Source organism: Qipengyuania gaetbuli, assembly GCF_020171365.1.
Taxonomy (GTDB): Bacteria; Pseudomonadota; Alphaproteobacteria; order Sphingomonadales; family Sphingomonadaceae; genus Qipengyuania; species Qipengyuania gaetbuli_B.
This window is the reverse complement of record NZ_JAIUZO010000002.1, coordinates 2,509,367-2,613,011: the sequence shown is the minus strand read 5'-3', so window position 1 is coordinate 2,613,011 and position 103,645 is coordinate 2,509,367. Positions and strand designations below refer to the sequence as shown.

Sequence of the window (103,645 nt, the reverse complement as noted above, 5' to 3'; positions counted from 1 at the left end):
CTCGTCACCGCCTTCATAGCAGTTGGTGTCGATCATCAGCTGGGTCACCTCGACGGTGAACACCCAGGTCCAGGTCTCGCCTACGTCGAGCAGGCCGTTCTCGTCGCCGCTCTCGACATAGACCAGGCCGCTGGTGTCGTAGCCGGCGCCTTCGAACAGGTCGGTCACGTCGACATCGCTCAGCGTCACATTGCCTTCGTTGGCAACCGTGATGCGGTAGGTGATCGTATCGCCTGCCGTGTCGATGATGCCGTCCTCGTCGAGGCTCTCGTCCTCGTTGTTGACCGACACCACCTCCTTCAGGATCGAGATGTCGGGGTCGACCTCGAGCGGCACATCCTCGTCATCGCTGACCGGCTCGGTCTGGTCGCTGTAGGCGGTCGCCGTGTTGTCGAGGAAGGCTGGCAGCACGTCGTCGGGCTCGATCGTACCGTTCGAGTCCATATCGTCCTGCGTCACCTCGTAGGTGAGGTTCTCGAAGGTGTAGCTCTCGCCCGGTGCCAGCGTGCCGTCACCGGCCACTGCCAGTTCAAGGCCGGTGAGCGGATCGCTCACCTTCACGCCGGTCAGGGTGACATTGCCGTCGTTGGTCACCGTCACTTCGTAGGTGACGATATCACCGGCGGCATCGATCGTGCCTTCGGCACCGTCGCCGTCGACGTCGATCACCACCTTGTCGATGGACAGCACCGGATCGCAGTCGATCGGGGTGTTGACGGTGGAGGGGCCGTCGCTGACCTGCTGCTCGCCGAACAGCGCCGTGACGCTGGCCGAGTTGGTGATCTGCTCGTCACCGCCTTCATAGCAGTTGGTGTCGATCATCAGCTGGGTCACCTCGACGGTGAACACCCAGGTCCAGGTTTCGCCTACGTCGAGCAGGCCGTTCTCGTCGCCGCTCTCGACATAGACCAGGCCGCTGGTGTCGTAGCCGGCGCCTTCGAACAGGTCGGTCACGTCGACATCGCTCAGCGTCACATTGCCTTCGTTGGCAACCGTGATGCGGTAGGTGATCGTATCGCCTGCCGTGTCGATGATGCCGTCCTCGTCGAGGCTCTCGTCCTCGTTGTTGACCGACACCACCTCCTTCAGGATCGAGATGTCGGGCGTGACGACAACCGGCACATCTTCAATATCGAAGTCGGAAACCGTGCCGCCCTGGCCGTTGAACGACCAGCTGGCTTCGACGTCCACGCGGTTGTCGATGTCCTCGTCGAAGTCACCGTCGCCGAAGATATCGATGCCGTCTGTATCCAGCGTGGACTGGTCGACGACATGGGTCGAATTGAAGATCCACGTCTCGCCGACATCCAGAATGTCGTCATTGTCCGTATCGCCGCTGACGTAAACCAACGTGTCGGCATTGATATCCGTGAGCGAGGTGATGTCGAGATCGACATTACCTTCGTTGGCCACCGAAATGACGTAATTGACCACGTCGCCGGCCGCATCGGCACCCGGAACGAGCTTGTTCTCGCCGCCGCTGCCTATGATCGAGATGGCTTCTTTCTCGATGACGATGAGCGGATTGGCGAGGAAGTTGCCGACCTGCACGGGCGCATAGGCAGTGCCGGTGAATGTGATTGTATGGCCGCCGTTCACGTCTCCCGTTGTCAGGACCCAGTCGCCCGACTGATCGGGAAGGAGGTCCGCGATCTGCTGCGCGGTGAAGGCGTTGTTGGCCGTGTCGATATCGTCTTCGGACAGGATCTCGTAAATCTTGTAACTCTCGGCATCAACCAGGCTGGCGAATTGGAAGACACCTCCGGCACCGGAGACCGCGGTGAGTTCACCGGCGTCGTAAAGGCCATCACCGTCGATATCGATGAACATCGTGAAGCCGGAAAGCCCGGTTTCGTTCGCGTCCTTGATGCCATCACCGTCAAGATCGCCGAACTTCACGCCCGAAACCTTGGGCGCGACGATCGTGTTCCACTCGTTGAATGCACCATCGTCCGGCGGCGTCGGGCCGAACTGCGAGAAGAGGGTCATGAAGGAATCGCCGTGGGCACCGGCGGCTTCGAACATGGCGACAGGCAGATAGAAGATGTAGTCCTGCTTGCCTTGGCCGGCCCCGAGATCGTCCAGAACCAAGGTCTTGTCCCCGCCCGTGGACGGATCATCGAGATCGAACACCAGTTGATACTTCTGGCCTGCACCGACCCCGTCGAAAGCCAGGCCGGACTGGTCGGTATCGTAGATGTAATCAGCGAACGTCGCCTCGGTATCGGAAATGAATATCTGCATTTCCGTAAGGCCGAGCAGGTTGTCGACGTTCTCGTTTATGTCGAGATTGATGACATAATACGCCTCGAGACCAGGCAGGCCGTCTAGGTCGAGATAGACGATCGGAATGTCTTTCAACTGGATGGCGTTGGTCTTCGCATCATCCATGTCGGTACCAGCGTCTTTGTTTTGCTTTTGCGTATTGTCTTGAAGATTGAAACCGCGGCTCGTGCCCTGAGCGTTCACCCTTAGGAACGGGTTGAAGAGGCCGGTGCCGGTCGAGCCGTAGGCCTGCGATTCATCGAAGTTCAGGTGCTTGATGAAGATACCCAGATCGGCGGTGGTGATGTCATCGTCCGCGAGGAACTCTGCACCGTACCAGCCTGCACCGTCGAGATTCAGGTCTTCGTCGTCGTTATCGGCGGGCGCGAGATCATAAATGTCGGTCATCCCAACTCTCCAAAAAGACCGCACCAGATCGACTGGACGGGGTCACATACTGCGTTGGCCGGAATGACAGGTGGGCTGGAACCGGAGGGGGGATCAGGCTCCTGCCATAAGGCCGTTATTCGACGACCAGCGGGCAAGCGAGCTGTTTGGCTGCGCATTACGCGTCTGGATTGCTCCCGGATTGGAGCGAGCGGACCCGGAAATTTTTTGGAATATTGCTTGAAGGGCAGCAGGAGATGCGGCTGCAGTATTCATGCGCGCGCCGGACCGCACCCATAAGGTGGTCGCAGCGCAGGCCTTGCCAGCATTGTTCCCCTCTGCACGCATGTCATGCCCTCTATTGCGTAAAGCTCTAGAAGCTGACCCTGGCGGCGCTATCGCCGCTCCGTCTTTTCAAGCACTTGGCCTACGATGTGGAGCGGGAAGGCAACTGAATGGCCTTCGACACTCCCAGACGATCAGTCCGGTAAGTTGCATCGCAAGGCGGCCCAGAATTTGCTGTTATGCCCGGTTGCAGGAGATGAAACGACTCGATCCAACAGGGTTAACGAAAAGTTAACCGCGGAGGATGCCAAGTCAACTGCTTTGTTTTGGCGGGTGTTTTTTGACGCTTCTATACATTTTAGCGCCGCAGCTTCCACAGGGGCGGGCCTGAGAAAAAGGTGGCGGACAGGGTGGGATTCGAACCCACGGTGGGCGTGAACCCACGGCGGTTTTCAAGACCGCTGCATTCAACCACTCTGCCACCTGTCCGCAGCGAAAGAGGCGCTAGCGGCAAGGAATGCACTTGTCATCCCGGAACTCGTGACAGTTCTCAGGGATAATGCTTCACATGACATCTGCCGTTCACTTGGTTACTGCGAAGCTATGCTCATGACGTTACGCCCGATTTTGTCCTTCGCGACCGCGCTTTTGCTCTGCATCCCGGTAGCACCGGCAAGTGCACAGTCGATGTCGTTCGATGCCTATCTGCAATTGTTGATCGCCCGGGCGAGGGCCGAGGGCGTCAGCGAAGCGACGCTTCAGCGCATGACGGAAGGGCTGGAACCCAGCCAGCGGGTCATCCAGCTGGACCGGTCGCAGCCGGGTTCATCGACTGGTTCGGGATACCCACCGCTCGCGCCGTATATCGCCACCCATGTCGACGACGCGCGCATTTCCGGCGGACGGCGAGCCTATTCCGCGGCCCGCGGCGAGCTTGCATCAATCGAGCGGGAATACGGAGTTCCCGGCGAAATACTGACAGCTATCTGGGGGCATGAAACTGCCTATGGCGCGGTCAAGGGCGGCTTCGACCTCGCTCAGGCTCTCGCTACGCTGGCATGGGAAGGTCGCAGGCGCGAACTGTTCGCCGACGAATTCGTCGCCCTCATGAAGGTAGCTGACAAGGGCTACCCTCGTAGCCAACTCAAGGGCAGCTGGGCCGGGGCATTCGGCAATCCGCAATTCCTGCCCAGCGTATACCTGCGTCTCGCGACTGACGGTAATGGCGATGGCCGGGCCGACATCATGAACAGTCGTGCCGACACGCTGGCTTCGATCGCCAACTATTTCCGCGATGCCGGGTGGCGAAGCGGTCAGCCCTGGGGCGTGCGAGCCTATATGCCGAGCGGGTTCGACATCGACCGCTACCGCACCAGGATCGAAGCCCCGGTCTGCTCGCGCGTCCATGAGCGTCACAGCCAGTACAAGACCGTCGAGGAATGGCGCGAACTGGGTGTACAGCCCCAGCGGCCGCTTGCTCCCGGCACGCAAGCCACGATCTTCCAGCCTGACGGCCCAGGAACTCCGGCATGGCTGCTAACTTCGAATTATCGCGTGATACTGGAGTACAATTGCTCGAATTACTACGCGATGAGCGTCGGGCTGCTGGCTGACGAAATCACCCGGTAACAGGCCATCGAGATGGCTGATTACCCTTCGGCCAGTTGACAGCGTCTTGGGCACAGCCGCCGCCGCCTCAGCCGTGGACAGCCTTCCGATCCTCTCGCAATGGCTGCAACGCGTGGTTATAGGGTGACCTGATCGAGATACCCTTGCATTTTCGCCGGAATGCCGGCGCGGAGCCGGCTTGCGTAAGAATTCCAGAATTGCCCTGATCTCCTCCGTGTCCCTGCTATTTGCAGGGCAGGCGAGCGCGCAGGATCGCCAGCCCGCGGGGCCTCCCAACGCGGAGGATGCTCCGATTGCGTTTCTCCTCGATCTGACCAGCGGGCAGGTGCTGTTCGCACGCGAAGAAGACAGGCGTTTTATGCCTGCATCGATCACCAAGGTGATGACGACTTTCCTTGCTTTCGAGTGGATGGAAGAGGGCAAGATAGTCCCTCAGCAAGTGGTCACTGTCCGGCCCGAATTGTGGCGGAAGTGGCGTGGCGTAGGCTCGACGATGTTCCTTGCCAGCGGCGCGCGAGTGACCATGGACGACCTCGTGCACGGAGTGACGACGGTTTCCGCAAATGACGGTGCCGCCGTATTGGCCGAAGGCGCCGCCGGATCGGTCGATGCATGGGTCGCCGCGATGAACGCGAAAGCCTCCGAAATCGGGATGCGAGACAGCCATTTCGGCACTCCGAATGGATGGATGGACGACGGCAAGACCTTCGTTACCGCGCGCGATCTCTCTACTCTGGCAGCGGCCTTGATCCGCAAGCATCCGACCAAATACCGCCATTTCGTAGGGCAGACCGAGTTCACCTACAACGAGATCACCCAACCAAATCACGATCCCATCAGCGGCAAGGTGCCGGGTGCGGATGGAATCAAGACCGGTTTCACCAACCAGGCAGGATATGGCTTCCTGGGATCGGCACAGCGCAACGGGCGCAGGCTGATCATGGTCGTCGCCGGAGCGCCACGCGCGCGAGTGCGGGATCGGGCTTCGCGCGACCTGCTCGAATGGGGGTTTCGCAGTTTCGACCAGCAGCAGTTTTTCGCTCCCGGGACTGTGCTCGGAGAGGCTGATGTCCAAGGCGGAGACAGCGGTTCGGTCGGCCTCGTCGCGCGGCGAGGCGTGTTCCTGAGCATGCCGAAGAACCACCAGGGCAAGGTCTCGATGACAATCCGGTACGACGGGCCGCTGCGGGCACCCGTTGCCACAGGCGAGAAGATTGCCGAATTGCTAGTGCAGGTCGAAGGCCTGCCCGAATACTCTGTACCGCTGGTGGCGGAAGAGGCGGTCGAGGAAGCCGGCTTCTTCGACCGGGTCATCAACGGCGTACGCGGGTGGCTCAGATGACGAGCGGCAGGTTCATCGTCTTCGAAGGCGGGGAGGGGATGGGCAAGTCCACCCAGGCCCGCCTGCTCGTCGAGAGTCTCGAAAGTAACGGGATCAAGGCTCGATTGACACGTGAACCGGGCGGCACTCCCGGGGCCGAAGCGATACGCTCCCTCTTGCTCGATCCACCCGGCGATGGGTGGGGACCGGAAGCCGAGGCCCTGCTGTTTGCAGCCGCTCGGGCCGATCACGTGGCTCGACTGATCCGCCCAGCACTCGAACGGGGCGAGTGGGTCGTTTGCGATCGCTTCCTCGATTCCAGCAGGGCCTACCAGGGTAGGGCAGGGGGAGTAGGCGATGAGGCCGTGCTGGGCCTGCATGCGATCGGTAGCGGCGGCCTACTACCGGACCTTACTCTCGTCCTCGCAGCAGAAACGTCCCAAGTGGCGCAACGCTTGCGCGAACGCGATGGCGACGAGGCCGATGCGATCGGCGGCCGCAGCGATGCCTATCATAGCGAGGTTAATGCAGCCTTCGCGAGATTCGCTGACGAGGAACCCGCGCGTTTCCGCATGATCGACGGTGACGGTTCGATCGACGAAGTTCGGGAGCGGGTATGGCAAGCCGTCGCCCCGCTGTTCGAGACAGGGAAATAATGACGTTGCTCGGCCATGATCGCGCCTGGAGTGAATGGCGCAGCGCGATGGGCGGCGAGCGAATGCATCATGCCTGGCTCCTCGCGGGCCGGAAGGGTCTGGGGAAGGCGAGCTTCGCACAGGCGGCAGCTCGCGAACTGGTCGGGGCCAGCCCGGACACAGGTGACCACCCCGATATTCTTACGCTCACCTATGGTCCGAAGAACAAGGAAGAGGCCAAGAAGCGCGACGACGGTAAGCCTTTCGAACTGGCGCGCGGCATCAAGGTGGAACAGGTGCGCGAAGTACAGCGACGCCTGACCACCAGACCGACGATGGGAAGCCGCCGTGCGGTGATCATCGACCCGTCGGACGACATGGAGGTGGGCGCCTCGAACGCGCTGCTCAAGAGCCTGGAAGAACCGCCGGCAGGGACTTTCTTCCTGCTGGTCGCGCATAATCCGGCGCGGCTTCTGCCGACTATCCGGTCCCGGTGCAGGACCATGCGTTTTCCTGCGCTGTCCAAAGCGGAGATGGATAATCTCCTTCGCGAACTTTCACCCGATACGGACATCGCAACCCGCGATGCGGCAATCGCGGCCGCGGCAGGGTCACCGGGCAATGCGTTGTCGTTCGTGGCCCTTGGTCTTGGCCACGCCGGCCAGTTGATGCGCAGAATCATCGAAACGGGCGACCGTGACTTCTCGCTGCGCGGCCAGCTGGCAGGCGAAATCGGGATGAAGCAGGATATTCCGAGGCTGCAGGCAATCCTCGACCTCGCGCGCGCCATCCTTGCCGAACGCATTGACCAGGCCGGACCCGATCCGCGCATCTTGGTGGACAAGCACGCCGAGCTTGTGAGGCTGTCGGCAGAGCAGCCCACGTATAATTTCGATCCCGGATTGCTCGCGATGGAAATCGGAACCTTGCTCGTCTCCGCAGGTGAGGCTAGCGAGCGCGCAAATGGCTGACCCTTTCTACATTACCACCGCAATCCACTATCCCAACGGCAAGCCGCATATCGGCCATGCCTACGAAACGATTGCCGCCGATGTCATCGCGCGTTTCCAGCGGCTGATGGGACGCGATGTGCGCTTCCAGACCGGGACTGACGAGCACGGCCTGAAAATGGCCCAGAAAGCCCGCGACCTCGGGAAGACACCGCGCGAGCTGGCCGACGAAATGTCCGGGGCTTTCCGCGAGCTCTTCGACCGTCTCGATATCACCTACGATCGCTTCATCCGCACCACGGACGAGGATCATCACAAGGCAAGCCGCGCGATCTGGGAAGCGATGGAGGCGAAGGGTGACCTGTACCTCGACCGCTACGAGGGATGGTACTCGGTTCGTGACGAGGCCTATTACGACGAAAAGGAACTCGTCGATGGGGAGGGGGGCGAAAAACTCTCGCCCCAGGGCACTCCGGTCGAATGGACCGAGGAAGAGACCTGGTTCTTCCGGCTGTCCAACTATGCGGAACCGCTGCTCGAGCTTCTCAAATCTCCGGGATTCCTCGAGCCGGCGAGTCGCCGCAACGAGATGATCGCCTTCGTCGAAGGCGGCCTCAAGGACCTGTCGGTTTCGCGCACCAGCTTCGATTGGGGCGTGAAAGTGCCGGGGCATGACAGTCATGTCATGTATGTCTGGGTCGATGCACTGACGAACTACATCACCGGCCTCGGTTATCCGGATGGCGGCGAGCTCTGGCAGAAGTACTGGCCGGCCAGCTTGCACCTGATCGGCAAGGACATTGTCCGGTTCCACACCATCTACTGGCCCGCCTTCCTCATGAGCGCCGGGATCCCGGTCCCGCAGAAGGTTTTCGGGCACGGGTTCCTGCTCAATCGCGGGGTCAAGGAATCGAAATCGGCCGGAAATGTCACCGATCCCAACGATCTGGTCGACCTGTTCGGTGTGGACTCGTTGCGATACTTCCTGATGGCAGAAGTCGTCTTCGGCAAGGATGGCAGCTATTCGGCAGAAGCCCTTGTAAACAAGGTGAATGCGGAACTGGCGAACAGCTTCGGCAACCTTGCCCAGCGCACGCTTTCGATGATCACGAAGAACATGGACGGCAAGCTCGAGGCTTTCGAGACCAATGACGATGACAAGGCGCTTCTTTCGACTGTCCGTAGTGTTTGCGCAGAGGTCCTGCCGCAGGAATTCGAAGCCCTGAATTTCAGTGTGGGCATCGAAGCGTGGCTCAAGGCAGTCTTCGCCTGCAATGCCTATGTCGACGAACAGGCGCCGTGGGGTCTGAAAAAGACCGATCCGGAACGCATGAAGGCGGTTCTCCAGACGCTTTTCCTCGCCATCCGCGACTTGGCGATTGCTATCCAGCCTGTCGTTCCGACCAAGGCAGCAGCCGTACTCGACCAACTCGGAGTTCAAGCCGGAAAGCGGGCATATGCCGATCTTGCAGATTACAGCTGGTTCGATGAACTGGTCTCGGCTGGCCATGTTGTCGACAAGCCCATGCCCGTGTTCCCGCGCCTCGAATTGCCCGATCCCGAGGCAGCGTGATGCTCGTCGATAGCCACTGCCATCTAGAGTACAAAGGCCTGGTGGAAGAGCGGGACGAAGTGCTCACCCGCGCGCGCGCTGCCGGCGTGGGCGCTTTCCTCAATATCTCCACCAAACAGGCAGAATGGCAGCAAGTCGTGGGTACGGCCAACGCGCAGCCCGATGTCTGGGCCAGCGTCGGGATCCACCCGCACAATGCCGATGACCACCCCGGGCTGACACGAGACGAACTCCTGGAGGCCACTCACGATCCCCGGGTCATCGGGATCGGCGAAACCGGCCTCGACTATTACTACGACCATTCCGATCGTGCAGCACAGCGCGATCTCTTCCGCCTGCACATCGACGTGGCGCGTGAAGTGCAGCTTCCGGTGATCATCCACACACGCGATGCGGAAGAAGACACCCTCGCCATCCTGTCGGAAGAAATGGGGAAGGGGGCATTCCCCGCTCTGATCCATTGCTTCACCGCGTCGCCCGAGTTCGGGGAGCGGGTGCTGGAGCTCGGCCTGTCGATCTCGATATCAGGCATCGTGACCTTCAAGAACGCCAAGGAACTGCAGGAATTCGCACGGGAAATCCCTCAGGACAAGCTACTCGTTGAAACCGATAGCCCGTTCCTTGCGCCTGTTCCTCATCGCGGCAAGACTTGCGAACCGGGCTACGTTGGGGACACCGCGCGCTTCCTTGCCGATCTGCGCGGCGAGAGCTTCGATGAACTGTCCCGCGTGACGACGGACAACTTCTACCGCCTCTTCGCCAAGGCAGCCGCGTGAAGTTCATCATGCTCGGATCGGGAACGTCAACGGGCGTTCCGCGCATCGGGAATGACTGGGGCGAATGCGATCCGTCAGAGCCGCGCAACCGGCGTAGCAGGGTGTCGATCATCGTCGAAAACGACGCGGGTCAGCGCATCCTTGTAGACACGTCAACCGATTTGCGAGCCCAGCTATTGGCCAACGGGATCGATAAGGTCGACGCGGTCTTCTGGACGCACGACCATGCCGACCATTGTCACGGCATCGATGATTTGCGCGTCATGCGCTATGATCGAAGCAATCCCTTACCGGGCTTTGCTAACACTAGGACATGCAAGAACCTGCTGCGACGTTTCGACTATATTTTCGAGGGTCAGCACGGTTATCCGACCTTGATGAGCCTCAAAGACGTGTCAGAAGTTCAACTTGTTGCTGGATTTTCTTTCGATTATGTCGAGATGCCGCACGGGCCGGTGACAAGCACCGGTTTCCGGTTCGAAGCTGACGGGAAGTCCATCGTTTACGCGACGGATTTCAGCGAGATCACCAAGGATATGGTCGATTGCTTCAAGGGCACCGACATCCTCGTGGTCGATTGCCTGCGCCGCCGGCCGCATCCAACGCATGCCCACCTGGACATGGCAATCGACCTTGCGCGGCGGTGCAAGGCAAGAACTGCCGTACTGACGCATCTCGACAAGACCATGGATTACGCCTCGCTGGTGGCCGAAGTCCCGAGCGGCATCGTAGTCGGGTATGACGGACTGGAACTGAAAGCATGAATGCTGGGGCGTGGATGTGGGCCGCTGTCATGAGCGCATTGGCCTTCGTTTATCTCAGAGGGATGCGATCCGATGGGCTCAACGGAAGCAAGATGGTCAAGATCGCCTTGATCTGGGTGGCGATAATCGTCGGTGCATATGTGCTCGTGAGTTGGGCGACGGGAATGTCATGATCGCCCGACATATTACTTAACATAATATATATTATCCATCTTAATGTAGAAACAATCCGTATCGCAGGCTTCCCCCCTCTCCAAGCCTCACGTACACAAAAGCCATGGCAAACGAGATTGATCGACTCCTCCGGAAAATGGCGCGGCTGCGCGACAAGGAACGAGGCTGCGAATGGGATACAGCTCAAACGTTCTCGACGATCGCCCCCTACACCATAGAGGAAGCCTACGAGGTAGCAGACGCTATCGAGCGCAACGATATGGGAGAACTGCGCGGCGAACTCGGAGATCTCCTCTTCCAAGTCGTCTTCCACGCCCAAATAGCGAAGGAAACCGGTCATTTCGGCTTCGAAGAAGTTGCCAAGACAATTTCAGACAAGATGGAAGCACGCCACCCACACATCTTCGGCTCGGAAGATGGCGTGATGGTGGAATCTCGCTGGGAGGACCTCAAGGCCGCGGAACGCCAGGCAGAAGGGGCAACCAGCGCGATGGATGGCGTTGCATCGGCACTACCTGCATTGCTGCGAGCGCAGAAATTACAGAAACGTGCCGCGCGCCACGGCTTCGATTGGCCCGATACCGAAGGCCCGCGCGCCAAGGTCGTCGAAGAGATCGAGGAACTCGACACCGCCACTCTTGACCAGCGCGCCGAAGAGGCAGGCGATTTCCTTTTCGCGGCCGTCAATCTTGTCCGCGCATACGGGATAGATGCAGAAGAAGCCCTGCGGGCCGCCAACCGAAAATTCGAAAGACGTTTCCGCGAGATGGAGGAAATAGCCGGAGGCGATTTCGAGCAACGCAATCTCGAACAGCAGGAAGAGCTCTGGCAGGAGGTCAAGCGGCGCGAGAAAGCGCGGTTATAGCGACTGGAACTGGCCCAGCTCCTTGGGATTGAGCCGGACGGTGAACCGTCGCAAGGATTGCCCGTCGCTTTCACCTGCGTCGGCTTCCTCAAGTACATCCCCATGCGCATGAAGCCAGGCGATTCGTTTGCCGTCGCTGGATGGCAAGACGAACTCTCGAACCGTCGCCCGCGAAGTCAGCATTTGGCCAACCCGATCGAGAAAACCATCGACGCCCTCTCCGGTCAGTGCGGACAGCGCGATTATTCCTTCGTCATCCTCCGCAACCTTGGCCAGTTCCTCCGCCTGGTTGGCATCCAGCAGATCCCACTTGTTCCAGACCTCCAGGATGGGGACTTTCGGGTCCTGCCCTTCCCCGTCGATCACCCCAAGCTCCCCCAGGACCTCGAGTACCTGGAGCTTCTGCGCTTCCGACGATGGATTGGAAATGTCACGGACGTGGCAGATGAGGTCAGCTGCGGTTACTTCCTCGAGCGTCGCGCGGAAGGCGGCGACAAGCTGCGTCGGCAAATCGGAGATGAAACCGACCGTATCGGACAGGATTGCCTTCTCGACACCGGGCAAGGAGATTGCCCGCATCGTCGGGTCGAGGGTTGCGAAGAGCAGGTCCTCGGCCATGACATCCGCACCCGTCAAGCGATTGAATAGAGTGGACTTTCCCGCGTTCGTGTAGCCGACGAGGGCAACAACAGGCCACGGTGCCCGCTCGCGCCTTTCGCGGTGGAGGCCCCGCGTCTTGCGGACCTGCTCCAGTTCCTTGCGCAGCCGCGCCATGCGCTGGCGGATCATCCGCCGGTCTGCCTCGATCTGGGTTTCACCCGGGCCGCCGAGGAAACCGAAACCACCGCGCTGCCGCTCGAGGTGGGTCCAGCTGCGCACCAGCCTGCTCTGCTGGTAATCCAGATGGGCCAATTCGACCTGCAAGCGCCCTTCCGCGGTCGCAGCCCGCTCGCCGAAGATTTCAAGGATCAAGCCGGTCCGGTCGATGACTTTTCGCGCCAGCTTGTCTTCGAGATTGCGTTGCTGGATCGGGCTGAGGGCACCGTCCACCACGACAAGCTCGGCATCGTTTAGCTCGCAGGCAATGCGGATGTTTTCCACCTGCCCCGCACCGAACAGCAGGTTGGGCTTCACATCGCGAACCGGCAGCACGAAGCTGTCGGCAATGACGATACCGATCGCCAGCGCAAGTCCTTCCGCTTCCTGAAGCCGGCTGTCGGCATCAAGGTCATAGCGAATGCCCCGGATATCCGGGCAAACGACAAGGGCCCGCGCACCGCGCGAGACCTCGCCCATCAAATTGTCATCGAAACTCAGTGTTCGTCCTCGTCCCAGTCTTCGCTAAGGTCGACCGGCGTCGCCGGCTGGATCGTCGACACCGCGTGCTTGTAGGCAAGCTGCACATAGCCATCGCGTTCGAGCAGCATGCAGAAAAGGTCGTAAGCCGCGATCTTGCCCTGGAGCATGACGCCGTTGACGAGGAACATCGTCACCTGCGCTTCGGCTTCTCGCACGCGGCTCAGGAACACATCCTGGAGCAAGCGCTGCTTGGCGCCGGAACCTTGGCTGGCAAACTGTTCCGCATCGATCGGCTGCCCCGGCATGATCGTGCTGACGGCATGCTTGTAGACGAGCTGCGACTGTCCATCACGGCGCAGCAGGATCGAGAAATTATCGAACCACGTCACGATGCCCTGCAGCTTCACACCCTTTACCAGGAATACGGTTACGGGCGTCTTGTTCTTCCGCAAGAGGTTGAGAAACGCGTCTTGCAGGCTGGGCGCCTTGCCCTTGTGCTGCGCTTCATCCTGCTTGGGTCGCGGGCGCGCGGAAAGCGTGCGTTCGCTGGCCATTGTCCTGCTCCTTTTCTTGGCGAACGCTTTCGCGATCGCAATCTGGGCGCAACCACCGCGCCCGAATTCCGGAGTTGCCACCGGAACATGCGCAATATGTGGCATTTCATCGCGCAATCGCAATGAAATTTATTGCACACGTCCAAAAAGGAAAGTGTCGCGGCCTACTTGCGTTCGCCGTTCTTGCGCTCTGCCATGCCGAGGAGCTTCAGCTTGCGGTGGAGCGCCGAGCGTTCCATCCCGATGAAGCTGGCCGTTTTCGAGATATTGCCCGAAAACCGCCGGATCTGGATGGCGAGATACTCACGCTCGAAACTTTCCCGCGCTTCGCGCAAGGGGGCGCCCATCAGCTGGGCCATCCCGCCGGTTCCGCCTAGCTTGCCGCCGGTCACTTCTTCCGAAAGCATGTCAGCCTCCACAGTATCCAGCTGCTCGCGCGGGGTCAGGATGATGGTCCGCTCCACCACGTTGCGAAGCTGGCGCACATTGCCTGGCCAGTCATATGCCTGGAGTGCGGCCATGGCTTCTTCGCTGATTTCCGGCGGTCGGATGCCTTGTTCGATCGCGTATCGGGCGAAGAAATGCTCGGCCAAGACGGGAATGTCATCGCGCCGTTCAGCCAGCGAAGGAACCTCGACCGGAACAACGTTGAGGCGATAGAAGAGGTCTTCGCGGAACCGCTTTTCCTCCATCTCTGCCTTGAGGTCGCGCGCAGTGGAGGACACCACACGGACGTCCACCCCGATCTGCCGCGTCCCGCCTACGCGAACGAAGCTTTGCTCAGTAAGGACGCGCAGGATGCGGGCCTGCGTCGAGAGAGGCATGTCGGCTACTTCGTCGAGATAAAGCGTCCCGCCGTCAGCCGTTTCGAGCAGGCCGGGACGCACCAGCTTGCCTTCGGCTTCTTCGCCGAACAACTCTTCCTCGAAGCGCTCGGGCGTGATCCGCGCAGAGTTCACGATCACGAACGGCTTGTCGGCGCGGGTCGACCAGCTGTGTAGCAGGCGTGCTGCCACTTCCTTGCCCGAGCCGGCCGGGCCGCTGATGAGCACGCGACTTCCGGTGCTGGCCACGCGCTTGAGGGTGGCACGAACAGCATTGATAGCCGCCGAGTTGCCAGTGAATTCGCCGCCCTCGCCCATGCCTTCGCGCAGCCGCGAGTTTTCCCGGCGAAGGCGCTCCGTTTCGGTGGCGCGTTCCACTAGGTGAAGGAGGCGCTCTGCCTCGAACGGCTTCTCGATGAAGTCCATCGCGCCGCGGCTGACCGCCGAGACGGCCGTGTCGATATTGCCGTGACCAGAGAAGATAATGACCGGCAGTTCGGGCTCGCGCGCCTTGATCGCGTCTAGCACTTCGAGCCCGTCCATCTGGCTCCCGTGGAGCCACACGTCGAGGAGGACAAGACTAGGTCGCTTGGCATCGACCGCCTCGAGCGCAGACGAACTGTCGGCCGCGGTGCGGCATTCGTAGCCCTCGTCGCTCAAGACGCCTGCGACCAGGTCGCGAATATCGCGCTCGTCGTCGACTATCAGGATGTCGAGTGCCATTGAATTACCCTTCTGCTTTCTCGGTACTGTTCCGGTCGTCGCCCTTGGCGGCAGTCCGGTGGGGATCACGCGCAAACCTCAGCGTGACCCGCGTCCCTCCCCCATCGATGGAGGAGAAGTTCATTTCGCCGCCGTGTTCCTCGACGATCTTGTTCACGATCGCGAGGCCCAGGCCCGTGCCTTTCTCGCGCGTCGTTACATAGGGTTCGAGGATCCGCTCGCGGTCCTGCGGCAGGCCGATTCCGTTGTCGGTCACTGCGATCGTTATCGAGTCATCGTTCTCCGCCACCTCGACCTCGATACGGCCGCGATAATCGGCATCGGCATTTGCACCACGGGCCTCGATCGCCTCGGCGGCGTTCTTCAGGATATTGGTGACGGCCTGCCCCAGCTGGTGACGGTCTGCCTCAAGGCGCAAGGGCCCTTCGATTTCGGTCGCAAGTACATAATTGACCTGCGGATTGGCGACCTCCTGCAGGAACATCGACTGGCGGATGATGTCGAGCGCGTCTTCCTGTCGGAACACCGGCTTGGGCAGCCTCGCGAAGCTCGAGAACTCGTCGACCATCGTCCGCAATTCGCCCACCTGGCGCACGATCGTGTTGGTCAGTTCGTCGAACAATTCGCCATCCTGCTCGATCTGCTTGCGGTAACGCCGCTTGAGACGTTCCGTGGCAAGCTGGATCGGCGTAAGCGGGTTCTTGATTTCGTGCGCGATGCGACGTGCGACATCCGACCAAGCAGCCTGGCGCTGGTCCAGCAATTGGCGGGTAATATCCTCGAAGGTGATCACGTGGCCATCACCTTCCGGAACCAGCCTCACTGCGAGGGTCATCAGTTCGCCATGGCGCGAATGGCTGATCACGCCGCGGTCCAGTCCCGCCTCGACCAGCACCGCGATTTGCGGGATCATGGCATCAAGGGTTTCGGGATGCTCGCTCCCCTCCCCTCCTTCGAGAAGCATGTTCTGCGCCGGTGCATTCATCAGCAGCACGCGGCGTTTGCCGTCGATGGTGATGACGCCTGCGCTTACGGACTCCAGCACTGCCTCGATGAAGCTGCGCCGTTCCTCGAGTTCCTCGTTCGCACCGACCAGAGCGTCGGTCTGCTTTTCGAGTTGGGCAGTCATGCGGTTGAACGCGCGGTTGAGCAGGCCGATTTCGTCTGCGCCGGTCCGCCCTTCGACACGCAGCGAGAAGTTACCAGCGCCCACCTTGCGAGCCGCCGCCACAAGATCGGTCAGCGGCTCGACCTGGCGGTCCGCAAATCGTAAGGCGAACCAGACGGCGAGACCCACCAGCGCAAGGCTTACGAAATAGAGCGCCAGATTGAACCGCAACTGCAACGCCCGGGCACGCTTCGTCAGTTCTTCATAGGCGGTCGAAATCGAGCGAGCGCTTTCCCAGCTACGGAAGCTCGCAGCCTCGGCATTTCGCGCTGTGTAGAGATAGATACCGGCCGTCCGGTCGATCGGTGCTATCGCCTCGATCCGTTCGGGACTGCCCCGGATGATCACCGGCTCTCCGCCGCGCAGGGCGCGTTGGCTTTCCTCCGTAAAACCGACCGGATCGCTGCCTTGGTTGATGCCATAGACCACGGCCACGCGGGCGGTCCCGTCCGGCATCACCTGCATGATTGCGCTCTCGATGACGTCGCGCGGATCGGCCTGGTACTTGTAGACCAGCTGGAAGTCGGGATCGGTAATCTCGACCTGCTGGAGGATCGCCCGCATATCCATCGCCATCGAGATGGTTTCCTGCCCGAGGTCGAGCTGGTTGTCCTCGTAATACCGCTCGGCAAGGACGTTGGCGTTCTCCATCAGCCCGCGCGAATTGTCCGAGAACCAGAAATCGACGCCCGACTGGAACAGGACGGCGGCGAATGCCGAGACCAGCAGCGTCGGCACAGCCGCAATCATCGAGAAGAAAAACACCAGGCGCACGTGCAATCGCGCGGTGCTCCCTGCCGCCCTGCGTAGCGCCAGCCTTCTTCCGGCCAGGACGAGCAACGCCATGGCAGGGATAAGCGTCCCGATCAGGAGCACAGCAACCTGCCTGCTCGGCAGCAATTCACCTGTTGGCGGGGCCGTGGTGAATGCTGCCCATGTCGTCACAACCATAATGACGAAGGCGGCGAGCGCGATGATTTCGACCAGCGTGAAGAGGTTGGCACGGCGGGACGCCACAATGAAGCGGCGCCACCAGCGCGGCGGGGGTTTCTTCGAGGTGCCGGCAAGCGTCGCCATCGTGGCTAAGTTACGACACCTCTGTTGCACTTTTGCAAGGCCAAAAACGACGAAATGCCCATCAACGCCGCCTTACGAAGCGCTCCGGTTCGATCTGGAGGTCGCTCAGGCGCTTTCGCAGCGTGTTGCGGTTGATTCCCAGCAGTTGGGCCGCCCTCAGCTGATTGCCTTCGGTCTCCCGCAGCGCATGCTCGAACAGCGGCTTTTCGAAGGCCGCGAGAGCACCGTGATAGAGCGCCCCTGTAGGCTGGGGATTGTTTGCCAGCCATTCCTCCAATGCCTCTTCGATCCCGTCTCTTGCAGAAAGGATCTTCGCATCCACAGCGGACGGAAGAGCATCGACGACGGTCTGCCGATCGATCAGGTCGTCGCGCGCGAGCAGAGCAAGGCGGAAAACCACATTACGTAACTCGCGGACATTACCTTTCCAGAGCTGGCTCTCGAGGATGGCAACTGCATCGTCGGCTATCCGGTGCGCCGGAAGCCCTTCGGCGACCGCTTGCGACAGGAAATGCCGTACCAGCGCGCCAATATCCTCCTTGCGTTCCCGCAGTGGCGGGAGGTGAATAGGTACGACGTTCAAACGATAGTATAGGTCTTCGCGGAAGCGGCCTTGCGCGATCATCGGCACCAGGTCGCGGTTGGTCGCCGCGATAATGCGCACGTCGACGCCGATTTCCTGCCGCCCGCCGACGCGTCGGATCCGCCCTGATTGAAGTGCCCTCAGAAGGCGTGTCTGCGCTTCTGCTGGCATATCCCCGATTTCGTCGAGGAACAGGGTCCCCCCATTTGCCTGCTCGAACTTGCCGATCTGCTGCGAAACCGCGCCCGTGAAGGCACCGCGCTCATGACCAAACAGCTCGCTTTCCAGCAGGTCATGCGGGATCGCCGCCATGTTGACTGCCACGAATGGGCCGGTCCGGCGCGCGCCGAGCTGGTGGATGGCTTCGGCCACCAGTTCCTTGCCGGTTCCGCTCTCGCCGGTCACAAGTACCGAAAGGTCGTTGCGCAGGACCCGGGTAATCATCCGGTAGACGTCCTGCATGGCACGGCTGCGGCCGATCAGCGGAAGAGCTCCCTCCCCCTCGCCGCGATCGTCTGCTTCCGCTTTCGGGGACCGGCTGACAGCCTGCCGTACCGCCTGTGCCAATTCGTCGAGATCGAACGGCTTGGGGAAATACTCGAAGGCCTGGCTATCGCTGGCCCTTACTGCGGTATCGAGGGTGTTCTGGGCCGACAGCACGATGACCGGCATCCCCGGTGCCGCGTCCCGCACGGCGTCGATCGTCGCCAGCCCGTCACCGTCTTCCAGCATGACGTCGGTCAGCATGATGTCGAATACATGTCCCGCCAACAGGGTGTCGCGCCGCTCGATCGTGCTGCAGGCCGTGACGTCATGCCCCTCATCCCGCAGGGCCTCGGTAATTACCGTGGCGATCGCGCGATCATCTTCGACAAGGAGGACGCGGGTGGTCATCGGTCAGCTTTCCTTTGCCGCGACTGGCAGGTTTATCCTGAAAATAGTGAGGCCCGCGCGCTCGTCACGTTCATGTGAAATGCGCCCGCCCATATCGCGAAGCAGCTTGCGGACCAGTGCAAGGCCGAGGCCCTGTCCGTGCGGCTTGCCCGACACGAAAGGCTCGAAAACATGGTCGCGCAGTTCGGCGGGAATGCCGGGGCCGGGATCGATCACGGATATCTCGATTGGCAGCCTGACGGACTTGCCGAACCGGATCGCGGAGAAAACCAGGCCGCTGACGAAACGCGTCCGCACCACGACGCGCGGTGCTTCCATCCCTGCGCAAGCGTCACAGGCATTGGCCATGAGGTTGATAAGCACCTGCTCCAGCGCCCCTTGGTCAGCCTCTACCGCGGGAAGCGAGGGATCGAATTCCTCGACCAGCTCGCAGGCATCGCTGCGTCCCGCGCGCACGGTGGCCATCGCCGAACGGATGGCTTCGTGCAGATTGCAGGGCCCGGTCTGGGCGGGACGACTGCTGCCCAGCTGCTGCATCCGGTCGATCAGTTGGGCGATGCGGTCGACCTCCGTTTCAATCATGGAAGCAAGCGGCTTGTCCTTTTCCGCAGACCGACGAGCCAGGAGCTGGCTCGCGCCGCGAATGGCGGAAAGTGGGTTCTTGATTTCGTGGGCGAGCACCGCAGGAGCTCGCAGCTCCGTCCGCTCGCGATCTTCCTCCTCGTTGCCGCCCTGCCCTGCATCGGAAATCGTGATGACTTTCCAGCCTGCATTGCCATGCATTGGAGAGCAGCTGAGATTGACGATGTGGTCGTTCCCGGCGGCTGTCAGGGTGAGCCCGCGCGCGATCAGCTGGCTTTCGGTTGTCAGGACTGCCTCTGCTACGCGCTCTGGACGGATTGCCATGATCTCGAACAGTCTTTCGTCGAGAATCCGTCGCACACTGCGACCGAGGAGTTCCTCCGCTGCCGGATTGGCCTCGCGGACCCGGCCGTCAGGATCGACCAGCAGCACCGCAAAGACCATTCCGGCGATCTGGTCGGACGCCGACGGCGCCTCGATCATGCAGCGCGCCGCTTCAGGAACGGCTCGAAGAATCGTTCCAGTTCGTCAAGCACAACAGGTGCTTGGTCGATAAAATTCACCCGGTTCCTGAACTCGGCCGAGCCATGCATCCCCTTGGTATACCAGCCAAGGTGCTTGCGAGCGATCTTGACCCCGACATCCTCGCCGTAGAGCTCGAGCATGTCCTGGTAGTGCTCGACAATCACGTCGTATTGCTCGTCGAAACTGGGGCTGGCTAGCAATTCGCCCGTCTTCCACCAGTGCATGACCTGGGCGAGAAGCCATGGCTTTCCGTAAGCGCCGCGTCCGATCATGACACCGTCCGCCCCGGACTGTTCGAGCGCCTTGGCGGCGTCATCGACAGTGCAGATATCGCCGTTGACGATGACGGGGATCGAAACCGCATCCTTGACCTTGCGAACGAAAGCCCAGTCGGCGCTGCCCTTGTACATCTGATTGCGGGTGCGGCCATGGACCGTGACCATTTTCACGCCCAGGTCTTCGGCAATACGGGCAAGTTCGGGGGCGTTGAGGTCGGAATGATCCCAACCCATTCGCATCTTGACCGTGACCGGTACGTTCACCGCCTTCACGGTAGCTTCCATGAGCTTGGTAGCCAGCGGGACTTCGCGCATTAGCGCCGAACCGGCGAGTTGGCCCACCACTTTGCGGACCGGGCAACCGAAGTTGATGTCGATGATTTCCGCGCCGTTGCCTTCCTGCAGCTTGGCGGCTTCTGCCATGCTCGACGGATCGCAGCCCACGAGCTGCATCGAGACGGGCTCTTCAATCGGATCCCAGGCAGCCTTCTGCACGGACTGGCGCGTTTCACGGATGGCCGCCTCGCTGGCGATCATTTCGGTGACGTTGAGGCCCGATCCGTACCGCCGGACCATCTTGCGGAACGGCAGGTCGGTCACGCCCGTCATGGGCGCGAGCACGACCGGCGTGTCGATCACGACATTGCCGACAGAGATCGGCTTCGGGAGTACCGGAGGGAGGGGGTGAGCGCTCATTTTCGCGTGTGCCTAATAATTGGGCAGCCACATAGTGCGTTGCAGCGAAAACGGCAAGCCGCTAGCGCGCGGGGGCTATGTCCCGTGTCGCTCCCCTCCCCCCGTTCGCCGCCATCGTCGTGGCCGCCGGTCAAGGCCTGCGTGCCGGGCAGGCGCTCCCCAAGCAATTCGCGACCTGGCGTGGCAAGCCGGTCGTGAGGCACTCGGTCGAAACCCTGCTGAACGCCGGCGCGACAGCTGTGCTCGTCGCGATCCCGGAAGGCGGAGAGGACATAGCGAAAGCTGCTCTGAACGGCTTGGACGTCCAGTTCGTCACTGGCGGCGAGACCAGGCAGGCTTCTGTATTGAGCGCACTCGAGGCGTTGAACGGTTCCGAACGCGTCCTGATCCATGATGCTGCGCGCCCCGTGTTGCCAGTCGAGGTTATCGAGCGACTTCTGTTGTCACTCGATGCCAATCCCGGGGCAATTCCGGTGCTTCCGGTCGTCGACAGCCTCGCCGTTGATGAGGGCGGCGTAATGGCCGGTAGGGCGGATCGCGAGACACTGCGCCGGGTCCAGACACCGCAAGCCTTCCGCTTTGCCGACATTCTTGCCGCGCATCGCGCTTGGCCCGGCCCGAAGGACGCTGGCGACGATGCGCAGGTATTGCGTGCGGCGGGTGGCACTGTCGCTATGGTGGAGGGAAGCGAAGCCCTGCAAAAGCTCACTTTCGCGGAGGATTTCGTGACCGAATTACCCTTGATCCGCATGGGAAGCGGGTTCGATGTGCATCGCCTCATCGTCGGCGAGGATTTGAGGCTCGGCGGCATCCGCATCGAACATGAGAAGGGCCTTGCGGGACACAGCGATGCCGACGTCGCGCTCCATGCGATTACCGATGCGATCCTGGGCGCGGTTGCGATGGGTGACATTGGCGACCATTTCCCCCCTTCCGACCCCAAGTGGCGCGGCGCGAGCAGCGACCGCTTCCTCCAGCACGCCGCGGGACTTGCTGCCGAAACAGGCTACAGGATCGGCAATGTGGACCTGACGATCATCTGCGAAGCGCCCAAGATTGGTCCTCATCGCGAGGCTATGCGCTGCCGGATTGCGGAACTTCTCGGCGTTGACATCGCTGCAATATCGGTGAAGGCGACGACGACCGAACGGCTGGGCTTCACCGGCAGGGGCGAAGGTATCGCCGCCCAAGCCGTCGCCACCGTCATTCGCGACTAATACTGCGAGGAGAGCATGGCGCTCGAAACCCTACTACCCACGGATATCGATGATCTCGCCAAGCGGGTCATCGAGGAAAACACAGCTGCCGGGCGCAAGGTGGTGGTCGCCGAAAGCTGCACCGGCGGTCTTGTCGCGGCGGCCCTGACCGAGATCGCCGGCTCATCCGCCGTGTTGGACCGCGGCTTTGTCACCTATTCGAACGAATCGAAAATGGAACTGCTGGGCGTACCGCTCGACATCATCGAGACATTCGGCGCCGTTTCGATCGCATGTGTCTGGGCCATGGCAAAGGGCGCCCTCGCCCGCAGCGATGCTGATGTCGCAGTGGCTATCAGCGGTGTCGCGGGCCCCGGGGGGGGCACACAGCTCAAGCCGGTGGGAACCGTTGTCTTCGCCAAGGTCGTTCGGGGCCAGGAAGGCGAACCTGAAGGCGAGCTCAAAAGCTTCGAGCCCACTTCGCGTGCAGGCGTGCGGCGCGAAGCGACGCTTTGCGCGCTGGAATTGTTGCTGCCCTAGAGGTTGGCTGCCGCGTTCTCGCGGCCGTAGAGTTCGTCCGCCCGCTTTTCGAAGGCTTCGACCATCTTGCGAAACGCGCGGTCGAAGTACTGACCTGCCAACGCCTCGAACATGGCGTTGCGGAAGGTGAAATCGACACAAAAATCGATCTCGCAGCCGCCGTCGGCAAGACAGGTAAAGGTCCACTTGTTGTCGAGGTCCTTCAGGGGACCGTCGACATAGAACACCTCGATGAAATCGGGGCGACGCTTGACCACGCGCGAGGTGAATTTCTCGCGGATCGCCTTGAAACCGACGAGCATGTCGGCGACCATTTCAGTCTCGCTGTCGCTGCGAATGCGGGTGGCGACAACCCACGGCAGGAACTTGGAATAGCTGCCTACATCGGCGACCAGATCGAACATCTGTTCGCAGCTGTAGGGAAGTCGTCGGGTCTCCCGGATGCCCGGCATCAGCCGTTCGCCCTCGCCCGCTCCTTTGCGAGACGCTCTTCCCGGGCAGCCTTCATCTGCGCGAAGTCGTCCCCTGCATGATAGCTCGAGCGTGTCAGCGGGCTGGAAGCGACCTGTAGGAAGCCCTTCGCACGAGCGATCGAGCCATAGGCCGCGAACGCCTTCGGCGTAACGAAATCCTCGACCTTCGCATGGCGCGGAGTCGGTTGGAGATACTGGCCCATGGTGATGAAATCGACATCGGCACTGCGCATGTCGTCCATGACCTGGTGCACTTCGAGACGCTGTTCGCCGAGGCCGAGCATGATACCGGACTTGGTGAAGATCATCGGATCATGGCTCTTCACTTCCTCCAGCAGGCGCAGCGATGCGTAATAGCGCGCACCAGGCCGGATCGTCGGGTAAAGCCGCGGCACGGTTTCGAGATTATGATTGTAGACGTCCGGACCAGCCTCGCAGATAGCTTCAACCGCCGCGCGCATCTTGCCGCGGAAATCGGGCGTCAGGATTTCAATGGTTGTGTTCGGCGTTTCGCGGCGCAAAGCCTTGATCACCTTGACGAATTGACCGGCCCCACCATCGGGAAGATCGTCCCGGTCCACGCTCGTAATGACGATGTGTTCGAGGCCCATCTGGCCCGCTGCGATAGCGACGTTTTCCGGCTCCATCGGATCGACCATGCGCGGCATGCCCGTCTTGACGTTGCAGAAAGCGCAGGCGCGCGTGCAGACGTCGCCCAGGATCATGACCGTGGCGTGCTTCTTGTCCCAGCACTCGCCGATATTGGGACAGGCTGCTTCCTCGCACACCGTGTTGAGCTTGAGGTCGCGCATGAGCTTGCGCGTTTCCTGATAGCCCTTGCTGACCGGGGCTTTGACGCGAATCCAGTCGGGCTTGCGCTGCTTGCGAGGAGCTTCGCCCTCGGGCGCGGGAGCGGAGGAGAGATCGTTCATTGCGCGGCCCACTTAGGGAAAGGGGCTGACAACCGCAATGGTCATGCTTGCCGTTGCGGAAAGGCTGGACTAAGCGCGCCGCATGGAAGCGATGGGTATTCAAGCACTGACCTCTCCGGTCATTCTGTTTTTCGTCCTCGGCTTGCTGGCAGCATTCGCCCGATCCGACCTCGAAATTCCCGAGGCTATCGCCAAGGGAATGTCGCTTTACCTGATGGCCGCCATCGGGCTCAAAGGCGGTATCGAAGTTGCCGAATCCGGTCTCGACGGGACCGTGCTCGCCGCCCTTGCCGCGGGGATTGGTGCGGGCCTGCTCATGCCGGTCTATGCGTACTGGGTGCTCAAGGGCTTCGGGCGGCTCGACCGGCTGAATGCTGGCGCCGTTGCAGCCCATTACGGATCGATCAGTGTCGTCACTTTCGTGACCGCAGTCGAAATCTACAGCATGCAGGGTACTCCGCCGCAAGGCTACATGGTGGCTGTCATGGCTTCGATGGAAAGCCCTGCAATCCTGGCTGGCCTTCTCCTTGCCCGCGGGATCGGGTCGGATAGCGGACAAACCAAGAAGGAATTGGCGCACGAGGTCCTGCTCAATCCCTCGGTGGTCCTGCTGCTCGGTGCATTCTTCATTGGCATGGTGGCAGGCCCGCAAGGGTTCGACCCGGTGCGCCCATTTTTCGATGGACTGTTCAAGGGCATCCTCTGCCTCTTCCTTCTCGACATGGGCCTCATCGCGGCGCGGCGGATCATGGACTCGCGTGCGCTTACCTGGCGTCTGGTGGTCATCGCGATCCTCCTGCCCTTGCTGAACGGCGCCTTGGGCACTGCGCTGGGCGTCGGCATCGGGCTTGATACAGGCTCGGCGGCAGCGCTTGGCGTCCTGTGCGCCAGTGCCAGCTATATCGCGGTGCCGGCCGCCATGCGTCTCGCCCTGCCCGAAGCGGATCCGGGCATTTACCTGACCATGTCGCTCAGCATCACCTTCCCGTTCAACGTCCTCGTGAACATTGGCCTGATTGGCGCTCTTGCAGCCATGCTGACGGGTTCCGGAGCAGCTATCCCATGATCGAAACAGTCATTCGCAAGCGTATCGAGATCCTGGCCGATCAGGCGCAGGTCAAGCGCGTGACCTCGATCATCGACGAGGTCGGCATCACTGGCTGGACGGTGCTGCCTGTCACGTCCGGCAAGGGGCGCGAAGGACGCTGGCGCGAGGAACGCGTCATGGGGACCGACAAAAACCTCGTCGTCACCATTGCCTCGCAGGAAAATGCCAATGCACTGGCCGAAGCGCTTGCACCCATCCTCACCTCGCACGGCTTCCTGCTGACTATGTGGGATGTCGAGGTGATCCGCGGCGAACGCTTCTGATGCCCGAGTTCACCGAGCTCTTGCGCGGTTATCACCGCTTCCGCGCAGACGGCTATCCCGAACAGCGCGAACGATACGACCGGCTGGTCGCCGAGGGGCAGAGCCCTAAGCTGATGATCATCGGCTGCTCCGACAGCCGCGTCGATCCGGCGCAGATTTTCGATGTCGATCCCGGCGAGATTTTCGTCGTGCGCAATGTCGCTGCACTGGTCCCTCCCTTCGAGATTTCGCCGGGCCAGCACGGCGTTTCCGCTGCGCTGGAGTTTGCCATCCAGTTTCTCCACGTGCGCCAGATCGTCGTTATGGGGCACGGCATGTGCGGCGGCTGCAAGGCGGCTCTGACGCGCGATCTGCACGGCACGGCTCCCGGTGACGGCGGCTTCATCGCCAACTGGGTGCGAATGCTGGACGAAGCCCGCGACGAGGTCGCGGCGAAATACGGGACGGAAGGTCGTGAAGCCGAAAGGGCGATGGAAATGGCGGCAGTCGGCGTGAGTCTCGCCAATCTGCGCACTTTCCCATGCGTGCGCGAAAAGGAAGCCGACGGTACGCTGAAATTGCGCGGAGCGTTCTTCTCGATTGCAGAAGGCGTGCTTTATGTTCGCGACGAGGAGAGCGGCCAGTTCCAACCGGCCAAGTGACTTGCACACCCTGGGCAAGGCGACCATGTGACGCACCATGCCTGAAAAAGAACTCAAGAACATCGCCCTGCTGATCGACGCGGACAACACCTCTCCCAAGGGGATCGATCCTGTCCTCACCGTCATGGCCGAACTCGGCCAGGTGAACATCAAGCGGGCTTACGGCAACTTCGCCAAGAACAACCTCGCCAACTGGGACACGATCACCCACAAGTACGGCATCCGTCCGCAGCAGCAGTTCGACCTGACCGCTGGCAAGAATGCAACCGACATGGCCATGACGATCGACGCGATCGACCTGCTGTACCAGGGCAAGGTGGACGGCTTCGGCATCATGAGCTCCGACAGCGATTTCACGCCGCTGGTCACGCGCCTTAGGCAGGATGGCCTGATCGTCTACGGCTTCGGCAGCACGAACAAGACGCCGGGCGCATTCAAGAGCGCCTGCACCCGCTTCATCGATATCGATGCCCTCATCAACGGCGCATCGGACGAGCCCGACACGACCAAGACAAAGGCGAGCAAGGCCAGGTCCAATGTCGATGAAGAACTGGTCGAATTGCTCGGCACCGCATGGAAGGCAGCCCGACGCGACGACGAAGGTTTCGCGCAGATGGGAGAGGTCGGCCAGATTGCCGGGAACCGCTCGAGCTTCGATGTGCGCAACTACGGCTTCAAACGCCTCTCCGACCTGTTCGAGGCGATGGAGCAGTTCAAGGTCGAGCGGCGCGACAACACCGTCTGGGTAAAGCGCCTTCGCTAGACAAGAAAAACGGCGCGGATCCGATGGACCCGCGCCGCCTTTGTCATTCGCGCTGAAACGTCAGGCTCAGATGCCCGCTTCTTCCGCTGCATAGGTAGCCCAGAGACGGGCAATGGCCGCGCGCTTGCCTTCGACCGCATTGAACGTGGCGACAGCTTCAGCAGCCTTGCCCTGTTCGAGCTGCGCAATACCGAGACGCGTGCGGGCGAGGCCGGCATCGACGCCCGGCATGCCGAGGGCTTTGGTGTAGAGGACTTCGGCAGCAGCGTAGTCGCCGTAGCTGAGCGCAAGGTCGCCGCCGGTGACGATCGACTTCACATCGGTCGAAGCCTTTGCCTTGGTCAGCAGGCCTGCGAGATCCGCGCGGTCGGTCTTGGCGCGTTCGGCTGCCATGCCGCGAACTTCGGCGACGTAGGTGTCGGTCTTCTTGAGAGTGCCCTGCGCATAGCCTTCGTCGATGACGGCAACGACTTCACCCGGCAGGCGGCGATAATCGGCGCTGTCGATGTAGTCGGCATACATGCGTTCATCGCGCATGGCCTTGGCCGAACGGGCCAGACGCACGAGGTCGAGGATTTCGGGGTTCTGCCAACCGCCACCATAAGCGGTGATGGCGATCACTTCGCCCCAGTTCTGCGTCGAGGGGAAGTGTTTGACGAACAGCAGGCCGAACTGGCCCAGTTCTTCTGCCATCTGGTTGTTATAGGCCATCTGCAGGCCGCGGCGTACCCACTGCTCGTTGACCGGGTTTCCAGCAGCTTCCTCGGCGGCAATCGCTTCGGCGAGATACTTCAGGCCGGCAGCGTAATTGTCTTCGCTGAAATAGGATTCGGCGACGAGGCCCTGCGGCTCGCTCTCGGTGTGGCCGAGCTCGATTGCCTTCAGCAGGTAGGGGCGCGCCTTGGAATACGCCTTCTCGTTATAGGCCAGCTGGCCGGCGAGAAGGTTGTACTGGCCCTGGCTTTCAGCAGGAACCTGACCGCTGGCGAGCATCAGCTCAACGCCTTCGAGCTGCTGGGCGCGGTTCTGGTTCTTGGTCCCGACGGTGTAGATGAGGTTGCCGGCAACCATGCGCTCGTCATTCGACTGGATGAGCGCCTTCATGGCCGGAAGCTGAGCGTTGATGGTCGCAAAATCAGGCGCAGCTGCGTTCACCGCGTCTGCAAGCGGCTGGTAGGCAGCGATAAACTCCGCAGAATAATTCTTTGCTGCGGGCTTTTCCTCTTTCTTCTTCTTCTTCTGCGCGAAAGCGGGCTGCTCGAGCGCGAAAACGCCTGCAGTGCCGGTCGCGGCAAGAACGAGGGCCAGAGCCAGCGCCGACGACGGACGCGAGGCCTTGGAAATACGGGTGAAGATCATCATGTAACTCCCAAGAGTGGATAGGGGGAATGAGCGCGGTGGGCGCCGGAATTCTCTCAACGGTGCGGCACTTGGCCTTTTAACGCTCTCATTGCAAATCTTGTAGGGTTTTGGCGCTGAATGGCCATTGAATGATGCACGTTCCCCCCGTTCAGGTCCGATATGGGCAATCGGGCTATCCATATGTGGAAAAAGCCTGCGAACGCCCCTGTCAGACCCGCCCGAAAGTGGCGCGAGAACGGCATTTCGCCTAGGGTTTGTGCTGCAATCCATATCCCGATCACAGATCACGGAATACCATAGTCTTGTCCGACGAAACCGACCTGATTGACCCCCCGGCCCCCGGCGCCGAATACGCTCGCATCGACATCGTCGACGAGATGAAGACCAGCTACCTCGATTACGCGATGAGCGTGATCGTCAGCCGCGCGCTGCCGGACGTGCGCGACGGCCTGAAGCCGGTTCATCGCCGTATCCTCTTCGCCAGCCAGGAAGGCGGCTTCGTTGCCGGCCGCCCCTATCGCAAGAGCGCCAAGATCGTCGGCGACGTCATGGGTAACTACCACCCGCATGGCGACGCCGCGATCTACGATGCGCTTGCCCGCATGACCCAGGACTGGTCGCTGCGCGTTCCTCTGGTCGACGGCCAGGGGAACTTCGGTTCGATGGATCCCGATCCGCCGGCATCGATGCGTTACACCGAGGCGCGCCTTGCCCGTGTCGCGAATTCGCTGCTCGACGACCTCGACAAGGACACGGTCGATTTCGTCGACAACTACGACGGCTCGCGCCAGGAACCGACGGTCCTGCCGGCACGCTTCCCCAACCTCCTGGTCAATGGCGCAGGTGGCATCGCGGTCGGCATGGCCACGAATATCCCGCCGCACAATCTGGGCGAGGTGATCGACGGCTGTCTCGCTTTCATCGAGAATCCGGCCATCACCAGTGAGGAACTGTTCGAGATCATTCCGGGGCCGGATTTCCCGACTGCTCCGCTGATCCTCGGCAAATCGGGTGCCCGTGCGGCCTACACCACCGGTCGCGGGTCGATCCTCATGCGTGCGCGCCACGATGTGGAAACCGGCAAGAACGACCGACGGTCGATCGTTCTCACCTCCATCCCCTACCAGGTCGGCAAGAGCGCGCTGGTCGAAAAGATTGCTGAAGCCGCCAAGGACAAGCGGATCGAGGGCATTTCCGACATCCGCGACGAATCGAGCCGTGAAGGCGTGCGCGTCGTCGTCGATCTGAAGCGCGATGCCTCGCCCGAAGTCGTGCTCAACCAGATCTGGCGCTACACGCCCGCGCAGGCGAGCTTCCCGGCCAACATGCTGGCCATCCGCGGTGGCCGCCCCGAAGTCCTTACTTTGCGCGAATTCGTGCAGGCGTTCATCGCCTTCCGCGAAGAGGTCATCACCCGTCGCACCAAGTTCGAGCTGAACAAGGCGCGCGAGCGTGCCCACATCTTGCTCGGCCTCGTGGTGGCCGTGTCGAACCTCGACGAAGTCGTTGCGATGATCCGCGGGTCGTCCAATCCGGCGGATGCGCGCGCCAAGCTGCTCGCGAAGGAATGGCCGATCGGCGACATCGCGCAGTACATCCAGCTCGTCGAAGCGATCGAGCCGAGCGCCGAACAGGAAGGCGGCTCCTATCGTCTCTCGGAACGCCAGGTTAAGGCCATCCTCGACCTGCGTCTCCACCGCCTCACCGCGCTGGGCCGCGACGAGATTGGCGACGAACTCAAGGAACTGAGCCTCGCTATCGAAGAGTATCTCTCGATCCTCGCCGACCGCGTGAAGCTTTACGGCGTGATGCGCGAAGAGCTCGAGGAAATTCGCGCTACCTACGCCACGCCGCGCATCACCGAAATCGCGCCCGCCTGGGACGGTCTCGAGGATGAAGACCTTATCGAGCGCGAAGACATGGTCGTGACCGTCACCCACGGCGGTTACATCAAGCGCACCCCGCTCCAGGCCTTCAGGGCGCAGGCGCGCGGCGGCAAGGGCCGCTCGGGCATGGCGACCAAGGACGAGGATGCCGTCGTCGAAATGTTTGTCACTTCGACGCACAACCCGGTGCTCTTCTTCACGAATACCGGCCGCGTCTACCGGATGAAAGTTTGGAAGCTGCCCGAAGGGGGTCCGACCACCAAGGGACGGCCGATGGTCAACCTGCTTCCCCTCGGCGACGAGGAGCGCGTGACCAACGTGCTGCCGCTGCCCGAGGACGAAAGCGAGTGGGCCAATCTCAACATCGTCTTTGCGACCGAGCAGGGCATGGTGCGCCGTAATTCGATGGACGCGTTTACCAACGTACCCAGCAACGGCAAATACGCGATGGGCTTTGTCGAAGGCAGCGGAGACCGCCTGATCGGCGTCGAACTGCTGACCGAGGAGCAGGAAATTTTCCTCGCTTCCGATTCCGGCAAGGCGATCCGCTTCTCGGCTACCGACGCCCGCGAAACCAAGAGCCGTACCGGCATCGGCGTGCGCGGCATGAAGCTCAAGGAAGGCCAGAAGGTCGTCTCGATGGCCGTGCTGGACGCAGGGGAGCGCGACACCGAGGTCCGTGACGCCTACCTGCGCGCAGCGACTTGGAAGAACAACGAGAACGAAACGACGCTCGACGCCGGAAAGGTTGCCGAGATGGCAGAGGCGGAGGAATTCATCCTTACGCTCACCGCCAATGGCTATGGCAAGATCTCGTCAGCGTACGAATACCGCACCATCGGTCGCGGCGGGATGGGCCTGACCAATATCGGCGAGCCGGCCAGCAATCCGGACCGCAATGGGCCGGTCGTCGCCAGCTTCCCGGTCAAGCACGGTTCGCAGCTCATGCTGGTCACCGACCAGGCCAAGCTGATCCGCCTGCCGATCCAATTCCGCCACATGGTGGAAGGCGGGTTCGACAACCATGAAGGTTTCTCAATCTCGGGCCGCGGATCCTCGGGTGTGCGAATTTTCAACGTCGCGAAGGGCGAGCAGATTGTCGGCGCAGCTCTGATCGACGAGACGGAAGAGCCGGAAAACGAGGCGGAAGAGGCCATCGCGGAAGAAATGGCCGACCGCACCGCGCAGACGACCGAACCGCACACGACGGCCCATTCGGACAAGAACATCGAAGGCGAGCCCGGGGGCTAAAGCGCCGGGAAACCGGTATCAGGCGTGGTGCTTGCGAATGCTCTGCACCACGCCGATCGCGATGAGGAATTGCCCACCGTAATACAGTGGCCAGATCAACCAGCTTCCGACCTCGTCCGGGATGTGGCCCGCTTCCCTTGCGAAGATCAGCAAATCGCTGACCACGAACAGCACCGCACCCGTCCCGACGCGGTAGCGGGGAAAACGGCTCGTCCATGCCGCAGCTGCCATGGCTCCTACCAGGAACGAATAACCGGTCGCCGCCTGCCAGTTAGGCAGGGGATAGGTCATCAATCCAGCGATAGCCGGTGTCGCTGCCAGAAGAGCAATGCCGGTAAGCGCCTGGCTACCGGTCATCGATGGGCGACGGTTGCGCAAATAAAGAGCGATCGCGATCAGGTGCCCGACCGCGAAGAGCGCGCCCCCGACTAAGAAACTGAACTCGAGCACCACATCGCCTAGCGCGCCGAAGGTCATGACAAGCGCGATAAGCGCACCATCGAGCCCCTTGCCGCGGTGAGCTGCGTAGAGAGCGAGAAACCCCACGCCAGCTCCCTTCCAGGCCATCAGCCATATCCCGCCGATTGGGTCGTCCATGACGAAAAAGTAGCTGACTGCTGCCGCCAGGCTGGCCAGCAGGTAGGGCCGGTGTTCGGACAATGCGCGTTTTGGCATGAAATTCCCCTCGTTCGCGCTCGGTAATCCTTGATAGAGGGGGCATGCAAGCCCTAGGTGCGCCACCGCAATGACTCACGACGTACATATCATCGGCGGCGGCCTCGCGGGAAGCGAGGCGGCATGGCAACTGGCGAAGCGCGGCTTCAAGGTTCGCCTGTCTGAAATGCGCGGTAGCGGCGAGATGACGCCTGCACACCAGACCGATGGCCTTGCGGAATTGGTTTGCTCCAACAGTTTCCGGTCGGACGATAGCGAACGCAATGCGGTTGGCCTGCTGCATCACGAAATGCGCGGGCTCGACAGCATTGTCATGCGCGCGGGCGAAGTGGCCCGCGTCCCTGCCGGAAGCGCCATGGCGGTCGACCGCGACGTGTTCTCCGCCGAAGTGCAGCGCACGCTCGAAGAGCATCCCAACGTGACCGTCGTGCGCGAACGCGTCGACACCCTCCCCTCCGCCGGTGCCACAATCGTCGCCACGGGCCCGCTGACCGCGCAATCGCTTGCCGAAAGCATCGTCGGGGCAACGGGCCAAGACCGCCTCGCCTTCTTCGATGCCATCGCCCCGATCGTCCACCGCGACAGCATCAACATGGACGTGTGCTGGATCCAGTCCCGCTGGAACAAGCGGACCGAGGCCTCGAACGAAGACGGAGACTACATCAACTGCCCCATGACCAAGGAACAGTACCTCGCCTTCCACCAGGGCCTGCTCGATGGCGAGAAGACCGAATTCCGCGAATGGGAAGCGGATACCCCCTACTTCGACGGCTGCATGCCGATCGAGGTCATGGCCGCGCGCGGGGTCGACACGCTCCGCTTCGGTCCCATGAAGCCAGTGGGGCTCGACAACCCGCACGACACGACTCCCGAATTCCCTCAAGGGCGCTGGCCCTATGCCGTGGTCCAGCTGCGGCAGGACAACAAGCTCGGCACGCTGTGGAACATGGTCGGCTTCCAGACGAAGCTGAAATATGGCGCACAGATCGAGCTGTTCCGTACGATCCCGGGCCTCGAGAATGCTGAGTTCGCACGGCTCGGCGGTCTTCACCGGAATACTTTCATCAATTCCCCGCTCGTTTTGGATCGCCAGTTGCGGCTGCGCGGCGGGGAGCACATCAGGTTCGCCGGCCAGATCACCGGCTGCGAAGGCTACGTGGAAAGTTCCGCAGTCGGGCTGATGGCGGGCATGATGGCTGCGGCCGAACTGGCCGGCCGCGACTGGGCACCTCCACCAAGGACAACCGCTTTCGGTGCGCTGCTCAGCCACATCACCGGCGATGCAGAGGCAGAGACATTCCAGCCCATGAACGTCAATTTCGGCCTCTTCCCCCCTCTTCACGACGTGAAAAAGAAAGCGCGCAAGGAAGCTTACACGTCGCGCGCCAAGCAAGATTTCGGGGAGTGGATCGCGGGCGCCGAAGCGGCCACCGCCTGATCAGCACGCGCACTTCCGCTTTTTGGCGGGCTTTGGCCGCGTGGTCGCGAATTCCCTCGGAGTAAGTTCGTTGTCACCGTCGGCGTCGGCGACCTCGAATTTGTCGACGGTGGCTACTGCCCATTCCTCGAAGGTGAGCAGATTGTTGCCGTCCTTGTCGAGCTTACGGAAACCGTCGCTTCTCGTAGCCAGCATTTCAGTCCGGCTGATGCGCCAGTTACGGTCACGGTCGTAGCGAAAAAACCGCTGCTCTTCCTTTGTGAGTTCGGTGGCTTCGGGCGGCGCAGGACCGACCATGTCCTTCGGATCGCCGGAAGGGAGCGCGTCAGGTGATGCCGTGGACGGTAATTCCGCAAGCGAGGGCGGCGGTGCAGCAGCTTCGACTTCGGCGCGGCCCTGATACCAGAACAGCCCGACACCCATGGCGATGAGCACAATGATCCCGCCGGTGACAATGCCCCTCATGCAACCCCCTGTATTTCTACAACTCCTTGTTTAGCGGCCAAAAATACCGATACGCAAGGCCAGAAGCGCTGCCCCCCTTCCCTCCATCGGAGAGACGCCGCCTGCCGCAAGGGCCCGGTATCCCAACGCGGATAGGATTGCCAATGGGCGCAGGCGACGGGGAAGCCTCGGAGAGCGCAGTTCTCTGCTATCAGCCATACCGGCAACAACCTCGCGTTCTCCCGCATCCGATAGGTGGGACAAGAGATCGGCGAAAAACCATGCCTGGGCTGCGAGCGAAATCCCCGCGGAGCTCTCTTTGGCTAAAGGACCGCTCACAAGCGCTGTCCAGGACGCTCCCCTACCCCCGGTGAATTGCAGCGCGGCATTGCGGTCGAGCGTTTCGGCCAGCAAGATCCCTTCCCACGCATCGACCAGTGTTTCGAGGCTGGCGGAATGTGCGCCCCATGCCGTGTTCAACGCAGCGACAAGCGGCTCGCCGCTCGGACGGTCCTCAGGTTGCTTGCCTAGGACATCGCGCCACCATGCAAGGCGCAATTGGCCGATCATCGGTTCGCTGCTGCCTGCGACGATCTCTGCCAGGCGCCGGTCTAGCTCGAACATGGCATGATACGCCAACCGATCATCCGGATGGGCGTAGGCCAGAGCAATCCGGTATTCCGGGCGCAGGTCGTTATCGTTCAGGAGTAGCTTGGCATCCATGCGCGCGGCCATGACGAAGCCACGCGTTCGGCGCAAGCCTGCCCGACAGGCTTAGAGCTGCGGGTAGGAACGCTTGGTCAGGCGAACGGGCATTGTGCCCATGTCGACGAACACGAGGTTCACATTGATCCCGCCCGTCGCCACCAGGTCGACAAAGTCGCGCCCGGCCGCGTCGGTCCCGTGCGTTACCGCCAGCGTCGCATTGCCGAATTGCTGGGCGCTGAGGAGATTGTTCGTGAACTCGGTCTGCAGTTCAGCATCGCTGGGGATAGGCCAAACAGTCGCACTCCGCGACGCCTCGTCGAGCGCCGACGAGAGCGAGTTCTGGAAGAACAGGTAGATGCCCATGTTGAGCGCGCCGAGCAGCATCGTCACCGTCAGCGGCAATGCGAGCGCGAATTCGACGGCAGCGCTGCCATTCGCGTTACGGAAAAGGCTTTTCAAGCGCGTGATCATCATTTCGTCCTCAGCGTGACCGAGCCGACATGGGTCTGGGTGCTCGCGAAATCGGCGATCCCGTCGATGTTGAGCATGGGCGTGTAGGTTTCGCGCACCGTGATCGTCATGAAATCGGTCTGAACCGCAGAGGGATTGATGCACGCAGGCGCGCCAATCACCTGCTTCGTTCCATCGCATTCGATCCATTTGTCGACCGAGATGCTGCCCATCGGCATGCCGGTGGCATCCGAGATTGCCTGACGCACCTGTACGGCCGTCGGCACGTTTTCCAAGGTGCCCATCACATATTCGGCGCCAAGATGAGCGGTCTGCTGCATCTCGATCTTGTGGCGGTAGCCCATAGCGAAATCGATGCCGCCCAGCGCCATCATGAGTACGATGGGCATGACGAGAGCGATCTCGATCGTGGCGTTACCCGCAGTGCTGCGGAGCGCTTTTGCGATAGAGCTGATCATTGGCGCAACCTGATGACTGTGTCGCCGAAGAACGAGGCCACACCGCGTCCTGCGCGGCAGCGGTTCACGACCGTCGTGTTGCCGGTAAAGGTGATATAGCGCGATACGATCTGGAGGCAGTCGGTGTTCATGCCCGAGTTGCCGCTGAAACCAACGGTGTTCGACGGCGCATAGATCGAGCCGTCGAAAATCGAACCGTTGTCCCCAGTGATGAACATGGTCGTTCCGGCCGGCGTGCGGCTGTCCTGGTGAATGATGATGCCAGCATAGGGGCCGGTATCCGGCGCGCTCAGCCTGATGTCGGCCGTACCATTGCCAGTGAAGGTGCCGACCTTGTTCGGGTTGAACGGGCTATCCGTGTTCGTGAAGACCAGTGTCACCCCGTCCCCGACAAGCAGAGCCTGGCCGTTCACTGTCAGGCCCTTTTCACCGATATAATAGGTGCCCGGCGACAGAACCAAGGTCTGCCGCGCGTTGACTGTGATGCCTCGATAGCACCCGGGAAAGAGGGTGGTGGTGCTGCTGATCCGCTGTTCCGCGTTACAGGTCGTGAGGTTCGGATTGGTGACGGTTCCGGCGAGCGGGTCTGCGACCGGCGGGGTTCCGTTGTGGACTGCCGTGTCGGCCGTGATAGCACCGCCTGCATTGACCGAACCCACTGCAGAAAGCGCACCGGCGCGGATCTTGTCTGACGTCGTGGCGTCGAAATTGGAGTTGGAGGCAAGCCCGCAGTTCATGTCGACGCTTGCCGAACCCGAGATGGTAAGACCGATGCCGGAGGTATCGAGCGCGATCATGCAGTTCGGGACTTCCTTACCCGCCTGCGCAACCGCTTCCACGCTGATGGTGGGCGGGGTCGAAAGGAACAGGCTGGAGAAGGGAAGCGGCTGGCTGACGCTCAGCACCACGCGGACCATGCTGTTATCGCCGGCGAAGGGGCCGGCGGTGGGCGGCGTTTCGATCGCCTCGACGGTGTAGGTGTGCTGCGTGTTGTTGGTCAGGACCTTGCTGACGACCGCATTCACATTCTCGCCGTTCTTCATGGCAAGCGCGCCAGCAATGGCGCCGGCATCGGCCGCACTATGGAGGTCACGGCGCCAGCTAATCCACTGGGCTGCGTCCACCGCGAGGCCCATCGTGCCAACGATCGGCACGAGAGAAGCTGCGACGAGCACGAGCATGTTTCCGCGCTTGTCGTCGCGGACCTGCTTCAGGAATTGCAGCGCATTGCGAAGCATTGCGAACCTCGTATCCATTTATTCGAGGTTCCACTGATAGCCCCCCGCGATTGGGGCGAGGTAAAGCAACACCCCTAAAACGAAGTTAAAATGCGCACCTGCTCCGGACTGCATCCCCCTCGCTTCCATGAGTCGGCTTTTCGCGTGGAAGGTTAACTGCTTTCTTCGCCCGTCCTAAGTGGCGACCGTATGCTGCCTGTCGGGGCAATTATCTTCCGACCCGAAATTCGAAACGAAAAAGCCGCCGCAGCCATCGCTACGGCGGCCCTTTAATTCGCGAGGAAGCGGGCTTCCTAATCCCGGTAGCAAACCTTCTTCACGGCCGAGACGATTCCCGCCGTGTCGATCAAGGCGAGCTTTTCGAGGTTCGCGGCATAGGGCAGCGGAACATCCTCGTTGCACACCCGCGTTACCGGGGCATCGAGGTGGTCGAAGCCTTCTTCCATGCAGATAGCGACGACTTCCGATGCGATCGAGCAAGTCGGCCAGCCTTCCTCCGCGATGACCAGACGGTTGGTCTTGGCAAGGCTTTCGAGGATGGCTTCCTTGTCGAGCGGGCGCAGCGTGCGCAAGTCGATCACTTCGGCATCGATACCTTCGCCGGCCAGCTGCTCGGCCGCCTCAAGCGCAAGGCCCACCGCGATCGAGTATGCGACGATCGTGACGTCCGAACCTTCGCGCATGATGCGCGCTTTGCCGATCGGCAGAACATGGTCATCCAGTTCGGGCAGTTCGAAGCTGCGGCCGTAGACGAGCTCGTTCTCGAGGAAGACCACCGGGTCTTCGCAGCGAATGGCAGCTTTCATCAGGCCCTTGGCATCGGCGGCGTCATAGGGCGCGATGACGATCAGGCCCGGCACGCTGGCATACCAGGGGCCGTAGTTCTGGCTGTGCTGTGCACCGACGCGGCTGGCCGCTCCGTTGGGGCCGCGGAAGACCACGGGGCAACGCATCTGGCCGCCGGACATGTAGTTGGTCTTGGCTGCCGAATTGATGATATGATCGATCGCCTGCATGGCGAAGTTGAAGGTCATGAACTCCACGATTGGACGAAGGCCGCCCATCGCCGCGCCGGTACCAATGCCGGCAAAGCCGTATTCGGTGATCGGCGTATCGATCACGCGCTTGGGACCGAATTCGTCCAGCAGGCCCTGCGTCACCTTGTAGGCGCCCTGGTACTGGGCAACTTCCTCGCCCATCACGAACACGCGCTCGTCGCGGCGCATTTCCTCGGCCATGGCATCGCGCAGAGCTTCGCGGACCGTGACGGTAGCCATGTTGGTGCCGTGCGGGATTTCCGGATCCTTCACGCCTGACTTCTTGGTCGGCCGGGTGATCTCCGCTTCCGACGGCTCGCGGCCTACGTCCTTGCCCTCGCCCGGAACGTCGGCGACGGGGGCAGCGTCCGCCACGGTAGAGGCATCCTCGCCCTCGCCCGCCAGCATGGCGATGACGGTCCCGACTTTCACGCCTTCGGTGCCCTCAGCCACGAGGATCTTGCCCAGCGTGCCTTCGTCGACAGCTTCGAATTCCATCGTCGCCTTGTCGGTTTCGATTTCGGCAATGATGTCACCGATGGCGATCTCGTCGCCTTCCTGCTTGAGCCACTTGGCAAGCGTGCCTTCTTCCATGGTGGGCGAAAGCGCCGGCATCTTCAATTCGATGGCCATGGATCAATACTCCTCGACCAGAACGTCGGTGTAGAGCTCGGATGCCTCCGGCTCGGGCGAATTCTCGGCGAAATCGGCTGCTTCGCTCACGATCTTGCGGATGTCCTTGTCGATAGCCTTGAGGTCGTCTTCGCTGGTGCCCTGCTCGATGAGGATCTTCTTCAGGCCCTCGATCGGGTCCTTGTGATCCTTCATGTCCTGCACTTCCTCGCGCGTGCGGTACTTGGCCGGATCGGACATGGAGTGTCCGCGATAACGGTAGGTTTCGCATTCCATCAGGACCGGGCCCCTGCCCTCGCGCACGTGCTTGAAGGCAATCTCTGCAGCCTGCCGGACTTCCAGCACGTCCATGCCGTTGACCTTCATGCCCGGGATGCGGAACGCGGTGCCGCGGCGGTAGAATTCGGTCTCGGCGGAACTGCGGCTGACGGCAGTGCCCATCGCGTACTGGTTGTTCTCGATCACGAAGACGATCGGGAGCTTCCAGAGCGACGCCATGTTGAAGGTCTCGTAGACCTGGCCCTGGTTGGCTGCACCGTCACCGAAATAGGCAAGACACAGGCCGCCGTCCTCGTTGTACTGGTGCGCGAGCGCCAGTCCGCCGCCGAGCGCAACCTGCGCACCGACGATACCGTGGCCGCCGTAGAACTTATGCTCTGTCGAGAACATGTGCATCGACCCACCCTTGCCCTTCGAAATGCCCGCTTCGCGGCCGGTCAGCTCGGCCATGATGACCTTGGGATCGATGCCATAGGCAAGCATGTGGCCATGGTCGCGATAACCGGTGATAACGCTGTCGAGCTTTTCGGTCAGGGCCGACTGCAGGCCCACTGCGACAGCCTCCTGACCGATATAGAGGTGGCAGAAGCCGCCGATGAGGCCGAGGCCATAGAGCTGGCCGGCGCGCTCTTCGAAGCGGCGGATCAGCATCATCTGCTCGTAGAAATGCAGCATCTGTTCCCTGCTGGCGTCGAAACGCTTCTTCTTGTCGAGTTCCTCCTGCAAAGAATGCAGGACGAAATCGAGGTTCTCTGCCGGGCTACCTGCGGCTTTGCTCTTCGGGGCCTTTGCCAAACTACAGCATCCTTCTCTTCCGGGGAGGAATATGCCTGAGCCTATAGGCATAGCCACGCGCGCCGCGCAACGCCCTGCTCGGCACGCATACGAAAACCTTACGGAATAGCGGGGTTTTGCGCCCGATCAGTCGTCGAGCTTGATCACGACCTCGTCCGGATGGACGACGTTAAGCTGGCTGCGAAGCAGTTCACCCACCATGTCGGGATCGGCATGTTCGGGGTGCAGCAGCGCGACCTTGTTTTCCAGCGCGGCACGTTCTTTCTGGAGAGCGGCCAGCTGGGCTTCGCGCTGGTCGAGCAGGCGAAGATTCTCGCTCCATGCCAGCAGACCGCTAGGGCCGGCGATGCCGATCGCGCCCATCACAAGCAACGCGCCGAGCGCCGCGCTTTGCGACGCCTTCTGCTTCTGCCTGATAGTGAGTCTCGGCTTGCCCCTCATTTCGCTACAGAATCACAGTTAACCTTTGCGCGCAAGGGGTTTCACGCGGCAAATCAGTAAGAACGCGGCAGGCCGAGAACATGTTCGGCCACGTAGCTGAGGATCAGGTTCGTGCTGATCGGCGCAACAGTGTAGAGCCGCGCTTCGCGGAACTTGCGCTCGACATCATATTCCTCCGCAAAGCCGAAGCCGCCAAGGGTCTGCACGCACATGTCGGCTGCGGCCCAACTGGCTTCGCTGGCGAGCATCTTTGCCATGTTCGCTTCGGCACCGGCATTGCCGCCCTGGTCGTAAACCTGTGCCGCGTGATGGACCATCAACTCCGCCGCCCGCATCTGGGCATAGCAGCGGGCAATCGGGAACTGGACCCCCTGGTTCTGGCCGATCGGACGGCTGAAGACCTGCCGCTCCTTCGCGTAATCGCTGGCCTTCTCGATGAACCACTTGGCATCGCCGATGCATTCGGCGGCGATCAGGATGCGCTCTGCGTTCATACCCGAAAGGATGTAGCGAAAGCCCTGCCCTTCCTCGCCGATGAGCGCAGAGGCGGGAATGCGCATGTCGTCGAAGAACACTTCCGTGGTGGAGTGGTTCATCATCGTGCGGATCGGCTTGATGGTCATGCCGTTGCCCACCACCTTGCGCATGTCGACAAGGAACAGTGAGAGCCCCTCGGTCTTCTTGGCCACTTGCTCGCGCGGTGTCGTCCGGGCCAGCAGGACCATGAGGTCGGAATGCTCCGCCCGGCTGGTCCATATCTTCTGGCCGTTGACGACATAGTCATCCCCGTCCCTCCGCGCGAAGGTGCGCAGCGAAAGTGTATCCGTCCCACTGGTCGGTTCCGACACACCGAAGGCCTGGAGGCGCAGCTCGCCGGTAGCGATGGCAGGCAGGTAGGCCGTCTTCTGATCCTCGCTGCCGTATCGCAGCAGAGTGTTCATCACGTACATCTGCGCGTGGGCAGCGGCTCCGTTGCAGCCCGCAGCCTGGATTTCCTCCATAATGACGGCCGCCGTGTCGAGACGCAGGCCGCTGCCGCCATATTCCTCGGGGATCAGGGCCGCGAGGAAACCCGCTTGCGTGATGGCGTCCACGAACTCCCCGGGATAGGCCCGTTCGCGATCCTTCTCGCGCCAGTACTCGCCCGGAAAGTCGGAGCAGACTGCGCGAACGGCGCGGCGGATGTCGTCGAGGTCTTCACTAGCCATGCCCCCTCCATGGACTCACCGCAGCAGCAAGGCAATCCGTCGGAACGACCCCTTACAGACACGCCAATTTCTTGACAGCCACCCAACGATTGCGTATTTGGTTTCTATTGAAACTATCTAGCGGACAGAGGAACCACATGCCCGATCTTTTCGAAAACCCCATCGGCCTCGACGGCTTTGAATTCGTCGAATTCTGCGCGCCCGAAAAAGGCGTGATCGAGCCGGTTTTCGAAGCCATGGGCTTCACCCTCGTCGCCAAGCATCGCTCCAAGGACGTCGATCTCTGGCGCCAGGGCCAGATCAATCTGATCCTCAACTACGAACCGAAAAGCGCTGCATGGTTCTTTGCGCGTGAACACGGCCCCTCTGCTTGCGGCATGGGCTTCCGCGTTCGCGATGCCCGCAAGGCCTATGCCGAACTGCTCGAGCGCGGCGCCGAGCCAGTCGCTGTGCAGACCGGCCCGATGGAACTCCACATCCCGGCCATCCGCGGCATCGGCGGCGCGATCGTCTACCTCATCGATCGCTATGAAGACGGCGAAGGCAATGGCCTGTCGATTTACGACATCGATTTCGAATACCTGCCGGGCGGCGAGAAGCACCCCGTCGGGGCCGGCTTCAACGTCATCGATCACCTCACGCACAACGTCTACAACGGCCGCATGAAGTACTGGGCGGACTATTACGAAACGCTCTTCAACTTCCGCGAAATCCGCTTCTTCGACATCAAGGGCGAGTACACCGGCCTGACCTCGAAGGCGCTGACCGCGCCCGACGGGAAGATCCGCATCCCGCTCAACGAGGAAGGCGAAGGCGGCAAGGGCCAGATCGAGGAGTTCCTGCGCGAATTCAATGGCGAAGGCATCCAGCACATCGCGCTGATCTGCGACGACCTTCTCGGCTGCTGGGACAATCTCAAAAAGCTGGGCGTTCCCTTCATGACCGCCCCGCCCGAGACCTATTACGAGATGCTGTCCGAGCGCCTGCCCGGCCATGGCGAAGACGAGAACGAACTCAAGGCCCGCGGCATCCTGCTCGACGGCACGACTGAAGGTGGCCAGCCCCGCCTGCTCCTGCAGATCTTCGCAGAAGCGCAGGTCGGCCCCGTGTTCTTCGAATTCATCCAGCGCAAGGGTGACGAAGGCTTCGGCGAAGGCAACTTCAAGGCCCTGTTCGAAAGCATGGAACGCGACCAGATCCGTCGCGGCGTTCTCGAAGTGGAACCTGCAGAATGAGCGCGATCAAGCCCTCCGGCATCCACCACGCAGCCTACCGCTGCAAGGATGCGAAAGAGACCGTCGAATGGTACGCCAAGGTGCTGGGCATGGAATATACCACTGCCTTTGCCGAGGACCACGTTCCCTCGACCGGTGCCTACGACCCTTACATGCACGTCTTCCTCGATGCAGGTAACGGAAACGTGCTCGCCTTCTTCGAACTGCCCAACCAGCCCGACATGGGCCGCGACGAAAATACGCCGCAGTGGGTCCAGCACCTCGCCTTCCGCGTCGGCTCTGAAGAAGAGCTCCTCGCTGCAAAGGACCATGTCGAAAGCCTCGGTATCGACGTCCTCGGTCCGACCCACCACGGTATCTTCAAGTCGATCTATTTCTTCGACCCGAACGGTCACCGCGTGGAACTTGCTGCCGATATCGGCACGGACGAGCAATATGCGGAACTCAAGCGGGTTGCACCGCTGATGCTCGAGGAATGGAGCCAGACCAAGAAGGCCCCTCGCCATGCAGACTGGCTGCACGAGATTGCCCGCAAGGAACACGGGCTGAACTAAGCCTAAGCGGCGAAAACCATGTAATTTCGCCATTTCGGAACCCTGAGCGGGGCATACCGTTGCCCCGCAAAGGGAGTCCTCCGGGTGAATTACATTTCCACACTGCGCGATGAGCTGCAGGACATGGGTACCGGCTTCGTCGAGGCCCTGCCCAGCCTGGCCATCGCGCTGTTCGTCGTCCTGCTCACCTGGATCGTCGCCCGTTTCGCCGCCAAGATTGCGGATACGCTGGTCGGCAGAACCGAAATCAGGGCCAGCCTCAAGAACCTGATCGACACGCTGGTAAAGCTGGCGATCTGGGTCACCGGCCTGTTCATTGCCGCCGTCATCGTCATTCCCAGCCTGACCCCGGCAAGCCTGCTCGCCGGATTGGGTATCGGTGCAGTAGCAATCGGTTTCGCCTTCCAGGACATTTTCGAGAATTTCCTTGCCGGCGTGCTCATCATGGTTCGCGAGAAGATGCGGATCGGCGACGTGATCGAGTGCGAAGGCATTACCGGCAAGGTCGAACACATCACCTTGCGCGAGACCCATGTTCGCAAGCTTTCGGGCGAACTGACCGTCGTGCCCAATTCGATCCTGTTCAAGAACCCTGTCGAAATCCTGACCGATGTCGACCAGCGCCGGCACCAGGTCGTGATCGGTGTTTCCTACGACACCAACCTCGACCACGCGGCCGACGTTATCAGGCGTGCCGTCGAAGGGGTGGACGACGTGCTTGCCAGCAAGGGCGTCGATATCTTTGCGCAGGAATTCAATTCCAGTTCGGTGGACTTTCTTGTGCGCTGGTGGGCCGGATCTACGCCGCGCTCGGGATGGGAAAGCAAGGACAAGGTGATCCGCGCAATCAAGTCCGCACTGGACGAAGCGCATATCGAGATCCCGTTTCCCTACATTACGCATACCTTCAAGGAGACGGTTCCCGTCAGCCAGTTGGGTGACACGGCGAAGCGGACCCCTTAAGTTCCCGTTGCGACCGCGCTGGTGCAAATGCAGCCTCAGGATTGCGGCTCGCCATGGGAGAAGCCAATGCAGATACTTCGAACCCCCGCCGAACGCTTCGCAGGCATCCCCGATTATCCATTCGCCGAGAACTGGATCGAGATCGACCTCGGCAACGGGATGTCGGCCCGCCAGCATTACCTCGATGAAGGTCCGAAGGACGCACCGCCGGTTCTGCTCTTCCACGGGGAGCCGAGCTGGTCGTATCTCTATCGCAAGATGATCCCTCTTCTGGTCGACGCAGGCTTCAGGGTCCTTGCGCCCGACCTCATCGGTTTCGGCAAGAGCGACAAGCCTGACGATCCTGCCTTCTACACCTATGCCCGGCACACCGCGTGGCTGAAGCAATGGCGCGGTGCCGTAGTGCCCCAACCCGCGGGCCTGTTCTGCCAGGACTGGGGGAGCCTGCTCGGATTGCGTATGGTCGGACAGGAGCCTGAGCGCTTTACCTTCGTAGTCGCCAGCAATGCGACACTGCCCACGGGCGGTAAAGTTTCGGACGGTTTCCTCGCCTGGCGCGCCTTCGCCAAGAGCTCGCCAGATTTCGTGATCGGCGACATACTGCAGCGGGCGACCCAGACCGAGCTCAGCGATGCCGAAGTGGCAGCATACAACGCGCCGTTCCCGGACGAGCCGAGCAAGGCAGGGGCCCGCGCGTTTCCGCAGCTGGTGCCGGTAGAGGACGGCATGGATGGCATCGACGACAATCTGGCGGCATGGAAGGGACTGGAAGCCTTCGACCGGCCTTTCCTAACCCTCTTCGGAGAGGATGACCCAGTGTTGGGCATGGCCGCGCCGCTGCTTTCCGAGCGCATCGCCGGCGCCAAGGGACAGCCGCACGCAATGCTGAGCAAATGTGGCCATTTCAGCCAGGAAGACCGCCCGCGCGAATTGGCCGATGGCATCATCGCCATGGCGCGCAAGGCAGGAGTGCTCGGTTAGAAGGGAATGGTGCGCCCGACAGGATTCGAACCTGTGGCCCCCAGATTAGGAATCTGATGCTCTATCCAACTGAGCTACGGGCGCGCCGGCGCTTCGTATAGCGGCTCAACTTGCCGTGGCAATCAATTGAGTTCGTCGGGCGGCGCGATGGGGAAAATGATGGGCGCAACCGCAATTCCCTCGGCTGCGAGTTCCTTGGCCTCTTCCTTCGTGGCCTTGCCGTGGATCGGCGTTTCGTCGGCCTCGCCGTAATGCTGCGAGCGGGCTTCCTCGGCGAACTTGTCACCGACCCACCTGCTTTTTTCGAGCGCCTTGGCCTGCGCCTTGGCTAGCGCCTCGAAAGCCTTGCGCACTTCCGGCGGCATCGGAGCGTTGGAAAGCTGGGCCTCCTTTGCTCCGGAATTCTGCTTCGGCGCGGAGTTCGACTTGGCGGGCACCGCGGGTGCCATCGGCGCCTTGCCGACATTGGTCGAGCCGCACTCAGGGCAATCGACCAGCCCAACCTCGCTCTGCCGCTCGTAATCGGCGGACGATCCGAACCAGCCTTCGAAGCGGTGGCCGTTGTCGCAGTGGAGGTCGTAGACGATCATGGCGCCTAAATGGCGATTTCGCGGCGGTTGGCAAGGCTGGGAACCTGCGCCCGCACATCGGCGATGCGCGACAAGTCGATTTCCGCAAATCCGACCCCGCTCGCCTCGCCCCCCATGTCGAGCAGGACCTCTCCCCATGGGTCGACGACAAGGCTGTGTCCGTAGGTCATGCGACCATCTTCGTGCTGGCCGACCTGGGCGGCGGCGAAAACGTAGGCGGAAGCCTCGATCGCCCTAGCCCTTTGCATTATGTGCCAGTGCGCCCTTCCAGTCGGCACAGTGAACGCGGCAGGGATGGCAATGGCATCGCAGCCAAGCTTGCCCAGAGCTTCGAACAGGCCGGGAAAGCGCAAATCGTAGCACACCGCGAGGCCGAGCCTGCCAAGCGGCGTGTCGACGGCAACGACCTTGTCGCCCGCCTGATATGCGTTGGACTCGCGCCAGCTTTCGCCGGTCGCAAGGTCGACATCGAACATGTGCATCTTGTCGTAACGGGCCGCGATCTCGCCTGTTGCGTCGACTACGAAGCTTCGGTTGGCCCATTTCCCGCTGTCAGCAAGTACCGCGAGCGACCCGATACAGGTCCAGATACCAGTACGCGCACTCGCGTCCCTGACGGCGGCGAGGACGGGGTTTGCCTCTTCGCCTACGACATTACCGGCAGCGCGCTGGCGGTCCCGGTCGAGCAGGCCCGACATCTCGGGCGTGAACAGCATCTGCGCCCCACCTTCGGCAGCCTCTTCGATTGCCTCGACCAGACGCGCTGCATTGGCCTGCGGATCGATCCCGGTCGTCGCCTGGAAGAGCGCGATGCGCGTCATTCAACCGGCCAGGAGTGCATCGAGCTTGCCGGCGCGTTCCAGCGCCGCGAGATCGTCCGAACCGCCGACGTAGACCTCGCCGATGAAGATTTGCGGCACCGTGCGCGCCTGCGGCGCACGCTCCATCATTTCATCGCGCTTGGGGCCGCCCATCGTGATGTCGTGTTCTTCGTAGACCGCGCCCTTGTCGTCGAGCAGCTTCTTCGCGCGGTAGCAGTAGCCGCAGCCGAACTTGGTGTAGATGTCGATATGGGGCTGGCTCATGGTCGATCCCGTGCTGTTCTTTCCAATGCTGTCTAGCCGTGCAGCGGGATGCTTGAAAGCCCCCGACGGGCGACTATCTTGAATGGGCCGGCTGGTGTTCAGCCGGTTCGGGAGTGCCGGTTCCGGGCTCCCCAATGTCAAATTGCTCAGAAGAGGATTTGTTTCGATGAACCGTTTCGACACTACCCCCTATCGCCGTTCGACCGTCGGCTTCGACCGCCTGTTCGACCTGATGGAACGCCAGGCGCGCAATGCCGGTGGCGACAATTACCCCCCGTTCAATATCGAGCGCCGCGGTGACGATGAATATCGCATCACGCTGGCGGTCGCGGGCTTCCGCCCCGAAGACCTCGATATCACGGCCCAGCAGAACCTTCTGGTCATTCAGGGCCGCAAGCGTGACGAACAGCCCGAAGGCGATATGCTGCATGTCGGCATTGCCAACCGCGGGTTCGAGCGCCGTTTCGACCTGGCGGATTATGTCCGCGTAGAAAACGCAGACCTCAGGGACGGCATGCTGGTCATCGACCTGCTGCGCGAGGTTCCCGAGGCGATGAAGCCGAAGAAGATCTCGATCGGCGGACAGAAGCCTTTGGAAATCGTCAAGGGCGACGACAGCGAAGCTGCCTGACAAGGTCCTGAAACTAAAGAGGGCGGCGCCCTAAGGCACCGCCCTCGCGACGACTAGCGCCGCCAAGCCCCAAATTCGGCCGTCCGGGTCGCAGAAGACGACCGGGTTCGAGGCAAGCCCACCACCGGCTGGCGCAGTGTAGTTTCGTAAATTCAGTGGCCTATCACCACTGATCTCCGGGCCGGTCTGCATTAAATGCAACAAAAGATAAAGAGCGCGGAATCCCTAGGGACTCCGCGCTCTGTCGCGTTGGTACAAAACCGACAAATCGGCCTTAGCGAAAACAATTGTTTACGCATGTGGACGACGTGAAAATAATTTACACGAGGCGTGCCTGCTCCAGTGCCGCGCCGATGAAACCGGCGAAAAGCGGGTGCGGATCGAAGGGCTTGGACTTCAGTTCGGGGTGGAACTGGACGCCCACGAACCAGGGGTGATCCGGACGCTCCACGATTTCGGGAAGCAGGCCGTCAGGCGACATGCCCGAGAAGATGAGGCCCTGCTTTTCGAGCGGCTCGATATAGGCGCCGTTCACCTCGTAGCGATGGCGGTGGCGTTCCGAAATCTCGGTCGTGCCGCCATAGATCGAGGAGACATGGCTGTTCGCGGCCAGCTTGGCGTCATACGCACCGAGGCGCATCGTACCGCCAAGGTCGCCGCCTGCTTCGCGGGTCTGCAAGCCTTCCTGCGTCATCCATTCGGTGATGATGCCCACCACCGGTTCTTCCGTCGCGCCGAATTCGGTCGAGCTCGCCTTGCTGTAGCCTGCCGCCCGAGCGCCTTCGATGCAGGCCATCTGCATGCCGAGGCAGATGCCGAAAAACGGCACCTTGCGTTCGCGCGCGAAGCGAACGGCAGCAATCTTGCCTTCGCTCCCGCGTTCACCGAACCCGCCGGGCACGAGGATGCCGTGCATCGGCTCGAGCTGGGCCGCGATGTCGCTGTCGCCCTGTTCGAATACTTCGGCGTCGATCCACTTGATGTTGACCTTGACCCGGTGGGCCATGCCGCCGTGGACCAGCGCCTCGTTGAGCGACTTGTAGGCGTCCTGCAGGCCGACATACTTGCCGACCACGCCGATTGTGACCTCGCCTTCGGGGTTCGAGTGGCGATCGACCACGTCGTACCAGCGCGACAGGTCCGGTTCCGGCGCATCGGTGATGCCGAACCCGCGCAAGACCTCGGTGTCGAGGCCTTCTGCATGGTACTGCAGCGGGACCGAGTAGATCGAGGGCGCATCGAGCGCGGGGATGACCGCTTCCTTGCGCACGTTGCAGAAGTTGGCAATCTTCTGGCGCTCGCTATCCGGGATGGGATGCTCTGCGCGGCAGAGCAGCACATCGGGCTTGATCCCGAGGCTGGCCAGTTCGCGGACCGAATGCTGGGTCGGCTTGGTCTTCAGTTCGCCTGCTGCAGCGATGTAGGGCACAAGCGTCACGTGGACGCTCAGAGTCTGCATCGGCTCAAGTTCGTTACGCAGCTGGCGAATGGCCTCCATAAACGGAAGCCCCTCGATATCGCCGACGGTCCCGCCGATTTCGCACAGGATGAAATCGTGATCGCCCTGGTCGGCGAGCGCGAATTCCTTGATCGCATCGGTCACGTGCGGGACGACCTGCACGGTCGCCCCAAGGTAGTCGCCGCGGCGCTCCTTCGCGATGATCTGCTGATAGACCCGGCCCGAAGTCACGTTGTCACCCTGATGCGCCGAGACGCCGGTGAAGCGCTCGTAGTGCCCAAGGTCGAGGTCCGTCTCAGCGCCGTCGTCGGTCACATAGACCTCGCCGTGCTGATACGGGCTCATCGTGCCGGGATCGACATTCAGATAGGGATCGAACTTGCGGATGCGGACCTTGTACCCGCGCGCCTGGAGGAGCGCTGCGAGGCTCGCAGCCATGAGACCTTTGCCGAGCGAGGAGACCACGCCGCCGGTGATGAAAATATACCGCGCCATGGGAGTCGGGCCTTAAGCGTGGGGGGTGAGTCGGCGCAAGGATAAAGACGCGCCAAAGCGCGCGTCGTCCACAGACGCCTGAGGAAGGGCGAAGATTTGAGGTTTATTCGGCGAGCGGATCGGAAGCCGGAGCAGGCTCTGCCGGAGCCGGAGCAGCTGCAGGTGCCGCACCCGGACCGCCCAGCGGGTCGACCGGCTCGGCCGGAGTGACCGAACGATCCAGCGTTGATTCGACGCCGCCCGTTCCCACACCCTCGACAGCCATCGCAGCAAGCGCGATCGACAGGACCACGAATGCCACCGCCAGCCACTTGGTCGAACGGGTCAGGAAGTCGGCCGCGCCGCGGGCGCTGAGCATGCCGGAGGGGCTGCCGCCGATGCCAAGACCGCCGCCTTCGCTGCGCTGCATGAGAATGACGCCGACAAGGGCTGCGGCGACGATCGCCTGGACGACAGTGAGGAAGAGGAACATCGGTTGCTAGCTCTATCGAATAAACTGGTGGGCCGCATCTAGGCGTCAGACGCCGCTACGGCAAGATGTGCAAGAATCAGGCTTCTTCGGGTTCCGAAGCGGCCACGACGATACCGAGGAAGCTTTCCGCCGACAGGCTCGCGCCGCCGACCAGCGCACCGCCGACTTCGGGAGTCGAAAGGATTTCCCGGGCATTGTCCGCGTTCACGGAGCCGCCGTAGAGAATACGGACCTGCGAGGAATGTTCTTCGCCATAGGTTTCGTCGAGCAGCTTGCGGATTGCCGTATGCATCGCCTCGATGTCTTCGACCGTTGCGGTGCGACCGGTTCCGATGGCCCAGATCGGTTCATAGGCGACCGTCAGGCGCTCTGCTGCATCCTCGATCTTGGGGAGGCTGGCGCTCAGCTGGCCAAGGACGAAGTCTTCAGCCTTGCCCGCATCGCGCAGTTCGAGGCTTTCGCCGCAGCACAGGATGATGCGCAGGCCAGCCTCGAGCGCGCTTTCGATCTTGGCGTTGATAAGGTCGTTCGATTCGCCGTGGGCGCCGCGGCGCTCGCTATGGCCGAGAATGACAAATTTCGCCCCCGCGTCCGCGAGCATGGATGCCGAGATGTCGCCGGTGTGCGCACCTTCTGCGCCGGGATGGCAGTCCTGCGCACCGATGCCGATCTGTTCGGCTTCGCGGTGGACGGCGTGAATGAGCGTGTACGGCGGGGCAACAGCCACCTCCGCCTTCATGTAGCGCTGTGCAGCGCGATCGATCGCGCGCGCTTCGCTGAGCATGGCGCGCGTACCGTTCATCTTCCAGTTGCCAACGATATAAGGCCGTTCGGCCATGGTTATTTCCTGTCACGTAATGTCGTATCCGGCGGGCGCTATATAGGGTGGTAGCGGACAATCGCCAGAGCGGGCTTGTTTATGCGTCAAAAGCAGACGGGACCTGTTGCGACGAGGTCGCAGGGCGGATAAAGCGCGCTGCTCGAACCGGTGTCGCACCGCTTCCCGTCCGGAAGCGGGCGCCCCCAAAGCACTGAAGAGGCCCGACCGCAAGTCATGCTCACCTTTTTCCGGAATTTCTTCAAGACGAAGGTCGGCCTTGCCATCGCCCTCGCATTTCTCGGCCTGATCGGCTTCGCTTTCGCCAGCATGGACGTGTCCAGCACCGGCGCATTCGGCGGCGTTGCGGGCGGCGACCGTGTTGCAGTGGTCGGTAGCGAGAAGATCTCGACCGCCGAATTGAACGATGGCGCCGCAGAGGCGCTCCGCCAGGCGCGGCAGGATAATCCCGACGCGACCATCCAGACGCTACTGGCAGACAATGGGCTCGACGAAATCCTGGACGGCCTGATCGACCGCTTCGTGCTGGTAGCCTGGGGCGAGGAAAACGGCCTTCGTGCAGGTCGCAATCTCGTCAACAGCGAAATCCGCCAGATTCCCGGCGCCCGTGGCCCCAGCGGCGATTTCGAGGAAGCAGCCTACCAGGCCTTCCTCCAGACTCAGAGCCTGACCGACGCGCAGCTGCGCAGCCAGATCCGCACGTCGCTGTTCTTCCGCCAGTCGATCATCCCGGCCGCCTACGGCGCGAAGGTCCCTGATTCCATTGCTCGGACCTATGCCCGCACGTTCAAGGAGCGCCGCCGCGGTTCGGTCGCCGTGATTTCGGCTGCTGCCTTCGCTCCGACCGGCGCGCCGACCGATGCACAGCTCCAGAAGTTCTACTCCGAAAACCAGTCGCGTTTCGTCCGACCCGAGCGGCGCACGCTGCGCTATGCGACCTTCGGCAGCGAGGCCCTGGGCGAAAGTATCGAGCCCGATGACGCCCAGATCGCGGCCTACTTCAAGGAAAACGCGGAAAACTACGCGGCCCGCGAAACCCGCGATTTCACGCAGGTCATCGTTGCCACCCGGCAGGGCGCCGAAGCTATCGCCAACCGCGTCCGCGGCGGCCAGAGCTTTGCCGCAGCTGCTGCAGAAGCCGGCTTCCGCACGGCCCAGCTTTCGGACCAGGAGCGCGACAATGTCCGAGAACAGGCCAGCGCCGCTGTCGCCGATGCCTATTTCTCGGCTTCGGAAGGCGGCCTGACCGCGCCTGCGCGCAGCCCGCTCGGTTGGCATATCGCCCGCGTCGATGACGTGACGCAGGTTCCGGCAAAGACCGTGGCAAGTGTTCGCAGCGAGATCGCCGACGTGCTTCGCGAGCGTAACCGCCAGCGCGGCATCGCCGAACTGGCGACTACTATTGAGGACCGCCTCGCCGATGGTGCATCGCTGACCGCAGTGGCGGAAGAGCTCGACCTTAATGTCGTCGCGACGCAGCCGCTGACCGCTTCTGGCTTCGTTTACGGAACCGCCCAGCGCGCGCCCGAACTGCTGGCCTCGACGCTGGATTTCGCATTCCAGATCGAGGAAGGCGAACCCGAAATCGCTGCCCTGCCCGACGGCCAGAACTTCCTGCTCTACGAAGTCTCGTCGATCACCCCCTCCTCGGTCGCCCCGCTGGCCGAAATCCGCGAGAACGTAGTTGCCGAATGGCGCCGCTCGCGCGGGAACGAGGGCGCAAGGGCTGCGGCAGATCGCGTCCTCAAGCGCGTTCAGGGAGGCCAGAGCCTCGCTGCAGCGATGGCGGCAGAGAAGGTCGCCCTCCCCGCGCCCGAGGCGGTGAACCTCAGCCGCGAGGAACTGGCACGCCTCGGCAATACCAGCGTGCCTGCGCCGATAGCGCTGATGTTCGCCATGGCCGAAGGCTCGACGAAGAAACTCAAGGGCAATGGCGACCAGGGATGGTTCGTCGTGTCGCTTGAAGACATCTCGCTCGGCCAGCTCGAAGAAAACGACCCGCTGGTCCAGCAGGCACTGCTCCAGATCGCTCAGGGCTGGACCGCGGAATATTCGCAGCAGATGCTGGCCGCCATGCGCGCCGAAGTCGGCGTCGAGCGCAATCCCGATGCAATTGCCGCGGTTCGCCGCCAGTTGCTCGGCGAGACGAACTGAGGTTCGTCTTGGGACCATCGCTCGAAGGGTCCGACCGGGCGCGTAGGGCTCTTGCAGCAGGGCAGCCTGCCCTCGTCTGGCGCAAGATCGTCTCCGACACGGTAACCCCGGTCGGGGCCGGCCTGCGCCTGATCGAGGAAGGGCGCGGCGATTTCCTGCTGGAATCGGTCGAAGGCGGCGAGGTCCGCGGGCGCTACAGCCTGATCGGCCTCGACCCCGATCTCGTGTTCCGCGCAGACGGCAACTCGGCGGCTATCAATCGCAGCTGGCAGTATTCCCGCGATACGTTCGAGGGCTGCGAGGCCGATACGCTCGCCGCCTTGCGCAACCTCCTTGCCGAGTGCCGGATCGACGTGCCCGAAGAATTGCCGCCCGCACTGGCCTGCCTCGTAGGCTATTTCGGCTACGAGACGATCGGGCTGGTCGAGAAGCTTCCGGCAGCGGGCGACAGCGCAATAGACGTGCCGGACATGCTGTTCGTGCGTCCGACCCTTCTGCTCGTGTTCGACAATCTGACGGAACAGCTCTTCTGCATCGCACCGATCTGGCCTTCGGACAGCGGCGTTGACGCAGCGCTGGCGGCAGCAGCGGATCGTATCGATAGCGCGCTTGCCCGCCTTTCGTCGGCCGTTCCGGCGCAGTCGGAGGCGCCTGGCGCGCTTTCATCCTGCGAACCGCAGCCCACAATGCCGCCCGAACAATTCGCAGGCATGGTCGATGCAGCCAAGGAATACATCGCCGCGGGCGATATCTTCCAGGTCGTGCTCTCGCAGCGCTTCACGACCCCGTTCGAGCTGCCGCCGATCGCGCTTTACCGCGCATTGCGACGGGTGAACCCCTCGCCCTTCCTCTATTTCCTCGACCTTCCGGGTTTTGCGATCGTCGGATCGAGCCCCGAAATCCTCGTCCGCGTGCGCGACGAGCAGGTCACGATCCGGCCCATCGCCGGGACACGCCCGCGCGGCGCGACACCTGCAGCGGATCGCGAGGCAGAGGCATCGCTGCTGGCCGACCCGAAAGAGCGGGCGGAACACCTCATGCTGCTTGACCTCGGGCGCAACGACGTGGGCCGTGTCGCGCAAAGCGGCACGGTAGAGGTGACCGATAGCTTCACCGTCGAACGCTACAGCCACGTGATGCACATCGTCAGCAACGTGGTCGGCAAGCTCGATTCCGAATGCGATGCACTCGACGCGCTGTTCGCGGGCTTTCCCGCCGGAACGGTCAGCGGCGCACCCAAGATCAGGGCCTGCCAGATCATCGCCGAACTCGAACCGGCCAAGCGCGGTCCCTATGCCGGCGGTGTCGGCTATTTTGCGCCCGACGGCTCGCTCGATAGTTGTATCGTCTTGCGCACTGCCGTCCTAAAGGATGGCCTCATGCATGTGCAGGCAGGTGCGGGAATCGTCGCAGACAGCGATCCCGCCTACGAGCAACGCGAATGCGAGGCCAAGGCTGGCGCTCTGTTCGCGGCTGCCAAGGAAGCCGTCCGCATTGCCCAGGAACCCGGTTACGGACAATGAAGTACTTTTCGGTCGCAATTACCCTCCTTCTTCTCAGCGCATGCGAACCGCCGCAGGCGGGCGAGCCGGTCACGCGCACGCGCATCGACGGCCAGGCCGGCGCCACGCCGACGGCTGCAGCCAACGATGCCCCTTCGGTGGCAAGCCAGGTGGAAAGCGCCTGCCGCTCGATCATCTTCGAGAATACCTCGCTGACCCACTGTCTTGCCGTGCCTTCCCGTCACCGGGTCGCCATGGTCCTCGGGCCGGACGGGCAAGGTCCGTTCCGTAGTCTCACCGCCTTCTCGGCGACCCGCGATCCCGCGACCGTGGCCTTCGCCATGAATGCCGGGATGTATGACGACGAAGGGCAGCCGATCGGCTATTTCGTAAGCGGTTCGGAGCGGCTGAAGACGCTCAACACTGCCGATGGCGATGGCAATTTCCACATGAAGCCGAACGGGGTCTTCTTTGGCACGGGTGACAAGTGGGAAATCCGCACGACTGACGACTTCCTCGCCAATGTCGCCGATCGCCCGGAATTCGGTACCCAGTCGGGTCCGATGCTGGTCGTCGGCGGGAAGCTTCACCCCGAAATCACGCAGGACGGACCTTCGCGCGCTATCCGGAACGGGGTCGGCGTGGATGATCGCGGCAGGGCGCATTTCGTCATCTCGAACGCGCCGATTTCCTTCGGCAAGCTGGCCCGCTTCTTCCGCGACGAATTGAGCGTGAAGAACGCGCTCTATCTCGACGGGAGCGTGTCGGGCCTGTGGAATCCCGCGACCGATCGCCTCGATACGGGCGCACCCATCGGTCCTATCGTGCTGGTGGAACGGAAGGTTGCAGACGATGAGTAACGAACGCCGCACCCTCTACCCCGAGATCGAACCCTACGAGACCGGGATGCTCGATGTCGGCGAAGGTCATTCGCTTTACTACGAACGGGTCGGAACGCCGGGTGCGAAGCCTGCCGTGTTCCTGCATGGCGGCCCGGGCGGCGGGATGAGCCCCGACCACCGCCGCCAGTGGGATCCCGAGCTTTACGACGTGCTGCTCTTCGACCAGCGCGGCTGCGGCAAGTCGCTGCCCTTTGCCGAAATCGAGCACAACGACACCTGGCGCATCGTGGCCGATATCGAGCGGCTCCGGGAAATGTGCGGCCACGACACATGGCAGGTCTTCGGTGGGAGCTGGGGCGCAACGCTCGCCCTCGCCTATGCCCAGACCCATCCCGAACGCACCAGCGAGATCGTCTTGCGCGGCGTCTTCCTCGCCCGCCAGAAGGAAAAGCACTGGCTCTACAGCTACGGCGCTAGCGAAATCATGGCCGAGCAGTGGGACGACTTCACCGGCCTCATCCCCGAGGCCGAACGGGGCGACCTCGTGCAGGCCTATTACGACCGGCTCACCTGCGACGACGAGGGGATCCGCCTTGCGGCCGCGCGGGAATGGTCGCTGTGGGAAGGCAATGTCGCCACCCTGCTGCCCGACGAGAAGCTGCTCGACAGCTTTGCCGACCCGGCCAAGGCCGTGCCGTTCGCGCGCATCTGTGCTCGCTTTTTCCTCGAGGACTTCTTCCTCGAAGAGGCGCAGCTGATCAGGAACGTCGACCGGATCAAGCATATCCCCGGTATCATCGTGCAGGGTCGCCATGACATCTGCACCCCGCCGACCAGCGCGTGGGAACTGAAGAAAGCCTGGCCCGAAGCGGAACTGTGGATCGTTCACGACGCAGGTCACAGCGCCGGCGAACCCGGCATCGTCGACGGCCTTGTGCGTGCGACCGACAAACTCGCAGGCAAGCAGGCGTGACACAGCAAGTTGTTTTGCTTGCTTGAACTGAAGTCCCTGCCCCGCCATTGACGCCTGACATGACCGACAACCGGACCATCCTCGTCGTCGACAATTACGACAGTTTCACCTTCAACCTCGTCCATTACCTGATGGAACTGGGGGCGAAGGTCGAAGTGGTGCGCAATGACGCGATCACCGCTGCCGAAGCCATCGAGCGCGATGCCGCTGGATACTTGATTTCACCCGGGCCCTGCACTCCTTCGGAAGCGGGCATCAGCCTCGATCTCGTGCAGGCCTGCGCGGCAAGCGGAAAACCGCTGCTCGGCGTTTGCCTCGGGCATCAGTCCATCGGCCAGCATTTCGGCGGCAAGGTCGTGCGCGGTGGGCTCATGCACGGCAAGACCAGCGCGGTGACGCACGACGGAAGCGGGCTGTTTAAGGGCCTGCCTTCGCCCTTCACCGCGACGCGCTATCACTCGCTCGTAGTCGAGGAGATCCCGAACGTCCTCGTCGTGAACGCCGAGAGCGAGACGCCGGGCCTCGACGGCAGCAGCGTCATGGGTTTCCGCCACCACGAACTGCCGATCCACGGGGTCCAGTTCCACCCGGAAAGTATCGCGACCGAACATGGTCATGCTCTGCTCGCCAATTTCCTCGAGATCTGCGGGATCGACGCAAAGGTGCCGGCATGAAACAATTGCCGACCGCAGACGTCCATCTGGACGCCGACCAGGCAGAAGAGATCTTCGGCTGGATTCTCGACGGAGAGACCGAAGAAGAAGAGATCGCTCGCTTCCTCGTCGACATGTCGGCCCGCAGTGAAACGTCCGAGGAAATCGCCGGAGCTGCGCGGGCGCTTCGTGCCCGGCTGATCCCGATCGATGCGCCCGAAGGCACGGTCGATTGCTGCGGCACCGGCGGGGACGGGCATCACACGCTCAACGTCTCGACCGCGGTCAGCCTGGTCGTTGCGGCAAGCGGCGTGCCTGTTGCCAAGCATGGCAACCGTGCGGCCAGCTCGAAATCCGGTGCGGCCGATACGCTCGAAGCGCTCGGGCTGGACATGGAAGCTGCGGGAAGAACCGCAGAGAAGACATTGAATGAACTCGGGATTTGCTTCCTATTCGCGAAGAACCACCACCCCGCAATGGGTCGCATCCAGCCCATCCGCCAGCGCCTCGGCGTTCGCACCATTTTCAACCTCATGGGCCCGCTCTCCAATCCGGCAGGCGTCACCCGCCAGCTGATCGGCATTGCACGGCCAGCCTATGTACCGATCTATGCCAAGGCGAAAGCCATGCTCGGCACCGAACGCACGTTCATCGCCTCGGGCGACGAGGGCCTCGACGAACTGTCCCTTGCCGGCGGCAACGAGCTGGCAGACGTACGCGGCAACGATTTCGAGATGCGGCGCGTGACCGCGGTCCAAGCGAACCTGCCTTATGCGCCGGTGGAGGCGATTCGCGGCGGCGATCCGGCGCACAATGCCAAGGCGCTGGAGGCCCTGCTGCTTGGCGCACCGGGTCCCTACCGCGATGCGGTCCTTTTCAATGCGGCTGCGACCTTCCTCGTGGCCGGCAAGAGCGACGACTGGACAGAAGCTGCCGAACTCGGGGCGGAAGCAATCGACAGCGGAAAGGCGCGCCAGCTTCTCCATGACTGGATCGGGATGGCGAAGTAAGCGGCATGAACAAGCTCGACGAAATCTGCGCGACCAAGCGCGAGGAAGTAGCCCAGCGGAAGCGGGTGCATTCGCTCGATGCGCTGGATGCGATGGCAGCGGAGCAGAGCGCACCGCGAGGCTTTCACGCCGCTTTGCGCAAGGCGGAAGAGAGGGGTTTCGGGCTGATTGCCGAAATCAAGAAGGCCTCTCCGTCGAAGGGACTGATCAGGGCCGATTTCGACCCTGCGGCCCATGCCCGCTCCTACCAGGCTGGCGGAGCGAGCTGCCTTTCGGTCCTGACCGATGCCCCGTATTTCCAGGGCCACGAGGATTTCCTCGTGGCTGCACGTGCCGCTTGCGAGCTTCCCGTGCTGCGCAAGGACTTCATGGTCGATCCATGGCAGGTGGCCGAAGCCCGCGCGATCGGCGCAGACGCCATCCTCATCATCGTCGCCGCCCTTGATGACAGCACGATGCAAGAAATCGAAGAGGCGGCGCTGGAGCGCGGCATGGACGTACTGGTTGAGGTACACGACGAAGAGGAACTGGAACGCTCCAAAGCGCTCAAGTCACCGCTCGTCGGGATAAACAACCGTAACCTCAAGACCTTCGAAACCGATCTCGCCACGACCGAGCGACTTGCGCCGCTGGCGAAGGATGGTTCGCTGATCGTCGGGGAAAGCGGCATCTTCTCGCATGACGACTGCCTCCGCCTGTCCCGTTCGGGAGTGCGCAGCTTCCTCGTGGGCGAAAGCCTGATGCGGCAAGCGGATGTCGAGACGGCGACGAAGGCGCTGCTGGTCGGAACCGGCGCAGAGGCAGCGTGACGCGACTGACGCATCTCGACGAGAAGGGTGCCGCCCGCATGGTCGACGTCTCCGCGAAGCCGACGACGCGCCGCACGGCCACTGCAGAGGGCCGGATTATAATGAAACCGGAGGCGCTCGCCGCCATTGCGGAGGGAAGCCTCGGCAAAGGGGATGCGCTCGCGACCGCAAGGATCGCAGGCATCATGGCGGCCAAGCGCATCGGCGAACTCATCCCGCTCTGTCACCCGCTCGGGCTGGATACGGTCACGGTCGATTTCCATCTCGCCGATGACCATATCGCGGTGACTGCGAAGGCGGGCCTGGCCGGCAAGACCGGCGTGGAAATGGAGGCTTTGACTGCCGCCAGCGTTGCCCTGCTGACGCTCTACGACATGGCAAAGGCAGTCGACCGATCGATGGTCATCTCCGATGTGCGCCTGGTCGAAAAGACCGGGGGCAAGTCCGGCGACTGGAAAGCCGAGGACTGAAACGGGAACGCCTGTTCCTCCATTTCGGCGCGAAAAACCGCAGACTTGCTTGACTCGCGAAAATTGGTTGCCTAATTGTTCCACATTCGTTCGCATGATGTGAACAGGAACGAGGGAGTGACCGATGCTGACCGCAAAGCAGCATGAATTGATCCGCTTCATCCAGCAGCGTCTCGGGGAAACGGGCATTTCGCCTTCTTTCGAAGAGATGAAGGAAGCGCTCGATTTGAAGAGCAAGTCTGGCGTCCACCGCCTGATCTCCGCGCTCGAGGAACGTGGCTTCATCCGCCGTTTGCCGAACCGTGCCAGGGCGCTCGAAGTGATCAAGCTCCCGGAAGATGCGGTCACTGCACCCGCCGCCGCGAAGGCATCGGTCGCTGCTGCGAACGATGCGGTGGTTTCCGCGCACAAGGCAGCACCGGTCGCGCCCGATCCGGCTAACGACGTCCTCCAGATCCCGCTTCATGGCCGTATTGCCGCTGGCGCTCCGATCGAGGCAATCGAAGGCCAGTCGAGCATGCCAGTACCCGCCGCCCTCCTCGGCCCGGGCGATCACTACGCTCTCGAAGTGTCGGGTGACTCGATGATCGAGGCCGGTATCTTCGACGGGGACTTCGCCCTGGTCCGCCGCACGGAAACGGCACGCGACGGGGAAATCGTCGTCGCTCTCGTCGATAACGAGGAAGCCACGCTCAAGTACCTGCGACGCGAAGGCGCAATGGTCCGGCTCGATCCGGCCAACGGCGCTTACGAACCTCAGGTCTACGAAGCCAACCGCGTTCAGGTTCAGGGAAAACTCGCAGGACTGCTGCGTCGTTACCACTGACAAGTAAGGATCAAGGTAATCAGGGCGCCGGCGAAAGCTGGCGCCCTTCTTGTTTGGGGCTCCCGCTCCCGAAACGCTGCCACCCATGCTCGCCTTTTCCATCGGCAACGCCGGCTACGCGCTTGTCGTCAAGGTAGATCGCCGTACCCCCGTTCTCGTTCAGGTAACGACCGTCGAGCTTGAGCCATCGGGGCTGGCAACTGCGGGGCAGCCACCGGTCGGCAATCACGATATCGCTCAGCTCGCATGCTGCGGCTAGTTGGCGCTCATCGATGCGCTGGAGGTTGAGCGCCACCAGCAGGACCCACTCACGCTCACTACGGTTGACGACGAGGCTGCAGAAATCAGCGCTGCACCTCGAGTCCGGGTAGGTTCGAACCGGAACCGGAGGGTGCTCGCTGCCGGACAGCTCGATCAGGTTCGTTTGCGAATAGGATAGCGGCGAGCTGCGCAGTACGTGAAGTTGACCATCTTGATCTACGATGCCGAAATCCGCACCATCGCGGGTCACGAGGATGTCGGCTGCAGGCGTTACCGCAAGCGCAAACGCGCCCACGGCGGCAGGTAACAACCCCCACAGCCGCACCCTTCCCCGCCACAGCGCCAGCCACAGCGCACCGCCGACGAAGAGTGCAATCGTCCCCATTCCCATCTGCGGAACCAGCTTCACCGCTCCGGGCTGGGCAGCGGTGAAATGGGCGATCCACAACAAGAGATCGAGCGACTTGCCCGCTAGCCACCATACCGGACCGCCCAGACCCGCCAGATCGAGAAGCAGCGCCAGGGCAATGAGCGGCATCGACAGGAAAGTGACCAGTGGGATGCCCACGACATTCGCAAAGGCGCCGTAGAGCCCTGCCCGATGAAAGTGGAACAGGACGATGGGCGTCAGGGCTATCTCGATGACGGCACCGGTGATGAACAGCATTGCCACCCGGCGTGCGTATTTCGCCGCAAGTGCTTCATCCCTCGGGCGGAGAAACTGCTGCACGGGCCCGGAATTGTGCAGGGCAATGATCGCAAGTACCGCAGCAAAGCTCATCTGGAAGCTCGGGCCGATTACAGCTTCGGGCCAGAACAGCAGGACGCAGAACGCTGCAACCGCGACCATTCGCATCGACAAGGGCTCCCTCCCCAATGCCAGTGCCCCGAGAACCAGCATTGCGCCGATACAACTCCTGACGGTCGGCACCTCGGCTCCTGTAAGCAGCGTATAGGCTATGCCTGCCCCCGCCCCGACTGCGGCAGCGCACAGCGGCAGGCGCACACGCAAGGCGAGCCACGGCCACAGGGCAAGGATCTTGAGCGCAAGGAAATACGCCGCTGCAATCACAGCACTGACATGCAGGCCGCTGATGGACAGGAGGTGGGTCAGCCCTGCATCGCGCATTGCCTCTTCGTCCTCCAGCAGGATGCCGCCCCTGTCCCCGCTTGCGAAGGCGGCTGCGATGGACCCTGCCGAGCCGTCCACGCGGCTGCGGACATGCGCCGACAAACGCCTTTGCGCACTTGCAAGCGATCCCCCCTCCCTACTCGGGGCCTCCGCTACGACCTCGATGCCTCCAGCAAGCGATCCTGTCGCAGCGTAGCCCTTGAACCACGCGGCCCGGGCGAAGTCATAGGCGCCGGGCAGGATGGGTGGTGATGGCGGCATCAGGCGAGCGCCGAGCCGTATCTTCGCGCCTTCCTTCAGAACCGCATCGTCCGAGGCGGAGGGGACGTTTATCCTGACCTTGATGGCTCGACCCGTATCCGGCTCTCGGGTTGCGAGCACCAGCCTCACGCGGCCTTGTGCCGGCTGTTCTTCCCGCTCGAGGATCGTTCCGTCCAGCTTGGCAAAGACAGGTGCTGCAATCGGCTCGGTGCCGACCACTTCCGACCTGGCCCAGATAACGCTCATGCCCAGGGCGAATGCGAGGGCAGTGGCAAGCAGAGCGATCGAGATTGCCGGACGGCCGGTCATTCTCAGGCAGGCCCATCCCAATCCTGCCAAAGCACCAGCAGAGCCAAGGGCGACAAACCAGAGCGACATCGCGGGAAGCGCGAACCACGCGCCGATTCCGGCCGCAAATGCCACCGTCAACCACGGCATCCGGTCCTGTTTGGGACTGGCCAGAAACCGCTCCGCCCCATCGGCCGTTCTGGACAAGAGAGTGCGTATGCGCCAAGGGCGCTGCACTGCAACATCGGCGCCACTCCCGGGTTCGCCGAACGGCACCAAAGGCGTCCCCTGCATCGCCATGCAAGTGTTTGAAAGGAAAGAAGAGCTAATGGCAAGCGAAACCGAAACGACCGCCGGCACCCAGCAGGTGGTGACCCGTTTCGCCCCCTCGCCCACCGGCTTTCTTCATATCGGCGGTGCCCGTACCGCTCTTTTCAACTGGCTCTACGCACGCCACCACGGCGGCAAGGTCCTGCTGCGGATCGAAGACACCGACCGCAAGCGAAGCACGCAGGAAGCCATCGACAAGATCCTGGAAGGCCTCGACTGGCTCGGTCTCGATTTCGACGAGCCGCCGCTGTTCCAGTCCGACCGCGCGACGCGCCACGCGGAAGTCGCCATGCAACTGCTTGAAGCGGGCCACGCCTACAAGTGCTACGCCACGCCCGAGGAACTGGAAGAGATGCGCGCCCAGCAGCGCGCCAACAAGCAACCCATGCGCTACGACCGTCGCTGGCGCGACCGCGACGCGTCCGAAGCGCCCGCCGGCGCGCCTTTCGTGATCCGCCTCAAGGTCCCCACCGAGGGCGAAACCACGATCCACGACGCCGTGCAGGGCAAAGTCACGGTCCAGAATGCCGAGATCGATGACTACATCCTGCTGCGCGCAGACGGCACTCCGACCTATATGCTCGCGGTCGTCGTCGACGATCACGACATGGGCGTGACGCATATCATCCGCGGCGATGACCACCTGAACAACGCGTTCCGCCAGCTGCCGATCATCCGCGCGATGAACGCCATCGAGGGCGGCTGGCCGGATCCCGTCTACGCGCACGTTCCGCTGATCCACGGTTCGGACGGGGCGAAAATGTCCAAGCGCCACGGTGCCATCGGCGTCGAGGCCTATCGCGACGAGGAAGGCGTCCTGCCCGAAGCGCTGTTCAACTACCTCCTGCGCCTTGGCTGGGGCCACGGCGACCGCGAGGAAATCACCCGCGACGAGGCGGTCGAGCTGTTCGACCTCGACGGCGTGGGCAAGAGCGCGTCCCGCTTCGACATCAAGAAACTGCTCAATCTCAATGCGCATTACATCCGCGAAGCCGATGATGCGCGGCTGGCGGCGCTGGTCGCCGAGGCCATAGGAAATAAGGCTGATGTCGCCCTGCTGACACAGGCGATGCCGGTCCTGAAACCGCGTGCGAAGACCACGCATGAACTCGTTGAAGGTGCAGCGTTTCTCTTCGCCAAGATGCCGCTCGAAATGACCGAAAAGGCGGCAGCTCTGCTCGACGATGAATCTCGCGAGCGACTTGGCGGCCTTGCAGAGCGCCTAAAGGCGGAAAATAACTGGACAATCGAGGCTCTCGAAGCCACTACGAAATCGTATTCCGAGGAGCTCGAACTGGGTCTCGGCAAGCTCGCGCAGCCCATGCGTGCGGCACTTACGGGGACAACCACGTCACCCGGAATTTTCGATGTTCTGGTCCTGTTGGGCAAGGAGGAGTCTCTCGCGCGGATCGACGCGCAGGCCTCCCCGGCAGGTGCCAGGTAAAAGACTGACTGAGGAGACACGCGTGGCCGACAAACAGGCAACACTCGATCTGGGCGGACAGAGCCAGACCTTCCCCGTGCTTGAGGGAAGCGTCGGGCCGGACGTCATCGACATCCGCAAGCTTTACGGAACGACCGGCAAGTTCACTTACGATCCGGGTTACAAGTCGACGGCAAGCTGCGAAAGCGCCCTCACCTATATCGACGGCGAAGAAGGTGTTCTCCTTCACCGCGGCTATCCGATCGGCCAGCTGGCCGAACATTCCAGCTTCATGGAAGTGGCCTACCTGCTCCTGAACGGCGAACTGCCGAACCAGGATGAACTGGCGGATTTCGACTACACGATCACGCGCCACACTATGGTCCATGACCAGTTGCGTCAATTCTACCAGGGTTTCCGCCGCGATGCGCACCCCATGGCTATCATGTGCGGCGTGGTCGGCGCCCTGTCGGCATTCTATCACGACAGCACCGACATTTCCGATCCCGAGCACCGCAAGATCAGCTCGCACCGCCTGATTGCAAAGATGCCGACCATTGCGGCGATGGCTTACAAGTACTCGATCGGCCAGCCCTTCCTGCAGCCGAAGAACTCGCTGAGCTACACCGGCAATTTCCTGCGCATGACCTTCGGCGTTCCGGCCGAGGAATATGAAATCCACCCGGCTGTCGAACGCGCCATGGACCGGATCTTCATCCTCCATGCCGACCATGAACAGAACGCCTCGACCTCGACCGTGCGCCTCGCCGGTTCGTCGGGCGCCAATCCGTTCGCCTGCATCGCGGCCGGCATCGCCTGCCTCTGGGGCCCCGCGCATGGCGGCGCGAACGAAGCAGCGCTCAACATGCTGCAGGAAATCGGCACGCCCGATCGCATCAAGCACTATATCGAGCGTGCGAAGGACAAGAACGATCCGTTCCGCCTGATGGGCTTCGGGCACCGCGTCTACAAGAACTACGACCCGCGCGCGACGGTCATGCAGAAGACCGTGCGCGAAGTGTTCGAGGCGTTGAACGTCAAGGATCCGGTGTTCGAGACCGCCCTTCAGCTGGAAGAAATCGCTCTCAACGACGATTACTTCCGCGAAAAGAAGCTCTTCCCCAACGTGGACTTCTACTCGGGCATCATCCTCTCGGCGATCGGCTTCCCGACCACAATGTTCACCGCGCTCTTCGCACTTGCCCGCACCGTGGGCTGGGTGGCGCAGTGGAACGAGATGATCTCCGATCCCGGCCAGGTCATCGGCCGCCCGCGCCAGCTCTACACTGGTCCGACGGAGCGCGATTACATCCCGATGGACAAGCGCTGAGCGCTGCCATCACGAAATGCGATCAGGGGCGCTTCGGCGCCCCTTTTCATTTTACTTGAAGTCGGGGCCGTCCGCCGGCCGGTCCTCGCGCGGCGCGCTGCGCATCTCATCCGCAGCCGGAACCGAAAGCGTGAATCGCGCACCAAGACCCGGCGCACTCTCCACGGTGAGGTCGCCGTCCATCGCACGGGCAATCCGCCGCGAAATATAAAGTCCAAGGCCCGAGCCGCCGTCGCCGCTGCGCCCGAGGCGCTCGAATTTCTCGAAAATGCGAACCTGCTGGTCCTCGTCGAGGCCGTGGCCCTGATCGGCCACAGTAATCATCGCGCGTGATCCGATGCGGTCCAGCCTGATCCAGACCTGGCTGTCTTCCGGCGAGTAGCGGATGGCGTTTCCGACGAGGTTGAGCAAAATCTGCAGGACCCTGCGAAACTCTGCAATCGCCAACTGGCTCTCGCCCTCGGCCGGCGGAACGAGGGTAATTCCGCGTTCCCGGGCCCTGACCCCGAGAATGCCGCAAGCTCGGCGGGCGACATCTGCGAGTTCGATCCGGTCGGGCTCGGTAACGAAATCATCCGATTCGACGACCTCGAGATCGGACAAATCGTCGACCAGCGCGAGAAGATGCTGTCCGGCACTGGCAATGTCGGCGGCGTACTGGCTGTATTCGTCTGCGATCGGTCCGGCGAGCTTGGTGCGGATCGTCTCTGCGTTGGCGATGATGCGATTGATCGGCTGGCGCAGGACCGGCGTAAGGTCGCGGCCGAGTGACGGCGTGTCGGGTGCCGCTTCGGCAGGGAGGTCGGCCAGCGGCGTTTCTGCACTCAAATGCAAAACGAATCCTGCGCTGCCGGGCGTAGGCTGGCCGAGCGGCTCCAGGTGTGCCGTCCACAACCGCTTCGATCCCGGCACGCGGCAATGCGCACCGTCGAGCAGACGCCAGTGCATCGGCTGTTCGTGCGAACTGCCCTCGATCTCGACGAGATCGGTCCACGGCTTACCAAGCGCACCGGCAACCTTGGCCTGCAAACCTGCGAGATCGGGTGCCTCGGTCTCAAGGGAAAGCAAGCGCTGGGCCGGATCGAGACGTGCGGTGCATTCTGCGAGATGACGGTTGATCTCTACTTTCCGGCGGTCGGAATCGATAGAATTTTCAGGAGGGAGCGGCTCGGCCTGCCAACTCTCGATGACAATCTCGCAACCGTCTTTCCCGCCATCGAGGGGACGAATCTCCGCCCACGCTGTAATACGCGAATCTTCGTCGACAGCCTCGAACTGGCGGGCAAGGCGGAGGCCAAAGCTGCGCGCTTTTCCGACCAGCATCAGCAGTTCGGGTATGGCGAGCGTGGTCCCCTTCCCACCGCCGCAAGCCTTCTGCAGCGCGTAGAGCGGCCCATCGGCTTCGATCAGCCGGTCCTCGGCGTCCGTCAGCCCTTGAGCGATATGTTTTGTCGCGACGGTCACGCGCCCACCTCCGCCTGCACATCGGCGAGCATTCGGCGCGCTTCTCCTTCGCTGACAAGGTCGAGATCGGCAATCGGCGCCGCCTGCGGATGCAGCTTCAACAGCACCTCGTCGACTTTGCTCGCCGGTAGTCCCGCGGCACGCAGCCCTAGGGCTAGCCTCGGAACCTGCCGGTAATTGCTCGAAAGCACCGCCTCTGCCCTCGTTTGACCGGACCTTGCGGCAAGCGCCGTGAAGAACAGTCCGGCCCCTGCCCGGTCAGGGACCAGCGCGTCGAGCGCCTGGCCACCGATGCTGGCAATTAGACGGGCGAACAGGGCCAGGCGACTGGCGCTTTCGTCGAAATTCGCGCGCATCTTCCCTTCAGCCCGGGTCAGAGCATCGGAAACGCGCTCGCCATTATAGCTCCGCCAAGACAGCAGCACCTCGTGGAACAGGTCACCCGGCAGTTCTGCAAGCGGGAGTTCCATCCGCCGCTGGGCCTGCGCGAAGCGCGCCTGTGCAGCAAGTGCGGACATGGCCGTGCTAGCCACTCCAGGATCTTCATCGGCGATGAGTTCCTGGAGCACGGGAGACAGTACCGGGTCCAGGCCGCCTGTCGCCTCCAAGCGTTCGGTGAGCTGCCATTCCACCGCGAGTGCGTGACAATGGGTCAGCACCGCCCCGCATCGCTGGAAATGCGCAGCCAGCGCTTCGCCGTGACGCTCTGCGAATGCCTCGCGTCCCGACTGACCGGTCGCCTCCGCTTGCACGCGGAGAACCTGCCAGGCGATGTCGTTCAGCATTCCGCGGAGGCGCGCGACGATCTCGTCGCTGAACAGCGAATGGTCCGGCGAAGACAAGAGATGGCCCAGTATCGGCTCGATGCGGTCGAGCGCCTGCTGACCGCTCGCGAGAGCGGCGCGCAATTCCGCCTGCGTTTCAGCGTTCTTTCCGGGCCTGTCTTGCGCCATAGTCATATTCCCGCGCGTAGCAGCCGTGTGGTTAATTCGAAGTTAGGGCTGACGGAAGGCCGTGAGAAAACGGGAAACCAGCACCAGCAAGGCCAGGAACGCCCCAACTTCTGCCGCTTGGCCAAAAAATGCCGCTCCGCAAAGGATACCGCCGAGCAGTATCCGGTCGGCGTAGGTCCTGCGCCAAGTCTCGCTTCCATGCCATTCGCCAAGGCGCAGCAACCCGACGAGCATTGCCGGGACGAACAACCGCACCCACTCCGATTCCTGCGACGACGCAACATACATCAAGAAAATGATAAGTGGATCATGAAGATACTGGAGGTATTTCACAAAGGATCCACGATTGGCCCGGGTATCGCCCTTGCTGGCCACGCGTTCGATCACGAGAGCGACCCTCGAAAAGAATGCGGACGTCGCCAGAAACCCGAAGCCAAGGACCGGAAGGTCAAGCCAAGCTGAAAATGCCGCAGCCAACGCAAACACGGCCGCCACCACCGCCGGAGCAGTTTCGCTTTTCTTGCCGACGATGTCGCGCGCCAGGCGTGTTCCGGCGCGTTCCGCGACAGCGATACCGGGAGCGGTGAACGGAATTTTCTCCCGCTGGGCCTCGATCCATCTCGTTTCACGGGCCTTGAGTTCTTCGGGATTGGCATCAATCGTCCAGTCCCCATCGTCCAGAACCCGCCTTTCTGCAGGAACGAGCTGCGCACCCGTTTGCAATGCCAAGCGCATGAGCGAGGACGGTACATCGATGTCGGATGGCAATTCGGTCAGTCGCTCGACGAGATTGCCGCGGGTCAGGACTACCCCGGTCCATGCAAACTCGGGATCGATCCGCTCGAAGCCCAACGGCACAGCGACGTCGGCGGGAAAAGCGATCACTCCCGGCTTTGCCAGCAATTTCTCCACCAAGTTGGGGTCAGGCAGGACGCCCGAGGCGATGACGAGCAATTCGTCATTCGCGGTGACCAGTCCCGAGAGCTTGCCGGGTTCCCGTATCGCGATGAAACGTGCGCCCGCTCTTTCCGCCCTGTGTTGTAGCTCGATGACTTCGCGTCCAATCCCGTCAGCAAGACAGGCGATCGCCTCGCAACCGAGCGACAATGCGAGGTCCAGCTGCCTTTCGACCACCCGCGCACCTGCAAATGGCAGGAAGGCCGGCCTCGTTCTCCCGGGAGCGGGATCCCGATCGAGTATGGACAGCAGGGCAATACGCACGGGGGCAGACAACTCCGAAAAGTCAGGCACCCCACCTTAGGCAGCATGGTGCCCGCTGCAAAGGAGCCGCTTCCGGTCCGGTGCCCTATTCCCCGAATTCTTCGGAAAAGGCCTCGATATCGCGCACGACGGTGGGTTCGCCCGGCGCTGCCTCGAGCGCATTTTCAGCGAGCTCGATCAGTTCATCGGCGCTGAAACTGGCCGCAAGTCCACGGAGCCGCTCCGCCGCCTGGTACCAGTTAGCGTCACACCGCGCCCTCTTGAGCAGGTCGAGCCGCTGTTCGAGACTGTCCTTGAACGCCGCGCGCAACTCCGCCGCGAGCTGGGGATCCTCCCCCGCTGCGCTCGCTAAGGCACTGTCGAAACTGGCAGAATGATAGGCCATGATCCGGCCTAATAGCGGCCCGAGGGTTAAATAGGCTTTAAGGATGGCCCAAACGTGGTAGCTTCCTCGCATGAGGAAGCGATCGCACATCACCGTCGTCGAAGGCGAAACCATCCAGCACGCAGAGCCCGAAACGCTCGAATTGCAGGACGAAGTGGTCGAGTTCGAGGAATGGGAAGAGGACGAACCCGTAGCGATGTCTCGCCGGGGCTGGATCGTGCCGACCATCGCGGGTCTTGCGACGGCGGCTTGGACGGCTTTCTTCGGTTACGCCAACCGCGCGGAAATCCTTGCCGGCGGTACAATCCAGCAGTGGAGCGACTGGATTTCCGCGTGGGCGGTCCCAGTTCTCCTGATCGTTTCTCTCTGGATTCTTACGCGCCGCAACTCGACCGTGGAGGCGCGCAGGTTCGGTGAGGTTTCCCGATCGCTGGCCGAAGAATCCGCCCGCCTAGAAGCAAGGCTCGCCGTGGTGAACCGCGAACTCAGCCTTGCCCGCGAATTTCTCGGCAGCCAGTCGCGCGAACTCGAATTCCTCGGCCGCTCGGCGAGCGAGCGTCTTTCCGAGCATGCGGACAAGCTGCAGGGCCTCGTTCTCGATAACGGGCACCAAGTCGACCAGATCGCCACCGTCAGCGCCACCGCGCTCGAGAACATGACGCGCCTGCGCGACAATCTGCCCGTCATTGCCAATTCCGCGAAGGACGTGTCCAACCAGATCGGCGGCGCTGGCCGAAGTGCGCAGGAACAGCTCGACAAGCTGGTTTCCGGCTTCGAGCGGCTCAACGAATTCGGCGCTGCGAGCGAACGGCAGGTGAAATCGCTCCAGACCCGCGTCGACGAGGCCCTCGAAGCCTTTACCGCCCAGGCATCCGACCTCGAACGCATCGGCGATGAACGCTTCGCAGCCCTGCGCGAAACCAGCGAGGAAGCACGCGCAGAACTCGACGCGCGCGAAATCGAGGCGCTGGCGGCAATCCGTGCGCGCTCGGAAGCGCTGCGCAGCGAACTGGCAGAAGCACAGCAAACGGCCAGTGCCGAAGAGGAACTCGCTCTCGCCGCGATGCGCGACCGATTCACAGGGCTGCGTGTCGAAGCAGCCCAGCTTGCGGGCTCCATTCGCAAGGGTGAGGAGCACGCTCTCGAGGCATGGACCGGACAGGTGGAAGGCCTCAGGAAGCGCCTCACCGATGCGATCTCGGAAATCGAGCGCATGGATGCGGCCGTCATCCAAGCCGCAACAGAACGCGTGCAAGTCCTCTACGAGCGGGCCGAAACCATCAATGCCAAGATCGATGCGCATGGTACCTCGCTCGACAATGCTACTAGCGAACGTCTTGCTGCGCTGCGCGGTGCACAGGATGACATTGCGCGCGACCTCGAGCTGAAGCTGGCGGCTATCGACGAGGCCGTGGAAGCGCGTCGAGTAGCCCACCGCTCGCAGCTGGAAAGGCTGACCGAAGAAAGCGAAGCGCTGGCAGAAAAGGTCGCCGCGCTCGGCTCCACCTTCGACACCGTGCGCGAGCAGGGTCGCGAGGCCGGAGAAGATCTCGACCAAGCCGTGACCAGACTGGCAGACAAGCTGTCCGGCAGCCGTGAAGCGCTCGACGGAACCGATACCGCAGTCGCCCGCCTCACCGACGCCAGCGTCCGCCTGCTCGAACTGATCCAGGCCAGCGCGCGCCACAGCCGCGAAGACCTGCCCGTGGCGATGAAGGCGTCCGAAGACCGGCTCGAACATATCGAGCAGCGCACTGCAGACATCCGCTCGCTGCTTGACCAGGCCCGCGAGTCCGGTGACCAGCTCACGCAAGGCATGGAAGAGATCGAACGCAGGACGCGCGAAGCCATCGACAGCTTCGAGAATTTCCAGTCGGGCTTCGGCGAAACTGCCGCAGCGCAGGTAGACAGCGTCGAGCGCCTGCGTGCCGGGATCGCAGCTTTGCGTGACGAAAGCGCTCAGCTCGCCGAGCGCGTGCAAGGTGAACTGAGCGCCTCGATCACCGAACTCGAGGACAGGGCCCGTACTGCTCTCGAAGCCGTAGAAACCGAAGACGCCGAGCGGATTGCCCGCCTAGCCAAGTCCATCGGCGAACGTAGCAGCGAAGCGATAGACAAGGCGCTGGCGGAGCATACGGACGAGGCTCTCGCCCGTCTCGACGAGGCTCGCCAGCGATCGACCGAAGCCGCGCGTTCATCCGCCAAGGAACTGCGGGACCAGCTGGCGCGCCTCAACGAGCTCACCGTCAATCTCGAGGCACGTATCGCTCATGCGCAGGACAAGATCACCGACAGCGTCGACGGCGATTTTGCACGCCGTGTGGCTCTTATTACCGAAAGCCTCAACTCCAATTCCATCGATATCGCCAAGGCTCTTTCGACGGACGTCACCGACACCGCCTGGGCAAGCTATCTGCGCGGCGATCGCGGCATCTTCACGCGCCGCGCGGTCAAGCTGATCGACAATGGCCAGGCCCGCGAGATTGCCGAGCTTTACGACGAGGATGCCGATTTCCGCGAGCACGTGAACCGCTACATCCACGACTTCGAAGCGATGCTGAGGAACCTACTGTCCACTCGCGACGGCAATGCGCTGAGCGTGACCCTGCTGTCGAGCGACATGGGCAAGCTCTACGTGGTGATGGCCCAGGCACTGGAGCGCCTTCGCCAGTAGGCTTTACTGGACGGTCGGCCCCCACAAGATCAAGTCTTCGGCCTCGATCCAGCCATAGGCGTAATTCAGGACGTAAAGCGTGGTCAGCAGCGCGGACAGGATCGTTGCGCGCATGGCAATTCGTCCAGGGCGGAAATTGACCGGGGCGCTTTCTGCCTGACCCGGTATCGTCTCAGCACCGGTTTCGTCGGCGGTGCGAACCCCAAAGGGAAGCAGGACAAAGGCGCTGACCACCCAAAACAGGACATAGATCGCGACGATCGAAGTCCACTGCATCGGCAATTCCATTGTCGTCACTCACCCTCTTCCGGAAGAAGCACGCGCACCTGCGGCCGCTTGCCGGACCAGCGCTGCGCTGCGCGCCGTGCGGCAAGGCGCGCAGCCTCGTGCACAGCTTCGCGATCGGAACGGTCCCTGCCCTTCAGCTTGGCAAGGGCACTGCGCACGTCTTCCTTCGCCTCGTCAACGAAATCGCCGTAATCCTCGTCAAGCGGAAGCCCGACACTATCGATCTGGACCGACAGGTTACGGTCCAGCGCCACGATCATCACGCCCTCGTGCATGATGCGGCGACGCATGACCATCGCCTCGCCATCCGCAGGTGCAATGATGTCGCCATCGAGCACAAGCCGCCCCGACCTGACTTGGGCGATGACCCCGGGGGCGCCGGGCGCAAGACGTACAATGTCGCCGTTCTGCTGGAAGACCGCTGCAGGTATGCCGTTTGCACGGCCAAGCCTTGCCTGTTCCTGCATGTGCCGCATCTCGCCGTGGACCGGCACCAGCACTTCGGGCCGAAGCCAACCATAAAGCGCCTCGAGCTCCGGACGGCCCGGATGGCCGGACACGTGGATCATGCTCTGGCGGTCGGTGACCATCGTCACGCCCTTCAACGCAAGCCGGTTCTGGACGACGCCGATAGACAACTCGTTGCCGGGGATCTGGCGGCTGGAGAACAGCACCACGTCTCCGGAGACCAGCTGCAGCGGATGATTGTCTTCGGAAATCCGGGACAGTGCCGCCCGCGGCTCGCCCTGCCCGCCCGTTGCGAGGATCAGCAGTTCCCCACGCGGCAAGCTCATCGCAGTGTCGAAATCGACAGGCTCGGGGAAATCGGTGAGATAGCCGTTTTCCTGTGCCACCTCGATGATCCGGTCGAGCGAACGGCCTGCGACGCACAGCTGGCGTCCAGTTTCGCGCGCTACCTCGCCCAGCGTCTGGAGACGGGCGACATTGCTGGCAAAGGTCGTGACCAGCACCCGCTTACCCGGGTGACGCTGAACCTCTTCGAGAAGGCCCTTGTAGACTGCACCTTCAGAACCGCTCGGCGCGGGATTGAAGACGTTGGTGCTGTCGCAGACGAGCGCGAGGATACCCTCGTCGCCCATCTGGGTCAGTTCCTCGTCCGTAGCGGGCTCCCCGATGATGGGGTCTTCGTCGAGCTTCCAGTCGCCGGTGTGGAAAATGCGGCCATGCGGGGTATCGATCAGCAAGGCATTGCCTTCCGCGATCGAGTGGGCGAGCGGGATATAGGTCACCTCGAACGGGCCGACCTCGAAACTGCCGTGATCGTCGGGAATGGTGTGGAGTTCCACTTCGCCCAGCACGCCCGCCTCTTCCAGCTTCCGACGGACCAGTTCCATCGTGAACGGCGTCGCATAGATGGGCACACCGAGGTCGGCCGCGAAGTACGGGACCGCGCCGATATGGTCTTCATGCGCATGGGTCAGCACGATGGCTTCGAGCTGGTCGACGCGTTCCTCGATGAATTCGAGATCCGCGAACACCAGGTCGACGCCGGGATATTCGGCTCCCGAGAACGTCATGCCGAGATCGACCATCAACCACCGGCCCTGGCAGCCGTACAGGTTGACGTTCATGCCAATTTCGCCCGACCCGCCAAGGGCCAGGAACAGCAGTTCGTCTTCGGGAGTGAAATCTTTCTTCAAGCGGAAGCCCTTTCGGCCAAGATGGCCAGACCAGTCAGTGTGAGATCGCTGTCAACAGCATCGAACAGGTCGGTAATTTCGTCGAACAGGAGCGCGAGGCCACCGGTGGCGACAACTTTTGCCGGACGGCCGATCTCGCTTTTCATGCGTGATACAAGACCTTCGATCAGGGCGACGTAGCCCCAGAACACGCCGATCAGCATCTGGTCTTCGGTGTTGCGGCCGATGACGCTGTTATTGTCCGGCTTGCGGATGGCGATGCGCGGAAGCTTGGCAGTATTGCCGACCAGCGCATCGAGCGACAGGTTGATGCCGGGCGCGATGATCCCGCCCTTGTAGGCGCCAGTGAAATCGACGGCGTCGATCGTGGTCGCAGTCCCGAAATCGATGACGATCAGGTCGCCTTCGTATTTCTCGTGCGCGGCAATGGTATTGAGCGCGCGGTCCGCACCCAAACTGCGCGGCTCGTCGACGTCGATGGTGATGCCCCACTGCGCCTCGTCCTGACCTGCGATCAGAGGTTCGATACCGAAGTATTTCTGGGACAGGACCGTGAGGTTGTGGATCGAACGCGGGACAACCGAGCCGATGATGATGCGCGTGATATCTTCGCGCTTGTAGCCTTCGAGCTCGAGCAGGCGCAGGAGCCAAACGGCGTATTCATCGCCGGTGCGCCGAGGATCGGTCGCAATGCGCCAACGCGCCTTGATCGCGCGGCCATCGAACAGGGCGAACACCACATTGGTATTTCCGACATCGGCTGCCAGCAGCATGGTCTAGCCCTCCTCTCTCGCGAGCATTACGTCACCTGCATGAATGGTGCGAATTCGCCCTCCGGGCAAGCGCAGCATCAACGCGCCGTCTTCGGTCAGTCCTGCGAAGGCTCCTTCGATCGCATCCTCGCCCGGAGGATGGACCCGAAGCGGCGTCCCAACAGGATGGGCGGCTGCCATCCAGCGGCGCGTGAGCGGTTCGAGGCCGAAAGTGCGCCAGCGGTCAAGCTCAACCGCGAACTGGTCGGCAAGCGCGCTCGCGAAATGATCCCGGTTAGGAGCGGGTGCGACCATCGCGATCGATGTTGTCCGGCGATCGGGCAAGTCGGGCGCAGCAGCCAGATTGACCCCTATTCCGACGACCACCGCATCACCCTCGCGTTCGAGCAGGATGCCCGCCAGCTTGGCCCCGCCCAGCATCAGGTCGTTCGGCCATTTCAGCGCGAGGTCCGCAGGGTTAGGCACAAACGGGAGTACGGCCTCATAGACCGCTAGCGCGACGCAAAACGCCAGGCTCGCCGCGGGCGGATCCTGCGCAAGGCAGTGAACCACGGTCGACCCCATGAAATTGCCGCCGCCATCGAACCAGCTTCGACCCTGCCTGCCTCGCCCGGCCATCTGCCGGTCGGCCACTAACCAGTGCCCCTCCGCCACGCGTTCGCCATCGCGGAGGCGCGAAATCAGATCGGCATTAGTAGAGCCGGTTTCGGCCAGAACCTCGATCAAGCGAACTGGAACAGTGCCTGCGCTGCTGCGGCAGCAATGTCACCAAGCCAAGGCGTCAGGAAATAGCCCAGGGGCGAAATCACCAGAACGCTCAGGCCGAGCACCACCCAGTGGGAGGTCGGGGCCTTGGCGGGAGCAGCACCCTTCGGTTCATCGAAGAACATCACCTTGATGAACTTGATGTAATAGAAGGCACCGATCACGCTGGCCGCGATACCGATTGCAGCAAGCTGGATCATGTCGGCCTGTACCGCAGCCTGGAAGACCACGAACTTGCCCCAGAAGCCGAACAGCGGCGGAATGCCCGCAAGGCTGAACATCAGCGCCAGCAGGCACCACGCGAGCGCGGGGCTGGTGGTCGATAGGCCCGAGATGTCGTCGAAGGTCGACAGGGCATTGCCTTGCTCGTCCCGTAGCATGAGGAGCGCTACGAAGCTGCCGATCGTCATAAAGACATAGATGGCGAGGTAAACCATGACGCCTGCCACACCTTCCGGCGTAGCTGCTGCAAGGCCGATCAGGATGAATCCGACGTTGTTGATCGACGAGTAGGCAAGCAATCGTTTCAGGTTCTGCTGGCCGATGGCACCAAGTGCGCCGACCACGATCGATGCGAGTGCGGCGAAAATGACGATCTGCTGCCACGCTGCAACTTCGCCACCGAACGGCACGATTGCCATGCGCACGAGCATCGACACGGCAGCGACCTTCGGGGCGCTTGCGAAGAATGCGGTGACCGGAGTCGGGGCGCCTTCGTAAACGTCGGGCGTCCACATGTGGAACGGGACAGCGGCAATCTTGAAGGCGAAACCAGCAAGGACGAACACCACACCGAACAGCGCGCCGGTCGAGAAATTGCCATCGAAGGCAATTCGGATCGCTTCGTAACCCGTCGCTCCGGTAAACCCGTAAACGAGGCTGATGCCGTAGAGGATGATGCCCGAGGCAAGACCGCCGAGGATAAAGTACTTGAGGCCCGCTTCGCTCGAACGGTCGTCGCGGCGCGCAAAGCTTGCGAGCACGTATGACGAAAGGCTCGACATCTCGAGGCCGACGTAGAGCGTCAGCAGGTCGGTTGCCGACACCATCATGCTCATGCCGACTGCGTTGAACAGCAGCAGGACCGGATACTCGCCGCGGTAGTCGCCGCGCTCGCCGAAGTAATGTGGAGCGACAATCAGGCACGCGATGGTGGCTGTAAAGATCAGCACCTTGGCGAAGAGCGAGAAAGCATCGACGCGGAACAGGCCATGGAAGGCCATCGCGCCCACACCGCCGTCGAACAGCGACACTGAGAATGCCAGCGCGCCGACCAGAGCCGCCACAGCCGCGATCGTGATGCCGCGGGCAGCGTCACGGCTGGTCCATGCAGTGACCAGGAGCAGGATGAGGCCGGCAACGGAAAGGCCGATTTCTGCGCCGGTGAGGTAGAGGGAAGTAGCGTAGGACATCAGTGCTCTCCCTCCGATCCGTGCTCGCCCGCAATGAAGTTCGCGTTATGCTCCTTCGGGGTGCCGACCTTCAGTGCGCTGTCATACTGCGGAGTTACGCTGGCGAGCCGCGCTTCGAGCGCTGCGATGTCTTGCCGCATGGGAGCGAGGAAGCTTTCCGGGTAGACACCCATCCACAGCACGGCTGCAGCGATCGGGGCAAGCATAGCCCATTCGCGTGCGTTGAGGTCGGGCATGCGGGCGGCGTCGGCATTGACCTGTTCGCCGAATGCCACGCGGCGGTAGAGATAAAGCATGTAGGCAGCGCCCAGGATGATACCGGTAGTGCAGACCAGCGTTACGAAGGTCGAGACCTTGTAGATGCCGGCAAGCGCGAGGAACTCGCCGACGAAGTTGCTGGTGCCCGGCAGGCCGATTGAGGCCATGGTGAACAGGAGGAAGAACAGCGCATACTTCGGCATGTTGATCGACAGGCCGCCGTAACGCGCGATCTCGCGCGTATGCAGGCGGTCGTAGATCACGCCGACGCACAGGAACAACGCGCCTGAAACCAGGCCGTGGCCGAGCATGACCATCATCGCGCCCTCGATGCCCTGCACGTTGAAGGCGAACAGGCCGACTGTCACGATCGCCATATGGGCGACCGAGGAATAGGCGATGAGCTTTTTCATGTCGGACTGCACCAGCGCGACGAGCGAGGTGTAGATCACCGCGACCATGGACAGGGCGAAGACCAGCCAAGCCAGATCCGCGCTCGCGTCGGGGAACATGGGCAGGCTGAAGCGAATGAAACCGTAACCGCCGAGCTTCAACAGGACGCCGGCAAGGATCACCGAACCGGCGGTAGGTGCCTGGACGTGCGCGTCGGGGAGCCAGGTGTGCACGGGCCACATCGGCATCTTCACGGCGAAGCTGGCGAAGAATGCCAGCCACAGCCAGAACTGCGCGCCGACGGGGAAATCGTACTGCATCAGCGTCGGGATGTCAGTGGTCCCCGCCTCGTTCACCATCCAGAACATCGCGATCAGCATCAGGACCGAGCCGAGCAGCGTGTAGAGGAAGAACTTATACGAGGCGTAGATGCGGTTATCGCCGCCCCAGACGCCGATGATCAGGTACATCGGAATGAGGCCGGCTTCGAAGAAGATGTAGAACAGGAACAGGTCCTGCGCGGCGAAGACGCCGATCATCAGAACTTCCATCAGCAGGAAGGCAGCCATGTATTCGCCGACGCGCTTGGTGATGGAATCCCAGCTGGCGAGGATACAGATCGGCATCAGGAAGACGCTGAGCATGATCAGCATCAGGGCGATGCCGTCGATGCCCAGCGCATAGCTGAACACCGCGAACAACTCTGCCCGTTCGGTGAACTGCCACTGTGCCCCGCCGATATCGTAGTTGATCCAGAGCAGGATGCCGAGCGCCAGGTTGAACAGCGTCGCGAACAGCGCGACCATCCGGGCGCTACCGGCATTCAGGAACAGGCAGGCGATCGCACCGATCAGCGGCACGGCAAGCATGAGCGAGAGGATGGGGAACTCCATCAGAACAGCACCCAGGTGACGGCGGCGACAAGCCCGAGGAGCATCACCAGCGCATAGCTATAGAGATATCCGGTCTGGAACTTCTTCGCTCCGACCGCGCCCTTCTCGACCACCCAGGCCACGCCATTGGGGCCGAAGCGGTCGATCGTGCCGATGTCGCCGAGTTTCCAGAACTGGCGGCCCAGCCAGAAGGCAGGGACCACGAAGAGGTAGTGGTAGAGCTCGTCGAAATACCACTTGTTGTAGAGGAAGCGGTAGATCGGGCCGAGCTGCTCGGCAGCCTTGCCGGGGATCGAGGTGTCCTTGATGTAGGCGAACCAGGCCACCGTAAGGCCGATCAGCATGACGATCAGCGCCGCATACTTCACGGCGTAAGGCACCGCGTGCATCGCGTGGATCAGGGCTTCGTTGTAGAAGATCGAGCCGCCCCAGAATTCCGCGCTATCGAGGAAGGCAGGCGCAAAGACCTGGCCTGCGGCAATCGCACCGATCGACAGGATGCCGAGCGGCACCAGCATGGTCAGCGGGCTTTCATGCGGGTGATAGCCACCCGTGGTGTCCTCGCCCGCCTGCTCCGGCGTCTTGTGGACGGTGTGCTGGATATGCTCGCTCTCGATCCAGCGCGGCTTGCCCCAGAAGGTGAGGAACATCAGGCGCCAGCTGTAGAAGCTGGTCAGCAGCGCGGCGAACACGCCCATCCAGAAGGCGAAGTTGCCGAGTTCGGTGCCGCGCGCGAAGGCGACTTCGATGATCGCGTCCTTCGACCAGAAGCCGGCGAAACCAACGCCGAGATGGTAGATACCGAGGCCGGTAATGGCCAGCGTCCCCATCATCATCGCCCAGAAGGTCAGCGGGATGTGCTTACGCAGGCCGCCGTAATAGCGCATGTCCTGTTCGTGGTGCATCGCGTGAATGACCGAACCTGCACCGAGGAACAGCAGCGCCTTGAAGAAGGCATGCGTGAACAGGTGGAACATGGCCGCGCCATAGGCACCGACGCCGGCAGCAAAGAACATGTAGCCGAGCTGCGAACAGGTCGAATAGGCGATGACCCGCTTGATGTCCCACTGCGTCGTGCCGACGGTCGCGGCAAAGATACAGGTAGCGGCACCGACGAATGTGACCATGCCAAGCGCGATCGGAGCAGTCTCGAACATGGGCGAAAGGCGGCAGACCATGAACACGCCGGCGGTCACCATGGTCGCGGCATGGATCAGCGCCGACACGGGGGTCGGGCCTTCCATCGCGTCCGGAAGCCAGGTGTGCAGGCCGAGCTGTGCCGACTTGCCCATCGCACCGATGAACAGGAGGATGCACAGCACGTCCATCGTGTGAACGCGCATGCCGAGGAAGCCGATGGTCGCCCCGCTCATGCCGGGAGCGGCTTCGAGGATTTCAGGGATCGAGACCGTGCCGAACACCCAGAAAGTGCCGAAGATGCCGAGCATGAAGCCAAGGTCGCCGACGCGGTTGACCACGAATGCCTTGATCGCGGCAGCATTTGCGCTGGGCTTCTTGAACCAGAAGCCGATCAGCAGGTAGCTGGCGAGGCCCACCCCTTCCCAACCGAAGAACATCTGCACGAGGTTGTCGGCGGTCACCAGCATCAGCATGGCGAAGGTGAAGAGCGAAAGGTAGGCGAAGAACCGCGGCTGGTCCGGGTCTTCCTCCATATAGCCCCAGCTATAGAGATGGACGAGCGCGGAGACGGTCGTGATGACCACCAGCATGACTGCAGTCAGCGTATCGACCCGCAGCGCCCAGTCGAAGCTGAGCGCGCCGGACTGGACCCAGGTCAGGACCGGGACCACAGTCGCTTCGGCGTTGCCGGTCCAGAAGCTGATGAAGATCGGCCAGCTCAGCAGGCAGGAAATGAACAGGCCGCCGGTCGTGACGCTCTTGGCGAAAACGCTCGGCGCGCTCTTGTTGACCAGGCCCGCGACGATCGAGGCGAGCAGCGGCAGGAAGACGATGGCGAGAATGGAGGTCTGCACTGGTGCTTATCCCTTCATCCGGTTCGCATCGTCGACCGCAATGGTGCCGCGTGCACGGAAGTAGATCATGAGAATGGCGAGGCCGATGGCCGCTTCGGCAGCGGCAACGGTCAGAACGAACATCGCAAAGACCTGCCCGACCAGATCGCCGAGGAAAGCGCTGAAGGCGACGAGGTTGATGTTCACCGCAAGGAGGATGAGCTCGATCGCCATCAGGATGACGATGATGTTCTTCCGGTTGAGGAAGATGCCGAGCACGCCCAGCACGAACAGGATCGCGCTGACGATGACATAGTGTTCGATGGCGATCACAGTTCGATCCCCTTGCCCACTTCGGGTTGTTTCATGACGGTCGCTTCGTCGGGACGGCGGCGGACCTGCTTGCCGATATCCTGCTGGCCGCGCTTCGACTTGGACGGGCGGTGCGTCAGCACGATTGCGCCGATCATGGCGACCAGAAGCACGATGCCTGCCGCCTCGAACAGGAAGATATAGCGTGTGTAGAGCAACGCGCCGATGGCCGCAGTATTGCTTTCGGCCATCGCCGGTGCGTCTGCGGCAGCAGGCGTGCCAAGCTCGATCGCGCCAACGTTGTAGGCACCGATCCCGAGAACCAGTTCCGCGAGCAACACCAGCGCCACCACGATGCCGAGCGGGAAGTTCTTGATGAACCCTGCGCGCATCGCCGCGACGTCGATGTCCAGCATCATGACGACGAACAGGAACAGCACGGCGACTGCACCGACGTAGACTATGACCAGCAGCATCGCGATGAATTCCGCACCGACGAGAACCATCAGGCCGGCGGCATTGAAGAATGCCAGGATGAGCCACAGGACCGAATGCACCGGATTGCGCGCCGTGATGACCATCACGGCGGAAGCAATCACGATGATCGCGAACATGTAAAAGGCGAAAGTCTGGATCATGATGCCCCGGATTCGGTTGCGGCGCGGTTAGCGATAGGGTGCGTCGGCTTCAAGGTTCGCGGCGATTGCCCGCTCCCACTTGTCACCATTGGCGAGCAGCTTGGCCTTGTCATAGAGCAGCTCCTCGCGGGTTTCGGTTGCGTATTCGAAGTTCGGACCTTCGACGATGGCATCGACCGGACAGGCTTCCTGGCAGAAGCCGCAGTAGATGCACTTCGTCATGTCGATGTCGTAGCGCGTCGTACGGCGGCTGCCGTCTTCGCGCGGTTCGGCCTCGATCGTGATGGCCTGCGCCGGGCAGACCGCCTCGCACAGCTTGCAAGCGATGCAGCGCTCTTCCCCGTTGGGATAGCGACGCAGAGCATGCTCGCCGCGGAAACGCGGGCTCAGCGGGTTCTTCTCGAACGGATAGTTAATCGTCACCTTCGGCTTGAAGAAGTACTTCAGCGTGAGGGCGTGCGCCTTCACGAACTCCCACAGGGTGAACGACTTGATGAGGTGGGCGACGCTCATGCGGCGGCTCCGAAGTGGCCGGTTGCCATGAGGTAACCGGAGATTACGACGACGAACAGCAGGCTGATCGGCAGGAAGACCTTCCAGCCCAAGCGCATCAGCTGATCGTAGCGGTAGCGCGGCACGGTCGCCATGACCCAGCTGAACATGAAGAAGAAGAAGAACGCCTTCAGCAGCAGCCAGACGATGCCGGGGACAGCGTAAAGCGGCTCCCAATCGACCGGCGGCAGCCAACCGCCCCAGAACAGCAGTGCGTTGAGCATGCACATGAGCAGGATGTTGGCATATTCGCCGAGCCAGAAGAGCGCGAAGCTCATCGAGCTGTATTCGGTCTGATAGCCGGCCACCAGCTCGCTCTCCGCCTCGGTAAGGTCGAAGGGAACGCGCTGGGTTTCGGCAAGGCTCGAGATGAAGAACAGCACCCACATCGGGAAGAGCAGCGGATGCACGACATAGGCGTTGATGACGCCCAGGCCGAAGCCTTCCTGCGCGCGCACGATGTCGTTGAGGTTGAACGTGCCAGCAAACAACACGACGCAGACCAGGATGAAGCCGATCGAGACTTCATAGCTGATCATCTGCGCCGAAGCGCGCATGGCCGAGAAGAACGGGTACTTCGAGTTCGAAGCCCAGCCCGCCATGATGATGCCGTAGACCGACAGCGAACTGATCGCGAGGATGTAGAGCAGGCCGACATTTATGTCCGCCAGCACGGCTTCCGCGCTGAACGGGATCACCGCCCAGGCCGCCAGGGCCACCGTGAAGGTGACGATTGGGGCAAGGATGAAGATGCCCTTGTTCGCCGCGCTCGGGATGACGGTTTCCTGCAGGAAGACCTTCAGCCCGTCGGCAAAGCTTTGCAGCAGGCCGAAGGGGCCGACGACGTTCGGACCGCGACGCAGGTTGATTGCCGCCCAGACCTTGCGGTCGACGTAAATGATCATCGCCACGGCCAGCATCAGCGGCAGTGCGATGAGCAGGATGCCGGCAATGGTGGCGACGCCCCATGCCCATTCGTAGCTCATGCCGAGGGATTGGAAGAATTCGGTCATTCCGCTGCCTCCGCCAATTCGCCGCCGTGGAGCAGTTCTGCCGAGCAGCGCTGCATCACCTCGCTCGCGCGCGCGATCGGGTTGGTGAGATAGAAGTCCTTGATCGGATACGCCGACAGGACGCCTTCCGCCTTTGCCTTGGCATCAGCCTTGGGCAGTGCGCCGTAGTCGGCGAGGCCTTCCTCACCCAGCGCCGGAACCGTGGCAATCATGGCCGACTGGAGCTGGTCGAAGCTGTCAAAACCGACCTCGACCTTCAGGGCATCGGCCAGAGCGCGAAGGATCGTCCAGTCCTCGCGCGCATCACCGGGGGCGAAGACGGCCTTTTCGGCAAACTGCACCCGGCCTTCGGTGTTGACGTAGGTCCCGTCCTTCTCGGCATAGCTGGCACCGGGCAGGATGATGTCTGCTGCGTGCGCACCGCGATCGCCGTGATGGCCGATGTAGACCTTGAGGCTGTCGGCGAAGGGCTCGAAGTCCATCTCGTCAGCGCCGAGCGCGAGCAGCACCTTGGGCGATGCCTTGGCGAGATCCGCAATACCGCCCTTCTGCGCGAAACCGAGCATCAGGCCGCCCATGCGGGCTGCGCTGAAGTGCAACACGTTGAAAGCCGCCCCCCATTCGCTGGCAAGCGCCAGAGCCTTGCCATGCGCACCCTTGAGCGCGGCGCCGCCCACGATAACTGCGGGACGCTCGGCCTTGCTGAAGACTTCCGACACTTCCTTGGGCAGGCTGTTCAGCACGCCGAGGTCATTGCCGAGGAATTCTGCCGGATAAGTGGTTTCCCAGTGTGGGCCGACCACGAGGACCTTGGCGCCGCGCTTCACCGCCTTGCGGATGCGCACGTTCACAAGCGGCGCTTCCCAGCGGATGTGGCTGCCGACAATCAGGACGGCATCGGCATTTTCGATACCTGCGAAGGTCGAGTTGAAGTTGACGGCCGCGAGGCTGGAAACATCGTAGTCCATGCCGGTCTGGCGGCCTTCGACCAGCGAGGAACCGCAAGCCGTCAGCAGCGACTTGGCCGCGAACATGGTTTCGCAATCGACCATGTCGCCTGCAACCGCGGCGATGCTCGAAGTGTCGGACTTCAGCTGCTTGGCGATAGCCTTGAAAGCCTCGTCCCAGCTTGCCGGCTGGAGCTTGCCGCGCTTGCGCATGAAGACCTTGTCGAGGCGGCGCTTGCCGAGACCATCGACCTGGTAGCGCGCCTTGTCGGAAATCCACTCCTCGTTCACGTCGTCATTGATGCGCGGAAGCGCGCGCATGACTTCGCGGCCGCGGCTGTCGAGACGGATATTCGCGCCGACAGCGTCCGACACGTCGATGCTGAGGGTCTTCTTCAGCTCCCACGGACGGGCTTCGAAAGCATAGGGGCGCGAGGTCAGTGCACCGACTGGGCAAAGGTCGATCACATTGGCCGACAGCTCGTGCTCGGCTGCCTGCTCGAGATAGGTCGTGATCTGCATGTCCTCGCCGCGATACAGCGCGCCGATTTCGTCCACGCCGGCGATCTCTTCCGAGAAGCGCACGCAGCGGGTGCAGTGGATGCAGCGGGTCATGACCGTCTTGATCAGCGGGCCCATGTACTTCTCGGTGACGGCGCGCTTGTTCTCGTGATAGCGCGAGCCGCCGCGGCCATAGGCCACCGACTGGTCCTGCAGGTCGCATTCGCCGCCTTGGTCGCAGATCGGGCAATCGAGCGGGTGGTTGATGAGCAGGAATTCCATCACGCCTTCGCGCGCGGTCTTCACCATCGGCGTATCGGTGCGAATTTCCTGGCCTTCGGTCGCGGGAAGCGCGCAGCTTGCCTGCGGCTTGGGCGGTCCCGGCTTCACTTCGACCAGGCACATGCGGCAGTTGCCGGCAATCGACAGCCGCTCGTGATAGCAGAAACGCGGGATTTCCTTGCCCGCGAGTTCGCAGGCCTGGAGGACGGTCGCGCCGTCCGGAACCTCGATTTCCTGTCCGTCTACGGTAACCTTGGGCATTATTCGGCTGCCTCGGCAAACTTGGCGTTGTGTTCGTTGATCCGGCGCTCGAGCTCGGGGCGGAAATGGCGGATGAGGCCCTGGATCGGCCATGCGGCCGCGTCACCGAGGGCGCAGATGGTGTGGCCTTCGACCTGCTTCGTAACCTGCTGAAGCATATCGATTTCCTCGATCGCCGCATCGCCGGTGCGCAGGCGTTCCATCATTCGCCACATCCAGCCCGTGCCTTCGCGGCAGGGCGTGCACTGGCCGCAGCTCTCGTGCTTGTAGAAGTAGCTGAGACGGCTGATCGCGCGGACGATGTCGGTCGACTTGTCCATGACGATGACGCCGGCGGTCCCGAGGCCAGAGCCCAGGTCCTTGAGGCCGTCGAAATCCATCGGCGCGTCCCAGATCTGCTCGGCCGGGACCAGCGGGACCGAAGAACCGCCCGGAATCACGGCGAGGAGGTTGTCCTTGCCGCCGATGATGCCGCCGCAGTGCTTCTCGATCAGCTCGCTGAACGGGATGCTGAGCGCTTCCTCGACCACGCAGGGCTTGTTCACATGGCCGCTGATCTGGAAGAGCTTGGTGCCCTTGTTGTTTTCGCGGCCGAAGCTCGCGAACCACGATGCGCCGCGACGCAGGATGGTCGGGACGACGGCGATCGATTCCACGTTGTTGACCGTGGTCGGGCAGCCGTAGAGGCCCGCGCCTGCCGGGAACGGCGGCTTGAGGCGCGGCTGGCCCTTTTTGCCTTCGAGGCTTTCGATCATCGCGGTCTCTTCGCCGCAGATGTAGGCGCCAGCACCGCGATGCAGGAAGACGTCGAAATCATAGCCCGACTTCGATGCGTTCTTGCCGATCAGACCTGCGTCATAGGCCTCGTCGATCGCGGCCTGAAGCGTCTCGGCCTCGCGGATATATTCGCCGCGGATGTAGATGTAGGCCGCCCTCGCCCGCATGGCATAGCCGGCAACCAGTGCGCCTTCGATCAACTTGTGCGGATCGTGGCGGATGATCTCGCGGTCCTTGCACGAACCGGGTTCGGATTCATCGGCATTGATGACGAGGAAGCTGGGACGACCGTCCTTCGATTCCTTCGGCATGAACGACCACTTGAGGCCGGTCGGGAAGCCTGCGCCGCCGCGGCCGCGCAGGCCCGAGGCCTTTACTTCCTCGATGATATTCTCGTGGCCGCGCGCGATCAGCGACTTGGTGTCGTCCCAGTCGCCGCGCTGCTGCGCTGCCTTCAGGCCCCAGTCCTGGAAGCCGTAGAGGTTGGTAAAGATGCGGTCCTTGTCGGCAAGCATCAGGCGAACCCTCCGAATACGAAGATTGCAGCAGCGATCAGGATCGCCGCGAGGACCATCGTCTTGACGATGCCCTTGAAGACTTTCCACGCGATCACGATCAGGACCAGCGCGACGAGGATGTAGACGAGGTTGCTATCCATCGGATTGGTCCTCGTCCTTGCCCTTCTTGAGGAACACAACGCCAAGAACGAAGAATGCAGCGCCGATGCCCATGAAGGCAGGGCCGAGCGTCAGTGCGAAGGTGACGCTCAGGCTCACGCCGATGACCATGAAGGCCATACCCAGAGCGCGGTGATTGGTCGTCTTTTCCATCACCATTCACCCCGGTAGTCGTGGTTTTCCGAGACCATGTCCTTCAGCGTGCTGAGCGCGCCGGCCGGTTCGGAGGTGTGGCGACCGGGTTCCTGCGTGCCGGTCTTGGGCTGCTCGCCCTTGGCCAGCGCATCGAGCACGGCGTCGAGGCGTTCGGGCGTGAGATCCTCGTAATTGTCGTCGTTGATCTGGACCATCGGCGCGGTGGCGCAATTGCCCATGCATTCGACTTCGGTAAGGGTCCACAGGCCGTCTTCCGACACCTCGCCCTTCTTCATGCCGCGCTTCTTGCAGGCCTCGAACAGGCCGTCCGAACCGCGCAGCATGCAGGGCGTCGTACCGCAGACCTGCACGTGGTACCGGCCGACCGGCTTCAGATTGTACATGAAGTAGAAGGTCGCCACCTCGAGCACGCGGATGACCGGCATGTCGAGATAGTCGGCGACATATTCGATCACCGGCAGAGGCAACCAGCCCTGGGTGTTCGTTTCTTCGCCAACCTGGCGCTGAGCCAGGTCGAGCAGCGGCATCACCGCAGAGCGCTGGCGCCCTTCGGGATAGCGCGCAATCGCGCGGTCCGCCTTCTCGCGGTAGGCGTCGGAAAATTCGAAGCCGCCCCAGCGCTCGCGCAGCTCGGGTGTATCGGGTGCGGGGGTACGGTCGGCCATTAGCGGTCACACTCCCCGAACACGACGTCGATGGCGCCGAGGATGGCGGTGGCATCGGGCAGCATGTGGCCTTTGCTCATGAAATCCATTGCTTGCAGGTGGCTGAAGGCCGTCGGGCGGATCTTGCAGCGGTAGGGTTTGTTGGAACCGTCGCTGACGAGGTAGACGCCGAATTCGCCCTTGGGGCTTTCGGTGGCGACATAGACTTCGCCCGCGGGCACGTGGAAGCCCTCGGTGTAGAGCTTGAAGTGGTGGATCAGCGCTTCCATCGACTGCTTCATCTCGGCACGCTTGGGCGGCGAGACCTTGCGGTCGCTGCTTGCGATCGGACCGGTCGGCATGTCGCGCAGGCACTGCTTGATGATCTTCGCGCTCTCGTAGACTTCCTTCACGCGCACGACAAAGCGGTCGTAGCAGTCGGAATTGGTGCCCACGGGAATGTCGAATTCCATCCGGTCGTAAACGTCATAGGGCTGCGACTTGCGCAGGTCCCACGGAATGCCGGCGGCGCGGATCATCGGGCCGGAGAAGCCCCAGGCCAGCGCGTCTTCCTTGCTTACCACGGCGATGTCGACGTTGCGCTGCTTGAAGATGCGGTTGTCGAGCACGAGGCTCATTGCATCGCCGAACAGTTCGGGCAGGCGCGTATCGAGCCATTCGCCGATATCGACGAGCAGCTTCTCGGGCACGTCCTGGTGGACGCCGCCCGGGCGCAGGTAGGCATGGTGCATGCGCGCACCGCTCATCCGCTCGAAGAAGTTCATGCAGTCTTCGCGCAGTTCGAACACCCACAGGTTCGGCGTCATCGCGCCGACGTCCATGACGTGCGCGCCGATGTTGAGCATGTGGTTGCAGATGCGGGTCAGCTCGGCGAACAGCACGCGGATATACTGCGCGCGCTCCGGCACTTCGACGTTGAGCAGCTTCTCGATCGCGAGGACGTAGCTGTATTCCTGTGCCAGCGGCGAGCAGTAATCGAGGCGGTCGAAATACGGCAGCGCCTGCAGGTAGGTCTTGTGCTCGATCAGCTTTTCGGTGCCGCGGTGCAGCAGGCCGACATGCGGGTCGATCCGCTCGATGATCTCGCCATCGAGTTCCATGACCATGCGCAGCACGCCGTGGGCCGCAGGGTGCTGGGGCCCGAAATTGATCGTGTAATTGGTGATGACCTCGTCGCCGGTGGTCGGCGATTCCTCGATCTGGAAGGCACTGCTCATGCGCAAATCCACTTTCCGGAATAGGTGGCCGACTTTCCGTCCGCCCCTGTCACGCTTACGTTTGCCGGGCGCGAGGCTGCATCGCCGGCAGCAGGAGCGACCTGCACCGTGACACCTTCACCCGTGAATGTCGTCCCTGCCCGAATGGCCGAGAGGCCGCCGGGAGGAGCATCGAGAACCGTCAGGCCGCCGCCGACGCGGATGACCGCCTTGCCCGGCAGGGCGCGGTCGTTCGACCCGCTGGCGATGATCATCTCGCGATTGCCTTCCATGAAGGTGCAACCGCCGTCGCGCTGGCCAAGATCGACTCCGCCGATGTCGCGCAGTTGCTGCAGCGCGGTCACATCGGCACCAGCAGGCGGGACAGCCTGCGCTGTGTTGGGCATTTCTGCCGCGGCCTGCGGATTTTCGCGCGCAGCAGTGCTGTCGCTGCCGATCCGACTGGCGAAGTCTTCCGCGCTTTCCTCGCTCGACTGCTGGCCCGAGCATGCAGCCACCAGAAGCACCGCGGCAGTAAGGGCGACGCGCTTCATCACTCGGCGTCCTTCTTCTTTGCTGCGGGCTTGCGCTTGGCAGGCGCCTTCTTCTTGGCAGGCGCTGCTTTTTTGGACGGAGCCTTCTTCTTCGGTTCGGTCGCCTTGGCCGTGCCGGAGGCCTTGCCGGCACGCTTTGCGCGGGCGGGCCGGTCCTCGGTCGGCTTGGGGGACGGAGCATCCTTGCCGCCGTCTTCCTCGGCCGGAGAACGGGCGCTTACCTTGTCGGCAGCCTTCGCATCGGTTTTTGTTCCTGCGCCGGTCTGCTTGGGGCTTTCCGTCGTCTTCGGCTCGTTGACCGGAGGCGTTGCAGCCTTTTCATCGCCGGGCAGCACGTAATCCGCGCCTTCCCAAGGGCTCATGAAATCGAACTGGCGCAGGTCCTGGGCGAGCTTGACCGGCTCGTACACGACGCGCTTCTCGTCTTCGGAGTAACGCAGTTCCACATAACCGGTAAGTGGGAAGTCCTTGCGGAAAGGATGCCCTTCGAAACCGTAGTCAGTAAGGATGCGGCGCAGGTCGGTGTTGCCGTCGAACAGCACGCCGAACATGTCGAATACTTCGCGCTCGAGCCAGCCGGCGTTGGGCCAGACCGTCGTAACTGTCGGGACCGGCGTGCCTTCGGACGCACAGCACTTGACCATGATGCGGCTGTTGCGGGTCACCGACAGCAACATGTAGACCACCTCGAACCGCTCTGCGCGGTCAGGGTAGTCCACCCCGGCGATTTCCATCAGCTGCTGGTATTCATGTTCGTCACGGAGGGTGCGGAGCACGCGCTCGACGCTGTCGCGGCGCACGTGGAACAGCAGTTCGCCGTGCTCCTCGTGCGCTTCCACGAGAGCATCGCCGATCGCTGCCGAAATCTCTTCCTTGAGCCCGTCGATCTGCGTGAAGCGGGGCGCGGAATGAAGGACTGTCATTATTCCGCACCCTCCTTCTTGGTCATCGAGCCGACGACCAATTCGTCGATCTCGAGGCGCTTGATGCGAGCCGACCCGATGTTGAGGCGGCCGAGCACAACGCGTCCGATAGCGACTGCTCCGAGAGCTACCGCACCGGTGGCCATAGCACCCAACGCAAAGGCGCCGAGCTTGCGAGCCGGGCTTTCCGTAAGCGCGCTCATCGTTGGATAGTCCCGACGCGGCGGATCTTCCGCTGCAGCTGCATCACGCCGTAAAGCAGCGCCTCTGCAGTCGGCGGACAGCCGGGGACATAGATATCGACCGGAACGATGCGATCGCAGCCACGCACGACGCTGTAGCTGTAGTGATAGTAGCCGCCGCCATTGGCGCAGCTGCCCATCGAGATGACGTATTTCGGTTCCGACATCTGGTCATAGACCTTGCGCAGAGCCGGAGCCATCTTGTTGCACAGCGTGCCGGCGACGATCATCACGTCGCTCTGGCGCGGAGAGGCGCGCGGCGCGACGCCGAAACGCTCCATGTCGTAGCGCGGCATGTTCACGTGGATCATTTCCACAGCGCAGCAGGCGAGACCGAACGTCATCCACCACAGCGAACCGGTACGAGCCCACTGGAACAGGTCTTCGGTCGAGGTGACGAGGAAACCCTTGTCGTTCACCTCGGTCTGGAGGGCGTTGAAATAATCCTGGTCGGGCTGGCGGATGTCGCCGGGCTGTGCCGTCGGCTGGACAAGCGCGTCGCGCCCGAGCGGGCTGGAGGTCATCTGCTGGCTCATATCAGTCCCAATCCAGTGCGCCGACTTTCCACGCGTAGGCGAAGCCGACGATCAGTTCGACGAGGAAGACCATCATGGTGATCCAGCTCGGCCACCCGGTTTCGCCAAGGCTTACCGCCCAGGGGAAGAGGAACGCGGCTTCGAGGTCGAAGATCAGGAACAGGATCGCGACCAGGTAGAAGCGCACGTCGAACTGGCTGCGCGGATCTTCGAAAGCGGGGAAGCCGCATTCGTACTCGCTGAGCTTCTCGGCATTGGGCGCATGCGCACCCGTCAGCCGTGCCACACCCATCGGCAGGAACACGAAGGCTGCCGAGAGCACGACGGCAATAAAGAGGAAGATCAGGATGGGGAGATATTGTTCGAGGTCGACCACGGATGAATCCCAGGGCTTAACGCGTTGCGTGCGCCTCTAGGCCCCTAGCCGTGACGGTGCAAGGGCGCGAATCGTGCAATTCGCGCATCCCTTCCCCAGCCTATTTCATCATCTTGTCGATCGCCTTGCGCGTCGTGTCGCCATAGGGCGGCTTGAAACCGGCCAGCTTGGCGACGTCGATCTTTGGCTGCGTATAGACACTGCGCGCGTGGCTGAACTCGCGGAAGCCTTCGATCCCGTGGTAGCTGCCCATGCCCGAGGGGCCGACACCGCCGAACGGCAGATCTTCCATCGAAACGTGGAAAATCACGTCGTTGACCGTCACACCGCCGCTGATCGTCTTGGTGAGAACCTTGGACTGTTCCCCCGAATCCTGGCCGAAGTAATAGAGGCCGAGCGGGCGATCGTGCTCGTTCACATAATCGATTGCCTCGTCGATGTGCTTGTAGGTCTTGACCGGCAGGACGGGACCGAAAATCTCTTCCTGCATCGCCTTCATGTCCTCGGTCACATTCTTGAGGATCGTGAGAGGCATCTTGCGGCTGTTGGTGTTTGAGAAATCCTCGTTGCCGGGATTGACCTCGATCACCTCGGCGCCCTTGTCACGCGCATCGGCGACGAGGCCCTGCAGGCGGTCGAAATGCCGGTCGGTGACCACGCTGGCGTAATCGTCATTTTTGAGCAGGGTCGGGTACATATTGGCCGTGCCTTGCCAGACCCCGTGAATCGCCTCGTCCTGCTTGCTTTCCGGGACATAGAGATAATCGGGTGCAAGGCAGATCTGGCCGGCGTTCATCATCTTGCCCATGGCAATACGCTCGCCCGCCTTCGCGAAATCGGCGCTCTCGCCCATGAACACCGGGCTCTTCCCGCCCAGTTCAAGCGTGACGGGCACGAGGTTCTTCGAGGCTGCCTCCATCACCTTGCGGCCGGTGGCAGTCGAACCGGTGAACACGAGGTGGTCGAACGGCAGGTCGGAAAAGGCCCCGGCCACTTCGGGACCGCCGGTGAACACGGCGCACTCGTCCTCGGCGAAATATTTCTCGACCAGTTCTTTCATGAGGTCGCTGGTCTTCTCGGTGAACTCGCTCGGCTTGATCATTGCGCGGTTGCCGGCGGCAAAGACCTGCATCAGCGGGCCGAAGGTGAGGTTGACGGGAAAATTCCAGGGGCTGAGGATGCCGATCACGCCTTTCGGTTCATAGCGCACTTCCGCTTTGGCACCAAGCAGGCCGAGCGGGAACTGGACATGGCGTTTGTCGGCCTTGGCCCAGCCGTCCATCCGCTTGAGGCAGTACTTGCCGAAATTGATGGTCCCGACGATGTCGGTCATCATCGACTGCATCGGCGAACGGTTGCCGAAGTCGGCGCTCATCGCCTTGCACAACTCGTCGGCATGATCTTTCAGCAGCTTGTTGGCGCGTTCGATCCGGTCCTTGCGAAGGGCCATCGGCTCGGGCCGCATCTGGTGATGGGCGGCACGCTGCTTGCGCAGGACTTCTTCCATTCGCACCAGCCGTTCGTCCGCCATCGTATTCTCCCTTGGTCTGTGTTGCGCCGCAGCGACGCCTTGCCTATCTCTGCGGCACGATATTCCAGAACCAGAGGACCAGCACAAGCATGAGCCAGTTCAGCGCAAACGACCCCGTCGTCATTCTATCCTATGCCCGCACCCCGATGGGCGGGATGCAAGGAGCACTCGCGGACGTTTCCGCTACCGATCTGGGTGCCACGGCTGTGAAGGCGGCTGTCGAACGTTCGGGCGTCTCACCCGATGCATTCGATCGCACCTACATGGGCTGTGTCCTTCCCGCCGGTCTCGGCCAGGCCCCTGCTCGCCAGGCGACGATCAAGGCCGGCCTGCCCAAGTCGGTGCAGGCGACGACCGTCAACAAGGTCTGCGGCAGCGGCATGCAGACGGTCATCATGGGTGCAGAAGCGCTCGCCAGTGGCACGGTCGACTACGTCGTCGCCGGCGGAATGGAGAGCATGACCAATGCCCCGTACCTCCTCAAGAAGCACCGCTCGGGCGCCCGCATCGGCCACGACACGGCCTATGACCACATGTTCCTCGACGGGCTGGAAGACGCCTATGAGGAAGGCCGCGCCATGGGCACTTTCGCGCAGGACACGGCGAACCAGTACCAGCTGACGCGCGAAGAGATGGACGCCTATTCCATCGAATCGCTGCGCCGCGCCAATGCTGCCATCGAGAGCGGTGCATTTGCCGACGAAGTCGTCCCCGTGACCGTCGCGACCCGCGCGGGCGAAGTCACCGTCGAGCACGACGAGCAGCCCGGCAAGGGCAAGCCCGACAAGATCCCGCAGCTTCGCCCGGCTTTCGCAAAGGATGGGACGATCACCGCCGCCACCTCCTCGTCGATTTCCGACGGTGCGGCAGCAGTCGTCCTCACGCGCGAAAGCGTGGCGAGCGCGAATGGCCAGCAGCCTGTCGCAAAAATCGTCGCCATGGCCGCCCATGCGCAGGAGCCTTCGGAATTCACTGTTGCTCCGGTTGGCGCGATCACCAAGGTGCTCGAAAGGGCCGGCTGGTCGGCGGACGACGTCGACCTGTGGGAAGTGAACGAGGCCTTCGCCTGCGTCGCCATGTTCGCCATGCGCGACATCGGCATCCCGCACGAGAAGATCAACGTCAACGGCGGCGGCACGGCTCTGGGCCACCCCATCGGCGCCAGCGGCACGCGCATCATCGTCACGCTGCTGAACGCCCTCAAGAGGCAGGGCAAGAAGCGCGGTGTCGCCTCGCTCTGCATTGGTGGCGGTGAAGCCACGGCCGTCGCAGTCGAACTGGTCTGACCCTATGACGGGTGGTGATTTGCAGGGACGGCGGCTTGCGGCCGCCACCTTGGTAATCGCCACCCTCGCCCTTGCAGCTTGCAACGCGGTTGGCGGAAACGAAGCATCGGAGCCAGAGGCTCCCGATCCGGCCAGCATTGCGGGCAGCTATGAAGCGACGCTCGAAGACGGGCGGACCATCATTCATACGCTTAACGAAGACGGCACCTACAGGGATCTCGATGGCGACGGGAACCCGGTCGAGACAGGAACCTGGCGCCTAGCGGAAGGTGAAATCTGCTATGATCCGGAAGGAAGCGATCCGGAAGCCTGCTTTGCTGGCGGTCCTTCGGGAAAGGTCAGGCGCGTGGAGCGTCCAGCCTTAGAAGCGACCGAGTAACGCTCAGGGTTCTCCGGCGCCCCAGAGGCGCTGCTGCGGGACGTAACCGCGGCGATTGTCCACGGCAAATTCGCACCAGTTGTCGTCGCAATCCCCCAGCGCGCCAACCACGCCGGGTTCGATCCGCCATTTCACCGTCGATGACCGGTCGGGCTTCGCGTAAATCGCGCTTTCTCCCTCTCCCACGACGATCGCCCCGCGTTCGTCGGTCAGCAGGCGTGCGACCACCCAGCCCTGCGTACCATCGGGATCCTCGATCAGCCGCCACCCTTCCATCACGCGGATGACCTTCACGGGCAATCCCTTGCGGCGATAGACCCAGTCGATCTTGTAATCCTCGCTCGGCCCGACGCGCATGTTCAATTCCTTGGCCCGTATGCTCGCCCAGTAAGGAACTTCGCGATCCTGTGCAGATGCGGGGGAAGAGACCAACAGTACGGCGAAGAGAAAGGCGGAAAGGCGTGCGATCATGGCCCCATGTCTACTTTGCGGCCCAACCTGCTTCAAGCACCGCTTGACCGTTTCCCGCACCAAAGCGTAGCGGTGCCGGGACATGACCGATCACGATCACGCATCCGACCGACCCCAGAAGCGCCTCGACCGCAAGCCTCGGGTGACCGTCACCCGCCATCTGGCCGCATCCGTCGAGACGCGCATGAGCGACCTCTTCGAAGCGAACCTCAACCTCACGGACGAACCGATGAGCCGTGACGCCATCGTCGCGGCCATGCAGGATTGCGACGTCCTAGTTCCCACAGTGACCGACCGGATCGATGCTTCGGTGATCGAGGCAGCTGGCCCTGACCTGCGCCTCATCGCCAATTTCGGTGCCGGGACCGAGCATATCGACCTGCAAGCGGCGGCTGCCCGCAAGATCATCGTCACCAATACGCCGGGCGTGTTCACCGACGATACGGCAGACCTGACGATGGCCGGCATCATCGGCGTGCCACGCCGCGTGCGCGAAGGTGTGGAACTCATCCGCAGTGGCAAGTGGACGGGCTGGGCCCCGACCGCGATGCTCGGACGCAAGCTGGGCGGAAAGTACCTCGGCATCCTCGGGATGGGCCGTATCGGCCAGGCAGTCGCCCACCGTGCCCGCGCTTTCGGTCTCGAAATCCTCTATCACAACCGCAAGCGCCTGCCCGAAGCGGTCGAGCGGATGTTCGGCGCGACCTGGGTGGAAAACATCGACGAGCTCGTCGCACAGGCCGATATCCTCACCCTTCACTGCCCTGCGACACCGGAAACTCGCGGCATCATCGACGCGCGCAGGATCGGCCTGATGAAAGAGGGGGCGAGCCTCATCAACACCGCCCGCGGCGATCTGGTGGATTACGAAGCTTTGATCGCGGCACTCGAAGCGGGCCACCTCGCCGGCGCGGGGCTCGATGTCTATCCGGACGAGCCCAATGTCGATCCACGGCTCATTTGCCATCCCAATGTCATGACACTGCCGCACATCGGTAGCGCGACGCGCGAAGGCCGCGAGGATTCGGGGATGAAGGTAATTGCGAACATCCGCATGTGGGCCGACGGCCACCGTCCCCCCGACCAGGTTCTCACCGGTCTTCGATAAACGACCGATTACAGCGCATTGCATTGCTACGGTGGGCTTGTAATGCTCGCCCCATGGATGAATTCGCCGCCAAGATCGAAGCGCTGGAGCATTTGTGGATGCGCAGCTGGGTGCAGCGCGACCGCAACCAGATGAAGGCCTTGGCCGGGCGCGATTTCATATTCCTGCTCGGTTCGAAGAGCCCTGCGATCCTAGACCGCGCCAGCTGGCTTGAAGCTTCAACCACGCGCTTTCGGTGCACCGGCTATCGCTTCGACGACGTCTATGTCCGCCGCCATGGACCGATAGCGGTATTTGCCGCGCGCATGACCATGGATGCGATGATGGGCGATCACGAATGGTCAGGCGAAACCTGGCTCACCGACGTGTGGCGTATTTCCAAGGTTCGCCGCAAATGGCGCATTCTGGAACGCACGATCTCGCGTCCGGACACCGACAAGGCGATGCCGGACGCGATCAGATCGATGCAGCTCTGGCGCTAGGCCGGCTCAGTCGCCGGTCAGGATGCGCTCGACCAGTTCCTGCACGGTCGGCGTGAAATTGTTCGAATAGAACGGATCCTGCTTGAAGCGGTAGGCAGCGTGCCCTGCAAAGGCGAGGTTCTCGTCCGGATCGCCGCCATGGGCGATATCCTGTAGCGTCTTCTGAATGCAGAAGCTGCGCGGGTCGGCAAGACGACCGGTCGTGTGGTCATCGTGATCCTTCCAGCTCGAGAACTGGCAATGCGAGAGGCAGCCCATGCAGCCCTGCTGGTCGGCCCTGATCTGCTCTGCACTCTGGGGCGTTACGAAAACGACCGTATTGTCCGGGGTTTTGAGCGCCTCGGTAAAGCCTTCATGCATCCAGGCTTGCGCCTTGCGCTGGTCGCCTGGGTGCACGAAGAAGTACTTCGCCTTGCCGTGGTCGGCCAAGGGAACGGTGCCTTCTTCCTCGTCGCGCTTGAAGATCGGGATCTGGCGCTCGCTACGGTGCATCAGATCGTAAAGGAACGGGGTCTTCACAGCCGAGGAATAGAAGCCGGTGGGGCTGAACTTGTGCAGCAGGACGTCGCCCGGCTCGACCGTCCGCAGCATGTCCTTCCAGACCTGCGGAATCGGGCTCTCGTGCGTCAACAGCGGACGGGTGCCGAACTGGAAGGCGATCTTGCCAAGTTCGGGATTGTCGATCCAGTCGTTCCATTCGCGCAGGAACCAGACGCCGCCCGCCATGACGATCGCGGTATCTTCCGAAACGCCTTCAGCGCGCATGGTTTCGCGCAGCGCCTTGACGCGCGGATAGGGATCTTCCGGCTTGGTCGGGTCTTCCGCGTTCGAAAGGCCATTGTGACCGCCTGCCAGCCAGGGGTCTTCATAAACCACAGCGGCCATGAGTTCGGGCACCTTGGAGTAGCTGCGCTTCCACAGGGCACGAAATGCGCGGGCCGAGCTGACAATGGGGAGGTAGTGAACGTTGAAGCGGGCCGCGATCTCGGCCAGCTTGTATGGCATCCCCGCACCGCAGGTAACGCCGGTGATCAGGCCCTTGCAATTCTCCAGCACGCCTTCGAGGACCTGCTGCGCGCCGCCCATTTCCCACAGGACATTGATGTTGATCGCGCCCTTGCCGCCCGAGATTTCATGGGCGCGCCGGACCTGTTCGGTGGCACCGTCGATCCCATAGCGCACAAGCTGTTCGAAACGCTCCTTGCGGGTCGCCTGCGGATAGACCTGCGGAATGGGATTTCCATCCTCGTCATAGCTGTCGGCATTCACGGCGCTGACGGTACCGATGCCCCCTGCAGCAGCCCATGCCCCAGAACTGGCGTGGTTGGTCGCGGAAACGCCCTTGCCGCCTTCGACCAGCGGCCAGACTTCGCGTCCACCATAAAGAATGGGGCTCAAACCCTTGAAACTCATGCAATCCTCTCTCTACGCCAAAGCGTACTCTAACCGTCTAGTCCCCGTTGACGTCGTCCACTCGACAGGGTTTGATTTCGCCCGGCTCGGGCCTGTTAGCCGCTGCCTTGAACTGTGCATAGTACCCCGAAAGCTCGGGAGCATCCTTGAAAGCGACCAACTCGTATCCGACGCGGCGGAATTCGCACGACAGCAGCAGCGGATCGATACCGTGCTGGTCGGTCGGGCGATCGACATCCACGACGATGACCTGCCCGCCTTCGCGAAGCGCGGGCCACATGTTCCACAGGAACTCGTAGGGCTGCTGGATCTCGTGATACATGTGGACCATAAAGATCCGGTCGAAGCTGTCTGCAGGCAGCTTGGGATCGGCCGGTTCGCCCAGCCTGATCGAGACATTGTCGAGCCGCTGGCGTTCGACGCGCCGGGCCAGGAGTTGCAGAGCCTCGGGATCGATGTCCTGTGCCAGAACACGTCCGCCGTCGCCGACCCGCGGCGCCAGTCGCACGGTGTAATAGCCGCTTCCCGCGCCGATGTCCGCCACGGTCATGCCAGCTTCGAGTTCGGCCAGGTCCATTACCTTCTGCGCCTCGCCGCGGCTGTCACGCGCGTCCTCGGTGGAGAACTGGTAGGAGATAACTTCCGATACCGGACGGTCGGGCGCCGGGAAGACCTTCCCCTCTTCGCTGCCGCCACCAAGCGCATCGCATCCTGCAAGCGCGGCGAGACAGGGAACAAGGGCGAGGCCCAGTTTCACTCGGTGTCCTCCACCTCGACCGTCTCGCCGGTTACGCGCTGGGCGAGCGCGGCCGAAATGAACGGATCCAGCGCACCGTCGAGTACGTCGTCAGGCGTCGGCGAGGTAACGCCGGTGCGCAGATCCTTGACCATCTGGTAGGGCTGCAGGACGTAGCTGCGAATCTGGTGGCCCCAGCCGATCTCGCTCTTTTCCTGGTATTCACCCGACGCGGCCGCTTCGCGCTCCGCCATTTCGCGCTCGAACAGACGAGCCTTGAGCATGTTCATGGCCGTGGCCTTGTTCTTGTGCTGGCTGCGATCGTTCTGGCTCGCCACCACAATGCCCGTCGGCTGGTGGGTAATGCGGACGGCGGAATCGGTCGTGTTGACGTGCTGGCCGCCTGCGCCCGATGCGCGGTAGGTGTCGATCTTGAGGTCGGCCGGGTTGATCTCGATATCGATATCGTCGTCGATGACCGGATAGACCCAGACAGAGCTAAAGCTGGTGTGGCGACGGGCAGAACTGTCGTACGGGCTGATCCGGACGAGCCGGTGCACGCCGCTTTCGGTCTTGGCGTAGCCGTAGGCATTCTCGCCCTTGAGCAGGAGAGTGGCAGACTTGATCCCTGCCTGATCGCCCGATTGGTATTCGACAGTCTCGACCTTGAAACCGCGACGTTCGGCCCAGCGGGCGTACATGCGGAAGAGCATTTCCGCCCAGTCCTGGCTCTCGGTTCCGCCTGCCCCTGCGTGGATTTCGACATAGGTGTCGTTCCCGTCGGCCTCGCCCGAAAGCAGCGCCTGCACCTTGTCGCGGTCTGCACGGTCGGCGAGCATTGCCAGCGTTTCCAGGCCTTCGCGGGTGACTTCGTCGTCGCCTTCCGCTTCGCCCATTTCGACGAACTCGATGGCGTCTGCCATCTCGCTTTCGATCTCTCGCACCGTATTGATCGCGGTCTCGAGGCGCTTCTGTTCCTGTGTGATCGCCTGCGCCTGCTTGGGGTCGTCCCACAGCTTGGGATCCTGCACGCGCGCGTCCAGCTCGTCGAGCCGACGCAACGCACGGTCCCAGTCGAGCGACTGGCGGACCAGCGCCAGAGCGGCTTCGATGCGGTCGATTTGGGCCTGCCCTTCGGCACGCATGGTCACAATTCCTCGTTGTCTCTTGACCGGTCCACCTAACGAGCGGGCCGGGATTGTAAAGTTGCAGCGGCGCAGAAGCGGGGCTCGCTAGTAGATGCCCTCGTTTTCCTCGACGAAGTCGCCCGGCCCCTCCTCGCGCACTGTCGAGGCCTGGCTGGTGTTCGCGCGGACACCTTCACGGGCGCGGCGGATCAGCTCCAGGATTTCGGCACGCTGGGCAGCGAGTTCGTCGGACCTCGTCGAGCGCGGCGGTTCGGTGTCGGGTTTGAATGCTTCCCAGATAACGGCCGCAGTCGGCTCGTTGGAAGGCGTGCCTTCGAACACGCGCTTGCCGGTCCGCCGGTCGATCTTGACCATTCGGATGCCGGGAGGCGCGATGAAGTCCTGTGCGGTCCAGCGTTCTTTCGTCTCCTGGACGAAACGCTGCATGATCGGCGCAGCAGTATTGCCGCCCTGCACCCACCCGCCGAGATTGCGGGGCTGATCGAAACCGACATACATGCCCGCCACGATGTCAGGCGTGCCGCCGACGAACCATGCATTGGTTGGGCCGTTGGTCGTGCCGGTCTTGCCAAACATCGGAAGTTCGAGGCTGCGAAGGCGTACCGCCGTCCCGCGCGTGACGACGCCCTGGAGCATATGCACCATCTGGAAGGCCGTGCGCGGGTCGAGCACCTGTTTGCCCGAAGGCTCGAAGCGCGGCATGGGCTGGCCGTCCCATTCATCCATGTTGCAGCCCGTGCATTCACGCTTGTCGGAACGGTAGATCACCTTGCCGCGGCGATCCTGGACGAAGTCGATGACCGTCCCGGGGTTCATCCGGCCCCAGTTGGCGAGCGCCGCATAGGCGTTGACCATGTTGACAACCGTGGTGTCGCCCGCGCCCAGCGCGAAGGAATAGTACGGCTCGTAATCTCCGATACCGAGCCGCTTGATCGTCTGCACGACGTTCTGCATGCCCGTGTCATCGGCAATGTGGACCGTCATGAGGTTGCGGCTCTGCTCGAGACCCCAGCGGAGCGTATGCTCGCCACCGCCGCCGCCGCCAAAGTTGCGGAAGCATTTTTCGCCAAGGTTTGCGCCTTGCCAGACGCAGAAGGTCTGGTCCGGCACCATGGTCGCCGGAGTCATGCCGTTGTCGAGCGCCGCCGCATACACGAACGGCTTGATGGTCGAGCCCGGCTGGCGCAGCGCCTGCGTCGCACGGTTGAAGCTACCCAGACGGCTGTCGAAACCGCCCTGCATCGCTAGGATACGGCCGGTCTGCGGGTCTTCCGCGAGAAATGCGCCCGAAACTTCGGGGATGGCCCGCAGACGATAGCCGGAACCGGAGGGCTCGGCCGCCACCACATCGCCGACACGCAACGTGTTCGGCGCGCCGGCCAGGGGGTAGTCCTTGCCGTCCGTCAGGCCGAGCTTGGGCGAACTGCCGCCCTCCGTCACCACGCCGATACGCCAGTTGCGGTAATTGGTGGAGAGGTTGGAGGAGGCGAGCTGGCCGTGAAGGTCGCCATTGTCGGGATTGAGCGTCGCAACCGGACCGGTGTAGCCGCGGTTGCCATGGTAGCTCAGCAGCTGGGCACGCAGAGCATCGCGCGCAGCATCCTGCAATTCGACGTCGAGCGATGTGCGAACCCACAGGCCGCCCGCATAGACGCTGTTGCCGCCATCCTCCGCCGTCTCGCCGAACTGGTCGATCAGCTGGCGGCGCACTTCCTCCAGGAAGTAGCCTGCATCGGCCGAGCGCTCGCTGCGTTGCTGGACGAGGCCGAGCGGCTGCGCTTTGGCCTGTGCGGCTTCGGCAGCGGACACGAAATCGTTCGCGACCATCTGGTCGAGCACGAAATTGCGGCGGGCGACCGCCATGTCGCGGAAGCGCTCGCGGCCATAGCGCTCGGGCGCCTTGGGCAGGATTGCGAGGAATGCAGTCTCGTGCAGTTCGAGCTGGTCCACATCCTTGTCGAAATAGGCGCGCGCTGCGGCCTGCACGCCGAAGCTGCGGCGTCCCAACGGGATTTCGTTGAGATAGAGTTCGAGAATCTCCTGCTTGGTCAGTACCTGTTCGATGCGCTGGGCAAGGATCATTTCCTTCAGCTTGCGGGTGACCGAGTATTCATCCCCGAGCAGCAGGTTCTTGGCGACCTGCTGGGTAATGGTCGAACCACCTACCGCACGCTCGCCCGAACCGTATTTGGTGGCGTAATCGAACACAGCGTTCAGGGTGCCGGTGAAGTCGACACCGCTATGGCTGAAGAAGGTCTTGTCCTCGGCCGAAAGGAACGCCTCGATCATCGGCTGCGGGAAGTCGATATACTGCAATTGCACGCGCCGCTCGCGGGCGTAGGAATGGACGATCTCGCCGTCGACGCCGCGCACCACTGTCGGCAGCGGCGTTTCGTAGTCGAGCAGGCTTTCCGCATCGGGCAGGTTGCGCGCCAGCGAGGCCCAGAGGAGGACCAGCAGCATGACCGCGATACCAATGAGATAGGTCAGGACGCGCAGGCGCTGGTTGTGATGCCAGTTCTCGCGCATCCAGTCTGCAAAGCGCACCGGATCGCCGGTCAGGCGACCGCGGGCATACTCAAGGAAAGTCTTGTCGAACATAGTCTGGCGGGGCCTTTAGCACGCGATTTCCGGCGCGCGCCACAACAACTGTCCGGATGGCCTCAGCTTTCCTCCTGGCGGGCGAAATAGAGCGCGATCGCGCGGCTCATGACCTGGGCGAAACGTTGCCGGCCCTCGGGCGAAGCAAGGCGCCGCGCATCTTCCTCGTTGGTTATATAGCCGCTTTCGAACAGGACAGAGGGTATGTCCGGTGCCCGCAGGACTTTCAGGTCCGCAGCGTGACGAGGTTGCGGATGGAAGGTGATCACACCCTCGCCTGCCCGCTGAATGAGGCGCGCAAACTCGTCGGACTGCGCTTGCGTCCGGCGCTGCGACAGCTCGACGAGAATGTCGCTGACCGTGTCACTCGTTGCGCCCAGATCGACGCCGTTCAGGCGGTCGGACGCGTTTTCGCGTGCAGCAAAACGCGCTGCTGCCGCGCTCGAAGCGCGGTCGGAAAGCGTGTAGATGCTGGCGCCTTCCACCTCGCCCGCATCGCCCGCGCTGTCGGCGTGGATGGAAAGGAACAGGTCGGCGCCCAGGCGACGGGCCATTTCGAAGCGTTCCGAATGGAGGAGGTAGCGATCGTCTTCACGCGTCAGAGCGACCCGGGCGATCTTGCGCGATTCGATTTCGTCGCGCAGTGCGCGCGCCAGGCCGAGGACCAGTGTTTTCTCACGGTATCCCGATGCGGACGCGCCCGGATCGAAGCCCCCATGCCCCGGGTCGATGACGATGAGCGGGAGCGAATCGGCTCCCCGCACCTGCGGCAATTCGGCACGGACTGTCTGCTGCGGGAGGCTGGCGCGCAGCACGATGCCCGGTTCGGGTCCGGCAAGGCCCGACTGCCATGCAAGCCCGATCGCCCCGGCCAGAGAAGCAAGGGTTAGCAGTATCGGAGCGAGTATCTGCATGAGCGGAGACATGGGATCAAAAGCTTAAGGCTTCGCGGACCTTATGCGCAATATGGTTGCCGTTCGAAACCCACGGTGCTAGCGCCGAAACGAACGGTCCGATGCCTCCGTTCGGCGCGATTGATACGCGACGAAGAGGGTCGCCGGGCTCGTTTCCGTCTCATCACACCGGTGAGACCCCAATTTTGTACAGGTTGATGCAGAGCAAGCACTCACCCCTTTTCGCTTCCAGCACGCTGTTGAACGGCTTGGCTATGGCGATTTCGGGCCCGGCAGCGCGCACCATGCGCCGTGCCGCATCTGCAGACACGAATCACCGGCTTGGCGATCGCAGCGCCTCGATCCGGTCGTCGAATGCCTTCGGCCCGACAACGGGGCGTGGTTCCTACACACAATCGCGCGGCAGGAAGGACGGGTTCGCCCCGCCCCGCTGCGCATGGAGAATAATCAATGGCAACGCGCATGCTAATCGACGCGCGCCACCAGGAAGAAACCCGGGTGGCGGTCCTCAAGGGAAACCGGATTGAGGAATTCGATTTCGAATCTGCCGACAAGAAGCAGATCAAGGGTAATATCTATCTCGCAAAGGTAACCAGGGTCGAACCGTCGCTGCAGGCGGCCTTCGTCGACTTTGGCGGAAACCGTCACGGTTTCCTCGCCTTCAGCGAAATCCACCCCGACTATTACCAGATCCCCAAGGAAGACCGCGCCGCCCTGCTCGCTGCTGAGGCCGAGGCTGCGGAAGAAGAACAGCGCCTGCGCGCCGAAGAGGAAGAGCGCGGCGAACTGCCCGGCGAGGAATACGACGCCGACGAGGAAAGCGCCGAAGCACTGGCGGAAGACCTCGCGGAAGACGGCCTCGAGGAAGTCGACACCTCCGACAAGGACGACGTGGCCACCATCGAGGAAGGCCATCTCGACGGCGACGAGGAAGACGAAGACGACGACGATGCAGACGGCGATGACGACGCCGAGGCTGAAGACCGTTCGAAGGATCGCGGTCGCCGCGGTCGCGGGCGCCGCCAGGGCAAGGGCCGCAGCCGTGCCAAGGAAGTCGACGAAGCCCGCGCCAAGCGCATGGCCCTGCGTCGCAAGTACAAGATCCAGGACGTCATCCAGCGCCGCCAGGTCCTGCTCGTCCAGGTCGTGAAGGAAGAGCGTGGCAACAAGGGTGCCGCCCTCACCACCTATCTCAGCCTTGCCGGCCGCTACACTGTGCTC

Annotated in this window: 99 protein-coding genes and 2 tRNA genes (1 of these 101 only partly in view); 38 read left to right on the top strand and 63 right to left on the bottom strand. The window is 62.3% G+C overall.

The window, feature by feature from the left end; translation table 11 throughout:
- The coding region (locus LCL94_RS13395; RefSeq protein WP_224832629.1) for a DUF11 domain-containing protein at window positions 1-2,673 on the bottom strand (2,673 nt) is incomplete at its 3' end.
- Window positions 2,674-3,336: 663 nt separating this feature from the next.
- A tRNA-Ser gene (locus LCL94_RS13390) sits at window positions 3,337-3,426 on the bottom strand.
- Between the two features lie 120 nt (window positions 3,427-3,546).
- Between LCL94_RS13390 and LCL94_RS13385 the strand changes: the two genes are divergently transcribed.
- From LCL94_RS13385 to mazG, 8 genes are all read left to right on the top strand, one after another.
- Window positions 3,547-4,566, top strand: coding sequence for a lytic transglycosylase domain-containing protein (locus LCL94_RS13385; RefSeq protein WP_224832727.1), 1,020 nt, complete (start codon window positions 3,547-3,549; stop codon window positions 4,564-4,566).
- 214 nt (window positions 4,567-4,780) lie between these two features.
- Entirely contained in the window at window positions 4,781-5,908 is a 1,128-nt protein-coding gene (locus LCL94_RS13380) for a D-alanyl-D-alanine carboxypeptidase family protein (protein WP_224832628.1), read from the top strand.
- Window positions 5,905-6,543: a dTMP kinase gene (gene tmk, locus LCL94_RS13375; protein WP_224832726.1), complete on the top strand. Its 639-nt coding sequence runs from the start codon at window positions 5,905-5,907 to the stop codon at window positions 6,541-6,543. The genes LCL94_RS13380 and tmk overlap by 4 nt, the downstream gene beginning before the upstream one ends.
- A complete protein-coding gene (locus tag LCL94_RS13370) occupies window positions 6,543-7,493 on the top strand; it encodes a DNA polymerase III subunit delta' (protein ID WP_224832627.1) in 951 nt (316 codons plus the stop codon). The genes tmk and LCL94_RS13370 overlap by 1 nt, the downstream gene beginning before the upstream one ends.
- On the top strand, window positions 7,486-9,045 hold the full coding sequence (gene metG, locus LCL94_RS13365; protein WP_263611782.1) for a methionine--tRNA ligase: 1,560 nt from the start codon (window positions 7,486-7,488) through the stop codon (window positions 9,043-9,045). The genes LCL94_RS13370 and metG overlap by 8 nt, the downstream gene beginning before the upstream one ends.
- Window positions 9,045-9,821, top strand: coding sequence for a TatD family hydrolase (locus tag LCL94_RS13360; protein ID WP_224832724.1), 777 nt, complete (start codon window positions 9,045-9,047; stop codon window positions 9,819-9,821). Before metG ends, LCL94_RS13360 begins: the two co-directional genes overlap by 1 nt.
- Window positions 9,818-10,585: an MBL fold metallo-hydrolase gene (locus LCL94_RS13355; protein WP_224832626.1), complete on the top strand. Its 768-nt coding sequence runs from the start codon at window positions 9,818-9,820 to the stop codon at window positions 10,583-10,585. Before LCL94_RS13360 ends, LCL94_RS13355 begins: the two co-directional genes overlap by 4 nt.
- A gap of 277 nt (window positions 10,586-10,862) precedes the next feature.
- Window positions 10,863-11,624 (top strand): nucleoside triphosphate pyrophosphohydrolase, encoded by a 762-nt coding sequence (mazG, locus tag LCL94_RS13350; RefSeq protein ID WP_224832625.1) that lies wholly within the window; start codon window positions 10,863-10,865, stop codon window positions 11,622-11,624.
- Here mazG and hflX read toward each other — a convergent pair.
- From hflX to dusB, 7 genes are all read right to left on the bottom strand, one after another.
- Window positions 11,619-12,920 carry a GTPase HflX gene (gene hflX, locus LCL94_RS13345; protein WP_224832624.1) on the bottom strand — a complete coding sequence of 434 codons (1,302 nt, stop codon included), beginning with the start codon at window positions 12,918-12,920 and terminating at the stop codon, window positions 11,619-11,621. The two genes, mazG and hflX, sit on opposite strands and share 6 nt — an antisense overlap.
- A gap of 17 nt (window positions 12,921-12,937) precedes the next feature.
- A complete protein-coding gene (gene hfq / locus LCL94_RS13340) occupies window positions 12,938-13,477 on the bottom strand; it encodes an RNA chaperone Hfq (RefSeq protein WP_160607096.1) in 540 nt (179 codons plus the stop codon).
- Between the two features lie 164 nt (window positions 13,478-13,641).
- Window positions 13,642-15,024 carry a sigma-54-dependent transcriptional regulator gene (locus LCL94_RS13335; protein WP_224832623.1) on the bottom strand — a complete coding sequence of 461 codons (1,383 nt, stop codon included), beginning with the start codon at window positions 15,022-15,024 and terminating at the stop codon, window positions 13,642-13,644.
- 4 nt (window positions 15,025-15,028) lie between these two features.
- Entirely contained in the window at window positions 15,029-17,269 is a 2,241-nt protein-coding gene (locus tag LCL94_RS13330; protein ID WP_224832622.1) for an ATP-binding protein, read from the bottom strand.
- Between the two features lie 61 nt (window positions 17,270-17,330).
- Window positions 17,331-18,746, bottom strand: coding sequence for a sigma-54-dependent transcriptional regulator (locus LCL94_RS13325; RefSeq protein WP_224832621.1), 1,416 nt, complete (start codon window positions 18,744-18,746; stop codon window positions 17,331-17,333).
- A 3-nt stretch (window positions 18,747-18,749) separates the two neighbouring features.
- Entirely contained in the window at window positions 18,750-19,811 is a 1,062-nt protein-coding gene (locus LCL94_RS13320) for a two-component system sensor histidine kinase NtrB (RefSeq protein WP_224832620.1), read from the bottom strand.
- Window positions 19,808-20,827 (bottom strand): tRNA dihydrouridine synthase DusB, encoded by a 1,020-nt coding sequence (dusB, locus tag LCL94_RS13315; protein ID WP_224832619.1) that lies wholly within the window; start codon window positions 20,825-20,827, stop codon window positions 19,808-19,810. Before dusB ends, LCL94_RS13320 begins: the two co-directional genes overlap by 4 nt.
- Before the next feature lie 77 nt (window positions 20,828-20,904).
- Here dusB and LCL94_RS13310 point away from each other — a divergent pair, with 77 nt between their 5' ends.
- Window positions 20,905-22,044 carry a bifunctional 2-C-methyl-D-erythritol 4-phosphate cytidylyltransferase/2-C-methyl-D-erythritol 2,4-cyclodiphosphate synthase gene (locus tag LCL94_RS13310; protein ID WP_224832618.1) on the top strand — a complete coding sequence of 380 codons (1,140 nt, stop codon included), beginning with the start codon at window positions 20,905-20,907 and terminating at the stop codon, window positions 22,042-22,044.
- 15 nt (window positions 22,045-22,059) lie between these two features.
- Entirely contained in the window at window positions 22,060-22,563 is a 504-nt protein-coding gene (locus LCL94_RS13305) for a CinA family protein (protein WP_160607089.1), read from the top strand.
- On the opposite strand, the gene LCL94_RS13300 is transcribed toward LCL94_RS13305, so the two are convergent.
- Window positions 22,560-23,015, bottom strand: coding sequence for a type II toxin-antitoxin system RatA family toxin (locus LCL94_RS13300; RefSeq protein WP_224832617.1), 456 nt, complete (start codon window positions 23,013-23,015; stop codon window positions 22,560-22,562). The genes LCL94_RS13305 and LCL94_RS13300 overlap by 4 nt on opposite strands.
- Entirely contained in the window at window positions 23,015-23,968 is a 954-nt protein-coding gene (gene lipA / locus LCL94_RS13295) for a lipoyl synthase (RefSeq protein ID WP_222553379.1), read from the bottom strand. Before lipA ends, LCL94_RS13300 begins: the two co-directional genes overlap by 1 nt.
- Before the next feature lie 91 nt (window positions 23,969-24,059).
- Here lipA and LCL94_RS13290 point away from each other — a divergent pair, with 91 nt between their 5' ends.
- From LCL94_RS13290 to LCL94_RS13275, 4 genes are read left to right on the top strand one after another with little or no spacing between them, the layout of a single operon-like run.
- The gene (locus LCL94_RS13290) at window positions 24,060-25,034 is read left to right on the top strand and encodes a sodium-dependent bicarbonate transport family permease (RefSeq protein ID WP_224832616.1); all 975 of its coding nucleotides are present in this window, start codon (window positions 24,060-24,062) and stop codon (window positions 25,032-25,034) included.
- Window positions 25,031-25,339 (top strand): P-II family nitrogen regulator, encoded by a 309-nt coding sequence (locus LCL94_RS13285; RefSeq protein ID WP_160607086.1) that lies wholly within the window; start codon window positions 25,031-25,033, stop codon window positions 25,337-25,339. The genes LCL94_RS13290 and LCL94_RS13285 overlap by 4 nt, the downstream gene beginning before the upstream one ends.
- A complete protein-coding gene (locus LCL94_RS13280; RefSeq protein ID WP_160607085.1) occupies window positions 25,339-25,980 on the top strand; it encodes a carbonic anhydrase in 642 nt (213 codons plus the stop codon). Before LCL94_RS13285 ends, LCL94_RS13280 begins: the two co-directional genes overlap by 1 nt.
- Window positions 25,981-26,017: 37 nt before the next feature.
- Window positions 26,018-26,743, top strand: coding sequence for an NYN domain-containing protein (locus LCL94_RS13275; RefSeq protein WP_224832615.1), 726 nt, complete (start codon window positions 26,018-26,020; stop codon window positions 26,741-26,743).
- Window positions 26,744-26,809: 66 nt separating this feature from the next.
- Here LCL94_RS13275 and LCL94_RS13270 read toward each other — a convergent pair whose 3' ends face one another.
- The gene (locus LCL94_RS13270) at window positions 26,810-28,105 is read right to left on the bottom strand and encodes a hypothetical protein (RefSeq protein WP_224832614.1); all 1,296 of its coding nucleotides are present in this window, start codon (window positions 28,103-28,105) and stop codon (window positions 26,810-26,812) included.
- Between the two features lie 302 nt (window positions 28,106-28,407).
- Here LCL94_RS13270 and gyrA point away from each other — a divergent pair, with 302 nt between their 5' ends.
- On the top strand, window positions 28,408-31,242 hold the full coding sequence (gene gyrA, locus LCL94_RS13265) for a DNA gyrase subunit A (RefSeq protein ID WP_224832613.1): 2,835 nt from the start codon (window positions 28,408-28,410) through the stop codon (window positions 31,240-31,242).
- 18 nt (window positions 31,243-31,260) lie between these two features.
- On the opposite strand, the gene LCL94_RS13260 is transcribed toward gyrA, so the two are convergent.
- A complete protein-coding gene (locus LCL94_RS13260) occupies window positions 31,261-31,917 on the bottom strand; it encodes a lysoplasmalogenase (RefSeq protein WP_224832612.1) in 657 nt (218 codons plus the stop codon).
- A 70-nt stretch (window positions 31,918-31,987) separates the two neighbouring features.
- Here LCL94_RS13260 and trmFO point away from each other — a divergent pair, with 70 nt between their 5' ends.
- Window positions 31,988-33,355 (top strand): methylenetetrahydrofolate--tRNA-(uracil(54)-C(5))-methyltransferase (FADH(2)-oxidizing) TrmFO, encoded by a 1,368-nt coding sequence (trmFO, locus tag LCL94_RS13255; RefSeq protein ID WP_224832611.1) that lies wholly within the window; start codon window positions 31,988-31,990, stop codon window positions 33,353-33,355.
- Here the strand turns inward: trmFO and LCL94_RS13250 are convergent, their stop codons facing one another.
- The 9 genes from LCL94_RS13250 to LCL94_RS13210 form a co-directional block, all read right to left on the bottom strand.
- Window positions 33,356-33,820 carry an EF-hand domain-containing protein gene (locus LCL94_RS13250; protein WP_224832610.1) on the bottom strand — a complete coding sequence of 155 codons (465 nt, stop codon included), beginning with the start codon at window positions 33,818-33,820 and terminating at the stop codon, window positions 33,356-33,358.
- Window positions 33,821-33,850: 30 nt separating this feature from the next.
- Window positions 33,851-34,522 (bottom strand): squalene/phytoene synthase family protein, encoded by a 672-nt coding sequence (locus LCL94_RS13245; RefSeq protein ID WP_224832609.1) that lies wholly within the window; start codon window positions 34,520-34,522, stop codon window positions 33,851-33,853.
- 51 nt (window positions 34,523-34,573) lie between these two features.
- Window positions 34,574-34,978 carry a TadE/TadG family type IV pilus assembly protein gene (locus LCL94_RS13240; RefSeq protein ID WP_224832608.1) on the bottom strand — a complete coding sequence of 135 codons (405 nt, stop codon included), beginning with the start codon at window positions 34,976-34,978 and terminating at the stop codon, window positions 34,574-34,576.
- Window positions 34,978-35,436 (bottom strand): TadE/TadG family type IV pilus assembly protein, encoded by a 459-nt coding sequence (locus LCL94_RS13235; RefSeq protein ID WP_224832607.1) that lies wholly within the window; start codon window positions 35,434-35,436, stop codon window positions 34,978-34,980. Before LCL94_RS13235 ends, LCL94_RS13240 begins: the two co-directional genes overlap by 1 nt.
- Window positions 35,433-36,692: a pilus assembly protein TadG-related protein gene (locus LCL94_RS13230; RefSeq protein ID WP_224832606.1), complete on the bottom strand. Its 1,260-nt coding sequence runs from the start codon at window positions 36,690-36,692 to the stop codon at window positions 35,433-35,435. Before LCL94_RS13230 ends, LCL94_RS13235 begins: the two co-directional genes overlap by 4 nt.
- Before the next feature lie 275 nt (window positions 36,693-36,967).
- Window positions 36,968-38,344: a pyruvate dehydrogenase complex E1 component subunit beta gene (locus tag LCL94_RS13225; protein ID WP_224832605.1), complete on the bottom strand. Its 1,377-nt coding sequence runs from the start codon at window positions 38,342-38,344 to the stop codon at window positions 36,968-36,970.
- A 3-nt stretch (window positions 38,345-38,347) separates the two neighbouring features.
- Window positions 38,348-39,418: a pyruvate dehydrogenase (acetyl-transferring) E1 component subunit alpha gene (gene pdhA / locus LCL94_RS13220; protein ID WP_224832604.1), complete on the bottom strand. Its 1,071-nt coding sequence runs from the start codon at window positions 39,416-39,418 to the stop codon at window positions 38,348-38,350.
- A 126-nt stretch (window positions 39,419-39,544) separates the two neighbouring features.
- Window positions 39,545-39,859 carry an FtsB family cell division protein gene (locus LCL94_RS13215; protein WP_160607073.1) on the bottom strand — a complete coding sequence of 105 codons (315 nt, stop codon included), beginning with the start codon at window positions 39,857-39,859 and terminating at the stop codon, window positions 39,545-39,547.
- Window positions 39,860-39,912: 53 nt separating this feature from the next.
- The gene (locus LCL94_RS13210; RefSeq protein ID WP_224832603.1) at window positions 39,913-41,067 is read right to left on the bottom strand and encodes an acyl-CoA dehydrogenase family protein; all 1,155 of its coding nucleotides are present in this window, start codon (window positions 41,065-41,067) and stop codon (window positions 39,913-39,915) included.
- Between the two features lie 137 nt (window positions 41,068-41,204).
- On the opposite strand from LCL94_RS13210, the gene hppD reads away from it, so the two are divergent.
- The 4 genes from hppD to LCL94_RS13190 all read left to right on the top strand — a co-directional run bounded on the left by hppD (window position 41,205) and on the right by LCL94_RS13190 (window position 44,800).
- Window positions 41,205-42,302, top strand: coding sequence for a 4-hydroxyphenylpyruvate dioxygenase (gene hppD / locus LCL94_RS13205; protein WP_224832602.1), 1,098 nt, complete (start codon window positions 41,205-41,207; stop codon window positions 42,300-42,302).
- Window positions 42,299-42,856, top strand: coding sequence for a VOC family protein (locus LCL94_RS13200; RefSeq protein ID WP_224832601.1), 558 nt, complete (start codon window positions 42,299-42,301; stop codon window positions 42,854-42,856). The genes hppD and LCL94_RS13200 overlap by 4 nt, the downstream gene beginning before the upstream one ends.
- Before the next feature lie 84 nt (window positions 42,857-42,940).
- Window positions 42,941-43,819: a mechanosensitive ion channel family protein gene (locus LCL94_RS13195; RefSeq protein WP_224832600.1), complete on the top strand. Its 879-nt coding sequence runs from the start codon at window positions 42,941-42,943 to the stop codon at window positions 43,817-43,819.
- Between the two features lie 66 nt (window positions 43,820-43,885).
- A complete protein-coding gene (locus LCL94_RS13190; protein WP_224832599.1) occupies window positions 43,886-44,800 on the top strand; it encodes a haloalkane dehalogenase in 915 nt (304 codons plus the stop codon).
- Window positions 44,801-44,807: 7 nt separating this feature from the next.
- Here LCL94_RS13190 and LCL94_RS13185 read toward each other — a convergent pair.
- From LCL94_RS13185 to grxC, 4 genes are all read right to left on the bottom strand, one after another.
- Window positions 44,808-44,884, bottom strand: a tRNA-Arg gene (locus LCL94_RS13185).
- A 38-nt stretch (window positions 44,885-44,922) separates the two neighbouring features.
- On the bottom strand, window positions 44,923-45,390 hold the full coding sequence (locus tag LCL94_RS13180) for a DUF1178 family protein (protein ID WP_224832598.1): 468 nt from the start codon (window positions 45,388-45,390) through the stop codon (window positions 44,923-44,925).
- A gap of 5 nt (window positions 45,391-45,395) precedes the next feature.
- Window positions 45,396-46,211, bottom strand: a complete 816-nt coding sequence (locus tag LCL94_RS13175; protein ID WP_224832597.1) for a carbon-nitrogen hydrolase family protein — start codon at window positions 46,209-46,211, stop codon at window positions 45,396-45,398.
- Complete coding sequence (gene grxC / locus LCL94_RS13170) at window positions 46,212-46,475, bottom strand: glutaredoxin 3 (RefSeq protein ID WP_224832596.1); 264 nt, start codon at window positions 46,473-46,475, stop codon at window positions 46,212-46,214. It abuts the gene before it with no gap.
- A 166-nt stretch (window positions 46,476-46,641) separates the two neighbouring features.
- Here grxC and LCL94_RS13165 point away from each other — a divergent pair, with 166 nt between their 5' ends.
- A complete protein-coding gene (locus LCL94_RS13165) occupies window positions 46,642-47,106 on the top strand; it encodes an Hsp20 family protein (protein WP_224832595.1) in 465 nt (154 codons plus the stop codon).
- 319 nt (window positions 47,107-47,425) lie between these two features.
- Here the strand turns inward: LCL94_RS13165 and LCL94_RS13160 are convergent, their stop codons facing one another.
- The 3 genes from LCL94_RS13160 to tpiA all read right to left on the bottom strand — a co-directional run bounded on the left by LCL94_RS13160 (window position 47,426) and on the right by tpiA (window position 50,370).
- Window positions 47,426-49,060 (bottom strand): CTP synthase, encoded by a 1,635-nt coding sequence (locus LCL94_RS13160; protein WP_224832594.1) that lies wholly within the window; start codon window positions 49,058-49,060, stop codon window positions 47,426-47,428.
- Window positions 49,061-49,163: 103 nt separating this feature from the next.
- Entirely contained in the window at window positions 49,164-49,532 is a 369-nt protein-coding gene (gene secG / locus LCL94_RS13155) for a preprotein translocase subunit SecG (RefSeq protein WP_224832593.1), read from the bottom strand.
- A gap of 76 nt (window positions 49,533-49,608) precedes the next feature.
- Window positions 49,609-50,370, bottom strand: coding sequence for a triose-phosphate isomerase (tpiA, locus tag LCL94_RS13150; protein WP_224832592.1), 762 nt, complete (start codon window positions 50,368-50,370; stop codon window positions 49,609-49,611).
- A 216-nt stretch (window positions 50,371-50,586) separates the two neighbouring features.
- Between tpiA and LCL94_RS13145 the strand changes: the two genes are divergently transcribed.
- The 9 genes from LCL94_RS13145 (at window position 50,587) to lexA (ending at window position 59,609) form a co-directional block, all read left to right on the top strand.
- Window positions 50,587-52,524 (top strand): peptidylprolyl isomerase, encoded by a 1,938-nt coding sequence (locus LCL94_RS13145; protein ID WP_224832591.1) that lies wholly within the window; start codon window positions 50,587-50,589, stop codon window positions 52,522-52,524.
- A gap of 8 nt (window positions 52,525-52,532) precedes the next feature.
- Window positions 52,533-54,047 (top strand): anthranilate synthase component I, encoded by a 1,515-nt coding sequence (trpE, locus tag LCL94_RS13140; protein WP_224832590.1) that lies wholly within the window; start codon window positions 52,533-52,535, stop codon window positions 54,045-54,047.
- A complete protein-coding gene (locus LCL94_RS13135) occupies window positions 54,044-54,886 on the top strand; it encodes a phosphodiester glycosidase family protein (protein ID WP_224832589.1) in 843 nt (280 codons plus the stop codon). The genes trpE and LCL94_RS13135 overlap by 4 nt, the downstream gene beginning before the upstream one ends.
- Window positions 54,879-55,841, top strand: coding sequence for a prolyl aminopeptidase (pip, locus tag LCL94_RS13130; protein ID WP_224832588.1), 963 nt, complete (start codon window positions 54,879-54,881; stop codon window positions 55,839-55,841). The genes LCL94_RS13135 and pip overlap by 8 nt, the downstream gene beginning before the upstream one ends.
- Window positions 55,842-55,900: 59 nt before the next feature.
- Entirely contained in the window at window positions 55,901-56,515 is a 615-nt protein-coding gene (locus tag LCL94_RS13125) for an anthranilate synthase component II (protein ID WP_224832587.1), read from the top strand.
- Window positions 56,512-57,504 carry an anthranilate phosphoribosyltransferase gene (trpD, locus tag LCL94_RS13120; protein ID WP_224832586.1) on the top strand — a complete coding sequence of 331 codons (993 nt, stop codon included), beginning with the start codon at window positions 56,512-56,514 and terminating at the stop codon, window positions 57,502-57,504. Before LCL94_RS13125 ends, trpD begins: the two co-directional genes overlap by 4 nt.
- A 5-nt stretch (window positions 57,505-57,509) precedes the next feature.
- Window positions 57,510-58,313 carry an indole-3-glycerol phosphate synthase TrpC gene (gene trpC / locus LCL94_RS13115; protein ID WP_224832585.1) on the top strand — a complete coding sequence of 268 codons (804 nt, stop codon included), beginning with the start codon at window positions 57,510-57,512 and terminating at the stop codon, window positions 58,311-58,313.
- Window positions 58,310-58,783, top strand: coding sequence for a cyclic pyranopterin monophosphate synthase MoaC (gene moaC, locus LCL94_RS13110; protein ID WP_224832584.1), 474 nt, complete (start codon window positions 58,310-58,312; stop codon window positions 58,781-58,783). Before trpC ends, moaC begins: the two co-directional genes overlap by 4 nt.
- A 124-nt stretch (window positions 58,784-58,907) precedes the next feature.
- On the top strand, window positions 58,908-59,609 hold the full coding sequence (lexA, locus tag LCL94_RS13105; RefSeq protein WP_224832583.1) for a transcriptional repressor LexA: 702 nt from the start codon (window positions 58,908-58,910) through the stop codon (window positions 59,607-59,609).
- A 19-nt stretch (window positions 59,610-59,628) separates the two neighbouring features.
- Here the strand turns inward: lexA and LCL94_RS13100 are convergent, their stop codons facing one another.
- On the bottom strand, window positions 59,629-61,851 hold the full coding sequence (locus LCL94_RS13100) for a ComEC/Rec2 family competence protein (RefSeq protein ID WP_224832582.1): 2,223 nt from the start codon (window positions 61,849-61,851) through the stop codon (window positions 59,629-59,631).
- 28 nt (window positions 61,852-61,879) lie between these two features.
- Between LCL94_RS13100 and gltX the strand changes: the two genes are divergently transcribed.
- Both gltX and LCL94_RS13090 read left to right on the top strand, forming a co-directional pair.
- Complete coding sequence (gltX, locus tag LCL94_RS13095; RefSeq protein ID WP_224832581.1) at window positions 61,880-63,325, top strand: glutamate--tRNA ligase; 1,446 nt, start codon at window positions 61,880-61,882, stop codon at window positions 63,323-63,325.
- Between the two features lie 22 nt (window positions 63,326-63,347).
- Window positions 63,348-64,634, top strand: coding sequence for a citrate synthase (locus tag LCL94_RS13090; RefSeq protein WP_224832580.1), 1,287 nt, complete (start codon window positions 63,348-63,350; stop codon window positions 64,632-64,634).
- A 51-nt stretch (window positions 64,635-64,685) separates the two neighbouring features.
- On the opposite strand, the gene LCL94_RS13085 is transcribed toward LCL94_RS13090, so the two are convergent.
- From LCL94_RS13085 to LCL94_RS13070, 4 genes are all read right to left on the bottom strand, one after another.
- Window positions 64,686-66,098, bottom strand: coding sequence for a sensor histidine kinase (locus LCL94_RS13085; RefSeq protein WP_224832579.1), 1,413 nt, complete (start codon window positions 66,096-66,098; stop codon window positions 64,686-64,688).
- Window positions 66,095-67,051, bottom strand: coding sequence for a hypothetical protein (locus tag LCL94_RS13080; RefSeq protein ID WP_224832578.1), 957 nt, complete (start codon window positions 67,049-67,051; stop codon window positions 66,095-66,097). Before LCL94_RS13080 ends, LCL94_RS13085 begins: the two co-directional genes overlap by 4 nt.
- Before the next feature lie 42 nt (window positions 67,052-67,093).
- Complete coding sequence (locus tag LCL94_RS13075; RefSeq protein ID WP_224832577.1) at window positions 67,094-68,272, bottom strand: hypothetical protein; 1,179 nt, start codon at window positions 68,270-68,272, stop codon at window positions 67,094-67,096.
- Window positions 68,273-68,357: 85 nt separating this feature from the next.
- Entirely contained in the window at window positions 68,358-68,657 is a 300-nt protein-coding gene (locus LCL94_RS13070; RefSeq protein ID WP_224832576.1) for an Hpt domain-containing protein, read from the bottom strand.
- Between the two features lie 70 nt (window positions 68,658-68,727).
- Between LCL94_RS13070 and LCL94_RS13065 the strand changes: the two genes are divergently transcribed.
- A complete protein-coding gene (locus tag LCL94_RS13065; protein ID WP_224832575.1) occupies window positions 68,728-71,331 on the top strand; it encodes an ATPase in 2,604 nt (867 codons plus the stop codon).
- Window positions 71,332-71,334: 3 nt separating this feature from the next.
- Here the strand turns inward: LCL94_RS13065 and LCL94_RS13060 are convergent, their stop codons facing one another.
- The 23 genes from LCL94_RS13060 to LCL94_RS12950 all read right to left on the bottom strand — a co-directional run bounded on the left by LCL94_RS13060 (window position 71,335) and on the right by LCL94_RS12950 (window position 91,886).
- Window positions 71,335-71,607: a DUF1467 family protein gene (locus tag LCL94_RS13060; RefSeq protein WP_224832574.1), complete on the bottom strand. Its 273-nt coding sequence runs from the start codon at window positions 71,605-71,607 to the stop codon at window positions 71,335-71,337.
- Window positions 71,608-71,624: 17 nt separating this feature from the next.
- Window positions 71,625-73,280, bottom strand: a complete 1,656-nt coding sequence (locus tag LCL94_RS13055) for a ribonuclease J (protein ID WP_224832573.1) — start codon at window positions 73,278-73,280, stop codon at window positions 71,625-71,627.
- On the bottom strand, window positions 73,277-74,053 hold the full coding sequence (locus LCL94_RS13050) for a type III pantothenate kinase (protein WP_224832572.1): 777 nt from the start codon (window positions 74,051-74,053) through the stop codon (window positions 73,277-73,279). The genes LCL94_RS13055 and LCL94_RS13050 overlap by 4 nt, the downstream gene beginning before the upstream one ends.
- A gap of 3 nt (window positions 74,054-74,056) precedes the next feature.
- A complete protein-coding gene (locus LCL94_RS13045; RefSeq protein ID WP_224832571.1) occupies window positions 74,057-74,779 on the bottom strand; it encodes a biotin--[acetyl-CoA-carboxylase] ligase in 723 nt (240 codons plus the stop codon).
- Complete coding sequence (gene nuoN / locus LCL94_RS13040; RefSeq protein WP_224832570.1) at window positions 74,776-76,230, bottom strand: NADH-quinone oxidoreductase subunit NuoN; 1,455 nt, start codon at window positions 76,228-76,230, stop codon at window positions 74,776-74,778. Before nuoN ends, LCL94_RS13045 begins: the two co-directional genes overlap by 4 nt.
- Window positions 76,230-77,774 (bottom strand): NADH-quinone oxidoreductase subunit M, encoded by a 1,545-nt coding sequence (locus LCL94_RS13035; RefSeq protein WP_224832569.1) that lies wholly within the window; start codon window positions 77,772-77,774, stop codon window positions 76,230-76,232. Before LCL94_RS13035 ends, nuoN begins: the two co-directional genes overlap by 1 nt.
- The gene (nuoL, locus tag LCL94_RS13030) at window positions 77,774-79,768 is read right to left on the bottom strand and encodes an NADH-quinone oxidoreductase subunit L (protein ID WP_224832568.1); all 1,995 of its coding nucleotides are present in this window, start codon (window positions 79,766-79,768) and stop codon (window positions 77,774-77,776) included. The genes LCL94_RS13035 and nuoL overlap by 1 nt, the downstream gene beginning before the upstream one ends.
- A 6-nt stretch (window positions 79,769-79,774) precedes the next feature.
- Complete coding sequence (gene nuoK, locus LCL94_RS13025; protein ID WP_160607038.1) at window positions 79,775-80,080, bottom strand: NADH-quinone oxidoreductase subunit NuoK; 306 nt, start codon at window positions 80,078-80,080, stop codon at window positions 79,775-79,777.
- Window positions 80,077-80,697, bottom strand: a complete 621-nt coding sequence (locus tag LCL94_RS13020) for an NADH-quinone oxidoreductase subunit J (protein ID WP_224832567.1) — start codon at window positions 80,695-80,697, stop codon at window positions 80,077-80,079. The genes nuoK and LCL94_RS13020 overlap by 4 nt, the downstream gene beginning before the upstream one ends.
- A 27-nt stretch (window positions 80,698-80,724) precedes the next feature.
- Window positions 80,725-81,210: an NADH-quinone oxidoreductase subunit NuoI gene (nuoI, locus tag LCL94_RS13015; protein WP_160607036.1), complete on the bottom strand. Its 486-nt coding sequence runs from the start codon at window positions 81,208-81,210 to the stop codon at window positions 80,725-80,727.
- Window positions 81,207-82,262 (bottom strand): NADH-quinone oxidoreductase subunit NuoH, encoded by a 1,056-nt coding sequence (nuoH, locus tag LCL94_RS13010; RefSeq protein WP_224832566.1) that lies wholly within the window; start codon window positions 82,260-82,262, stop codon window positions 81,207-81,209. The genes nuoI and nuoH overlap by 4 nt, the downstream gene beginning before the upstream one ends.
- Window positions 82,259-84,253, bottom strand: a complete 1,995-nt coding sequence (gene nuoG, locus LCL94_RS13005) for an NADH-quinone oxidoreductase subunit NuoG (protein WP_224832565.1) — start codon at window positions 84,251-84,253, stop codon at window positions 82,259-82,261. The genes nuoH and nuoG overlap by 4 nt, the downstream gene beginning before the upstream one ends.
- Window positions 84,253-85,545, bottom strand: a complete 1,293-nt coding sequence (gene nuoF / locus LCL94_RS13000) for an NADH-quinone oxidoreductase subunit NuoF (RefSeq protein ID WP_224832564.1) — start codon at window positions 85,543-85,545, stop codon at window positions 84,253-84,255. Before nuoF ends, nuoG begins: the two co-directional genes overlap by 1 nt.
- Window positions 85,545-85,688, bottom strand: coding sequence for a hypothetical protein (locus LCL94_RS12995; RefSeq protein ID WP_224832563.1), 144 nt, complete (start codon window positions 85,686-85,688; stop codon window positions 85,545-85,547). Before LCL94_RS12995 ends, nuoF begins: the two co-directional genes overlap by 1 nt.
- Window positions 85,681-85,860 (bottom strand): hypothetical protein, encoded by a 180-nt coding sequence (locus tag LCL94_RS12990; protein WP_224832562.1) that lies wholly within the window; start codon window positions 85,858-85,860, stop codon window positions 85,681-85,683. Before LCL94_RS12990 ends, LCL94_RS12995 begins: the two co-directional genes overlap by 8 nt.
- Window positions 85,860-86,528, bottom strand: a complete 669-nt coding sequence (locus tag LCL94_RS12985; protein WP_224832561.1) for a complex I 24 kDa subunit family protein — start codon at window positions 86,526-86,528, stop codon at window positions 85,860-85,862. Before LCL94_RS12985 ends, LCL94_RS12990 begins: the two co-directional genes overlap by 1 nt.
- Window positions 86,528-87,745 (bottom strand): NADH-quinone oxidoreductase subunit D, encoded by a 1,218-nt coding sequence (locus LCL94_RS12980; RefSeq protein ID WP_224832560.1) that lies wholly within the window; start codon window positions 87,743-87,745, stop codon window positions 86,528-86,530. Before LCL94_RS12980 ends, LCL94_RS12985 begins: the two co-directional genes overlap by 1 nt.
- A complete protein-coding gene (locus tag LCL94_RS12975) occupies window positions 87,742-88,278 on the bottom strand; it encodes a hypothetical protein (protein ID WP_224832559.1) in 537 nt (178 codons plus the stop codon). The genes LCL94_RS12980 and LCL94_RS12975 overlap by 4 nt, the downstream gene beginning before the upstream one ends.
- Window positions 88,278-89,201 (bottom strand): NADH-quinone oxidoreductase subunit C, encoded by a 924-nt coding sequence (locus LCL94_RS12970; protein ID WP_224832558.1) that lies wholly within the window; start codon window positions 89,199-89,201, stop codon window positions 88,278-88,280. Before LCL94_RS12970 ends, LCL94_RS12975 begins: the two co-directional genes overlap by 1 nt.
- Window positions 89,201-89,404 (bottom strand): hypothetical protein, encoded by a 204-nt coding sequence (locus LCL94_RS12965; RefSeq protein WP_224832557.1) that lies wholly within the window; start codon window positions 89,402-89,404, stop codon window positions 89,201-89,203. Before LCL94_RS12965 ends, LCL94_RS12970 begins: the two co-directional genes overlap by 1 nt.
- Entirely contained in the window at window positions 89,401-89,967 is a 567-nt protein-coding gene (locus LCL94_RS12960) for a NuoB/complex I 20 kDa subunit family protein (RefSeq protein WP_199800490.1), read from the bottom strand. The genes LCL94_RS12965 and LCL94_RS12960 overlap by 4 nt, the downstream gene beginning before the upstream one ends.
- 13 nt (window positions 89,968-89,980) lie before the next feature.
- Window positions 89,981-90,355: an NADH-quinone oxidoreductase subunit A gene (gene ndhC, locus LCL94_RS12955; protein WP_160607027.1), complete on the bottom strand. Its 375-nt coding sequence runs from the start codon at window positions 90,353-90,355 to the stop codon at window positions 89,981-89,983.
- Window positions 90,356-90,455: 100 nt separating this feature from the next.
- On the bottom strand, window positions 90,456-91,886 hold the full coding sequence (locus tag LCL94_RS12950) for a coniferyl aldehyde dehydrogenase (RefSeq protein WP_224832556.1): 1,431 nt from the start codon (window positions 91,884-91,886) through the stop codon (window positions 90,456-90,458).
- Window positions 91,887-91,975: 89 nt separating this feature from the next.
- Between LCL94_RS12950 and LCL94_RS12945 the strand changes: the two genes are divergently transcribed.
- Window positions 91,976-93,172: a thiolase family protein gene (locus tag LCL94_RS12945; protein WP_224832555.1), complete on the top strand. Its 1,197-nt coding sequence runs from the start codon at window positions 91,976-91,978 to the stop codon at window positions 93,170-93,172.
- Between the two features lie 4 nt (window positions 93,173-93,176).
- On the top strand, window positions 93,177-93,551 hold the full coding sequence (locus LCL94_RS12940) for a YgdI/YgdR family lipoprotein (protein ID WP_224832554.1): 375 nt from the start codon (window positions 93,177-93,179) through the stop codon (window positions 93,549-93,551).
- A 3-nt stretch (window positions 93,552-93,554) separates the two neighbouring features.
- Here LCL94_RS12940 and LCL94_RS12935 read toward each other — a convergent pair whose 3' ends face one another.
- Window positions 93,555-94,022 carry an SH3 domain-containing protein gene (locus tag LCL94_RS12935; protein ID WP_224832553.1) on the bottom strand — a complete coding sequence of 156 codons (468 nt, stop codon included), beginning with the start codon at window positions 94,020-94,022 and terminating at the stop codon, window positions 93,555-93,557.
- An 82-nt stretch (window positions 94,023-94,104) separates the two neighbouring features.
- On the opposite strand from LCL94_RS12935, the gene LCL94_RS12930 reads away from it, so the two are divergent.
- Together LCL94_RS12930 and LCL94_RS12925 are read left to right on the top strand one after the other, a co-directional pair.
- Window positions 94,105-95,130, top strand: coding sequence for a 2-hydroxyacid dehydrogenase (locus LCL94_RS12930; protein WP_224832552.1), 1,026 nt, complete (start codon window positions 94,105-94,107; stop codon window positions 95,128-95,130).
- A 53-nt stretch (window positions 95,131-95,183) separates the two neighbouring features.
- Window positions 95,184-95,612 (top strand): nuclear transport factor 2 family protein, encoded by a 429-nt coding sequence (locus tag LCL94_RS12925; RefSeq protein WP_224832551.1) that lies wholly within the window; start codon window positions 95,184-95,186, stop codon window positions 95,610-95,612.
- 6 nt (window positions 95,613-95,618) lie between these two features.
- On the opposite strand, the gene LCL94_RS12920 is transcribed toward LCL94_RS12925, so the two are convergent.
- The 5 genes from LCL94_RS12920 to LCL94_RS12900 all read right to left on the bottom strand — a co-directional run bounded on the left by LCL94_RS12920 (window position 95,619) and on the right by LCL94_RS12900 (window position 102,424).
- Entirely contained in the window at window positions 95,619-97,025 is a 1,407-nt protein-coding gene (locus tag LCL94_RS12920; protein ID WP_224832550.1) for an NAD(P)H-dependent flavin oxidoreductase, read from the bottom strand.
- A gap of 37 nt (window positions 97,026-97,062) precedes the next feature.
- Complete coding sequence (locus LCL94_RS12915) at window positions 97,063-97,782, bottom strand: class I SAM-dependent methyltransferase (RefSeq protein WP_224832549.1); 720 nt, start codon at window positions 97,780-97,782, stop codon at window positions 97,063-97,065.
- A complete protein-coding gene (gene prfB / locus LCL94_RS12910) occupies window positions 97,779-98,906 on the bottom strand; it encodes a peptide chain release factor 2 (protein WP_222553438.1) in 1,128 nt (375 codons plus the stop codon). Before prfB ends, LCL94_RS12915 begins: the two co-directional genes overlap by 4 nt.
- Before the next feature lie 87 nt (window positions 98,907-98,993).
- The gene (locus LCL94_RS12905) at window positions 98,994-101,438 is read right to left on the bottom strand and encodes a penicillin-binding protein 1A (protein WP_224832723.1); all 2,445 of its coding nucleotides are present in this window, start codon (window positions 101,436-101,438) and stop codon (window positions 98,994-98,996) included.
- Window positions 101,439-101,572: 134 nt separating this feature from the next.
- Window positions 101,573-102,424, bottom strand: a complete 852-nt coding sequence (locus LCL94_RS12900) for an N-acetylmuramoyl-L-alanine amidase family protein (RefSeq protein WP_224832548.1) — start codon at window positions 102,422-102,424, stop codon at window positions 101,573-101,575.
- Window positions 102,425-102,874: 450 nt separating this feature from the next.
- Between LCL94_RS12900 and LCL94_RS12895 the strand changes: the two genes are divergently transcribed.
- On the top strand, window positions 102,875-103,645 hold the beginning of the coding sequence (locus tag LCL94_RS12895; protein ID WP_224832547.1) for an Rne/Rng family ribonuclease. Its footprint extends 1,959 nt past the window's final position; 771 of the gene's 2,730 nt are visible here — the first part of the coding sequence; its start codon is at window positions 102,875-102,877; its stop codon lies beyond the right edge, outside the window.

What these genes read in the sequence shown, in the direction of transcription:
- LCL94_RS13370 (WP_224832627.1), top strand. Translation starts at nt 6,543, where the DNA reads ATGACGTTGCTCGGCCATGATCGCGCCTGGAGTGAATGGCGCAGCGCG.
- gltX (WP_224832581.1), top strand. Translation starts at nt 61,880, where the DNA reads ATGGCAAGCGAAACCGAAACGACCGCCGGCACCCAGCAGGTGGTGACC.
- nuoI (WP_160607036.1), bottom strand. Translation starts at nt 81,210, where the DNA reads ATGAGCGTCGCCCACCTCATCAAGTCGTTCACCCTGTGGGAGTTCGTG.
- LCL94_RS13225 (WP_224832605.1), bottom strand. Translation starts at nt 38,344, where the DNA reads ATGGCCATCGAATTGAAGATGCCGGCGCTTTCGCCCACCATGGAAGAA.
- LCL94_RS13200 (WP_224832601.1), top strand. Translation starts at nt 42,299, where the DNA reads ATGAGCGCGATCAAGCCCTCCGGCATCCACCACGCAGCCTACCGCTGC.
- tpiA (WP_224832592.1), bottom strand. Translation starts at nt 50,370, where the DNA reads ATGGCCGAACGGCCTTATATCGTTGGCAACTGGAAGATGAACGGTACG.
- LCL94_RS13160 (WP_224832594.1), bottom strand. Translation starts at nt 49,060, where the DNA reads ATGGCGCGGTATATTTTCATCACCGGCGGCGTGGTCTCCTCGCTCGGC.
- LCL94_RS13260 (WP_224832612.1), bottom strand. Translation starts at nt 31,917, where the DNA reads ATGCCAAAACGCGCATTGTCCGAACACCGGCCCTACCTGCTGGCCAGC.
- LCL94_RS13035 (WP_224832569.1), bottom strand. Translation starts at nt 77,774, where the DNA reads ATGGAGTTCCCCATCCTCTCGCTCATGCTTGCCGTGCCGCTGATCGGT.
- LCL94_RS13330 (WP_224832622.1), bottom strand. Translation starts at nt 17,269, where the DNA reads ATGGCGACGCTTGCCGGCACCTCGAAGAAACCCCCGCCGCGCTGGTGG.
- LCL94_RS13245 (WP_224832609.1), bottom strand. Translation starts at nt 34,522, where the DNA reads ATGGATGCCAAGCTACTCCTGAACGATAACGACCTGCGCCCGGAATAC.
- LCL94_RS13215 (WP_160607073.1), bottom strand. Translation starts at nt 39,859, where the DNA reads ATGAGGGGCAAGCCGAGACTCACTATCAGGCAGAAGCAGAAGGCGTCG.
- mazG (WP_224832625.1), top strand. Translation starts at nt 10,863, where the DNA reads ATGGCAAACGAGATTGATCGACTCCTCCGGAAAATGGCGCGGCTGCGC.
- metG (WP_263611782.1), top strand. Translation starts at nt 7,486, where the DNA reads ATGGCTGACCCTTTCTACATTACCACCGCAATCCACTATCCCAACGGC.
- nuoG (WP_224832565.1), bottom strand. Translation starts at nt 84,253, where the DNA reads ATGCCCAAGGTTACCGTAGACGGACAGGAAATCGAGGTTCCGGACGGC.
- trpD (WP_224832586.1), top strand. Translation starts at nt 56,512, where the DNA reads ATGAAACAATTGCCGACCGCAGACGTCCATCTGGACGCCGACCAGGCA.
- trpC (WP_224832585.1), top strand. Translation starts at nt 57,510, where the DNA reads ATGAACAAGCTCGACGAAATCTGCGCGACCAAGCGCGAGGAAGTAGCC.
- nuoH (WP_224832566.1), bottom strand. Translation starts at nt 82,262, where the DNA reads ATGACCGAATTCTTCCAATCCCTCGGCATGAGCTACGAATGGGCATGG.
- hflX (WP_224832624.1), bottom strand. Translation starts at nt 12,920, where the DNA reads ATGGGCGAGGTCTCGCGCGGTGCGCGGGCCCTTGTCGTTTGCCCGGAT.
- LCL94_RS13125 (WP_224832587.1), top strand. Translation starts at nt 55,901, where the DNA reads ATGACCGACAACCGGACCATCCTCGTCGTCGACAATTACGACAGTTTC.
- LCL94_RS13250 (WP_224832610.1), bottom strand. Translation starts at nt 33,820, where the DNA reads ATGAGGGGCATTGTCACCGGCGGGATCATTGTGCTCATCGCCATGGGT.
- LCL94_RS12980 (WP_224832560.1), bottom strand. Translation starts at nt 87,745, where the DNA reads ATGAGCAGTGCCTTCCAGATCGAGGAATCGCCGACCACCGGCGACGAG.
- LCL94_RS13240 (WP_224832608.1), bottom strand. Translation starts at nt 34,978, where the DNA reads ATGATCACGCGCTTGAAAAGCCTTTTCCGTAACGCGAATGGCAGCGCT.
- LCL94_RS13320 (WP_224832620.1), bottom strand. Translation starts at nt 19,811, where the DNA reads ATGATCGAGGCGCCGTCGGCGTCCGACCAGATCGCCGGAATGGTCTTT.
- LCL94_RS13385 (WP_224832727.1), top strand. Translation starts at nt 3,547, where the DNA reads ATGACGTTACGCCCGATTTTGTCCTTCGCGACCGCGCTTTTGCTCTGC.
- nuoF (WP_224832564.1), bottom strand. Translation starts at nt 85,545, where the DNA reads ATGCTTGCCGACAAGGACCGCATCTTTACCAACCTCTACGGCTTCCAG.
- hfq (WP_160607096.1), bottom strand. Translation starts at nt 13,477, where the DNA reads ATGGCCAGCGAACGCACGCTTTCCGCGCGCCCGCGACCCAAGCAGGAT.
- LCL94_RS13270 (WP_224832614.1), bottom strand. Translation starts at nt 28,105, where the DNA reads ATGATGATCTTCACCCGTATTTCCAAGGCCTCGCGTCCGTCGTCGGCG.
- LCL94_RS12935 (WP_224832553.1), bottom strand. Translation starts at nt 94,022, where the DNA reads ATGATCGCACGCCTTTCCGCCTTTCTCTTCGCCGTACTGTTGGTCTCT.
- LCL94_RS13210 (WP_224832603.1), bottom strand. Translation starts at nt 41,067, where the DNA reads ATGGCTAGTGAAGACCTCGACGACATCCGCCGCGCCGTTCGCGCAGTC.
- LCL94_RS12940 (WP_224832554.1), top strand. Translation starts at nt 93,177, where the DNA reads ATGACGGGTGGTGATTTGCAGGGACGGCGGCTTGCGGCCGCCACCTTG.
- hppD (WP_224832602.1), top strand. Translation starts at nt 41,205, where the DNA reads ATGCCCGATCTTTTCGAAAACCCCATCGGCCTCGACGGCTTTGAATTC.
- LCL94_RS13135 (WP_224832589.1), top strand. Translation starts at nt 54,044, where the DNA reads ATGAAGTACTTTTCGGTCGCAATTACCCTCCTTCTTCTCAGCGCATGC.
- LCL94_RS13190 (WP_224832599.1), top strand. Translation starts at nt 43,886, where the DNA reads ATGCAGATACTTCGAACCCCCGCCGAACGCTTCGCAGGCATCCCCGAT.
- lexA (WP_224832583.1), top strand. Translation starts at nt 58,908, where the DNA reads ATGCTGACCGCAAAGCAGCATGAATTGATCCGCTTCATCCAGCAGCGT.
- LCL94_RS12970 (WP_224832558.1), bottom strand. Translation starts at nt 89,201, where the DNA reads ATGACAGTCCTTCATTCCGCGCCCCGCTTCACGCAGATCGACGGGCTC.
- LCL94_RS12900 (WP_224832548.1), bottom strand. Translation starts at nt 102,424, where the DNA reads ATGCAGATACTCGCTCCGATACTGCTAACCCTTGCTTCTCTGGCCGGG.
- LCL94_RS12925 (WP_224832551.1), top strand. Translation starts at nt 95,184, where the DNA reads ATGGATGAATTCGCCGCCAAGATCGAAGCGCTGGAGCATTTGTGGATG.
- LCL94_RS13050 (WP_224832572.1), bottom strand. Translation starts at nt 74,053, where the DNA reads ATGCTGCTGGCAGCCGATGTCGGAAATACCAATGTGGTGTTCGCCCTG.
- LCL94_RS13235 (WP_224832607.1), bottom strand. Translation starts at nt 35,436, where the DNA reads ATGATCAGCTCTATCGCAAAAGCGCTCCGCAGCACTGCGGGTAACGCC.
- prfB (WP_222553438.1), bottom strand. Translation starts at nt 98,906, where the DNA reads ATGCGTGCCGAAGGGCAGGCCCAAATCGACCGCATCGAAGCCGCTCTG.
- LCL94_RS12920 (WP_224832550.1), bottom strand. Translation starts at nt 97,025, where the DNA reads ATGAGTTTCAAGGGTTTGAGCCCCATTCTTTATGGTGGACGCGAAGTC.
- LCL94_RS13175 (WP_224832597.1), bottom strand. Translation starts at nt 46,211, where the DNA reads ATGACGCGCATCGCGCTCTTCCAGGCGACGACCGGGATCGATCCGCAG.
- LCL94_RS12930 (WP_224832552.1), top strand. Translation starts at nt 94,105, where the DNA reads ATGACCGATCACGATCACGCATCCGACCGACCCCAGAAGCGCCTCGAC.
- LCL94_RS13060 (WP_224832574.1), bottom strand. Translation starts at nt 71,607, where the DNA reads ATGCAGTGGACTTCGATCGTCGCGATCTATGTCCTGTTTTGGGTGGTC.
- LCL94_RS13305 (WP_160607089.1), top strand. Translation starts at nt 22,060, where the DNA reads ATGGCGCTCGAAACCCTACTACCCACGGATATCGATGATCTCGCCAAG.
- LCL94_RS12905 (WP_224832723.1), bottom strand. Translation starts at nt 101,438, where the DNA reads ATGCGCGAGAACTGGCATCACAACCAGCGCCTGCGCGTCCTGACCTAT.
- tmk (WP_224832726.1), top strand. Translation starts at nt 5,905, where the DNA reads ATGACGAGCGGCAGGTTCATCGTCTTCGAAGGCGGGGAGGGGATGGGC.
- LCL94_RS13070 (WP_224832576.1), bottom strand. Translation starts at nt 68,657, where the DNA reads ATGGCCTATCATTCTGCCAGTTTCGACAGTGCCTTAGCGAGCGCAGCG.
- LCL94_RS12995 (WP_224832563.1), bottom strand. Translation starts at nt 85,688, where the DNA reads ATGGATAGCAACCTCGTCTACATCCTCGTCGCGCTGGTCCTGATCGTG.
- LCL94_RS13080 (WP_224832578.1), bottom strand. Translation starts at nt 67,051, where the DNA reads ATGGCGCAAGACAGGCCCGGAAAGAACGCTGAAACGCAGGCGGAATTG.
- LCL94_RS12950 (WP_224832556.1), bottom strand. Translation starts at nt 91,886, where the DNA reads ATGGCGGACGAACGGCTGGTGCGAATGGAAGAAGTCCTGCGCAAGCAG.
- LCL94_RS13325 (WP_224832621.1), bottom strand. Translation starts at nt 18,746, where the DNA reads ATGACCACCCGCGTCCTCCTTGTCGAAGATGATCGCGCGATCGCCACG.
- LCL94_RS13145 (WP_224832591.1), top strand. Translation starts at nt 50,587, where the DNA reads ATGCTCACCTTTTTCCGGAATTTCTTCAAGACGAAGGTCGGCCTTGCC.
- LCL94_RS13065 (WP_224832575.1), top strand. Translation starts at nt 68,728, where the DNA reads ATGAGGAAGCGATCGCACATCACCGTCGTCGAAGGCGAAACCATCCAG.
- LCL94_RS12985 (WP_224832561.1), bottom strand. Translation starts at nt 86,528, where the DNA reads ATGGCCGACCGTACCCCCGCACCCGATACACCCGAGCTGCGCGAGCGC.
- LCL94_RS12990 (WP_224832562.1), bottom strand. Translation starts at nt 85,860, where the DNA reads ATGGAAAAGACGACCAATCACCGCGCTCTGGGTATGGCCTTCATGGTC.
- secG (WP_224832593.1), bottom strand. Translation starts at nt 49,532, where the DNA reads ATGTTCCTCTTCCTCACTGTCGTCCAGGCGATCGTCGCCGCAGCCCTT.
- LCL94_RS13285 (WP_160607086.1), top strand. Translation starts at nt 25,031, where the DNA reads ATGATCGAAACAGTCATTCGCAAGCGTATCGAGATCCTGGCCGATCAG.
- LCL94_RS13335 (WP_224832623.1), bottom strand. Translation starts at nt 15,024, where the DNA reads ATGGCACTCGACATCCTGATAGTCGACGACGAGCGCGATATTCGCGAC.
- LCL94_RS13180 (WP_224832598.1), bottom strand. Translation starts at nt 45,390, where the DNA reads ATGATCGTCTACGACCTCCACTGCGACAACGGCCACCGCTTCGAAGGC.
- LCL94_RS13360 (WP_224832724.1), top strand. Translation starts at nt 9,045, where the DNA reads ATGCTCGTCGATAGCCACTGCCATCTAGAGTACAAAGGCCTGGTGGAA.
- pip (WP_224832588.1), top strand. Translation starts at nt 54,879, where the DNA reads ATGAGTAACGAACGCCGCACCCTCTACCCCGAGATCGAACCCTACGAG.
- dusB (WP_224832619.1), bottom strand. Translation starts at nt 20,827, where the DNA reads ATGAGCGCTCACCCCCTCCCTCCGGTACTCCCGAAGCCGATCTCTGTC.
- LCL94_RS12960 (WP_199800490.1), bottom strand. Translation starts at nt 89,967, where the DNA reads ATGACCTCCAGCCCGCTCGGGCGCGACGCGCTTGTCCAGCCGACGGCA.
- LCL94_RS12945 (WP_224832555.1), top strand. Translation starts at nt 91,976, where the DNA reads ATGAGCCAGTTCAGCGCAAACGACCCCGTCGTCATTCTATCCTATGCC.
- LCL94_RS13275 (WP_224832615.1), top strand. Translation starts at nt 26,018, where the DNA reads ATGCCTGAAAAAGAACTCAAGAACATCGCCCTGCTGATCGACGCGGAC.
- grxC (WP_224832596.1), bottom strand. Translation starts at nt 46,475, where the DNA reads ATGAGCCAGCCCCATATCGACATCTACACCAAGTTCGGCTGCGGCTAC.
- LCL94_RS12975 (WP_224832559.1), bottom strand. Translation starts at nt 88,278, where the DNA reads ATGAAGCGCGTCGCCCTTACTGCCGCGGTGCTTCTGGTGGCTGCATGC.
- trmFO (WP_224832611.1), top strand. Translation starts at nt 31,988, where the DNA reads ATGACTCACGACGTACATATCATCGGCGGCGGCCTCGCGGGAAGCGAG.
- LCL94_RS13165 (WP_224832595.1), top strand. Translation starts at nt 46,642, where the DNA reads ATGAACCGTTTCGACACTACCCCCTATCGCCGTTCGACCGTCGGCTTC.
- LCL94_RS13020 (WP_224832567.1), bottom strand. Translation starts at nt 80,697, where the DNA reads ATGATCCAGACTTTCGCCTTTTACATGTTCGCGATCATCGTGATTGCT.
- lipA (WP_222553379.1), bottom strand. Translation starts at nt 23,968, where the DNA reads ATGAACGATCTCTCCTCCGCTCCCGCGCCCGAGGGCGAAGCTCCTCGC.
- LCL94_RS13100 (WP_224832582.1), bottom strand. Translation starts at nt 61,851, where the DNA reads ATGGCGATGCAGGGGACGCCTTTGGTGCCGTTCGGCGAACCCGGGAGT.
- LCL94_RS13280 (WP_160607085.1), top strand. Translation starts at nt 25,339, where the DNA reads ATGCCCGAGTTCACCGAGCTCTTGCGCGGTTATCACCGCTTCCGCGCA.
- nuoN (WP_224832570.1), bottom strand. Translation starts at nt 76,230, where the DNA reads ATGTCCTACGCTACTTCCCTCTACCTCACCGGCGCAGAAATCGGCCTT.
- LCL94_RS13290 (WP_224832616.1), top strand. Translation starts at nt 24,060, where the DNA reads ATGGGTATTCAAGCACTGACCTCTCCGGTCATTCTGTTTTTCGTCCTC.
- LCL94_RS13310 (WP_224832618.1), top strand. Translation starts at nt 20,905, where the DNA reads ATGTCCCGTGTCGCTCCCCTCCCCCCGTTCGCCGCCATCGTCGTGGCC.
- LCL94_RS12965 (WP_224832557.1), bottom strand. Translation starts at nt 89,404, where the DNA reads ATGAGCGCGCTTACGGAAAGCCCGGCTCGCAAGCTCGGCGCCTTTGCG.
- LCL94_RS13300 (WP_224832617.1), bottom strand. Translation starts at nt 23,015, where the DNA reads ATGCCGGGCATCCGGGAGACCCGACGACTTCCCTACAGCTGCGAACAG.
- LCL94_RS13230 (WP_224832606.1), bottom strand. Translation starts at nt 36,692, where the DNA reads ATGGATACGAGGTTCGCAATGCTTCGCAATGCGCTGCAATTCCTGAAG.